The organism is Aporhodopirellula aestuarii (assembly GCF_023701485.1).
Classification (GTDB): Bacteria; Planctomycetota; Planctomycetia; order Pirellulales; family Pirellulaceae; genus Rhodopirellula; species Rhodopirellula aestuarii.
Window position 1 is genome coordinate 1 of sequence record NZ_JAMQBK010000014.1, and the last position, 115343, is coordinate 115343.

The window sequence follows — 115343 nt, forward strand, 5'->3', positions numbered from 1 at the left end:
CAATTTTTGGGACGCTTCCCAATGCTTTTCAGCTGTCGTATCTGATTGGTCTGCTGCCGTTTATGGAACAGCAGGCTCTTTGGGAACAGATCTCTAATCCCAATCAAGAACGAATCGATGGCGGGACGCAGAACCCTCCCTTCCCGCCGATGGGACCTCCTCAGTGGAATGGGCAATACGTTCCATGGGCAACGGAATTACCGGGGCTGCGATGCCCAAGCGACCCAGGAACGGGTGCCCCCGCTCGTGGGAGGACCAACTATGCAGCTTGCATGGGCGACTCTACTGATGCCGGACACTATGGATCAACCTACATCTCTGGCGGTGCTGTGACGACGGCAGGTATCCCAAACTGGTTCAGCGGTCGAGGCCGCGCAGCGTGCCGTGGCGTGTATGTGCCAAGAGAGAGTACGGCATTCCGTGATATTTTGGATGGGCTCTCCAATACGATTGCCGGCGGCGAGATTGCGACAGATTTGGGTGATAGAGACAAACGAACAATCGCAAGTTTCCGAAACGAGAACAACAACGTGCGTAATATTCCCCTTTACTGCCGCAACCAAAATCAAATTGATCCTCAGCGACCGCAGTTCTGGGTCAGCTCCATGCCGGGACCAGCGACTTTGGCAGCTACGGCTGTCGGTCGTGGCTATCGCTGGGCTGCAGGCCGTATGGTCTGGACGGGGATGAATACGATCCTGCCTCCCAATACAGAGCTTTGCTTTGGTGGTGGAGGATCGGCTAGCTCCCCCAATGATGCATTCGGCACAGGTTCAGCGAGCAGTCGCCATCAAGGCGGTGCTCACGTGTTGATGGCTGACGGTGCCGTGAAATTCATTACTGATTCGATCGAGGCTGGCGATGCAACAGTCGGAAACGTCTGGCGGGATGGTGCAGGGCCACGCACACCGGGTAGCGAAAGCCCATACGGTTTGTGGGGAGCCCTCGGTACGCGTGCATCCAAGGAAGTCATCGACGAAGAGTTTTAGAGCATTTTCCTGTTGATATAGGTCTATTCAAACCTCGGCGATGAACTGCGTACTTCTGACTCAAGGAGGTGCACGGATGAGAGCGTTGAGTATGGATTTGTGAGGACGGATCTTGGCTGCCGTTCTAGAAGGCTATGAAAACATGCCGAAAATCGCTGCTCGGTTTTCGGTCAGTCACAAGATGGTGCTAAAGCTGAAGTATCAATGGAGTGATCGGGGAACGCTTGAGCCCCAGACTCACAGTCTGGGGTGAGAACGCCCTTTGAGCGACAAACAGTGCAAGCGGCCCGATCAGCTTGTACGCGAGGATTCCAGTATCACGCTCGAGCAGCTTCGTTCGAAACTGCGAGTAGACTGCTGCCTGAAGACGATCTGTATGGAACTGCATCGTCAGGGACATACGCATAAAAAAGTTGCTGCATGCCAGCGAGCAAGAGCGAAGTGACGTCAAAGAACGAAGGATAAACTGGAAACACCAACAGCGCAGGTTGGGTGTCAACAAGCTGATATTTCGAGACGAAACGGGAGCCAAGACGAACATGACGCGTCGACATGGCTGGGCCCAAGTGATGAGCGAGTCAATGACTTGGTTCCGCACGGACACTGGACGACAACAACGTTGATCCACACGATTGATTGTCACGGCAGTCACGCATCTATGATCGCTAACCGCCCAACCAATGCGAAGGTCTTTGAAGCCTATGTCGATTGGTTGTTGGCTCCCGCCCTACGTCCCGGCGACATTCTGATCATGGACAATTTGTTGAGTCACAAAAACGCTGCCGTGCTGGAAAAGATCTGTGAGACCGGCGCGGAAGTCCGATTACAACCGCCTTATTCACCGGACCTAAACCCGATTGAGCAAATTTTCTCGAAGATCGAAGCTCATCTACGTCGCCTGGTAGTTCGAGCCGAACGCAAGCTTTACAACGCGATTGGAAAAGCCATCAAATCGGTGACGCCGACTGATTGCCAGCACTGCTTTCGCAACTAAGGTCTTATCGCACATTAAAAACCAAAATGCTCTAGCTTAGATTAGCTGGACAGCGTCCCTTTCGAGTAAAAGGAAACCCGAAGCGTAAACGAGGGAAGGAGTTACGAAGAATCCCTCGCCCACTCTTCGGGTTACCAATGCATTGTTCGCAAACAACGCACCCACAACACTTTCGATGCCTATTGAAAGAGCGAAGTGGCGCTGTCTTGTTAGGCCTTATCCGCGGAGGACGTCGATTTATTAATTGCGGGATTTCAGAAGTAGCGCAAAAAAAATCAATGTCCCGAGAGGCTCGGCTACGCGGTTGGTTTCGATCGTAGGTTGAGAAGGTCTTCTAGGATTAAGTAGAGACATGGAACGAGGACCAAGATGATTGCGGTTGCAAACAGGATCCCAAACCCTAACGAGATTGCCATCGGGATGATGTATTGGGCTTGCAGTGAATCTTCCAAGATCAGCGGTATCAGCCCGCCGAAGGTGGTGATCGTGGTTAGCAAGATGGGTCGGAAACGTCGCAATCCTGCTTGCATGATCGCGTCGAATGCTGAGTACTCGTCGCGAAGTTGGTTGGCGTAATCGATCATGATTAGCGAGTCGTTAATAACGACACCCGACAAGGCGATCACGCCCATTAGGCTGACCAGCGATAAGTCATACCCCAATAACATGTGACCAAAGATCGCGCCGACGATGCCAAACGGTATCGCGACCAAAACGATCAAAGGTTGAATATAACCGCGGAACGCGATCGCCAGCAATGAATAGATCACTGCCAACGCGAGACCAAACGAGCCCCATAACGAAGCGGTCGCTTGCCGCATTTCCGCATCGCTGCCCTCAAAGCTCCACGTGATCCCTGGAAAATCATTTCGCAAACGCGGAAGTTCTTCTTCCTGCATCGCCGTTAAGACCTGAGTGATCGCCCGTTTGGGTTCAACGTCCATCGACACGCTGATCACACGTCGACCATCGCGACGGTTGATCCTCGAGAACGCTACATTCTTTTCAACTTCAGCGACTTCCAAAAGTGGCACCTCAGTCCCATCGGGCGTGCGAATCACCAAGTCTTCAAGATGATGCACGTCCTCACGTTGGTCTTCCGGCAACTTCACTCGGACCTCGATTTCGTTGGTGCCGCGCAGCAGACGCAGCGCGAGCGAACCGAAGTACGCACCACGCAACTGTTCGCCCAGCTCTTCGTCGGTCAAACCGAGCGCACGTCCCTCGGGACGGAGACTGAAATCGTATTGATTCTTACCACGATTAAAACTGTCGCTGACGTCGCGCACGTTTGCATACTTCTCGACGCGTTCCACAAACGCCTTGGAAGCTTTCTCCAACACGTCAATGTCGCTATGACTGAGATCGATGCTGATGTCACGTCGATGCCCGCCGGGACCGCTCTCCGCCTCAAACGTGACTTGATCGACGCCTGGCAAGTCACCGATCGATTCGCGCCACAATTCGATCACTTCCTTTGCGGTCATGTCGCGTTCGTCCGGCGGCTTCATCACGATCTCGACATCGATGAAACTCTGCCCGCGTACGTTTGTCTTGATCCCTTCGGCGACTTCATGAAGATTGTGCTCTTCGAACATACGCAGGCTGGCGGTCGTGACCGCATCGGCGATCTCAGCGGCTTGGTCTTGCGTCGTTCCGACTGGCATTCGCACCCCCGCTTCGATCTCGTCAGCGGAAACCTCAGGCATCAAAATCATGCCCATGTGGGCACTGTTAGCGTACCCGACCACCACAACCAGGAGACCCGCCGCGGCGGTGGCGGTGACATATCGGTATCGCAAACAAAGCCGAAGCACCGGCCCGAACAACGTCAGCACTAGCCAATTGAATGTTCGGCTAAAGGCTTGTTGGCCGCGATGAATCAACCTCCCCAGTGCTGCGAACCCCAAATAGGCCCAGAAGCCCTGCTTGCGTTTGAGCTCGCCGACTTCGCGTGCATGGGCGAGGTGCGCCGGAAGAATGAACAGCGACTCGATCAGCGACAACGTCAAAACGATGATGACGACGATCGGTAACGGTTGCCAAAATTTGCCGGTTTCGCCGGGGATGAAGATTAACGGAACGAACGCCACGATGTTCGTCAGAATGCTAAATACGACGGGGCTGGCAACTTCGCGGGTGCCGCTGATTGCAGCGGCTTCGTGGTCCGATTCGGTCTGACGTTTTTCGTAAACGTTTTCGCCGACGACAACCGCGTCATCGACAACAATCCCGAGCACAACCAAAAAACCGAACAGCGAAATCATGTTGATGCTCACATCGACGGCCGGCAAGAAAAGCAGACCTCCTATGAAGGAGACCGCCATTCCCGTCATCACCCAGAACGCTAAACGCAATTCCAAGAATAACGAAAGGATCACCAATACGATGACTACCGCGACAACGGCGTTCTCCAGCACGAGATAAACCCGCCGGCGAAACTCTTCAGCATCATTACTGTCGATCCGCCACTTCACGCCCGGCGGCATCACCGACTCGAATTCCTCCATCGTTCTTTCAACCGCCTTGGCAATTTCGATAGGCGATTGAGAACCGACACGAAAGATGTCCAATTCGACCGACGGCGTGCGGCTGAATTGCGAATGAAAACCGACTTCCTCGAATCCGTCGCGGATAATCGCGATGTCGCCAAGTGTGACTGACGGCCCGTCCTGGCCCGAAACAACTTCGATGCCCGCGAATTCGTCCGCCCATTGCTTGCGCGCCTTGACCCGCAACAGAATCTCGCCAGAAACCGTTTGCACCGAACCGGCTGCGACATCGCGACTGGACGTGCGAATGACCTGCGCAACGTCGGACAGCGTCAGCCCATATTGGCGGAGCGTCTGACGCGGGATCTCGATGTGCGTGACATAATTCGGGACGCGGCGCAGTTCGACTTGGGTAATTTCCTCGGTCGCTTGCAATTGGTCGCGAAGTTGCTCGGCGAGTTTCCGCAGCGTCCAGATATCGACCGGCCCGTAAATCGCCACCTGCATGACTTCTTGCTGCTGCGATTGCAGGCGAACCTCGGGGCGTTCAATTTGTTCCGGGAAGGTGCGGATCCGTCCAATCGCCTGTTCGATTTCCTGAAAAGACTTGATCCGCCCTTCGCCACCGATCAGCTCGATTGATACTTGGGCGTTGCCCTCACGAGCTTCGCTGACGATTTCTTGGATGCCCTCGACGCTGCGGATCGCACCTTCGATCGGACGCAAGATGCCCTGTTCCACTTCCTCCGGCGACGCACCCGGATACCCGACGGTGACTTCGACGATGTCGAGCTGAAACTGAGGAAAGACTTCCTTCTGGATGGTGAACGCGGACCAGATCCCTCCTCCCAGCAGCAAGCACATCAGCAGGTTTGCTGCGATCGAATTGCGAGCCATCCAAGCGATCGGGCCGCGCGCGGTGGATGTTGCAGCAGGACGTTTGTTCAATCAACCGTCTCCCCGTCAACTGAATCTTCGTCGGAAGTCGGCTCTTCGCTGCTCTGGACTGTGTCCTCTTCTTGACTAACGGACGCCTCCTCGTCGGGCTCGTCCTCAATCCTTCGCAAGTTGACCCCGTCGGCTACTGTAGCCAGCGTCGTGGTGATCACTTCATCGCCGTCATCAACGCCTTCGCGAATGTAGACGAACTGGGCGTCGCGAAAGACAACAACGGTTTCCTGAATCCGGAGCTGATTGTCTTCCATCAGCCATACCGTGTCTCCGTCGCGGAGATAGTTTCGGGGCAAGCGAACCACATCATTGATGGCTCGCCCTTCAATTTCGACATTGACCAGCGAACCGAGAATCAACGGCGGAGCATCGGACAAATTGGCTAGCGGATCGGGAACCGTGATCAGCACACGGGCTAAACGAGTTTGTTCGTCAAGAGCACCGATCATTCGAGACACCGTGCCGGTTCGATACGCATCAGCTCCCCAAGCGTCCTCATCTCGAATCGTCACCTGTGATCCAGTTTTTTTCGAATCACGTAACTTGGTCTTTTTGAAGGGGGGGTCCGGCGTTTCAGCAATGGTGCCGTTGGGGCGGGCGAGTCTCGGAGAGACTCCGCTACGTGAAGGATGTTCAGAGGCGCCTGTCGGGGTCCTTCCGAAGTCGATCCAACGCAGACTGCGGACCGGTACCGCGGCAGAGATCCAGTACTCATCGATGCCGACGAGTCTTCCGAGCTGGTCCCCAGGGCTGACCTGCGACCCGACGTTAACCGACCGGGTCAAGATTTGGGCATCGAAGGGTGCGACGACCTCGGTTCGATCCAAATCGAGTTGGGCCCGCCTCACGGCCGCTTCCGCCGCTTTAACTTCTGCGCGAATTGATGCGATCTGTGGCTGACGCAGCACCAACGCTCGGTTGGTGGCATCAATCGTTCCTTCGAGCATCGTTAGCTCTTTCTGAGCGAGGCTCTGTCGCCCCGATTCGATTTCCAGCGACGCTTGAACTTGTTCCAGTTCGCTCTTGCTGATCAACAATGCATTTTCAAAATCGGCGCGGTCGATCTTAAGCAATACCGTTCCTTGCTCAACGATCCCGCCAGGAATGAACTCGGGCGACATTTCAACGACTTGCCCACTGACGCGGGGACTCAAGTCAACCTCGCGCGCCGCCTGAACGGTACCCAGAACCGTAATTTGGGGTCGGTAGGTGCCGCGTTCCAAAGTAATCGTTTCCACCAACGCTGCCGACTTGCGTTTCGCGTTGATCGTTTGAGCCACCGGTTCGGTCCGGTTGATCCACACCACCGCCCCCACGCTCGCCGCCAAAATGCCGGCGCACGCAAACAGAGACAGAATGACTCGGAGCCAGTCGATTCGCGTTCCGGTTGCGGGGGAATGCTTCATGGTGATGATTGGATCAACAACGGTGCGTATCACGAGCTAATTTCACGTAGGTCAGTCTCTCCGAGGTTGTGAACCTATTCGCCGGAGGACGTCGATTGTATCAGTGAAGGATTTCGAATGTAGCGGAACGGCGCGAGCCGTCCGATGACTTGGGACCGGACGGCTTGCGCCGTTCCGTTAAAAAAGGCACTAAAACAATCAACGGCCTGAGGCGAAGCAATAGGGCCGTGTGCTCCGCAAACGAAGCTTACGGAAACGCTGGTTCGCGGAGCGGACGGCCACACTAATAACTTCACAGCCTATCCGAGACTGATTTAATTACTAAGAGATTTCAAATGTAGCGGAACAAAACGAGTTGTTCGGTAACGCGGGACCGGACGGCTCGCGCCGTTCCGCTAAGAAGAGTACTCAAGCACTCGAGATTCCACGAGACACGGTTACGTCAATCGCTTATTAAACGGCATCATTGGTTGGTTTCGGTCTCGGTGACGGTTGGCAGCCGTACAGGCGTGGCGATTGGTTCTGGCAGAGTGTCTTCAGGTTGCAATGAATTCCCCGGGTCTATTGTAGGACTAAGTTCCGCTTCGCCAGGGGGCAGCGTCTCCAGATCCGATACCATTTCAGCGGCGGAAACCGTTTCGTCAACCTCATTGACTTCTTCGGTTTGGGGCTCAGACGCATCGGTCTCGACAAAAACTTCCATTGGCATCACGGTGACGCGGGGATCGATACCGCCCGCCAAGGCCATGTACAAGGATACTCGAATCAATCTTAATTCTAGTTGAGCGGACAATGTTTCTCGCTGCAATCGTTGCCAAGCGGTCAATGCTGTTAACACCGCCAGATAATCCTCGTCTCCGATCAGATATTGTTCGCGGAGTTGCTCCGACGACTGGCGCGCCAGTTCGACTTGGGCGTTCAGGTGTTTGAGTCGTTGGAGTTGGTATCGTTCTCGGGCGAGCGAATCTTCGACTTCGCCAAAGGCAATCAACATCGTGCTTCCGTACTCGTTGAACCGCTGACGTGTCACCGCTTGGTTGCGTCTGACCTCGGCACGTCGCTGGCCCCCGTCGAGCAGCGGTGCCACTAACGAGGACCCGATCGAGAGAAACCAATCGCGAAACAAATTCGAAGGCTGGTCTGCGACATTCAAGAACGATCCGGTCAAGTTCAAACGTGGAAACTGGTCGCTGACCGCAGCAGCCAAGTCCCGATCTGCGGCGACAAACGCTAAGTATTCACGTCGCACATCGGGACGTCGGTTGAGTAACTCGGCTGGCAATCCGGTGCTCGGCAACGGCGGTAGCTCAGGTAGTTCCGTACCTGGATTGTAATCAGCAAACTGCGGCATTTCTCCCAACAGCACCGCGAGCTGGTGCTCCAACACTTCGACTCGGGCTTGCACGACGGTGTACTGTTCAAACGTGGACTCGAGCAATTGGCGTTGTCGCAGAACATCGGGGCTACGGACTAATCCCAGACCAAACCGCGCCTCTTGCAGCTCCAGGCCGGTGCGGTTGGTCTCAATCTGGTCGTCGAGCAATTCGAGTTGGGCGTTCGCTTCGATCAACGACAGCCAAGTCCGTGTGACTTCTGCGGCGACGGCCAATGCCACCGCCTGATAGTCTGCATAGGTAGCTGACGCGCGGAAGCGTTCGGCGTCGACACGAGATTCGACCTGCCCCCAGAGGTCAACGATGTAATTGGCCTCCAGCCCGATCACGCTGGGGAAACGATCTTCGCCCGGTCCAAAAATGCTTTGTGTGCTCACAACCCCGTCGAGATCGGGAAAAAAGTCCGACGCTTGTCGTCTCGCCACCGCCCGGGCGGCCGCGACTCGCTGCAACGCCGCCGCGAGATCATAATTCCCTTCAAACGCCTGTTCGACACGCGCGTCTAGCTCATTGTCGCCCAGTTCCATCCACCAACGATCCGCCGGAACGGTTATCCCCGAATCCGAAAACGGAGGAAGGCCTTCGCTTGAAAAATTCCCAATCGGCTCTCGAGACGCGCAGCCGAACATGGCGGCGATCATTAACACAAAGATCAACCGCGTATGAGCCAACGATTGCGATCTGGAAACATCCATAGATCGTCGTCAATAGCCTCAACGCTCCCTGACTGGCAAGTCCAAACCGGGCGGTTTTGGGCACCTAAATGAGGCCGAGTTCTCATGGAGATAGGGTCACTAGGCGGTTGCAACGGGCTCATCAATATTTCTGTCCAGGTTACGGTTCGCGTGCTGACAACTCCCCCACGAGATCACACCGTCGACGATCGGTATCCAAGGGATCACCATCGGCGGGTTCAGGCTTCCCAAAAGCTGACGTGCCAAGTCTCTCGGATTGCTGCAAACGGGCCGGTCTTTGCAGTGAGCTGAAATAGCCCAGGGCGTCACCGACGCCGACCAACGGACCTGAGCACCTACGCTCACTCGGATGCGCGTATGTGCCAAGTCGTCACATCGATGCGCTCAATCTGGCCCAGCCGATTTAGGGGATCTATTGAATTAGATTATCGATGAGACGTGTCGCAATTTCATCGTCAAACAGATTTTGAAGGAGGGGTTCAGGCGTTTGTATACCTAACGCGATTTCGGAACTGGCACCTGAGTTGCAATCTTAATGCGTACTTCCCCGCATGCCCAGTTTAGGAATCGACACATGAACACCTCATCACCGGTTCGAAACGTCCCGATCCGCAACGCTTTTCAACCATCAGCGACTGCTGAACCGGACGCTCACGTGCGATCGCGGCACCTTCAGGTAGTGATTCGGGTCCTGCTAATCGTTTCGACGGCCGCAACGGTGTTGTTAATCTTCATCGCACGTGAATACGCTTACGTGCCCGCGATCCTGATTCCGTTTTTGCTAGTGGGACGGTCGATTGCCAGTTCGATGGAAAGCAGCAGCAGAGCAAATGAATTGCGACGCCAGCGACAGAACGGAGTCGGACAACATGAGATCGACGTCGATGTCGAAACGGTATGGATCGTCACGCTGGCAAAAGTGTTTGGTGCGTTGGCACTCGGCGCGCTGATCATTGCGACGGTCTTCTTCGATGCCGCGATCATCGGATTAGCCACGGTCGCATTACTGCTGCTCGGATTGCTGATTGAGTTGCCGATTCTCATCGCCAGCGTCGAAGAAGCTGAATGCGACGAGCGAGAAATGCTGACGGGCAAACGAGAGCAATAACCTACACTCTTCGCACCCGAACAAAGGCGGTGGTTGCCACAACAGCGCCAAGCACCGACAATGGTTGGTCACGCAATCGGCGAGCGTGAATCGATCGCCGTTCTCCTCGCAGCACACCTGGAAAGAGGTCTCCATTCTATGAATCTTGTCTGCTCACAGTGTGCGGCCGTGAATCGTGTGCCCGATTCCAAACGATATAACGGGCCTGTTTGTGGGAAGTGCAAACAGCCGCTGCTGCCGAGTGAGCCGGTCGACTTGACGGAAAGCTCGTTCGCCAAGTTCATCTCACGAACGGACGCGCCGGTGCTTGTGGATTTCTGGGCACCGTGGTGTGGCCCCTGCCGCATGATGGCACCGGCGTACGCCGAGGCCGCTGTGACTCTGTCGCCGAACGTAATCCTTGCCAAACTGAACACGGAAGCGGCGCCGATGACCGCTTCGCAGTTCTCAATCACCGGTATTCCAACGATGATCTTATTTCGAGGCGGACGAGAGGTTGCACGGCAATCGGGAGCGTTGACAGCGCAACAAATCGCTCAATTCGCGAATTCCCCGTAACCCGACGCATCACACACTTGAGTCCAGTTCAGCGAAACGCAGTTCGTGAGTCGTTAGTGGAATAGGAACACCGGTACGTGCGAATCCCGGATCAGTTTTTTGGTGACGGAGCCGAATAGAAACTCGCGAAAGCGTGAGTGCCCGCATGCCCCGGCGACCAACAACCCGGCGTCGAATTCAGCGGCCAAGTTGAGCAGCAGCTTGTCGACGTCTTCGGACGACGAATAGGAATGCATTTCCGATTCAAGACCATGCATCGTTAGGTAGTCGAACGCGGGCGAGAGTACTGCTGTAGCCTCATCAACATCGCTGCGAACACTCACGACGTGGATTTTTCGGTTCCTACCGAGTCCCAGAGCGACGAACGCAAAGAGTGCTTGGGAGGCGGAACGGCTGCCGTCGTAGGCCACAATGACATTTTTCTCAACGGGCAATGACAACGGCACCGTAACGACCGGGCGTGCCGTCGTGCGGAGGACGATATCCACCGTGCTATCGGCATGAGATTCCGCTTCGAAATGTGTTTCGCGACCGAGAACGACGAGGTCCGATCGCTGGGATTCCAAGAGTATCTGTGCGGCAGCGTTCCCCGATCTCTTGCAACGAATCGCTTGAACGTCGGCATCTTGGCAACGTTGTTCGAACCAATCCAGACTCTGAACCGCCCGTTGCCGCAACCGCTCCACCTCGGCTTTGCGCTCCGCAACAGCGACTTCATCCGGGACGCCATAGTTGGCGAGAACCGTTTCGTCTTCGTCGATTACGTCGATCCCCACTAACTGACACGAATACTCCTTTGCCATCCGGATCCCGAGTTCGACTGCAACGTGCCCGTAGGGCGAACCGTCAACGCCAACCAAAAGTCGTTTGATTTTTAATGAGTGATTCATTTCCAGGATCCCTTTGGTGAGCGGCCGAGGGAGGATGCCATATTTCGCCAGATCAACAATATCGGTTATGTTGCAGGTCACGTGCCAACACGTGAGCTTTCAGCGGCAAATGCCGCCTACCTTGCCGGTCAAGCACGCCGCTCCGACGACTCAGGTTTACAAATCACGATCAGACGGATTTCGCGTTGTAGGAAACCAGTGCTCGTGTGTAATTCGCCCGCTCGTACGCGGTCGGATCGACACAGTTTGCTTGACTCACACTTCCCTTCAATTGATCGACAGATTCATACTCACGCTCATTGATCCAGTCTTGAACCTGGTCGAGTAGATTCGTCAAATGATTCGGCCCGTATTGCAGCAGTGCCGATGCCATCATCGCGACATCCGCCCCGGCCAACAGCACTTTGATTACATCGTCGCGGTCGTGGATTCCCGTGTTGGCGGCGATGGAGGCAGAGATGCGATCGCGCAAGACAGCAATCCATCGCAACGGCAAACGGTCTTTCTGCTGCGTACTGAGGACGAGATGCGGGACCACATCGAGTGTGTCCAGGTCGATATCGGGTTCCAGATAGCGATTGAAGAGCACAACCCCGTCAGCCCCCGCATTGACGAGTCGGACGACCATGTCGGCTGGTGAACTGAAATACGGCCCGATCTTCACCGCCAATGGGATGGAGATCGCTCGGCGAACGGATTCGACTAGCTCGATGTAGCGACGTTCTACCTCCTGGCCGTTCATGCCAACTTCGGTGGGGACGATGAACACGTTCAATTCCAATGCATCAGCGCCCGCTTCTTCGATCATCTTCGCGTATCGTAACCAGCCACCGGTCGACGAACCGTTGAGACTTGCAATGAGCGGAATCTTAACGGCATCTTTGGCCGCGGTCAGATGGGCGAGATAACCCTCCGGACCGGTATTGTAACTTTCCATCTCGGGAAAGTAGTTCAGCGATTCAGCGTTTGAGTTGGAGCTGAAGTCAAACATCTGAGCCAGCTCGACGTCGAGGTGCTCGATCTGCTCTTCGAATAGCGACGGCAGCACAGCAGCGGCAGCTCCGGCCGCCTCGAGCTGTAGTAACGTTTCGAGTTTGCCGGTTAACGGACACGCGGAAACCACCAGGGGGTTTTTCAAGTCGAGACCGAGGTATCGGGTGGAAAGATTTGCATTCATCGTGTTGCTCCTTCGTCCGATTCAACGGCTTCACGTTCGACACCCGCCATCTGTTCGTAGAATTGCCAACGATCGTCGATCTCTCGCTGGGCAAGATCAAACAGATGACTCGCTCGCTCGGGGTTAGATCGGGTCAGCATTGCGAACCTTCCTTCCTTCATCGCCATGTCGCGGAACGAAACCGTGGGTTTGCGGCTGTCCAAGTGGAACGGATGCCCGTGATCATGTGCTTCACGGGGGTCGTACCGATACAGCGGCCAGAACCCAGACTTGACGATATCCTTTTGAATTGACATCGATTTCGACATATCGATTCCGTGTGCGATACAGGGACTATAGGCCAGAATGAGAGAAGGACCGCCATACGATTCCGCCTCTTGAAACGCCTTAAGCGTTTGCAGCGGTTGAGCGCCGACCGCGATCTGGGCGACGAAGACATTTCCATATGCAACGGCGATCATGCCAAGGTCTTTGCGGCCGATCGATTTCCCACTCGCGGCAAACTTGGCTACCGCCGCCCGCGGCGTGGCCTTGGAAGCTTGGCCGCCCGTATTGGAATAGACTTCGGTATCGAGGACCAGAATGTTGACGTTTCGATCCGAGGCAAGCACGTGATCGAGCCCGCCGAAACCGATGTCGTACGCCCACCCATCACCGCCAACAATCCACACGCTGCGGGGAACGAGCACATCAGCGAGCGTTAGCAATTGTTTCGCCGCAGACGAGTCGATGCTGACCAGCTTGCGTTTGAGTTCGGCGACACGGATTCGTTGCCTGGCAATCGCTGCCTCATCGGTCGCGGTTCCCTTAAGCAACTCGTCGACGAGCGTGTCACCGATTTGTGACGCGAGGCTTGAGAGCAAGTATCGAGCGGTTTCTTCCTTTTGATCAAGCGCCAATCGCATACCAAGCCCAAACTCGGCGTTGTCTTCAAACAGTGAGTTGTTCCATGCCGGACCACGCCCCTCACGGTCGACGGACCAGGGTGTGGTCGGCAGGTTCCCGCCATAGATCGATGAGCATCCCGTCGCATTGGCCACCAAGATGCGATTGCCGAACAACTGCGAGAGCAGTTTCAGATAGGATGTTTCCCCACATCCAGCGCAAGCACCGGAATATTCGAAGAGCGGTAGTAACAGCTGCGATCCCTTGACGGTAGAGATCTTGGTTTGTTGACGGTCCACTTCCGGAAGCGATAGAAAATAGTCGAAGTGTTGACGCTCTGCGTCGAGATGTTCGCTCTTGGGCGACATGTTGATCGCTTTATGCCGGACCGACGCCTTGCTTTTCGCGGGACAAATATCCACACACACGCCACATCCGGTGCAGTCATCGGGAGCAACCTGGATTGTCAATAAGTGACTGTCGAGTTCTTTGCCCGTCCACGGCTTGGATTGAAAATTGTCAGGCATACCGTTTAGGGACGACGATGGATACGCTTTTGTGCGAATCGCCGCATGCGGGCATACCAGAGCGCAAAGTCCACATTCGATGCAAATATCCGCGTCCCAAATCGGAATCTCGTGAGCGATGCTACGCTTTTCATACTGCGACGTGGCCGTCGGGAACGTGCCATCAACAGGCAATGCACTGACGGGTAGCAAGTCACCTTTGCCGGCGACCATCATCGCGGTGACACGTTTGACAAAATCGGGACTCGAATCAGGGATCGGCGATTCGCGGTGTGACGTCGACGTGGCTTCACTAGGAATGGTTACCTCAGCGAGTGCTGCGAAGGATTCCTCGACCGCAGCAAAGTTTCGTTCAATCACCGCCCGCCCGCTCTTGCCGTACGTTTTCGCGATCATCTTCTTGATATGATCGATTGCTTCGTCACGCGGCAAAATTCCTGCCAAGGCGAAGAAGCAGGTTTGCATCACGGTGTTGATACGGTTGCCCAACCCGGCATCCCGAGCGACCGCGAGAGCGTCGACAACGTAGACTCGGAGCTGCTTGTCAATAATCTCTTGTTGCAACTCCTGCGGAATCTGTTCCCAGACTTCGTCCGCTGAGTAGGGACTGTTGAGCAAAAATGTCGCCCCGGGTTCGGCGGTCTCCAAAACGTCGATGTGTTTCAGGAATTGAAATTGGTGACAGGCAACAAAATTGGCTCGCCGGACCAGGTACGTTGAGTGAATCGGCCGTGGTCCGAAACGCAGGTGACTCACGGTAATGGATCCCGACTTCTTCGAGTCGTAGACGAAGTACCCTTGGGCGTACATCGGCGTCATTTCACCAATGATTTTGACTGAGCTTTTGTTGGCACTGACGGTGCCGTCACTTCCCAAGCCGTAGAACACCGCACGTGTGACATCGTTGGGTTCAGTCGAAAAATCGTTGTCCCATTTCAGGCTTAGATGCGTGACGTCATCGATGATTCCAACTGTGAATCGCCGCTTGCAGTCTTTTTGTTTCAGTTCATCCAACACCGCTTTGGCCATCGCGGGGGTGAACTCTTTGGACGACAATCCGTAACGCCCACCGACGACACTTGGAATAGAAGTGCCTGGATGGAGTTCGCACCACGCTTCGGTCAGCGCCATGGCGACGTCTTGATGCAACGGTTCAGCAATCGCGCCGGGTTCCTTCGTCCGGTCGAGCACCGCGATTTGTTGGGCTGTCGCAGGTAAAGTGGCGATGAAGTCCGAAACCGCAAACGGCCGAAACAGTCGTACTTTGAGTAAACCGACTTTTTCACCTTGGCTGGTAAGGCGATCAATTGTTTCTTCCGCCGCACCGCATCCAGAGCCGATCATCACGATCACACGTTCAGCATCTGCGGCGCCACAGTAATCGTACAAGTGATATTGTCGGCCCGTCTTTTCAGCAAAAGCGTCCATCGTTTGCTGGACGATTTGCGGACACCGCGCGTAGAAAGGATTGACGGCTTCACGCGCCTGAAAAAAAACGTCCGGATTCTGAGCGGAACCACGCAGTACCGGACGATCGGGGTCGAGTGCTCGGTTGCGATGCTCTTCAATTCGCTGCAGGTTCAGGAGCGAGCGGATCACGTCATCGTCGAGAAGCTCAATTTTGCTGATCTCGTGCGACGTCCGAAACCCGTCAAAAAAGTGTAGGAACGGAATACGTGCCTCGAGCGTGGCGGCATGCGAAATCATCGCCATGTCGTGAACTTCTTGCACGTTACTCGACGCCAGCATCGCCCAGCCGGTCGAGCGAGTGGCCATCACGTCACTATGATCACCAAAAATTGACAACGCGTGGGTCGCAATTGATCGCGCGGCGATATGGAACACCGTGGGTGTCAATTCCCCAGCAATTTTGAACATATTGGGGATCATCAACAACAATCCCTGTGACGCGGTGAAGGTTGTCGTTAGCGCGCCGGCTTGCAGAGAACCGTGAACAGCCCCCGCCGCGCCTGCTTCGCTTTGCATCTCGATCACTTCCGGGACGACGCCAAAGAGGTTCTTTTTGCCAGCGGCAGACCATGCGTCAGAAAGTTCGCCCATCGGAGATGCGGGCGTGATCGGATAGATCGCAATCACCTCGTTTGTGCTGTGCGCCACTCGCGCCGCGGCCTCATTGCCATCCATCATCGCGAAGCGGTCGCTCATCATTCGTTTTCCTGCTGTGGGGTAGGTTGCTGCCCAAGACCGGACGTCTTCAACTCGGCAAACCTCGATCGCGTCGCTTGGAATCTTGCGGATCGATGAAACTACATATTGGTCGAGTCTTATCTCGTCGCTCTGAATCGTGTCGCGTTGAATTCGCACTGCACAGAGTCTGAGACGACTTGTCGCAATGTGTGAAACACCGCGACACGGAGGTTCACTGCATGCGATCTCATCTCAGGGCGCGCCACTGCGAGGCGTTTTCTCATCAGGCGACAAAGTCGTCGCGACGTGTCTGCGTGGATGCAACTCGCATACCCGCGGCGTCAGCGAATGGTGAGTTCGTTGCCGCAATGGGACGCTTCGTGGCCAATTCCCGCTGCGCCGTGAAGGACAACGGTCGGTGTCGCACAGCGAATGCGACAGCACACCGCACACTCACGCACAGAATCACACGGGCAAGTGTGCGGATCGTCACGTGCGTTTCAGTTGCCCCTTGGACTTATAAGACGGCATAAGGCGAAAGCATGTGAATTCACCAACCGCAGACAAACGTCTACGCGGTTTCGCGTGAACCGTCAATTGTTTCCGAAGCGGGCTTCTGAGTTGCCACAGGCGACCAGTACCACTTTGCGGCAGACGTCAGCACTCGTCCGACGTCGGCCCCCACCACAACAGCACAGGGCACCATGTAAAGTGTGATCGCGGTTGCAAAGAGCACACCGAAGGCGAGCGAGACGGCCATCGGGATCAAGAATTGTGCCTGAATCGAATCGTCCAACATCAACGGGAGCAGCCCCACGAACGTGGTGATTGAAGTCAGAAAAATCGGACGGAAACGTTTACCACCGGCCTCGAGAGCAGCGTCCAACAAAGAGACCCCTGAAGCCTGGCGACGATTGATAAAATCGACCATGACCAAGGTGTCATTCACGGCGATGCCAGCGAGGGCGAGCATTCCGAATATCGAAAGGTAGGAAGGAGTCAGGTCCATCAAAATATGGCCGACGAGCGCACCAATGATCGCAAACGGGACCGCGAGCAACACGTATATCGGCTGGATCAGAGACTTCAAAGCGATCGCGAGCAAACCATACAACGTCAACATCAACAAAACGGAGCCGATGATGGTTTGTCGTTTGGTTTCTTCCGCTTCGGCAACGTAGCCCAAAAACTGATAAGACAGGCCGTGTTCGATACACATGGCTTCGATTTTCGGAGCCAATTCCTTCGAAATACCAACGACATCGACGGCTTCGTCAACGGGCTGTGCCCCCAACCGAATGATCTCTGCCCGATCGTTACGTTCGACGAACGAGGGAGCCTTGGTAAGGTTGACATTGGCGACCGTTTCGAGCGGCACTTCGGCTCCACGTGGCGTGCGAATTTTCAATCGATCGAGCGTGTGCAGCGATTGCCTGGCCTCCAATGGCAAACGCACCATCACGCGGATATCGTCGACACCACGTTGCAGTCGCTGGGCTTCCTCACCAAAAAACGCTTGCCGGATCTGACTCGCCAAGGCGGACTGGGTGAGGCCCAGTTCGGCCGCTCGCGGCTTCAAACTGATCTCCAACTCATCTTGCCCGTCGATTATTTTCGCCCATTGGTCCTTCAGTTCGCTGTAACCATCCAACAACTCTTTGATGTCGCGAGCGACCTGCTTTTTCTCAGGCGAAGCGGGGCCACGCAATTCAATATTCAGGTCTTCATCGGAATATTCGCTGTCACGAACGATCGCTGATTCCGAACGCGTTTCGAATCGTCGGGCTTCCGGGATTTCGCCAACCAATTCGCTCCACCGACTCGCCAAGACACTGTTCTTGGGACCGGGAACGGTTCGTTGCTCGGGCGGCAAAATTTCAAAGGCCATGTAGCCGCGTGATTTGTCGAAATTCGATCCTGGTCGCCGCGCACCGGTTAAACGAACCACGTTCTGGACCAGCGATTCACCCGTCCCTGGATCAACAAATTCGGACTTGAGCTCATCGAGCGCGTCGGAAATTCGGTCGACGTAGTGTTCGGTGACTTCCAGAGGGGTGTCGTCGGGAAGATCGAGTTGAGCACTGATTCGGGTGTTGTCCACTGACGGGAACGCGACGAAGCCGACCCGACCGCCGACGCAATATCCGGCCATCAGCAACGCCAGTGCGACGAAACCAGCAATGACGGACAATCGATTCTGTACCGCAAAACGCAGCGAGGGTTGATAGACCGACGCGATGACTCGTTCCAATCCCAATGCGGTCGCGGCCTGAATTCGCATCAGCAACCCATTGCCAGTTTTGCGCCGGAGGTGCTTTAAGTGTGCAGGCAAGATCAGCTTCGACTCGATCAACGAGAACAACAATACCGGTGCGACCACGGGCGGGACTTGGCGGGCATAGTCACCCCACGTTCCGTCAAAAAACATTAACGGCAGAAAGGCAACGACCGTCGTCAACGCTCCGAACGTCACCGGTGTGGCAACCTCACTGGTTCCTTCGATGGCGGCTTCGAGCGGATCGATCCCTTCCATGATTTTGGAATAAACGTTCTCGCCAGTCACGATCGCATCATCGACGACAATCCCGGTAACAATGATGAATCCAAACAGGCTCATCACGTTAGCCGTCAAATCAAACCAAGGCATGAACAACGCCGCACCGGCAAAGCTGACCGGAATACCGATCACGATCCAAAACGCCAGTGCCGGACGAATGAATAGGCCAAGGATCAGCAACACAAAAAGGCCGCCTTGCAACAGCGACCAGGCGAGCGTGCTCAGCCGGTGCCGGATGGTCAGCGACTCATCGTCCCAAATCTCCAGCTCAATCCCTTCGGGAAATCGCGTTCGCACCGTCCGAATGTACTCGCGTACCCGGTTTGAAATTCCCAACGCACTTTCGTCGCCAACACGCATGACGGGGACAAAGACAGCCGGTTTACCATTGAAGAACATCTTTTGATCGTCTTCGACAAAGCCGTCGCGAATCGTGGCGACTTCACCGAGCCGCACTTCCGCACCGGCAGCCGACCGGATCGGGATGTTTTCGAATTCGGCTTCCGAATACGCTTGACCACGCGTGCGGACAATAAACGTGCCACTGTCACTGTCGATGGCTCCGGCGGGCAGATCCAGCGAAAAGCCGCGGATCGCATCCGCCAAATCTTGAAACGACAGGTTGTAAGCGAGTAGTTTATCGACGTGGGCTTCGATCGAGACTTCCGACAATTTCTCACCACGAATATCAACGCGGCTGATCCCGGGCATCTCCAGCAGATCCTGCTGCACACGGCGAGCGACGGCCCGCATGTCGTACGGCGATAATTCGCCCATCACAGCAATCTGCAAGATATCGAATTTGCTCGCCGATTCAGGAATCATCACCCGCGGTGGTTCTGTTTCGGCCGGAAACGTCGTGATCGTGTCGAGACGCGCTTTGACGTCGTCCATCAAGTTGCGGAGATCCGTTCCGCGACTCGCTCGCAAGAAGAACTTGGCCCCGCCGCGATGCCCATCCGCGTTGAGTGATTCGATTCCATCGACGCCCTCAAGTGCCGCTTCCACCGGAATCAAAATGGCTCGTTCGACGTCCTTTGCGGTCCCGCCACGGTACTCCATTTCGATCATCACCGTATTCCAGCTCAACGCCGGCGTGACTTCGAGTGGCACTTGAGTGAGCGCGACGTAACTTCCCGCAACGATGATGGCCAACATCAAAAAGTTGGCAGCGATGCCGTTGATCGTAAACCAACGAATCACGGTGTCGCTTCCAATTCAGGCGGTTGACCGGCGAGTGATGCGGAGGCGGGATCCTCCGGGATGATTTCCACGGGACTTCCTTCGGGGGCGTAAACAAGCATCGTCGTGGCGAGCAACTCACCCTGCTCGATCGAATGTCCCGATACGACAACGTTCTCTGCGTCCGACCACAAAGGATCGATGGTCAGTGAACGCAGCGTGTGCCTATTTTCATCGATCAAATAGACCTGATCCAACCGGCGTACGGCACCGCGGGGAATCACAACAACATCTCTCAACTTTTCACCACGGATCTTTGCGACGACTGGCTGGCCGATCCGCAAAACCGAATGTTTGCTATGCAGTGAGAACGGGTCGTCGATTCTCGCAATCGCAAAAAGCTCTAAAGAGTCCGCATCCAAAGTACCCTCGGTGCGAACGATCTTCGCTTCCCAGACGAAGCCATTGGACGAGTTGATCGCGTCACGCAGTTCTACTTCGACCGACGGATCGCCTTCGCGTTCAGGTAACTTCAAGTGACGCAGATCGCGACCGGAGATCGGCAATCGCACTTCCGCGTAATCAACGGCAAACACGTCTCCGAGGATCGTCCCGGAGCTGACCAATTGTCCGACCCCGATCGTCTTCGACACAACGCGACCGTCAAATGGTGCATAAATCTTGGTACGCTGCAGATTTCGCTCAGCGGTTTCGATCGCTGAAGCCGTGATGGCCACCTGGGCCTGTGCTTGCACGAGGGCGGCAAGTGTTCCGTCAACCTCCGAGGTGGACGCACTGCGTTGCCGGGCGAGTTGTTCCATCCGCTCGTGAGCGGTTTCGGCGAGTTCGAGCGTCGCGTTGGCGAGTTTATGTTGCTCGCGAGCTACCTTCAAAGCGATTTGATAATCGCGGTCGTCAATCTCCAGCAACAGTTCACCGGCCTGGAAAAACGATCCGGCTTCAAAGGCAGGTTCAATCGAGCGAATCACGCCTGTTACTTCCGCACTTAACGTGACCCTATTGTGGGCGCTGACGATGCCGTGCGTTTCAATTTTGACCGCGTAGTCGCAAACGCTGAGCGACGTCACCCGGCTGCGCAGCTTTTGCTCCTGGACCGGCCGCGCCGCATCTTCGGGTGGTTCGACCGACAGGACTGCAAATCCGTATCCGCCAGATGCCAAAATGCAAATGGGGATGAGCACACGGGTAAGGGCGTAGACCAAGAACTTCATGTCGATTTGGTGCCGAGAAGTGGCCGGGCGGGGGGAGCTAAGGGGGGACGCCTAGTATGACTGTAGAGTCCGAACAAGTCAAAAGGGCGATGTCGTAGAATGCAATCGAATTGCTGGTCTTTGCCTTTAACGAGAGCTTGCCGGCCCAAGATCGCGAGGTTGCCGATTCGACAATCGATCCGCGTTGGCGTGAGGGAATCGGCGCACACAACCAGAAACCGTACCTCATTTTTGGCGGCATGGCTGGTCCACGCTCGCAAATATCTCTTTTTCACCAAATCGAGACTTTACTGCGGGGCACCCCTGGCAAGCTATACTTGCGATAGTTTGGGGATCTGTTTCGCCAATCTAGCGAGCAACTCCCGCAGAACCTGAAAAATCGAACTTAGCTATTAACCAATGAAATTTGATCCTGACGACTGGCGAGACTTCGACTGGCGTGACTTCGACTTCGGCCAAATACGCGTGCTCTGGGTGATCCCAGTGCTCCTGCTGTTGATCGCGTTGTACACGTCGGTTTACACCGTTCAAGCTGAATCACAAGGTGTCGTCCTTCGATTCGGCAAGTACGTACGCAACGCGGAACCTGGGCTGCGATTTAAGCTTCCGTTCAATATCGAAAGCGTTTCGATGGTTCCCGTCAAACGACAACTCAAACAAGAATTCGGATTCGGAACGGAGAACGCGACCAATCCGAACCAGTTTTCATCCGAACAGACTCTCGAACGCGGGATGGTTACCGGCGACCTCAACGCGGCAACGGTGGAGTGGATTATACAATATCGTGTCCAAGAGCCGGAGCTCTATCTCTTCAAGGTCCGTGATCCCGACAACACACTGCGTGATCTTTCAGAATCGGTCATGCGGACCGTTGTCGGTGATCGAACCGTCGACGAAGTGATCACGGTCGGACGTCAGGAGATCGAAACCGACGCGCTGGCCCAGCTCCAGGAACTCGTCAATAAATTCGAACTCGGCCTGAGTATCGACCAAGTTCAATTGAAGAACGTTAATCCGCCACAGCCGGTTCAGCGTTCCTTCAATGAAGTCAATCAAGCTCAGCAGGAACGTGAGCAGCTGATTAACGTCGCCAACGGCGAATACAACAAAGTGGTCCCACGAGCGAGCGGCGAGGCCGACCAAAAGATCCAAGCCTCCGAAGGATACGCGCTCAAACGCGTCAACGAAGCCGAAGGTGACGCCGCCCGTTTCAACGCGGTGTTCGCCGAATACATGAAGGCTCCGGAAGTTACCAAGCAACGTATCTATATCGAAACGATGCAGCAGATCATTCCCAAACTGGGAAAGAAAATCATTCTTGACGACGCGGCCAGCCAGATCCTTCCGTTGTTGCAACTCTCAACCACGGCAACCAAGTAATTCCCATGAAAAATCTTCCCCTATCTGTCTTCGTCGGCGTTGGCGTTCTCGCTCTGTTTTTGCTTTACAACGCCTCCTACTCCGTTCATGAAACCGAGCAGGTGATCATCACGCAATTCGGAAAACCCGTGGGTGACCCGATTAGTGAGGCCGGTCTTCATCTCAAGCTTCCGTTTGTGCAAGACGTCACACGCATCGAAAAACGCATTCTGGAATGGGACGGCCGTCCCAACGAAATGCCGACGAAGGACAAAACCTACATCGTGGTCGATACCTTCGGACGTTGGCGGATCGAGGATGCCAAGCAGTTCTACCTGCGTCTTCGCGACGAACGCAGTGCGCAGTCTCGACTCGACGATATCCTCGGCAGCGAAACCCGCAATGCCATCGCCAAACACAAGTTGATCGAGGTGATTCGAACGACGAAAGACCGCGTGCCTGACCGCGATGCCGCGCTCGTCGACGCGCCCGGAAATGTCGGCGTGCTATACCCGATCACCAAGGGACGCGCGAGTATCGAGAATGAAATCTTCGAAAAAGCTGCCGGCAAGTTAAACGATTTTGGGATCGAACTGCTCGATGTGCGGTTTAAGCGGATTAATTACAACGAGAGCGTTCAGCAGCGGATTTATGACCGCATGATCAGCGAACGCCAACAAATCGCCGAACGATTCCGATCCGAGGGTGAAGGCGAAGCGGCCAAGATCATTGGTAAGAAGGAACGTGATCTGCTGGAGATCGAATCCGAGGCTTACAAACGCGTGCAAGAAATTCAAGGTGCCGCCGACGCGGAGGCTACCGAGATTTACGCGAGTGCCTACAACCAAAGTAAGGACTCGGTCGCTTTTTATGAATTCATCAAGACGATGGAGACGTATCAGAAGATGCTTGGTGGCGACAGCACGCTCATCATGACCACCGATAGCGACATCTTCAAATTCTTGAAGAACGTAAACCCGGTTAGCAAGTAACAAACGGACTGCGGTCGCTCGGTTTGTACCCCAGAAGCATGCGTGTCTTATGCGCATGTTTTCATCGGAAGGCGGTTTCGCGCAAACCGCTATTTCCTATCTTGATCCGTGCGCAATGCGGCTGACTGTCGCTACCGGATCGTTGCGTCTGGCACACCATGCTCCGAAGTGAGTTACTGGGCAAGATCAACGTGGGTGCGTTATCGCAAACAGCATTACGGCTTCGTTTCGAATGCTGTATTGCGATGCCAAAGTGATGCATCGGCAAGGGTGCGAAATGCCGAAGTGCTGGCCGATAAAGGGGCCGGTCGCTCGATCTTGCTCGCGACACGACCATTTGATGGTGACAACATAATCCGCTTCGGATCATACTTCGCTTTGATCGATCTAAGCGACGCGTTTCCGCCCTCCGGCTAGGCGGTTCTACTCCCGACGGGTAGTGCGTGAGAGGCATTATCCTTTTCCGCAGGTGGGACCGAACTTCCCTCTGTTCTGCAATCGCGTTGTTTCTCAAATTGCATTTCGCAGCGGTTCTCAAATACCTGGCAACGAACATCACCATGAAACTTAAGATGAGATTCCTTTTCACGCTCGCGACCATGATGATTGTCATTTGTCCCGCCAGCGCCCAAACGGCCACCGATCGCACTGGCGACGCCAAAGACCAATCGATCTACGGAACCATCACCGAAAAGACTCCATCGATTCCCCAGTATTTCTCGTGGATCAACAATACCAACGAGGGATCCACCGAAGCCCAAACGCTCAGCAATCTCGAATTTTTCAAATGGTTGCACGATGAATATGGGATGAGGTTGGGAATCTACGCTTGGGACGCCGGCAACATCGACAGTGCCAATTACTACGGCAACATGCAAAGCGACAAATTTAAATGTCAGTTTCCAAACGGATGGGAGGGCATCGCTGAGCTAGCCAAGTCCTTTTCATGCCGACTTGGACTATGGGGCGGTCCAGACGGATTCGGTGACACGCCTGAACAGGAACAAGCACGGATCGATCTTCTGGTCAGTTTTTGTCGTGATTACGGCCTCCAGCTATTTAAGTTCGATGCCGTCTGCACTCAGTTGCGAGATGAAAAACAAGACAGCTTTGCCAAGGCAATGACCGCATGCCGGCAATACGCCCCGGATCTCGTTGTTCTGAACCACCGCCTCAATCTCGGCCACGCGAAACCTCACGCGACCACGTTTCTGTGGGGCGGTGCGGAAACCTACATCGACGTGCACATGAGAAATCGCTCGACCGCACCACATAATCGCGCCGGAGCCCTGTCACGCGGATTGCCACCCGGCCTGCAGCGTTTGACCGAAGACCATGGCGTGTGCATCTCGTCGTGTCTCGATTTCTGGGAGGACGATCTTGTCCTGCAAGGCTTCAATCGGAGCCTGATACTTGCGCCGGAAATCTACGGAAACCCATGGCTACTCCGCGATGACGAATTCGCAAAACTTAGCCGGATTTTCAATCTTCATTATCGCAATCGAGACATCCTGGTAAACGGCATCGCGTTGCCTGAAAAATACGGCATGCACGCGGTTTCCCGGGGCGATAGCTCGACACGTTTTATTACACTACGAAACCTAACCTGGGAGCCTGTGACTTACGACGTCACGCTCAATGAAGAGATTGGGCTAACCGACACAGGCTCCGTTGAAGTCCGTCGATATCATCCGTCGGAAAGCATCTTGGGTTCGTTCGACAACGGCGAGACCGTGCAGGTCGAAGTGCCGCCTTTCCGTTCGTACCTGGTGATGGCAACCACCAAGCCCTGTCAAGAAATCGGCGTCGTTGGTTGTGACTACGAAGTCGTCCGAGATACCGAGGGCAAACCCGTCCTGCTCAAACTCCTCGGCCTGCCAGGATCCTCCACGACAGTTTCTCTCAAAGCCGGCGGCCAGACATTCGGCAAAGCGTTTGTCGATGGTCAAGAGTCCGATGCTTTTTTAGCCGATAACGCTACCATCCAATTCCCTGGACAACCGGTCGCGGTACCTTGGCACCAACTGCTCGCGGAACTGAAACGGGTCGACGTCCCAGCCGACGCCCAGCAACTGTACGAAGCAACCTGCTTCAGTGCGGAAAACAACGCATTGGAAGTTCAATCGCTGCACCGCTCCGGCCCCACAGCGATCCCTCAGGTCCAAAAGGCACGTGACGCGTTTTTCGACCAGGAACTGTTTTGGCGGAGAGGAATCTGGGACAAGTACATGTTCGACGGAAACCCGGAAACCTTCTTCAGTCACCTGCATTACGGGCGCGACACGCGTCTTGACGGCGGCACTCTTCGCGTCGACATGGGCGAGGTTGCAACGGTTGACCGTCTCTCACTCGACGCACTGTTGCCGTCCAACGATCCAAACCAACCACCGATGCAACTCACGGCGGAACTCTCGAAGGACTTGACCACTTGGACAACGGTTACTCTGACGCAAACCAAGAAGGACAACGGCAAAGCTCAGATCGCAATGATCGGCAAGAACGGTGGTTCCTGCGAACTGGTCGACGCGGATGTCTTTACCTGGGAGGTGACGCTGAGTGATGCACCAAGTTTCCGATACGTCAGAATATCAAACGCACCAGAACGTGTGGCTGAGTTCGACGCCTCTCTTAACGGTGAAAGACTGGATGCTTCGGAATGGACCGCGACGAACCTGTTTGCTCCGTTCAGTGCTGCCAACCCGGTTGCTGCTTGGCAGGCGGAAGTCGAAATCGAAGACAACGCCGCAGAGGGAAGTTATCTCTGTGTTGCTCTAGACGGTAAACACGGAGCCAATAAGGCATTTGCGGCGTTGCGTGTCGATGGCGAATGGGTCGGAGCTTCGCAACGGGCACCATCGTTCCCGTGTGTCGCCTGGGAATACCCCGCCCGAAGTCAGGACGGAAGCGACACTCACTATTTCCCGGTCACAGACCAAATGCGTGGCAAAACGGTCGAAGTCGTGGTGTTGGGTCTTTCGGGCGGCAAGACCGCGATCACCCCCCACACCTGGATCACCACTTATCAATCGCCTCTCGAGTCCGTTTCGATACGACTCGAAAAATAGTGGTATCTGGCTCTCGCCGATCGGCGGGCTTGCTACCGCTCACCCCGCTGACGAAGTTTTCGATTAAGATTCTGACCTCGCCGTCGCTCTTTTAGCAGGCGATGCGTGCGTCAGGTCAATCGGAAACTCACCGATTACGGCCTCTCCAATGTGTCGCTGCCGACTATCCGTGAAATGCGGCGTTCGTTGAAACGCGGCGCGAATAAACTGGTCACTGCGGACGAGACAAGAAAATCTAGGGCAACGCCGCGACATGAGAATGCAAATAGGAATCCATGCGATGATCCAACAGTTCAAGATGATGTCTCTACTGGTAGTGTTGGTGTGCGCTGCCGCGCCGTGTTTAGGTGCCAGAACGAGTTTTGATGCGAACTGGAAGTTCACACTCGGCGACCAATCGGGCGCCGAGGCAACGGCGTTAGATGATTCCAACTGGCGAGTGTTGGATCTGCCGCATGACTGGAGCATTGAAGGCGAATATAGCAAGGACAACCCGATGGGCGGTCAATGCGGTTATCTGCCAGCCGGAATCGCTTGGTACCGCAAGACCATCACTGTCCCTGCCTCCTGGAAAGGCAAACGTGTCGAGATCGCGTTCGACGGCGTGTACATGAACAGCACGGTCTGGGCGAACGGCAAAAAACTGGGCACGCGTCCATACGGGTGGATCTCCTTTGCCTACGACATCAGCGATCTCGCCCAAACGTCGGACACGATCACCTTCGCCGTGCGGGTAGACAACGAAAAGCAACCGTCCGCGCGTTGGTACACAGGCAGCGGGATCTATGCACACACCTGGATCGACGTGAAAGAAAACGTTCACGTCGCACGAGACGGCATCTACGTTCGCACCCATGGCAATACCGTGGAAATCGATGCGGAAATTCGCAATACGACCGACGCGAAAACGTCTGCGGATATCGAAGTCTCCATCATCGATCCCAACGGTAAGCAATTGCACACGAAGCGAGATTCGCTCAGCGTCGAAGCCGGCAAGGTTAAAAACCAAGATTTCACTTTTGAAATTTCCACACCGCTCCGCTGGGATCTCGACACGCCGAATCTTTATCAGGCCGTGACCAAAACATTCGTCGCCGGAGTTCTGACCGATACCGTGACCACGCGTTTCGGCATTCGTGATATTCAGTGGAAGCCGGAAACCGGCATGTGGATTAATGGCAGGAATGTCAAGTTGCAAGGAGTCTGCAATCACCAAGACGCCGGAGCGCTCGGCGCCGCGGTGCCCGACAAGGTATTGCGATTTCGTATCGAACAGCTCAAGAAGATGGGCTGCAACGCCATCCGCACCGCGCACAATCCTCAAACACCGCTTTTCTATGACATCTGTGATCAAGTCGGGATCTTCGTTATGGACGAAATCTTCGACGGATGGATGAGGAAGGCCAAACATGATTACGGCGCTTACTTTTTCAAACAATGGTGGGAGCGTGATCTAAGCGACTGGATCAAGCGTGATCGCAACCATCCTTCCGTCGTCATCTACAGTGTGGGCAACGAGACCCATGGAGAGATCGGCAAGGAACTCGTCGCCCGTTGTCATGAGATGGATCCGACTCGACCGGTCACCTCTGGCCAATCCGGATCCGAGTGGATGGATGTTGTCGGCATGAACGGAGGGAGCGAACGGGCGGGCTGGATGGAGGGACTCAAAGGTGACCAAGTGACGCTGGGAACCGAAAACACGCATACCTGGCAAGTCCGTGGGTACTATCGCACGCAGACGTGGTATCGCGACGGCTACCCCGGACGACAGAATCCTTTTTTCATTCCCGATCTCACACCGACCGAAGTCTTCACGCATGACTGGACGGATGATGCCGGGCGTTCCCACCGCAAACAAATTTTCAACTCCAGTTACGACAACGCGACCGTCCGTTCGAGCACGCGGCATCACATCGAGCAAATTCGCGATGTCGCCGCATGGGCCGGCGCATTCCGCTGGACCGGCCATGACTATCTCGGCGAAGCCAGTTACGTGCACGGCGGATGGCCATTCAAGGCGTTCATGGGCGGTGCGATCGACCTGGCAAACTTTGAAAAGGATCTCTATTACCTGTATCAAAGCCAGTGGACGGACAAGCCGATGGTTCACATCTTGCCGCACTGGACCCACCCGATGATCGAGCCAGGAACTGAGATCCCCGTTTGGGTCTATTCCAATTGCGACGCCGTCGAACTGTTCTTCAACGGCGAGTCGCTGGGCCAGAAAACACCGGGCACGAAATGGGATCAGATGCAGTGCCAATGGCTAGTCGGTTGGGAGCCAGGCGAGCTGAAGGCGGTCGCCTATCAGCAAGGGAAAGCCGTCACGGAACAGGCGATCCGATCTGCCGGTCCACCGGCCCGCATTGCGTTATCTATCGATGGGCAGCCACTCGCCTCCGACGGCAAAGACTTGGTTCAAGTACGAATAGCCTCGCAAGACGACAAAGGCGAGTTCTATCCCTATGGCGAAAACCGCACCTTCTTCCAAGTCATCGGCCCGGGAAAAATTCGTGCACTTGATAACGGCAGCCCGATCGATGTGGAGAAACATTTCGAAGCTACTAGCCGGATTGCATTCTATGGTCTGACTCGTGCTTATGTGGAATCGACCGGCGAAAGCGGCCCCATCAGCATGCTGGCAAGCGGCATTCTCGGTGAAAAGAAGCAAATCACTTCGAACAAGGTGCATATCGATGTGCAGCGATTGGCACTGCGTGGTGCCCTACCGCCAGCCAAGATTGACGTCTACTACACGCTCGATGGCTCCGCGCCGACACCGAACGCGACCCGCTACACGGGAGCGTTCGAAGTTCCGCTGGGCACGACAGTCAAGGCGTTGGTAATGATGGACGGACAAGCCGTTCAAACCTTGGAGGAGCGTTTTGCATCCGACGAAGGATTCGTTTGGAATTTGAATGCGACGGACTCAACGGCGACTCCCACGGGCGATCAAGCCGAGACTGCGGCATTTAAGGGCGCACGAATCAGCAAGAAAGGGGAGGGGTTCCATGGATCGGGCTTTCTCGACTTTGGTCACAATTCCGGTTCGGTCCAATGGTACCAAGAAAATGATGGCGGACCGGGCAAGTTCACGCTGTTACTGCGGTACTCCGGAAAGGCCGGCAACAAACCGGGACGCGAGATGACTCTCAGCGTTAATGGCAAACGAACCAAACTCTTCTTTCCCAACACAGCGAACTGGGGAAGTGACTGGAAAACACTTTCCGTCGATGTTCAGTTGAAAAGCGGAGCGAACACCATTGTGCTCTCAACCATCGGTTCGGGCGGAATGTACATCGACGAATTGACAGTGCGATAGTCGGATCCAACGCCCTCCTTGCCAGGTGTGAGACTCGTCGGTGAGATACCATCAAGACGGGTGCTTGATCGTAAACTTGAGGGCAGCTTAAACCGCAGATGTCGCGCCCTGCCGCTAAAAACCTTAGCGGAACGGCGCGAGCGGGCTGTTGTTTTTGTGAGCCGACGGCGCTAGCCGCGGGCCTAACGGCTAGTACGTGCCCATTGGAGGCCCGCAGCTAGCGCTGTCGGCTCACTCATTTTTGCGAAACGCCTAAAACAACAGCCCGCGAGCCGTCCGGTCCCGCCACCAGCTACGCGATGTGGGTCATCTCATTGAGACTCAGCGATTCGATCGCTCCTTCGGTCGCTTTCTTAAATGCTTCCAAGGCGGGAGCGCTCATGTGGTCTTGCCACAATTCACGACTCTCCCAGTTCTCGTACATCATGAAGTGGGCGGGATTTTCGTTATCTTGGTGTAAGTCGTATTGCATGCAGCCTTTGTCTGCTCGGGAAGGCGCCATCAATTTCTCGAGTTCCGATTTGACCAACTCAACTTGGTCGGACGTTGCGGTGATGTTTGCGACAATCGTTAACTTGGTCATCTTTGGCTGGTCTTTCTGAGGTGATGGAAATTTGTTTACGTCGCGCCGAACATGGGCGAATACGCGTTCGTCGCTGTTTAGAATTTTTCGCATTAGATGCCATCGAGCAACAACGACCAACTCCCCGACAACGGTCGGACGCTCGAGCAGTAGCTGGACAGCTCCACTTTCTGGCAGACGTATTGGAGTTTCGACTCTCACGTAGCGAAGCCTCTCGGGACGTCGATTGCTTTAGTGCTCTTTATAGTGAAACGGCGCGAGCCGTCCGGTAATGCGGGACCGGACGGCTCGCGCCGTTCCGCTACTTTTGAAATTCCACATTAATTAAATCGACGTCCCCCGAGGCTCCGGTAGCAGGTAACCCCCGCAATTCTTTCCCTCGGGGGACATCGAGTGATTGAGTGCTCTTTATAGTGAAACGGCGCGAGCCGTCCGGTGACTCGGGACCGGACGGCTTGCGCCGTTCCGCTACTTTTGAAATCCCACAGTAATTAGATCGATAACCCCGAGAGACCGAGCTACGTGAAAAGCGGCTCGGTCTGGTTAGTTCGCACACGCGAGACGCTTTCGTGACGCTTCGCATCGCTCTATTTAAACGTTGGAATCGGCACCGGCGAATAACCTTCTTCTTTCGCTCCCTTGGGAATCGAGTCGAGAAAGAATTGATCTCTCAGCGCGTGGTAACCTTTGTAGTTTCCCAAACGGCTGGCGACGTTGGATTCATTCCAGGAAAGCCATTCTTTACGCAATTGCTCAGCGACTTCCGGCTCGGCCTCGATGCGATCGTTTTGCTCCGCCACGTCCTCAGGCAACCGGTACAATTCCGCAGGTCGGTCCGTGCTGTCTTGGAGATGTTTAACACGCTTGCTGTCCAAGATCGACCAACGCACTCCGCCTTCGCGCCAATACAGGTACCGCTCGCGATTCACGTTTGTTTGATCATTCAATAGCGGTAATAGATTCGTCCCTTCAAGTTCGGCTGGTAACTTGGAATCACCGCTCGCGATCGCACATGCGGTAGCGGCAATGTCGAGCGAGATAACGGGATGCGGATAGACGGTTCCTTTCTCAATGCGAGCGGGCCAGGATGCAATGAACGGCACATGGACTCCGCCATCGTAGAGATTCCCCTTTCCACCGCGAAACGGATCGTTGGACGATCCATTCCAACTCGTGGGCTTCGATTTCGTACTCTGCGGACCACCATTGTCACTCAAAAAGAAAACTAGCGTGTTGTCGCGAAGGTTGTTTTGTTCCAGCGCCGAGATCACCGTTCCGATCCCCGCATCCATCACGTCTACCATTGCCGCGTAGCGTTTTCGCTTTTCATTTTTGATGTGCGAGTATTTGGCGATCGCCTCTTGTGGAGCTTGTAGCGGCGCATGGGGTGCGTTGAACGCCAGATAGAGAAAAAACGGTTCGCCGCTACTTGAGTTAACGAACTCCGCAGCGTCATTGCTCAGCGCAGTGGTCAAGTAACCGTCGAAAACGGCTGGTTTACCGTTGCGTTCTAATGCCTCGGTGTAACCCTCCTTGACGGGCTGCCTCAGATCGATCTTGAAGTAGTCATGCCCTCCGCCCAGGAAACCATAGAAGTAGTCAAACCCACGATTGTTGGGGTGAAATGGAGCGGACGCACCGAGGTGCCATTTTCCGATAACACCCGTTCGATACCCTGCCTTCTGCAATCGAGCAGGAAACAACGTTTCGTTCACGTCGATGCCAAGATAGGGGTTGGACGGATCGTACGCCGGATTGGTTTCGAATCCGAACCGTTGTTGATAGCGTCCTGACATCAATCCCGCTCGACTCGGACCACAATACGGATGCGTCACGTAGCCGCTGGTAAACGTCACGCCCGACGCCGCCAGTGCATCAAGATTGGGAGTTTGTATATCGGTCGCGCCGGTAAAACCCGCGTCAGCGTACCCCATGTCGTCCGCCATGATGACGATGATATTGGGGCGATCATCTGCCGAGCAAACGCTACATGCTGTCGTCGCAAGAAACAGGAACGTCAAGAGAAGTTTCATGAGTTGAACGTCTGGTGGAAGAAGTTGGTGAATCAACGTGTGCTTCACGTGCGCCGAGGTGGCGAATCGCCGGCTGACGAACCTCGCTAGGAGGTTCGAAGCCAACGCTCACCAAATAAAAGCGACCGCTTCGGCTCGCTATTTGACTTCGACAGCTTCGAAAATAGCGATTTGCCCGTCATTGCGTTTTCCTTTGCTGTTCTCGCCGCCGTTTGGCCACGACAGGGCGATACCAAAAAGTTGGCCATCGTGTTCGATTGCGATGAACCCGTGCATGTGGTGCATAAAGTTCAAACCTTCGTACTCGGCAGGCACTAGACGTCCGACCGGTTTGCCGTCTGAGATGATCAGAACGGGAGCCACGCCGTTGCTGTCGGCCAACGGGTTGAGCAGCGGCAGAAACAGTTCGTCGCCATGGTTTGCGATATTGCACGGGTTTGATCGAGGCGGCAATTGGATGTACTTGCCGTCGCCTGCACCGGGCATCGCCACCATTTCACCATCGGCGGTGAATCCGTAGATACGCCCATGACTGCGTGACGCGACTTCGACAACTTCGTTTCCGCCAATCGTATTGACTTCGACACCATGAGCGGTGGAAAACGGACCGCCTTCATTTTCTTTGCCGCCCCAAGCCGCGCCGGTCCATTGCCATGATCCGTCGACATTCTTGGCCGTCAATGCGTAATCGCCAGGAGCGTAGCCGGTCACGACAATTAAGGCCTGGGCTTCAGGCGCGAAGACGACATCGCAGGGAACGAACTTTCCGCCATTGGCGTAATACTGGTTAATCTTCTCGTTCGCAAACTCAGTGCCTTCCGGTTTGGAGAGCTTTGCTAGAATCTCACCACGTTTCGTGATCACGACTTCGCCCGTGTTGGTCGACGCGAACGCCCACAGTGATTCCCCATTGAACTCGAAACAATCTGTACCGTGCGAGTTCATTCCGGCGGCAAAGTGCGGATCTTGATCTTCGACCAGTCTCCACGCTTTCATCTCAGGATCGAGCGTCACCAAACCGTAACTCTTAACAACCGTTACGATTTCCTTGGTCTGCGGATCTTGATCAGCGTTGTTGTGAAGTCCCCCCTTTGCGGCAGCGACCATCTTCTCCGGTTGCGCCCCCAAATCGTTGCGGTGTTCCCAGCGATAGGTCTTGTCGCCAACTTGGAAAGTGCTCGACATTGCCACGGGGCCTTCGCTCGCAGCCGTCAACTGCGTCGCTGAGTGGTCATGCCCTTCGTGAGCGGCAGCAGTGCCAGCAAAGCAACCTGTTAGCAGTAGTCCAAATGCCGCACGTGCAATCCGAGTGCCTGGAACTGAGAAAGATGCGTTAACGCGCATAGAGAAACTCTTAAATTTCTTTGAAGGAATGGAAGGTGGGAGGCGTGATTGTAGTCGTCGTCGCGGAAACGAGTTTGACAAACCCGATGCAGATAGGAACGGGCGTGAGCCAGAAGCCCGATCGGACGAGAGACACGCTTGCTGGTTTCGACAGGAATGCAGGTCGAACGCGGCCAAGCAAACCTATCGCCCAACCGACGGGGTGAATCTTCGTAGCGATCGACCGCCGTGTCAAATCTATACACGAAAGCGATTGCCGGTGAATACGACCACCGTCTTTCGGTCAGCAAGTCTCGGCTAATAATGATGTTCAGTACTGCGTCGTATGGACGCATGATTCGCCTGCCAAGGCAAAACATCTGAATGAAAAGCGATCTCGAATCGGCAATCGATATGTGTTTCGATTTTTGCTTCATTGAACCGCTGCCAAGGCTTTTCCGACTTCTTTTGGCCATGCATCCAATCCATAGATCAATTCTCACTTGCTCACGTGTAAACCAATGCGAAATCGATAGATCTCGGTATCTTTCCCAACCTCTCAATTGTTAACGATCGATCATTGATTTTTTTGGGTTTCTAACGGAGACTAGGCCTCAGTCTGCATTCAACCTTGGAAAGAAACACACGGGTCGTGCGTTACCGCTAATCGAATTTTTGGAACAACGCAAACGTCCGCTCCCAATCCGAGTTTGCATCCTGACAATTCGCTTGCTGGATGAGTTCGTTACTTGAAAGAGCCTCTTTCGGGATCGCGAAGAGGACAACCTTCGCGGTTCTCGGCTTCGCAGAGACCGAGCTATGTGAATGGCAAGCTCACAATCCCACCCCACACCCCACCTCAATTCCCGCTCAACGTCCTTTGATGGTTATCACGCTGGCGGAGGAGTGTTCTGATGAAACGTGTAACGCACACACAAAGCAACCGGCGCCAATTTCTCGCACAGGCGAGTGCGGTCACGGCAGCAGTTTCCGTCCCATACATTTTCACGACGCCGCGCGCGGCAGCTCAATCTAAAAACGAACGTCTGCGTTTCGCGCTGATCGGTGTTGGCGGAAACGGAACACGCACCGCTCCTGTCGGTAAAGAGTTCGCTGACTTGGTCGCCCTCTGCGACGTCGATTCGAGACACCTCGCCCACGGTAATGCGTTGCTGTGTGATGGCAAAGCGGATCTATACAGCGACTATCGCGAAATTCTCTCGCGTGAAGACATCGACGTGGTGCAGATTTCGACGCCGGACCATTGGCATACCAAAATCCTTGTTGAGGCGATGCGAGCAGGGAAGGACGCGTACTGCGAAAAACCTTTGACGCTCACCATCGACGAAGGAAAACTAATCCGCGAAGTGCAGCAGGAGACTGGCCGCGTCGTACAGGTCGGAACGCAGCAACGCAGTAGCTTCAATTTGTTCAACAAAGCGCTCGCCGTGATAGCGGACGGACGACTCGGCAAGCTGAAACGGATCACGGTCGGTATCGACGCGGGCGGATGGAGTCCCGAAATTCCCGTCGCGGAGGTTCCCAAGGAACTGGATTGGGATCGATGGTTGGGACCGACGCCCGTCATGGAATATCGCTACATGGACGATCCAAAACCGGGTACCAATCGCAATTACACCAACGGGCATACTCATTTTCGCTGGTGGTATGAACACTCCGGTGGAAAACTAACCGATTGGGGCGCTCACCATATCGATATCGCGATGTTAGGCATTGCAGCGGCAGGGCAAAACAACGACCCTGTCTCGGTCGGCGGAACAGCCAAACACGACGTTGAGTTCAAAGACGGAATACCCGTTCAACACAACCGTTACAACACCGCACGCGCATTCGACCTCAACGTCGCATTTGCCGATGGTGATGTCACGATGAATTTGCGGCACGACGTCGACAACGGAATTCTTTTTGAAGGCGAACGGGGACGGATTTTTGTTAACCGTGGGAAACTGGTCGGCGCACCAATCGAAGCTCTCGCCTCCAAACCACTGCCCGATGACGCGATCACGAAGGTCTATCGCGGCATGCCAATCGTCGGAAACGATCGGCATGCGCACTGGGCAAACTTCATTCATTCGATCGAGCACCGAACGTTGCCGATCTCGGACGTGCACTCGCACATGAAAATGCTCAACGTTTGCCACCTCGCCGGCATCTGCTGCCGCTTAGGCCGAACGATCCACTGGGACCAATCGACCGAAATGATTACGGGCGACGATTTAGCGGCCAGCATGATGAGCCGTCCGTATCGTGAGGGATACGAAATCGATAGCTAGCTGATCAAATTTGCTGCGTGTTGTCCCTTTTCTTTTTCACCATTGACCTAAAAATCTCATGAGTATGTTCGTCACCACAATCGCATCGTTAGTCGTGGTCGCGGTAATCAATTCCAATGTTCCCAATTCAAATCGCGGAACGACCCGTTATGAAGCTGCGATCAAGCATATCGAGAACTTGCCGGAACCGCCCGAAGGATTCCGCTGGGCGGTAAATCCAGACTTCACTGACGAGTTCAGCGGCGAGACGCTGGACCAGGAGAAGTGGTTTGCCAAGAGTCCGTACTGGACCAACGGGCGGCCGCCAGCAACGTTCAAAGCTGACAACGTTAGCCTGAAAGATGGTTTCCTGCGGATTCGCAACCGTCGTCTCATCCCGTCGGAGGGCAACGATGGCACGCCCGGCGACAAATACACGCTCGCCGGCGGCGCGGTCGCTTCGCGAAGCGATCAAGCATGGTATGGATACTACGAAACGCGGATGAAGGCGTCCGCGACGCCGATGTCGTCGACGTTTTGGCTAAAGAACATGCCACGGTCGATCCGCTACGTCACCGAGGAAGGCAGGATGGTCAAAGAAAGCCATCGACAAGAACTCGATATTATCGAGACGATCGGGACGCCAACTCGACCGGAGAACTGGAATCGCCAGTTCCATGCCAACACGCATTATCAAGTGAACGTTGGCCGCGGCCAAGATCCACCGACAGTGAGTGTGGGAGCTCCAAAGAACAGCACCACTGCGATCGAAAACACCGCCGAAGATTTTCATACCTACGCCGTTTGGTGGGTCGATCCCAATACGATGCACTTCTACTACGACGGCAAATTTCTATTCACGGTCAATCCGGGAACCGACTACAACCTGCTGCCGTTTGCCCGGCCAATGTACATGCACCTCGTTACCGAAACATACGATTGGGAACCAGGACTGCCGACGGACGAGATGCTGAACGACGAACAACGGAATAGCACACTCTACGATTGGGTGCGTTCCTACATTCTCGTGCGCAAGTAGATCGCCTGCCTGAGTCCGCGGAAGACGCAAGGGCGAACGTCAGCTCCCAAGGCTGCAATCACCAGCCGGAAACGTCAATCACAGACCGTTCGCGTGGCTTCTGCGTAAGGGACCGCGACGGTGGCGCTGGCGAACGTGTCGGGCGAGTAAAATTCCTCCGATGCATGCAGTCTAGGCAAATCAGCTCGCCGGGTACCCATTCCAGGTTCGAGCCTCATCTCAACAGCCCCCCTTTACGATGTTTCACTTGCTAATTCCGCGATACGCTTGTCAATCATTTCTCTTCGTGATGGTCGCGTTGTTTTTTAGCCGTTCATGTGTCCATGCGGACATCGTCCTGCTCGGAGAAAATCCGCCTAACGGAAATGTCAACGACGGCAACTTTGATCTCGTTCCGGGTTGGCAAACACATTCCTCGCCACACTGGACCGTCAATACTGGTCTGACAAGTGGCAACCACACCGCAGGTGTTGCGTTAGGGCAATTCCACGGCGCCGGTAACGCGATTACCGTCGTCGACTCACGCATACTCGACAACATTCAGGCGTACTCAAAACCAGTCGCGGGTAGTGTTCTTGAGTACAGCTTCACTGCACATGCACAATACGAGAGTCCCGCGTTCGTATCGTTCAGTTTGGTATTCGGTGATCACATCCGATTGTTGGCAGACGACGTTCCTATCAATGGCGGTGCGACGCCTCCGGATGTCTTTTCGGGACAGTATAAAGTGACCGCCGAAGATGCAAAGCAGGGAATGCCGTTCGTCCGGATCGGCATGAGTACCACTCAACCGATTACGATCTTCCTGGATAACGTGAACCTGCGTGTACTCGATACGGCTACCGCGGGCCCTTCTGCGTTAAACGCGACGGCCGATGAATCTGGTATCAAGCTTGCGTGGACCCCGCATCACAATTCCGCGGACGCACAATATCGAGTCTACCGACAACGATCCGACGCAAAGAAATTTACGTTTATTGGTCCCGCGAACAAGGCGTCGGAATTCACTGATCAATCGATCGTCAACGGGATCTCATACAGCTACGTTGTCACACGTGTATTGAACGGCGGCGAATCTTCCGCATCCCCACCGGAAATCGCTAGACGAATCGACACGCAACCGCCGTCCGGGCCACAACTCTTAAATGCGGTGTCAACAGATGCAGAAATTGAGTTGACGTGGGAATCCGATGACGAGGATGTTGCCACCTTCACGGTCTATCGGAAATCAAACGACGGTACTGAGTCGATCGCGTTGGCGACTGGGATTACTAAGAACACGTTTACCGATATCACACCTGTAAAAGGTGAACTGAATACTTACTTTGTTCGAGCGATCGATTACAGCGGCAATGAAGGCGAACTTTCGAATTCCGTATCGACACGGGTTCGAGCGATCCGCGGTGCGTCCTTCAGCGATCTGATCCTGCCGATGCCGATCCGCACCGAATTGCGCAGCGATCTGTGGGGTGCGGATGAAGTCTTGCCGCGCGACCCAAACAACGGAATCGAAGACCCGCAGTGGTCATACTGGGGTGGGCGTCCGGTTAAGGACGACGATGGCAAATATCACATGCTCGTCGTGCGCTGGCCCGAAAACGCACTGCGAGGTCACTGGGAATGGGTGAATTCCACCGTGGTTCATACCGTCGCGGAGGAACCAACGGGCCCCTACCGTCCGACCGGAGAGATCGCCTATCCGTATCAGAACGGGCAGGGACACAATGCAGATGTGATTCGACTCAACGACGGCACCTACTTGCTTTATTCGCTCATCAACTGGAAGCCCACGTTGCTGAGTTCGAAATCAATGCGTGGCCCCTGGAAAGTGCTCGGTGAAATGAGCGTCGAATACGACGCTGAGGCGCTCGGGGACAACCGCGAATATCAGGTGCAACGCAATTTGTCCGGGGTGCAACTAGACGACGGCAGTATGATGTTTGTGTCGAAATTTGGACGCATGATTCACAGTACAGACGGTTTGCTGGGACCCTACAAGGTACTAACCGACGTCGTGCAAAACAATGAAACGATCCCCGAACGATACCGCCATTCCAATTATGAAGATCCCGTCATGTGGAGAGACGATGTTCAGTTCCATCAGATCATCAATGCCTTTTTGGACTACCGGGCGATCTACCTAAGATCACCCGACGGGATCCACTGGAAGTGCGATACCGGTTTGGCATACACACCCGATTGCACCATCTACGAAGACGGCACTTGGACGCGATGGCATAAACTTGAGCGACCACACGTCTTGCAAGATGAATATGGTCGTGCCACTCATCTTTCGCTTGCGGTGATCGATACGGTCAAGCGACAAGATTATGCAAACGACAAGCACAGTTCGAAGAATCTGATCATTCCGTTGGTCGTACACAAACGGCTCGGTCTCCTTAACGATTCACCGATCTCTTCTCAAACAGATAGGATTCAAATTTTGGTGCATTCCGAAGAAGGATTCGACGCTCAGACCGACATGAACCTTGGCAGCCTTCGATACGGCGCTGCGGAGGAGGTCAACTTTGGCGGAGGGAGTCTGGTCGTGACGACGGAAAAACACGATCGAGGGTTGGTACTCGTCTTCGAAGGAGAGTCCACCGGTCTTACCGAGCAAAATTTCGCCGGCAAACTGATCGGTGAATCTCGGGGTGGTGAACTGATCGTCGGCTTCTCAAAGCTGAGCCGATAACGAGTATCGAAGAATGATACCGTAAGTCAGGCTGGCTCCCACCGAACAAAACCATTTCGCCCGGTGGTTGCCCTACCCGTTTGCGCTCAGCGGAACCGAGGACAACGATTCGGTTATCTCTCACTCGTACGTGAACGTTGCAGTCGCTTGGCAATTTGCGTCGGAAACCAAACGCACCCAGCTCGCGGAGAAACCATCGGCAAACGAATACTGCAACGTTTCGCTGGGCTTGACTTCGACGCGGTCTAGCGGGCACCAGAGTCCGTCGCCGTTGATGTCGACCTCGATCGTAAAGCGAACCGGTTCGCTTTGATCGTGTTGCAAAGTCAACGATTTGCGATCGTAGCCGGTCATCAAATAAGGATCCGAGGGTGTGTCCTTTTGGATATCGGAGTCTTTCCATGGACCACCACGACCTACTGGTTTGCCAAGCTTCCACAAGTCGTCGACGCCACCAAACCACAACGAAGCGCTGCCGTCCGTTGCAGAAAAGACGTGTTCATCATCCGATACGCCTTGTTTCGTACCGGCAAGTACGAGGAGACCGTTCCACGAACAATAATCCGTGATCTGTTTCGAGTGGCTCGATACCGGTCGAATTTGGTTCCACGCCGGCGGAGCCCCGTTGGTTACCAACGGCAACTCGTAGAACGTTCCGTGAATATTGGCGAGAACGCGTTCCGATTCGACTTCGCGGACATCGCGAGGCCAACCCGATTGGAACGGTTGATCGTACGCGACGTGGCCCTTCGGCAGTCGCAGCTTCATACCGTGATGGCTCACGATCACCGACGCGTCGTCGACCGTGAACTCGGGCTCGACACGCAGTCGTCGCTGCAAATCCGAGTCGGGTTCGGTCGCGACGAACTCAAAGTCTTCCTTCGTAAAGTCGAATTCGAGCTTGTCACCGGTGATCACCCTTAAGTTTCGATTCCGCTGGGCAGGATAGACTAGCGCCGAGAGAGCGTTCGCGTCATCGACGTCAGCCAATCCTGCAAACAACGCGTGATTCTCGGAAGTTGATCCGTCGACAAATTGACTCGCCGTTTGGTGTAAGAACGCGGTCGCGACGCAGTTACGATTGGTCTCTAGGCGTAGCCAAACCGCATCGAGATCGTTCGGAAGTGGATGAGCAACGTAGCCGTTATCGGCAACGCTTACCTCCTCGAGGTTCGTCCACTCACCGTTCCCCTTGCGATCGACCTGCAAAGTGAATACGACCGGACTGGATGCTGATTCGGACTCCGTTGCCTCTTTCGCGGGTACCGAGACACTGGCCAACCCAGTTGCCTTGATCGAAACGGTTTCACCGTCACGCGGCTGCACAAAGGCGAGATGCGGCATTCCGTACGAACCTTTGCTATGTTCGAGTTCGTTGGCGGGAATGGAAATCGTTCCGGCGGCAAATTCACGCACGTAGACGCGGTCATGATGGTTGCTACCCCACGTCACTCCTAAATCGGTGAGTCGCCAAGACGGCGGTAGTTTGGGATCGCTTCGTTTGTCCACGGCGAGGTAAACGTTCACGGGCGAATCGACATTGAATGAAAAACCCGGTGCTGGCTTACGCCAATCTCCGCGTGGAATCGAGACTCGGGTAAGTTTGGCAAGCATCGGTGGCAGCGAGTGAATCGTCTGCTGGTCCGCCGCACGCAGTATATTTTCGGCGACAAGTGACTTTTTACCGACCGTCAGATGCAAAAGACGTCGATCGAATCCCGCGATGAGAAACGGATCCGATGGGGTGTTTGCTGCGACAAAATCCTCAATCCATGGACCGCCATAAGCCGACGCGGGCCCCCACGATTTCAAGTCGTCAAACTCACCGAACCACAAATTGCTCTGCGGTTGTCCGGCGAGAGGATTGCCCTGAATGCTGGTCTCGTCACTCGCCAAAACGAGTTTGCCATTCCACTCGCAAAAGTCTGGCACGTACCTGAGGTGGCTACCGATCGGTCGGATGCCAGCCGAGTTTTGAGAGGAAAACGTTTTTGGGAATTCGTAAAACATGCCGTGCATATCCATCATCCAGCGGCCATCGGTGATCTCGCGGATCCGTGGCCATTCCGTATACCAACCATGGCTCGCATCGTTGCAATAGGCGGCTTTGGGAAGCAGGTAAGTGTGCCATTTGCCGTGGTCGAGCACCTTCAGTCGCACCGATCGTCGGTCCCAACCCATTGTCCAAATGGGATCGTCCCCGTCGCTGCCGCCTGTGATTCCGCGTGGACCCGTGACTTCGGTGAACTGACGTCGCTCGACGATGTTCCAGTTCTCGCCGTCGTACTCAGCCAAAACGCCACGTTCTTCTGCGTTCTTCGCTTTTCCGCCAACTAAAACGTCTTTGTAATCGCCCACGTGCAATTCGCCGTTGTTTGACACGACGAGTCTTCCCTGTGAGGTGTACCCGCCCTTACCGTGCCATCCTGGCACTGGCTTCTTAAACAACCGCGACACCGCGAGTGTATGAACGTTGGCTTCCCAGATGGATCCTTCCATATCAATGTAATAGACCATGTTCTTGGGGTTCTTCAGATGCCGCGCGATCGCAGTCACTCGCATTGGCATGTCCTTTGGCGAAATCGTACGGACATTGCCTTTGGCATCGATCAAGTAGTGGGCGATCAAGAGCTGGTTCGACTCTTCATGGATCATTCGACCGGCAGGCGTCCCTCCGACGCTCTCAGGATGAACTGTCATCGGTTGCGTCAGATCAGGGTCAACCGAAAACAGCTTATGTTCGCTACCATTTGGCTGGTGCGGTGCGTAGTTGACCATCCATAGTTTGCCCGCCCAGGGAACGATTGCGCCGATACCGCACTCGTTATGCCCCGATATGTAGTGACCGCCGTTTTGGCTGTAGATACCGTACGTCGTCAGGTGGGGGTAAACGCCGCTGATATGGATATCGGTTCGAACGTCGCCCGCTCCTGAAGAGGCCTCAACGCGACGCCGGGCGGTTAACTGCACGGCGTTGGATTGAAGCGAGGTGCGTTGTTGCGTTAACTGCTCCGAGAGTTGCTGTACCTTTTCTTTGTACTCAGGATTGTCGGCGAGGTTAGTCTGTTCGATCGCATCAGATTGCAGGTCGTATAGTTCCCTAAACACGCCATCGGCGTCACCCTCAAGATGCGTTTGAACATATTTCCATCGATCATCTCGGACTGCCCACAGAGGCTGGCTGCCCAATTGAGGCGTCGGCGCTTCATACAGGAAGCTTGTACGCCAACTCGATGGAACATTGCTCTTAACAATCGGCAGAAGACTTTTCCCGTCCATCGATTCTGGAACCGGCAAACCCGCTAGCTCATAAATGGTAGCCGTCAGATCAATGTTCAGAACTAACGCTTCACTGACCTTGGCTTCGGTTTGCGGTCCGGCAATCGCCATCGGCACGTGCATCGATTCCTCGTAAGGCAGCACTTTGCTGGTCATGCCGTGCTCACCCAACAGCCATCCGTTGTCGCCCACAAACAGGATCCACGTTTCGTCCTGCACACCGAGCCGGTCGAGTTCATCGAGAACGCGGCCAATTGCCCGGTCCATTTGTTCGACACTCGCGTAGTAATCGCGAGTGTGACCCTGAATCTTCTCCGGTGAATCGTATCCGTAATGCAACGCTTGGGTTCGATTGCGAGACGTTTTGAGGTATTCCGGCTTCCCGGACAAGTCATCATTCCAAGTCTCCGGCAGAGGCATCTTTTCTGAATCGTGCGAATCCAGATACTCTTGCTCCGCGGGCCACGTGTGCTTGTGGTCCATGTGTGGAACCTGAGTGCACATCCAGAGGGCGAACGGTTTGTCGGCTTCGACCGAACGTTGAATAAATCGAATCGACTCGGCCGCCGTCACGTCGTCCACAAACCCCGGCATCCTTTTGGATTCACCATTAATGGTGAACTGCCGATTGTACCAAGGGCCATTGGACCAACACGTCGAAACGAATTCGAAGCCGCATTGTTCCGGCTTTGTCTTGAGATGCCATTTTCCTGTCACGCCGGTAGCGTATCCTGCATCACCGAGTGCATTGGCAAACGTTGTCTCGCCATCGTTAATCGCCACGTTTCCAACCGATGTGACACCGTTTCTACTGCCGTAACGTCCGGTCAAACAAGCCGCACGACTGGGCGAACAGATCGCGAGTGTAACGAAGGCGTTTTCGAATCGCGTTCCCCGATTGGCAATGCGATCGAGATTGGGAGTCGACAGCAACTCATTGCCCGCCGCACTCCAACCGTCTGCGCGGTGGTCGTCGGTCAAGATGAACACAATGTTGGGCTTGTCGCTGTCACCGAATGCAGCGGTTGCGTTGAAGATTGACGTGATTGTCAGGCACGTGAGAATGATTCGGATCGATTGGTGTTTCATGGAGATGGGATCTTGGTGGACTGTCGGATTGGGGTCCGCCCGCACTTTTCGTGGACGGATGGCTTCGTGTCATTTGATCATGACGATTACTCTGATGCGGTGTTTGCGTTAGCGTTATCAGATGCATTCTGAGCTTTGATGGCGTCCCAATCGACACCCTCGGGCGTATCCAATTTCCGAGCCGACGTATCACGTGAACATCCCGTGGGAATTGTCAAAAAAACCAGTACGAGACAACTTGCGATAAGGAAAACGACACGGTTGCGATTGAACATGTTTTATATTTCCTATTTATAGATAGCGGTTAGATTTGATGATGAAGTCGTTAAGTCAATTGCGATAAAAGTATTTTCGATTGGAAGTGCGTCTGCGAGGACAGTGCGTTATCAGCATTAAAAATGAGTGTGAGACCGGACGGCTTGCGCCGTTCCGCTAAGACTTGTAGTGGCAGCGCACGAGCCCTCCAATTCAGGCAATTCGCATATTCATCTTTGACGAAGCACGATGCACGACCATCTCACCGACCGATGTGTCGATCGGATCCGCGACCGATTCGGCGATCGGTCCATTTGCCACCGATACGGAGTCCGTACCGGCGGCGGTCGTTCTTATCGAAGCGTTCGGACCGCCTCGTTTCAGATGCGGAACTATGGGAGAGAAACGGTCTCTTTGGCTGCTTGGGTTCCGAGGGCACCCCAAACACCGTATGGACTCTGTTGTCCGACGTTGTTGTAGTTCTTTGAGATGCTGTCAGCCTCCGGGTTGCCAGCCTCAATTGAGTCGGTGATGAACGTGACGCTGCCGTCTGCCATCAAGATATGGACGCCGCCTTGGTGCCGGCTGCCGGAGCTGTAGATTCCCGACTGCCACGCCACGCCCCAGTCCAATGGGCAGGTAGGGGAATTCGGTGGCAAGACGGTGGTGAATCCACTGATCATCAAGAAACTGTCGAACCATCGAGCGCCGCGAGAAGCACCACCGGTGTTCCACAATGGAACCGAATCAGCGATGAACTGAGGTCGTTGCGGGTTGGCAACGTCCAGACACAGCTTTCCGCTGCTTCCCAACGCGGAGCTGTTCCCGAGATGCGATTTGTCGACGACTGAACCGTTGATTTGCCGATCGCCCAGATCGGTTGCGATCTCACCCATGGCTACGGTGTTTGCCAAACCGTCGAGCACGTCACGGAACCGCCCCGCGACTTGCGGACGAAACATTTCACGAAACGCACCACGATCCAAGAATGCATTGGTCGAGTTGTACCCAACACGCAGGATCGCATCACCGTGACAGAACGCGTAATTCGTCATGCCGTTGCCGGTGGGCGACGTTCCCGGGTCGCTGGGGCAACGCAGCGTTGGGATCTCGGTTTGCCAGGGATCGTAAATATCCAAATCTTCCCAAACCCTTGGCCCGAACGCAGGCCACGAGCCGTTGGCATCCAAAATGGTTGGCTGAGCTGGCGTCTCTCCGGCTTCCGGTTGATGCGGATTTGAGAGTTGTTCCCAGATCGCCTGCTGTTCAAAGAACGGTAGGAAGCCCACCATCGCGCCGAGACGTCGTTGATTGACAAGGCCAGAGGACTCGATGCCGGTCCCCGTTCCATTGGATGGCAGACGATCATAAGCAGAATGATAGTTGTGCATCGCCAACCCGATCTGCTTGAAGTTGTTGCTACATGACATACGCCGGGCCGCTTCTCGAGGCGCTTGAACGGCCGGTAACAGCAGTCCGACAAGCACCCCAATGATGGCAATCACCACCAACAACTCGACAAGGGTAAAGGCTCTTCGTTTCATAGGATTACACCAATTCTCATAGGGAAAAAATCAGAAAGACAACACGGAAAGACAATGCTAATTTGCCTGTGAATTTGATTGTCGCCCTACCAAGCGAATGGCGGGCGGGAATGCGGAGGGGTGCTCTTTACTCGCAAATGCGTGTACCAACCCACCGCCATCCCAGTGGTTTTCGCGGGTTTCGCGGACGACGATGAGCGTGATAACTCCATTCGTGTCTGATTCAATGAACTCACGAATCGATTTACTCTTCAGCCCAACGGATCCGGTTTGAATCCCCTGTGGGATCACAAACGATCCCAACGGAATCGTCAGGTTCGGGTCGACCGCATCGGCTGCGGAAGCATTGGCGGGTGCGTTCTGCCAGTTGATTGATTGCTCGTCCCAGTCATCCAACGACTCATCCACGATTCCATACACTCGACAGACCGCGTCCTTTTGTCGGGTCACGTAGCCGAGTTCACTTGGAACGAGAGTAAAACGTAATTCAGCGGAATCAATCTCAAGTTCCTTGGCCGACTCGACATCGAATGAAACATAGACCTTGCGATCCCACTCCGAACGATGCGACACGCAGTGTTTGAGTAGCAACATCTCGTCTGACTCATAACCGCTGCTGAGTTCTCGCCAAACGAACGCATCGCGGCCTCGACCTTGCGCAGTCGTTATTAATCGTGTCTTAATGCCTTCCGCCGGTTCAGGCCTCGTTTCTTGGGACGGGATCGAAACCTCCATGGCGTCGTCCGATCGATCAATATTGCTCGCATTGACGCTAATCATCTGTGTCTCAACCAAACGGTGAGACTCACCGGAGGAACGGTTCGTCACATCCACTTCGCCGGACAAAACCCGGACTCCAGTTCGCCCCCCGTCTTCGACGCGAACTGAAAACTCGGTTCCCAGATCCAGCACTTCACTCGTCGGGGTAATCACCCTGAAACCGATCTCTGCGCCCGGTACCGCCGCCAACAACAGCCCCGATGAAACCTCACACAGTGTCAACGATTCCAATCGCAGCGACACCGGACCTTCGAGCGACAACTTCACGCCGTTATCGAGCTCGATTTTGGCAAGGCCTTCAAGCAATTCCAGCTCACCCTCCGCCAAACGTGCTCCGCGATGCGTCGGCAAGGTGCTCGTTCCCCACTTGCAGTGCGTCAAACTGGTCACGGTTGCGAAGGCGTTCGGCTCCCGCGCTCGACTGTTAAAACCACCCCACCAAAACGCGACCAACACCAGCGACATGGCCACTGCATAAACGATAAGCGTTGACCATCGACGCCCAGAAGGCTGGACGACACAATTCCCATCCCCCGATACCGACTGCTGAAACAGCGTGTCTAACATCTTCTGCCCAGGAACAGCCAAGTTCTCGTTCGATTCGGCGTGATATCCATCCAAAACGTGGCTCAAGTGCGAGCCCATCATCATGTATTCGACGTAAAACTCGCGCGACTCAGGGTCAGCAACGAGTTCTTGCAAGCGGCCCCACTGGGCATCCGTTACGGTTTGCTCACGCACCGCATCACACAGTTCAAACAGTTCTCTGCGTCGTTGTTGATCCATCACTCGATACTCTCAGTGTTGGTAATTCCCATGCAGTTTCTCAATGCCATTCACTCCGCGGCGGACAACTTGCGACGCGTGCACTCAAACAGCGTCCGGTGAATGCGCGACATCGCCTTGTACATGCCCTCGATAGGACGTCCGACCGCCTCGGCTACCGATTTGATCGTGGCACCTTCCTCGTAACGGCGTTTGAGCAACTCGCTATCTTTCACGTTCAGCGACGAAAGACATTCGTTCAGAATTTGCATGCGCACGTCCATGTTGCCGCTGCGTCGCTCGACGTCATCAGCGATCTCCTCGCACAACGATTCGTCGAAAATCATCCGCACTTTTCCTCGGATTCGCGTCAGCGACAACACTTCGTACCGGGCGATTCGAAATGCCCACGCTGTGAAATCCGAACCCGATTCGTACTGCTGGAACTTCTGCCACATCACGACCGACGTGTTCTGCATCACGTCTTCAGCGAGATCTCGGTCGGGAAGAAGTGTCTGGATGAAGGTCTGGATACGGCGATGGTTTGCCGACAGCAGACGAACAAACTCAGCCTGTTGTTGTCGTGAATCTGTCGTGGCCACCGGTTTCACCGCCTTCAGCTAGCGTGTCGCGTTATCTGACTGGGAAACGTCGCCTAGCTCCAAAAACTGGAGGGAAAAAACATGAGAAAGTTCCAGAAACTCCCCAAAACGCCCCGAAAAGCGAGTGTAGCCCCCCTTCCGGTCGTAGGCCGGCCGAAAACTTCGGTCGAGACCGGACGACTCTCGCCACTGCCGCAACGCTTTTTGCGACACTGCCCCCCGGATGGAGCGATTTTAGACGTCAAGCTTGCCTAAGCCCTGGAACGTCAGTGTACGAGAGATCCACGCGGAGATTGACCTATCGGCATGCTCCGCCGTTCGTATTGTTAGATGCGATTCAGCCCGCGAGCGGCGAGATCGCCACCGATCAGCGATCTGCGTTGGCGCGGCGAGCCTTCCGTTTTTCGGCTGCGTCAGGGTTCGAGTTCTGCCGCGCAGCCTTCTGCATCAGCGGCTGTTTCATTTCCAGCGGGATCGTTCGGTCAAACAACGTTCCAAAACGTTGATAGTCGTTGTAGTCGACCGACTGGGATTTCCAATTCTGCAGCTCCCCGTCGTACTTAGCCCGCATCGTCTCGAGAACCGCGCTGTATTCCGGATTGGACGCGAGGTTCTTCAGTTCCAACGGATCATTGTGGGTATCGAAGAGTTCTTCGACCGCTGCAATTTTGTTGTCTTCGTACCACCAATACGTGTATTTGTACTGCTTCGTTAGGCACGTCAGACTGGTCGTCGCTTCGGGCCCCCAAGTGTTGATGAAGGCGAGTTGATCGTGCCCACCTTCTTTGGGATCTTGCAGGAGACTAAGCAAACTGACCCCATCCACGTTTGACGGTCGTGGTACACCGGCCAATTCCAAGATCGTGGGTGCAAAGTCGATATTGCCAGTCAACGCCTCGCAGCGAATCTGCTGTCCGTTGAGCGGGCTGCGTGGATCGTAGATCATCAGCGGCACGCGAGCGGACTCTTCCATCGGCAATACCTTCGACGCATAACCGTGCGAACCACAGATGTAACCGTTGTCGCTGGTGTAGATCACGACCGTGTTGTCCGCGATACCTTGCGTTTTCAATTCGTCGCGGATCATGCCCAAGGCGACATCGATTCCATAAATCTGCTGATGGTATTTCGCCATTTCGCCATCGTAATCGGTGTCGTATTTCCATTCGCTGAATCGCGGGTACTGCCTTCCCATCTTGCTTTGAGGCGACAGATGATCGGCAAACTCCCTGCCGAAGTTTGCTGGCTTGGTGAATGTCTTTCCCGCGTAGATGTCGTCAAACCGTGGATCGGGCGTTGCCGGTTTGTGCGGTGCTTTGAAACTGATCGAGAGACAAAATGGCTTTTCTTTCTCGACCGAGTCACGAATCACATCACGTGCAAATGCGCCGTATGAAAGAGTCGAGTGTGGGTATTCCTCGGCGTACTTTTGCATCGATCGATTGGCTTTGGTCACGTAAGACGACTGCCCCGGAGCACCGCCCCAATAATCGAAGTCGGATTCACAAAGTCCCTTACCCTGTACCACAATTCCAAACTTGCCCGCAAACGCGGTTAAATATCCCGCTTGACGTAACAAGACCGGATAGCTGTTGGCCCAAACCTCCGGTTTCATGTCGCCGTGCGAGAAATTGCAACCGGTCTTGTACTCATACATTCCGGTAAAGATGTTGGCACGACTCGCCATGCAAATTGCGGTCGTGTTGTAGTGGTTGTCAAAAAGCACGCCATCCTTTGCGAGCTGATCCATATTCGGCGTTTTGACGTCCGGATTGCCATAACACCCCACTGAATAAGTCGATTGGTCATCGGCGAGCAGAAAGATGATGTTGGGCGGTTGGGAACTACTTTCCGCCGCAGGTGAACTATCAACCCAAGCCGTTTGACATAAAACGGCCAGGCAGACGAGATAGGGGTATGTCACTGACTTCATCAAGTTTCTCCGGGAGGTTGGCTATGAATCAAATTGTCTAGGGATCGAACGCTTCGTTGATTGACCAGTATTTCGCCCATCGCTTGATCAACTGTTAAACATTCGTTGGCTGCTGTTGTTCGCAACGCGAGATCGGTTAGGGGCAATCGCTCCAGTGTTTGCACTTAACGTGCTTTTCGCTTCTTGATTGGTGCTTGGAGCGTACGTGGTCCTTCGTCGAAGAGTCGCACGTCGCTGCCGGTATGGAAGCGATCTCCCAATTCTTCCCTCGCTCGTTCGATCCGTTTCATTAACGAAGCGACAATTTCTGGATGCTGGGGCGCGACGTTAGTCGTTTCGCCCGGATCTTCATCAAGGTCGAACAGCATCGTTTCGGGGACTGCTTCGATCATTCGCCCCCACCAACCGAGTCCGGCGGGCGCGTTTTCTCTCGGGAGAACCAGTTTCCACTTGCCGGCGCGAACACCGGTTAGCATGCACCCCGAGTAATAGAGATAATCATCTCGAGGGCTCTCGTCGGTTTGCCGTGTGAGGAACGCGGTCGCGTCTTTTCCGTCCAGGGTGACATCGGGAACTGACGTGCGTGCGAGATTCGCAAACGTCGGCAACAGGTCCATCGTGCTGAGCAGTTCGTCGGACTCCCATCCCGCCGGAATCTTCGATGGCCAGCGGGCGATAAATGGCACGCGGCAACCTCCATCCCATGCCGACATTTTCCATCCACGCAGCGGATCGGCGTTTCCGGAGTGGTCGCGTGGAATGAGTGCGGCTGCCTTCGGTTTCATCCCGCGAGTTGTCTCCACCCATGGACCGTTGTCCGATGTGAACACAACCAACGTGTTATCGTCGATGTCGAGTTCCTTCAGAGTCTTTAGAATCTCGCCGCATGACCAGTCGATTTCTTCGATGGTGTCTCCATAGAAGCCGCCCGCCGATTTCCCTCGGAATCGTTCCGATGCCCCGAGCGGGATGTGGGGCATGTTGTGGGCGAGATACAGAAAGAATGGTCTTTCGCGTTTCTCCTTAATCCACCGGATGGCCTCGTCGGTGTAGTTTGCGGTGATGTCGTTCCAGTCTTCGACGGCTTCCACGACTACCTCCTGATTCCGCATGACGGGACTTCGCATGGCGGTGTCATCCACATTAACGGTGTACCCGTTGAATCGGGGAGTTCCGTAGAAGTAGTCGAACCCCTGCGCATTGGGCATCGTCGATGGTAACACGCCACCAGGAGCGTCTTTTCGGTCAAGCCCCAAGTGCCATTTCCCGATCATGCCCGTGGCGTATCCGGCATCTTTGAGTACTTCTGCTAGCGTGATCTCTTCGGGGTGAGGAACGGTGTGCAGACGTTTGATGTTTTCAGGCTCGGCGACGCGAATCGGATAAGAGCCGGTCATCAGCGCCGCTCGCGAGACGCCACACACGGGCTGAGCATAGAAGCTCGTCAGACGCACGCCCTCCGCCGCCATCTGATCGAGAATCGGCGTGCGAATCGTCTTCGACCCGTAACAACCAAGATCCTGGTAACCCTGGTCATCGGTCAGTATCAAAATGATGTTCGGCGGCGACTCCTCGCCACGAGCGTCGCCCATGCATAAGTTCGCGATGAGCAGCAACAACAGCATTCGTAAACAAATCGTAGGATCGAAACATCGAGTCATATCGTCATTGCAACCATTCCGAATAACGTCTCAGGCGAATGCACGCGGCATTCGTTGGCGAAACATCATTCGAGCAAGGAAAAAAAGCGGTCAGATAAATCATTTGCGGCATACCTGAAATCACGCACACGGTGATACCGTGTTGAGACTCGAACGGTGACAATGAAAACGACCAAAAGGGAAATGCGGTGCCTCAAACCGAGAGACACCGTCATTCCTAGTTAACGTAAGTCAGTGTTGGCGTTTTCTAACCCCGTCCAAAGGATCGAACGAGACGATAGGCGTGCACGACGTGATAGGCATGCGTCACGTCACGTCTTGCCACGCCCCCCTGGGCGGAACAGCCATAGGGAGGGCGACGTCGCACCACGCTGATCCTTAGAGAACGGGAGCGTTCCAATTCGGAATCCCTGCGTTCTCTTTCTGTTTATTAAACTGAGTCGCGAACGGCTTCTCGACGTCCAATGACGCGTCTTCATTGACCATCATCGGACGAACCTCGGCCCACCACGCGTCGAACGCACGTAGCATTTCAGACGCAACCTCAGGATGACTCTTCGATACGTCGGTAGTTTCGCCTGGATCGTTTTCGATGTCGTAGAGTTCATCACCGACGAGCCGCCATCGTTCGTTGCGGACCGCGAAGCCCTTATACTTCGCTTTTTCTGGATCCGTGTTGCCTTGTCCCCAGCGGTTCGGTGCGCCCTTTTTGTTCCAGCGTCCCACGTGGAAGAACAGGTTGCGATCTGGCCAGTCGGACTTGGGATTTTTGATCAATGGGACCAAACTGCGACCATCCAGTTCGACACTATCAGGAACAGTCGCTCCGGCAATTTCCGCGAGCGTCGGAAACAAATCGAAATGGCGAGTGACGCGATCGACATCCACACCGGCGTTCGTGAGTCCGGGTAATCGCATGAAAAGAGGCACGCGTGAGCCACCTTCGTGGGGCGATCCCTTTTTGCCCTTCATATCGTAGTTAAACGTACCCGCCGCCGAACCATTGTCGGTCATGAATATCAACAGTGTGTTGTCGGAAAGCTGCCACTCATCGAGTTTTTGCATCAACAATCCCATGTTCTCGTCGATGTTGGTAATCATCCCAAAGAACGCGGCGGACTTGGCTGAGCATTTATCTTTGTAAAGGTCAGAGTACTTCGCATCGACGTTGTACGGGGCGTGTGGCGCGTTCGTTGCCAAGTAAGCAAAGAACGGCTTGTCGGCGTCCTTCTTTTCTTTGATCCATCCGAGCGTTTCACGGAAAAAGACATCCGTGCAATAGCCTTCTGTTTGCACGAAGCGATTGTTGTCTTTAATGATCGGGTTGAAATAGCTCGTGCCTGGCGCGTCACTTTGCGAGCCGGCAAAATTCTGCCCAATACCACCAGCACCGTGAATGAACGATTTGTCGAAACCACGATTGTGCGGCTGGTAAGGATCTTCGTCGCCGAGGTGCCATTTACCAAAAATGCCGGTGGTGTATCCGGCGTCGCGGAGCACTTCCGCAATCGTCGTGGAACTGAGGGCCATCCGGTCGCGTTCCAGAATCGTATGCGTAATCCCGTTTTTGAACGGTGCCCGCCCCGACATCAGCGCTGAACGAGTGGGAGCGCACGTGGGGCTGGCGTGGAAGTCGGTAAAGCGAGTGCTTTGTTCGTAAAGTTTGTCGAGATTGGGAGTCTGTAAATACGGATGTCCATGACAAGCCAAATCGCCGTAGCCTTGGTCGTCAGTCATCACGAGAACAATGTTAGGTGATGTAACACCATCGGTTTGGGCGGCGACGGGCGTTGCCCATGCAATCACGAGGAGAGTCAATGCGACCCATGCAAAACTTTTATACTGTCGGGAGTTTACTGTGGTGGTCATATTGCGGTGCTGAGATGGAGGTGGGGCCGCGGCTCATTCGGGAAGGAAAGAGACGGGGGGAGGGTTGGTTCTATTACAATGACTTTTCAATCGCGGCGGCGACTTGTTCGGCGAGGTATTCGGATCCCTGTTTGTTGAAGTGAACGTTTTTTGGCAACTGCAACTCGGATAGCTTACCTTCGCAGGCGGCGTATAAATCATTCACTTCAATTTCGTGTGCCTTCATGATCTTCAGTGCCGCTTCGTTGTAGCGTGCGGGGGCATCGACTTCGCGCAGCGGACCACTGCTGTCGGCGACGACCGGAGTCGTGGTTGCGAAGATCAGTTTGGCACCTGTCGCCTCCAATTTCGCGACAATCGATTCGAGGTTCTTGCTGTATTGCTCGACGGTGGCTTGCACCGGATCGGTTGCCTTGGTGGAGTTTTGGCTTGTTCCTGGTTTGGCAACATGTTTGAGATCATGCAGTCCCCAATTGAAATGGATCACATCCCATTCATTTCCAGCGAGCCAGCGATCGATTTGCTCCACGCCAAATGTCGTTCCGCTGCAGTTTTGAGGTCTTTGGCCGTTGGCAGACATCGGGCGATAGACGTTCGCCTTGCCTTGCAGTTTCGCCCGCAACGGCAATCCGTACCCGATCGAGATCGAATCACCAAGAATTAAGACGTTGGGCAACGCCGGGTCGGGAGTCATTTGCCAAGATCGTGCGACCGCAGCGGCACGTGCATTCGGTTTCGGTTGGGTCGCTTTTTCTTGCGCGTTCACGGCCGCGGTAACGACCAGCAGCATCACCAGGGAGGACAATATCGCTCTCATCATGTTTTCAATCGGTGGGGGAGGGAGGGGAGGGAGGGGAGGAGGGATTTGGGAAGGGACAGGAAGGACTATTTGCGTCTTTCCTGAAAATCGGAGCTAGCGGTTAGCTTACCGCTGTTTGCGTTGACAAACCACGCCGTCGCTTGAGGGGGCAACGAGGCGGACACCGTCCACTCATCACCGGAGCGGGAGAGCACAGCGGACGAACTGGTCCATTCGCGATCACCGGTGACTCCGTCATCGGCGGTCCATACCAAGGAGGCCTTGTCGAATGGTTTGGTCGACTCAAACGTGACCTGAACTTCGTCGCCATCCAGGGTTGCGATGGTTTGCTGGCACCAAGGTTTGCCATCATCAATGATACTTTGTGCGAACGCGTAGCTGTCCGGCGGATTCCAACCAGCACCGTGGCCGTGCTTCATCCCGGGTATCAAGGTTACCAGGTGAGGGCCAGGGGCGGCTTGATAGCACGCCGCTTGGCAGTCGAGAGGGAAGTGCTGATCGCCTGGCCAGGACAGCCATTGGACCGGCATGTTGACTCGATCCATCCGCACGACTGGATCCCATACCCTTTTGTAGAGCTCATTATTGCCGAGAGCACGACCATACTGGTTTCCCGCGTTGAACAGGTGCCCACAACCATAAGTTGGGATCGCGAAACGGAACCGCGTATCGATACCGATCACGGTACTGGTGATTACACCGCCCCAAGAGATTCCCGCGACGCCCACGTTCTCGGAGTCGACTTCGGGGAGAGAGCGAAGCAGCGTGTTCGCCAAACCCGTATCGGCCACGGCGTGATACATCCACTGATCTTTTAGCGGATTGGCGGAGTCGCCATAGATGCCGTCACGTTGCGGTCCCGCCCAAGAATGCCGTTGCCAACCCTTGCGATCCTCGGCACGCTTGTCGGTCTGTCCTTCGACCGCGATCGAGATGGCCGCAAAACCATGGCTGTTCCACTTTTCCACCCATTCTTTGAACGCGGTTCCTCCGCCGCCGTGAACCAACACGACACCGGGTAATTTCCCCGTCGTGTTTTCGGGAATTCCCAACCAAGCGAAAACCCGTGTCGGTTTTCCTTGCCAAGGCAAGGCCTCAAAATAGATCGCGCGGAGATCGCCATCGGTCTCGTCGGTTTCGAAAACACGCGGCGTCTCGGTCAGGGAACCAAGATCGAGCACCTGCTGGCGTGCTACCGCGAAATCATCCGCCACCGCCAACACATCTGAGCGTGTGATGCTGGACAGGACAAAGAGAACGGCAATCAGATGGACTGCCGGAAAACCACTCATACGTTTCATGTGCACTATCGCTTGATTCGAGCCGCCTTCTCAGAAGGCCACTACTGTCCCTCAACCCCACGAAAAATCGAGGCTGAAATGCGTCAACATGATAACGTTTTGCGTCACACGGGTGTGTTGGCCGTCCTTGCGAAATAGAAACCGGGATTGGCCGGCCTTGCTGCAATGGCCTCACGCGTTGCCTGGAGTGGGCTGATGCTCTCGACGCGACGGATTCATGCTGGCATACGCCAGTACCGCCGCGATCGCCACGAGAAACAGCAACACGATGGCCGACTGCCACAGCGGGATACGGTATCGCGATGCGAATTTCAAATCGAGTTCGAGCGGGGTGTTCTCGGTGACCTGCACTGTTCGACTGAATGCGTACATCGTCCCCTCTTCAGGCAGGCTAATCAAAATCGCTTGCGGTGCGGTCTCGGTCGCCCGTTGATGCTGCACCAATCGATACGCGATCGCCTGCAGCACGGCGTTGTCCTCGGTCGTATTACCACGCAATAGTTCGCCAAGTTGCTGTGGCCGGAAGTTCAGTTCTTCCTGTTGCAGGATCGGATTCTCCGCCGCGGCTTGTCGTAGTTGTTCGTCTCCCAACGGCACCGCGTCATTGTTGTAGTTGTCCATGTACAAACGTTGCCGCCTCGTGTTCAAGCCTACGATCGCTTGCTGTGTCTGCAGGTTTTCCAGTTGCACGCGTGCATCTTCATTCGACGCCGCATCCAAGGCATACTGATTGGCAACGTTGTTGAATGCCCATCGCGCCTTGGTCTGTTCGCCAGCCTGCAATAATTCGTTGGCTTGTTCGAGTAGTTGGGCGGCCTGTTGCGCTTGATTTTGCCGTTTCCCCTTCATGCTCGAAAGATACGACGCTCGATCATAGACATCTCGGTTCGCCTGGTCGATCAACTCCAAATTTCCATCCGAATCGGTCAACCTGAAACCCTTCGGCGCGAGTACGTTCCACTTGATGTTTTCTAGTGGCACATTCAACTCAGGGCTGCGTAATTGAATACGGCTCAACCGGTCTCCCGGTACCGAATAGACGAATCGCACCTTGGCTGTCCGGTCGTCGATACCGGGAAGGATGTAGAATTGCCACGCATTCACTTCGCCGCCCTGACGAATCGAATGAATGCTTTCTCCATTGACGAAGACACTGAAAAGTTCTCCTCCCTCAGGCAATCCGACGCTCAGGCTACTTCGCTGGATCACTTCGACGGTCATATCGGTTGCGGTCAATTGATCGCCGGTTGGAGAGAGAATCGTCGTCAACGTTCCTTCGGCAACACGTAGTTTCAATGCATCGGCCAACGAATGTCGGTTGGCTCGAATCGGTAGGGGACTGGCGGGTGAAACTGCGCGCAATGTCAGCGACGGGACGCTGTGGTTTTCAACGTTTCGCAAACTCGTCGGTATCGTGTTCCAATCGACTCGTTGCCATCCTTGGGACAGGGTTTCATGCTCGATCTCGAGTCGCCCCCCGGCTCGAATGCCGTAGTAGTACGACAATTGTCTCGCCTGCGGGAACTCAACCGGCACCAATGACTCGGTATCATTCTCGCGATCGCCTCGCCGTTCGTATTCGATACGAAAATCGATCTTACCCAACACGCGTCGTTTGAATTGCACTTCCCAGATGTTGGAATTGGGCTGCGTTCGCACAAGATCACTGACGATTTTTCCGTTTGCACGAAGGGTTTTGATTTCGCTCTCATCGGTGAGGGGAAGGATCACCTGCATCTGACGGATCGAAGCGTTCTCAACCTTGAAATTCGCGATCAATGTAGTTCGTGTCTGGCCCTCACGCATTGTGATTTCGTGCAAGACTTGACCGGTCACCCATGGGTCGAGCTGATCGATCCCTAGGCTTAGCTTCCAATCACGCTGCAAGAGGCGAAACGCCAGTCCTCCGGTCGTTCCGCTTCGACGATCGGCCTGCATCGCGCGAGGATCGGTCTCAGAAACATTTTGTCGGGTTATCGTTCGCAGCCGAATTCCGGTCGTGGGGCGCACCACCAACTCACCGGTTTGGCGAGTCGCTTCTGAAATTTCGAAACGCGGGATCTCCCACTCGCCCGCATTCGTCGGCGCGGGGCCGGACAGAACGATCGAGAAATTCTGCTTTCCGATCGTCTTGCCGTTGAGATGCAAGATAATTTGACGTCCATCACCCTCGTTGGATTCTGCCCAGTGATGCAGTGCGCTGCCCGAGAGCGATTCAACTTCGAGCCCATTGGGAAGTGGGAAGCTCAATTGAAACAGACCCGCACGAGTGATGTCGGCGACGCAATTGATGTTCAACACGACGTGCTCGTCACCGAGTGACAACGCCTGTTGGCTAACGACGCGGACTTCGGGTTCAACCGGAACGACCCGAATACTGACTTCGCCGCCTTCGGCACCATATCGATAAACGCGATGCAGCACGTCCGATTCATGGAACATGAGTCCGGTATCGAAGTCGCCCAGGTTGACCGCCGACATCGTCTTTGGTTCCGCTTTTTCGGGCTGTGCATCGGCGCCAAACGCGATCGCGAGCAAGCCTACCTCACCCCCGGCATCGTTTACCTGTAGCGGGGCCAGGTTTAACTCAGCGGGCAGGCTGCCGAGGCTGCGTTGGGTAGCGATCATCAGGTGGAACGCAGCAGACTGCGCCGGTTCGATTTGCAATTGCAGACGACCAAGATCGGCATCGAATTGCCACGCCCCCACCGGGCCACCCACTTCGCTGACCGTGAGCCCTTTCGGAACCGAAATATTGACCTCGCTAACTTGTCCTTGGGATGGGCGGATATGCAATTGGTGCCGGCCATCGACGACGCCGGGCCCAGGCCGATAGAGGTTGGAGGCCTCGACAAAGAATTTAGTTGCTTCCGTCGTGACGTCTCGTGCCTTGGGTTTGAAGAACAAGCTCGCTTCCCCAGGTCCCAGCAGCACGCTGGCCGCCATCGTTTCATCGTCGTCCTTCGAAGTCCTTTCGATCAACACCGCCGTCGGACAAAAGACGTCCCAACCACTTTCGTCATACTCGAGCTGGATCTCCGCGACCGACGCCGCACCCGTCAGAACGGGTATTCCATTTATCGGATTAACCGACTCAAGCTGATATTCAAACGTCGCCACATATACAGCGGTTTCTTGACTCGTTTTCTCGCCGGCTTCTTCCTCGGCTTCCTCATCATCCGGCGTGTCCGCGCCAATCGGAACACTGATCACGTACGAAAGCCCAATCCCGGCCACGTTCGTTTTGGTTAAACGCAGTTCGTCACTTCGAAACTGAGTCAAGGTGGCGGGTGCCTTTAGTAACAAGAACTGGTCACCAGGCCGCGCAGTGAGGGTGATTGTGCCCTGCGTCTGAAGACGCTGATCCGCGTGCGTAACCCGCCAAGACTGGGTAATCGAATCGGCAGCCCTGAAATTGTATTCGTTCGGGCCGGCGGCGAGTGCGTTGGACGCAAATGCTGACAACGACAACGTGCACGCCAAGATAATTGTGGTCGGAACCCCTGGTGATGTGTCGCCGGACTTATTCACACGAGACTGCTTTCGTTCTCGCCAACGTTGCACGTTTCGGTGATACGAATCACGAGCTCGTGGGATTAAGAGAACCAACAAGATTGCGAGCATTAAGAGAGCAAAGAAGATCGATGCCCCTGCCCCCTGAACGAGTATCCCGATTGCGAGCAACAGCACGCCGCCGGCACGCGTGATCGTTCGGACCCACGTGCCTTCTGAAGCAAACTTGGACCAGACGATGCCGCCCAAGCCTATCAACGCAACGATTAATCCGATCCACGAAAAGTCCACTCGCCACAACGGCACGTTGTCGACCGTCAACGCCACCGTTTCTCCTGCTGCCAGGATCGGAACGCTCATTTGCAATGGCAGCAACGTCCCGGCAGTCACCATCGCGGCGAGTGACGTAAAAAACGCCACCAACGCGGCTGCCGAAAAGCAGATTAGGTTGAGCCCACGCCAAAAACCACTGCCATCGCCAGCCCAGATGCCGAGCCCGGTGAAAACGGCGATCAAGGTCAACGGAACCAGTCCATTTCTTGCCACCCATTCGAATCCGGAAGGCCGCAAGACGGGAATCGTTGGTTCGACCGTTCCTCCGGTCGGAACGAGCACAAATTGCTCGTCGCCCGCCACTTTCCACTGTGTCTTCAAGACAGGAGCCATCACCGTCGGCAGTGCGAGTTCCGCCGTTGACGCCTTCACCGCCGGTTTCCCCAATCGCAAATTGACCTGGACCGGAACGTTCGGATCGGTTCCTCCGGGCAATGGGATCAGCGTCGCATCATCGGATTGTCGTGCGGTGACGGGTCGACCATCGACGGAAACGGCCCACAAGCGAACTGGAGCACCTGGGAGTTTGACTTGAAGCGTTCGCCGCCCGCGTGATTTGACAAAGTACATCACGTCCGTCACCAGTTCGCCGTCTTTCGATACCCGGCTATTGGCTTCGGAAAACTCAACCACCTGAGTCACCATCGTCCCCGGTTCAAACCACTTCACTTGCAAGTTCAGATTGAACGGACGCTCGGTATACTGCCATGTACCTAACGATGGCGACGTGCTGAGCAACCGAAATTCGGCGGGTAACTCCAATGGATCGAGAATCAACATGTCTTCGCTGATTGATTGTGTTTTGATCTCCACCTGCATCGGGCTGACGACCTGCACAAACCCACGTTCGCTTTGCACGTCCAGCGGCGTGACTCGGCCCGCTTGGAACTCGCTCGCGTTCTTGTCCGGTTGTTCTTCGAACGTCACCAACAACGTGTAGCCCCCCATCACGGGTTGGTGCAACGAAACGATCAACGTGTCGCCTTCGCGTTGCCACGTCCGAATGTCTTGGCCATCAACCATCACATTTCCGAGCGTTTCAGGGACCGTCAACCTCCACTGCGAAACCGGCGCACCGGTGACGAAATAGTTGATCAAGGCGCTACCATAAACCGTGCCCTGACTGAGCGAATAGAGATGAAAGGCATCCGATTGCACACTTCGGTCCAAGGGCTCGATCTGCATGATCGCTGACCACCCCGGCTCGCGAATCCGAAACGCATGCTGCAAATTCACGTTCGGTTTGGGGAAGTACGACAGTGGCTTTTCAACTAATAGTTGCGTCTGCTCGACCACGGTGCGATAGCCCGGTGCAGCCACCACACCGATATCACCGCGAACCGATTTGACTCCCGGGTACTGAATCGCCGGCAACGTCCACCCACCTGCCATCGCGACTTGGTTCTTTTCCAAGTGCAAGGTGACGAGCTGCCGGCCCACTACGTCTTGCCCGAAGATCACCTTGAGGTTGCGATACTGATCAGTCACCTCGGTCGACGCGATATAGTCGGCCACACTCGCACCGGTAACCGCGACGACGGAATAGTCCGCTGGCACGCCAAAGTCCCAATCGCGAATGGGTGCTTCACGAATGTCGAGTTCGATGTCTGCCAAGATCGTGCGATCGGTCTCAGCGAGATGATACGTCACCGCTTCGGATACATTAACTTCCGGTTGAATTCGGTCCGCCGCGATCGTGTACGAATGGTTCGCGGAGGGGAAACGATAGACAAAGACTTGCCTGGCATTGAGCGGTTTACCGGGATATTGATCCGGAGCCAACTGAGTCAGCCCACTGAGGTCGGTCGGTTCGAGACGCACCGATCCCGAGTTCGACAATCTCACGTAGCCCGAATGCCGGATCGCACCGACCGGCTGCAACCGCATCGCTTCGACGCGAATCGGAAATGCATTCAGCGGCGTTTGGCTGCGGATGTTGATGCGATTCGACGCCGTGATCGCTTGACTCAGCGTCAAGTTAATTTGTCGCGATCCGGCTTCGCCAGTGACCTTCCATGAAACCAAATCTTTCCCTTGAACATCGAGAATCTCGCCCGGTCCCTGCATGAGTATTTGAATCGTTTTCAACTCACCCTGCAGAATCTGGAAATCGATCTGATGATCCTGACGCAGCAGCCCCGCACCCACGGTCGCTTCGACATGGCTGGTCGTTGTAAAGAACAGTTTCCCTTCGCCTGTCTGACGGGCCGCTTTCCAACGCAAATGGGCTCGCCCCGACGCCGGTAAGAACGCCAGCCACTTGTCTTCGTCACGCTGTGGCACGATCGAGTCACCGGCGCGTTGGAATTCGAGATCGGCACCGAGCCCCGTGAGCGTAATCGGGACAACAGCTCCACCAGCAACGGTGAAGTCCATGGTATGCAAATTCCCACCCGCCGTATTCAACTTGGCGACGAAGTCGATCTCGATCGGAAACGTTCCTTCGGAAGGAAACTGCAACTGATAAACCGAGCGTTTGCCTTCGGTTACCAATCGCAATCGATAGTTCGGATCGTTCGGCATACGGCTGATTGCCGCACCGCCGGACAGCACCGTGACGGTCGCATCGGCTTCCGTCACGTGCGCGGTCCCCCGAAGTTGAAAGCGTGCCGATTTTCCATCGGAGCTCACTTCGCCGCTGAGTGACGTCTCGACCAATTCGACGTCTGCAGGTGCCGCCCCAGCTTTCGAGATCGAAAGTTTGATCTGGCCGCCCGTGGAAGTGCGCAGTCTCTGAACCCGATCCGCAGACTCCAGCGGCACGAATCCTTCCGCTTCCGTGACCGTCGCTTTCACTTCGCGGGATTCTCGGATCGTCACCATCGCATCGAAACCGATCGCCTCACCTTTGCTCAAATGGGCGAGCTCAATATTCGTCGGAAGAGATTCGATTGGCGAAACGATTTGGATGGTCGCTTGAAGACTCGTCGCGTTTTCTTCGATTTCGAGATCGAGAAACCGCTCGCCACCGACTTGGCGGATCGCCCACGACAGGAGATTATCAGCCTCAACTCGCGTGACCTCGCCGGAACCATTGAGGCCATAGCTCAATGTTTTCGCGGTCCCTTGAATCACATCGACGTTCAACTTGATCGATTGTTCAATTTGCTTCGCAGTCACCTGAACCGTCGCTTCCGCTTGTCCGGTGTGTAGCAACGGCGGATCAGGCGCCGCGTCGTGCGTTTCGATTACGATCACCCCTTTGCGTTCACTGCTGATCGACGCGGTCGCGTCCGACTCCGCGGCTCCATCGTCCGCGTGGGACGGTTGTCCCGTCATCGAAACGAGGAACGCTCCGAGCAAGAACAGTACAGTGACCGGGCGGAATGCGCGGCGATCGTCGATGATGTTTCGAAACATCGGCTGGATTCGGTGGGGCATGGGAGTCGGTTCCTGTTATTGTTCTAGCTGCTGGGCCTGTTGGATCATTTGATTGAGTTGGTTGACGCGATCTGCGCTGCGAACTCGTTCGGGCAAAGCCGACATCATTTGGTTAAGCACCTTCAAGTCGACATTTTCGGCTCGAGCTTCCCCTCGCAATTTGGTCGCTAACAACGCGGCAGACGCGGCAAGTTGCATCGAAGGATCCGCCTCCTCGAGACGGGGAGGGTCGGCTTGGTAGGTGATCGGCCAACGGTTCTCGACCATCTGGCCAGTCGAGAGATCTTGAAAACGCACGGATACCGAACCCACGTCGCCCTCACCATCCGGTTTAGCTTCGAATTCATAGACCGCGACCCCCGCTTCCTCGGCCGCCATCTCGGCCGCATCGACGGCATCGTTGCGAAAATCTTCTTTCTTCAGCCGATGCTTCTCAAACCCGAGCAGCCGGTAACTGCCGACGCGTTGCGGGTTGAATTCGACTTGCACTTTGACGTTTCGAGCCGAAGGACGAAGGGCACCGGCGATCTGTTTGACGAATTCATCGTCCGCCGATTCGACCGAATCGAGCAGATAGTAACGACCATCGCCTTGCCGCGTCATCGATTCGAGCACTTCATCGTTGAGCCCATCTGCGATGATCCCCGCAGCGTCGAAAGAGATCCCTGAATCGCGAATCGTTGTAATCATGCGTGACAAACTCTCGGGATCGGCGTCGCCAAGATTCACAGCCCCATCGGTCAGTAACACGATTCGGTTTTGCGAGTTGTCGTCCTGTCGTTCTCGAGCCTTTTCGAACGCCAATTGCAACGCCGCCTCGATATTCGTTCCACCTTCGCTGGGCAACTCATCAATCAACTGAACCAATTGGCCCGACTGATCGCCTCGGACTCGATCGGCCAACAACCTTGGCTGACGGGCGAAACTGATCAAGGTGATTTCGTCGAACGGTTTGAGTTGCCCCGCCAACAGCGCGAATGCGCGGCGAACGGTTTCTTGACGATCAATACGTTCCATTGATCCCGAATTGTCGAGCAAACAAGTCAACCGAAGCGGGATGTCGGCGGCCCGTCCCGCGGCAGCAGTCCGCATCGACACACGTAGCAAATTGCGTTGTTGTCGGAAGGGATGGATCGATTGTTCGACGCGACAGGATACTTTCTCGTCGCGGCCAGGCATCGGATCGCCGTAATCGAATGCGTTTACGAACTCCTCAACGCGAACTCGTTCGGCGTCCGGCCATTGGCCACTGGCGAGAGCTGCACGGGCTAGTTTGAAAGAGACATCGCTGACGTGGAGCGAGAAAGTCGAGAACGGTTCACTCGCGGCAGATTTTTCGTTGACCTCGACGAGTGTCCTGGACTTCCGAGACAATTGACGCACTGAATCGACACGAATATTACCCAGCCGCTGTTCCTCAGCCTGCAATTGGCCTGCCACGCGAGGTTGTTCCTCGGCCAAAGGCTGTTCACGTAATCGTCCCAGTTTTTTTGCGACACCCGTGATGCCTCGCGGTTCCGGAACATTTGGTTCATTGAATTTAAAATCAACATCAAATTCTGATTGACTGCTAGTGTCTTCGACTCCGTACGCTAGTGCCGGCTGGCCTGCACCCTCAAACGTCGGCACTTGTTTCGCCTTGCTAGCTTCTTTTTTGGCTGCTGCTTCACCTCGCCAGCGCTGTCCAATAACGCTGCCACCATAGAGCGCTCCTCCTCCTCCGACCGAGCTCGATTCGCTGCTGAAGTTTGCGTTCGAATCCGCATCGGAAGTCGACTTCTTCTCGAGGCCACGAACGAACCCTGACGTTGGGCTGCTCGGAACGGCCGTCACGCCCGGCACGGAAAGATTGAAACCACCGTCCATGTCGATGCTCTCCATATCAGTGACTTCGACCGGCCGCCCAAATCGTTCGGTCTCGCCTGCAATCGCTGGCTGGGCAGGCATGTTGTAACGGCGCTCGAACAATTTCGATTGCGGTTCCAGTTCCTCCAATGCCTCTGCCGATTCCGCACGTATGTCTGGTCGGCTGAGCCGCTCAGAGTGGACCTCCAAATCATAGGTTTGAAGCCCGTCCGAAAAATAGCTCGCATCAGCCTTTCCTTGACGTCTCGTCGAACCCGACACGCTACCGTACCAATCCTTTGCTCCTTCGCTTTGGCTCTCCCTGACGCTAAGACGTGCTGGAGCTGACTCCGCCACGATCACGTCATCCGCGAGGTTGCTCATTTCCAACAGGCTCTCTGTTTCAGCCAGCGACTGGACCGAATCATCAAGTGACGTTTCCAATGAAGAACTGTCTTCGAACATCATAAAACCGCCGGCTGCTCCGTCCTCACCAGCAAATGGTCCCGCAGCTGATTGCTCCTCGATTTCCAAGTAAGCGAACATGTCCATCGGGACACTCGTGTCAGCACCGCTGCGCATTGCCAGCGAACTGACATTACTTGTGAGAGCCAACAGACCGACTCCGCCCGCGAGTAGCAACAACGCAGCCACCGCACAGAGCTTCGTTAAGAAACCTCGAGTCAAAAAGACGGACTCGGCTACCGGCTCGAACACTACGGTCTCGCCAGACGCATCACCAGCAGCTTTGTCGATTTGCGTTAGGACGATATCACGCAGCGGCGGCGGCAGTTTCCAATCGTCGGGTTCGGTTTCGAGTGTCGCCGCGCCGTGCATCAGTCCATGCAACAATTCCATTTCGCTCCGAAATGCAGCCAATTCGGTGTTCTCAGCGATCAGACGATTGAGCTGCTCGCGTTCGAAGTCGGACGATTCGCCTAAAACGAGGGCAACGATGCGAGCCTCGAGTTCGGGATCAATTCGGGGAGTTTGGGATGGATCATTCATGAGAGATTGTCGATTCCCAAAGGACGCATTTTGACAGCTAGTTCTTTCAAGATGTGATGAAGCCGGTAACCCACGTTCCCGACGCTCAGTCCCGTCTGATCGCTGATCTCGCGATAGGGAAGGTTCTTAAAATATTTCAGTGTCACGAGTTTTCGATCCGTCTCGTCCAGCTGCGCGATCAGATTTCGCAGCGCACCGGTTAGCTCAATCCGTGACAACATCGACTCGGGTGACTGACATGTCCCGTCCGACTGCGGCTCGTGTTCGATACCATCGAGTACTTCCCGTTGGTGTTTTCTAAGAAGATCGAACGCGCGATTCCGAACACCGCGAACCAACCAAGCACGCGGTGTTTCAACGGTGTCCCAGTGGATATGCAATTGCAAGAAAACGTCCTGCACGATTTCTTCTGCCACCGCACGTCGTCCCGTCAGCGAAAAGGCATACCGCAGCAGCGACGTCTCCTCAGAATCAAACAGCTCCCGGAGGCTCGCTTCGCTTGCCTCCGCGTCGTCGGAACGATTGACTCGAGGAGTCTCTTGCAACATGAGTTCAAATCGATGGAATTGGCCGTTGTGGATCAAGACGCGTTCATCCTCTCAACAGGATAGACGCACCAGCACGAAATCTCTTAGGCGAAATAAATCAATAATTATCGCCTCCCCCCCGCGTCGCGGATGGCCTGACCCAACGAAGCGACGTTCAGCCGCGTGAAGCTCCCGCAAGATTTCTTTGACATCCGATAATGAAGCGTTTCTCCATCTTACTCTGAATCCCTGTTGACAATGACGCGGCATCGGATGCAACGAGGAATGATTGCCAGGCTGATGTTTCGTCTAACCTGAAAATGGCGGTTACCTGGACACGAGAGGTCACGCCGTTCCACTAAAGAACTTAGCGGAACGGCGTGAGCCGTCCGGTCTCACACCGAATTTCAATGCTGGTAAACCAGTTGCGGACGCGGTCCCGTCGAATCGAGCGACCTCCGGAGATCGCTAAGTAGCACCATCGCAGCTTCAGACGGATATAAACGGATCGCTTCGTCCACCGCGGCATGCGCGTTGCTTGATAAGCGAATCAAATCCATTTGCCGACGTCGCCCCAATTCACAGCCAGATCAGGAAGACTCATGGTAGTCCGCGAAAGAATGCCAAAACGCCGGACTCGGAACACTTCGAAACAGTGCCGTCCCACTACCTGGCGGGACATCACGACGTCGAGCTTAAACTCTACTGAGCGAATCCGCACAGAAAGCGTGTCAATCGCACAAGCCGCATGGCGTTGGCAGATCAGAGACGACGGCTTCCCAAACGCTCCGGACCATCGGCGTTCCAAAAGGTTGGCGCAACCGTGATCACTGCATTGCTGGGCCACTTACGGACATGTCCAGCACGCTCACTTTGATCAGTCTCTCCCTCAGCCCAAACGACCAATGTTCCAATGGATTGTCGTTAATCGCCTTGTTCACGGCAATTCATAATGGAGACGGATCCACTGCTTCTTAAATCACAGCGACGGACTCTGCAGGCATAGCATGAACACGCGCCGCCCCGAACAGGTGCTGAGAGCTTGGCACGCGATCAAACAGGACGAAGTTTGTGCGTTGCTCGAGGCGAGCGAGCACGGCCTGGGGCGAACCGAAGCTGCGCGTCGTTTGGCGAAGTTTGGACCGAACCACCTTCCCCAGAAGCCACCGACTCCGATTTGGGAGATCGGGCTACGACAGTTCCGCAGTCCGCTGATTTACATCCTCGCATTGGCAGCGGTGGTTTCTGCGTTCCTCGGTGATGTCAAGGATGCCGGTTTCATTGCTGCCGTCTTAGTACTCAATGCCGTGATCGGGTCGTATCAAGAATGGAGAGCCGAACAAAGCAGTCACGCGTTGAAAAAACTATTACAGATTCGCGCGTCGGTGCATCGCGATGGTGAAGTGCGTGAAGTTCCCGCTGAAGAGGTTGTGCCGGGTGATGTCGTATGGCTGGAGTCAGGGAACCGTGTGCCCGCCGACATTCGACTGCTGACCGCTCACGGACTGGAATCCGACGAGTCACTGCTGACAGGGGAATCGTTACCCGTATCCAAAGACGCGAATTGGCAGGGCGAGGAATCGACAGCGGTTGCCGATCGGCTAAACATGATCTACGCCGGCTCGATTGTGACGCGAGGACGGGCGAAAGGACTTGTGGTGGCCACGGGCACTGCGACGAGCGTCGGTCAATTAGCCTTGGACGTCTTGGCGGAGTCTGGCGGTCGCCCACCGCTGCTCGTTCGTATTGAGCGGTTCACCCGCGTGATCGCGGTCGCTGTGCTTTCCGCCGCGGCATTGATCGGCACGCTGGGAGTGGCCATCGGTGGCTACACCGTCACTGAAATGTTTATGTTCGCTGTCGCTCTCGCGGTCTCAGCGATTCCCGAAGGATTGCCGGTGGCGATGACGGTCGCGCTTGCAATCGCCACGACTCGGATGGCCAAGCGTGGGCTGATCGTTCGGCGGCTCACCGCAGTCGAAGGTTTGGGAAGCTGCACGATGATCGCCACCGATAAAACCGGAACACTGACGTGCAATGAGCTGACCATTCGCGAGGTTCGCTTGCCAGGCGGTCAGACGTTCCACGTGACGGGAGAAGGCTTCGTGCCATTGGGTGAGGTTCTCCAGAACAATCGACCTATCGAACCAGGAAGCTGTCCGCTGCTGCAATGGCTGACTCGCGCCGGTGTGCTTTGCAATGAGTCGGACCTTCATCCCAATAACGGAGAATGGACATGGCACGGCGATGCCGTCGATGTGGCATTGCTATCGTTTGCTCACAAGCTGGGTTGGAATCGCGAGTCGACACTCGACTCCTATCCGCAAGTCAATCAAATCCCTTTTGAGCCGGAGCACCAGTTTGCGGCGTCGTTTCATCGCGTCGATCAAAACGTTTCGGTGTTCATCAAAGGCGCACCCGAACGTGTGTTGGCGATGTGTAGTGAATCCAGTGAGGGGGCATTCTCCCAGTCGGCTCTGGAGTCGACGGCGACGCAGATGGCCGCCAAAGGTTATCGCGTGCTGGGATTGGCGGACCAACAACTCGACCAGCCGCTTACGTCAGCCGACGTGCCCACCGTTCCTGCGGAGCTTCGTTTCTTGGGCTTTGTCGGCATGATCGATCCGCTCCGTCCCGGTGTAATCGACGCCGTGCGTTCGTGCAACGAAGCGGGAGTTTCGGTTTCCATGATTACCGGCGACCATCGCGTCACCGCATTGGCGATCGCTCGTGATCTCAAGCTGGCAGAGGACGACAGCCAAGTCATGATCGGATCGGAACTGCATGAAAAGAGCCCCGAAGAACTGTCCGAAATTGTCGGACGCATTCGCGTCTTCGCACGTATCGCTCCGCGGCAAAAGCTGGAGATTGTGGACGCTGCTCGAAAAGCCGGTCATTTTGTTGCCGTCACCGGTGATGGCGTCAATGACGCACCGGCGTTGCGCGCATCGAATATCGGTGTGGCAATGGGCAGGAGCGGCACCGACGTTGCGAGAGAGGCAGGCGAGCTGGTCATTAGCGACGACAACTTCGCCACAATCGTCGCCGGCATCGAGGAAGGCCGCGTGGCCTACGACAACATTCGCAAGGTCATTTACCTGCTGATTTCCACGGGCGCAGCCGAACTCGTGTTGATGGCCATGGCCGTCGCGACGGGCACGCCGTACCTTCCCTTACTACCAGTCCAGATTCTGTGGCTGAACCTGGTAACCAATGGCATCCAAGACGTCGCCCTGGCCTTTGAGCCGAATGAGGGTGGTGTCCTACAGCGTCAGCCACGTCCACCGAAGGAACGCATCTTCAATCAGTTGATGATCGAGCGGACATTGATTGCAGCGTTCGTGATGGGGGTCATCGGATTCCTGACCTTTCGTTGGTTCCTGCCGGAGGAAGCGACCGAGGGACAGGTTTCTTCGGCCCGCAATGCACTGCTGCTACTCATGGTGTTGTTTGAAAACATTCACATAGGTAATTGCCGATCGGAAACCAAATCCGCATTCCGGATGTCTCCACTGCGTAGCCCCATTTTGCTGATCGGAGCAATCACGGCGTTCTGCATTCATCTAGTTGCCATGCACACCTTTTTGGCCCTTCAATCTTGGGGGCCGAACCGGTCGCTCTGAAACACTGGGGAATCTTGTTCCTACTTTCGCTCTCGATTCTTCCCGTCATGGAACTGCATAAGTGGAGTTGGAGAACGCGACACCCCAATCACAATCCAAGTTAAGCGTTAAGATCTACTTACTGGGGGCGTCCGTCGGTGAGCAACACCATTTACAGCTTTCCGCTGGACTACGACCAACCAAGCACCGAGCCGAACAACACGTCAACGATTCCAGGCAAATACAAAATTCTGTGAAGAGCTTTCCTTGATGCCACCCTCAACAATCGAACTCGGCGCCCTCGTCACAGGTCTGGGAGGCGGTCTCGCCCTCTTCCTGTTCGGGATGCGGCAGATGACCGAGAGCCTAAAAACGGTCGCCGGCAGCAGCATGAAGAATTTGCTCGCGCGTCTGACTGCGAACCGATTTACCGCGGCACTTGCGGGAACCATTATCACCGCGGTGATTCAATCGTCGTCCGTGACGACGGTGCTTGTCGTTGGCTTCATCTCCGCAGGACTACTGACGCTGAGTCAGTCGATCGGGGTCATCATCGGAGCAAATATCGGCACGACGATCACGGCTCAAATCATTGCGTTCAAGGTCTATCAGTACGGCTTATTGATGATTGCGATCGGCTTCCTCATGGATGTCGCTGCCAAAAGTGAAAAGATCAAACAATGGGGTATGGTCTTGATGGGGCTAGGTCTGATTTTCTTTGGCATGGAATTGATGAGCAACGCGACCGGACCGCTCCGTCAGTGGCAACCGTTCCTCGATGCGATGCAAAACATGCAGAATCCGCTGCTGAGTATCGTGATCGGCATGATTTTTACCGCGATTGTCCAGAGTTCGTCCGCCACGACCGGGATCGTTATCGTGTTGGCGAGCCAGGGCATGATCTCGCTCGAATCCGGTATCGGGCTAATCTTTGGAGCAAACATTGGCACCTGCGTGACAGCAATCATCGCTGCGTTTGGAAGGCCTCGTGAAGCCGTTCAAGCCGCGTGGATACACGTTATGTTCAATCTCGGCGGGGTCTTGCTGTGGATGTTCTTCATCCCGCAATTCGCCCAGGTCGTGCGGGATATTTCCCCGTCCGCCGGTGATCTGGAAGGGACAGCACGGCTCGCGGCAGAGACACCGCGACAAATCGCGAACGCGCATACGCTATTTAACGTCGGCAACACATCGCTGTTTATTTGGTTCACCGGTCCACTGGCGAGGTTGGTCGATCGAATCGTCCCCAAACGGAAGGATCCGATCGGGATTTGCCCGAAGTATCTCGACGAGATGTACCTGGAACATCCGGCGTTAGCCCTCGACCAAGTGCGACGTGAACTGGTCAGACTTGCCGAGTTGGATCGGGAAATGCTCGAACGGTCTTTGGGTGTCGCAACAGTCGGTACTCAAGGCGACGTCGCTCGACTTCGAAAGGCCGAAGACGACGTTGACGCGTTACACGGTGCAATCATTACTTACCTTGCCCAACTCTCACAAAAAAATCTAGTTGCCCCTCAATCGACGCAGTTGCATCAATACATCAGCATCGCCAACTATCTGGAAAATGTAGGTGATGTCATCGAAAACAACGTGCTGATTGATGCGGTCAAGCGAATGCGGCTCGCGGTGGTGGTCAGCCCCTCAACCATTGATGTGTTGAGTACGGTTCACGACAAAGTCTGCTGGGCTTTCGACCGCTCCCTCGAAGCGTTGCGTGACGGAGATCAAGAGGCCGCCCAAGCGGCCGTGGAAAGTAAAACTAAGGTCAACGAGTTAGCCGAAAAAGCAACATCGCATTTAGCCAAGCGATTGATCGCCTACGAGCCGAATCGGCTGGCCGCATTCAAGGTAGAAACCGATGTCATCGAGAATCTGAAGCGAATTAACACTTTAACGCGGCGAATCGCACGCGTTGTACTCATGAACGCAAGTAAGCTAGAAGTACCGGTCGCCGATGAAGCAGCCGACACAAAATCAACGACAGCGTAACTGGCCCACTTTTCACATTTTCACGTTCCGTCTTGCATCGTGCACGCACCGAAACGTAATCGAGATGTCGTCGCACGTCCGCCAACTGAAAACTAAAAGATCTGGATCGCAACCATGAAACTTACCTTCCTTGGCGCTAATCGCAACGTCACCGGCTCACGCTATTGTCTAGAGGCGAATGGAAAGAGGGTAATGGTCGACTATGGTTTGGTTCAGGAACGCGACCACCTTTCGCGCAACTGGGAAACCTGCCCCAACGGGGCCGACAGTCTCCATGCGTTGGTCGTGACTCACGCCCACATCGACCATATCGGTCTCATTCCTAAATTGGTCGCCGATGGCTTTCGTGGAAAAATCTTGGCGTCTAGGCCGACCGTGGCATTAGCCGATGTGATGTTGAAGGATTCAGCGAAGATTCAAGCGGAAGACGCAAAATACAAGCAACGCCGCCATCGCAAGGAAGGACGCACCGGACCACACCCACCCTCGGCACTCTACACCGCCAAGGATGTCGAGAAAGCACTTCAGCTTTTCCGCGGAGTCGACTATCGGGTACCGACCGAGATTGCACCCGGCATCATTGTCACGTGGCACGATGCCGGTCACATTCTCGGCTCCGCGTCATTGGAAGTCCTGGTGCGGGAAGCTGGGCGTGAGCGGACAATCATCTTTTCGGGAGATCTCGGGCAACACGATAAGCCGTTGATTCATGACCCCACCTATTTCCGCCATGCGGACTATGTCGTGATGGAATCGACCTACGGTGACCGGGACCATGAAGCTTTCGGCAACGTCGAGGAGCAGTTGGAGGTTATCGTCAATCAAACGATCAAGCGTGGCGGGAATGTGGTCATTCCTGTGTTCGCGGTGGAACGCGCCCAGGAGATGATGTACTTTCTCAGCCGCTTGGTTCATAAGAATCGGATCCCAGAGGTTCCCGTCTTTCTTGACAGCCCGATGGCGTACGACGTTACGAACATTTTCCGACGGTTTACGAGTTGGCTTGACGACGAAACCGTGCGAGCGATCGAAACAGACGAACCTCCGCTTCACTTTCCGGGATTGAGTCTGACAAGAACCGTTGACGAGTCAAAATCGATCAATCACTGCAAGCAGCCCTGCATCATCATGGCTCCGGCCGGGATGTGTAACGCGGGCCGGATCAAGCATCACCTCCGAAGCAACATTTCCCGCCCCGAGTCGACGATCCTGTTCGTGGGTTTCCAGGCAGTAGGAACTCTCGGACGCCGCCTTGTCGATGGCGAGAAAGAAGTCCGAATTCACGGCCGCGAGTATCGCGTGGGGGCGAGGATCGAGCAGGTCTTTGGCATGTCCGGACACGCAGATCGCACGGGGCTGCTGCAATGGCTCAACCACTTCGAGCAGCCGCCGCGGAAAGTGTTCCTCACCCACGGCGAAGAACACGCCGCAATCGCACTCAAGAAAAGTATCGAAACACGCTTCGGTTTCGACGTTTCAATTCCCGAGTACGGAACCGAACATGAATTCAACGACGAGGGGCCAACCCTTGTCGATGGCAGCCGTCCCAATGCGGTTTCCTTATCGCGGCGTCCGACGAGCACCGCGATCGACGTCGAAACAAATGGTGAAGCGATTGTCGAACCGGTCAGCGTCAATGAGATATTCTCTGCTTCTCCGGAAGACCCCGATTTGGAGTTCTTGGATAGCTCCACCCGTCGCCCGGTGAGCTTCCTGCACGAAGACCCATGGCGAGTGCTGAGAATTCAAAGTGACTTGATTCAAGGAATCGAAGTCATGACACGAGCCTTGGAGGGCCGACGCCGAGCCGTGGCGGTATTCGGTAGTGCTCGGTTGCCTGAAAGCGACCCGTCGTACCAACTCGCTCACCAAACGTGCCAACTGTTGGGCGAACGAGGGATAGCGATCATCACAGGAGGCGGTCCCGGAATCATGGAAGCGGGAAACCGCGGCGCGCGTGACGCCGGTAGTCCATCCATTGGTCTGAACATCGAACTGCCACACGAACAAACCTTGAATCCCTACTGCGACACATCCTATACGTGCCGCTATTTCTTTGTTCGCAAAATGATGTTCGCAAAATACTCCGGCGGCTTCCTAATCTTTCCAGGCGGTTTTGGAACGTTCGACGAATTCTTTGAATCCTTGACGCTGATCCAAACAAAGAAACTCGCGCAGTTTCCGGTCGGATTGGTGGGGAGCGAGTTCTGGGGGCCACTCGTCGATTGGCTACGGAACGTCGTGCGTGAGAAAGGTTGTATCGACGACAGCGATCTGCAGCAGTTCAAGGTCATGGACGATCCACACCAAATCTGCGAATGGTTGGATCAAGTAGTCACCTAGGCAGAACCGCGGACTCAAACCAAGCCTATTAGCGGCAGGGCGCGAGCCCTCCGGTTCAAGCAACACTCAACGCGATGCTGAACCAACCACCAATACCTTGTCAGCGTGACTACTTGGCGCGACACCGGACGGCTCGCGCCGTTCCGCTAAGCGTTGTAACGACAACCCGCCAACCCTCCCGTTCCGGCGTTCTTTGTTAGCGGCAGGGCGCGAGCCCTCCGGTTCAAGCAACACTCAACGCGATGCTGAACCAACCACCAATACCTTGTCAGCGTGACTACTTGGTGTAACACCGGACGGCTCGCGCCGTTCCGCTAAGTCCTAGGGCGGGTGTGCTATTTTGGCCGGTGGGCGGGACAGATCGAGCGGTATCGCGCGCTTTTGTTGTTTTTTGGGGAAGGGTGGCTGATTTCCTTGATGGTACTCAGTTTGCAATGTTGGCAACCATCTTTCCCCACCTGCAATCGGAAAATGGAGCCGACCAATGCGAGTTCTTCTTGCTAACGATGCTTCGAAGCATTCTCATGCGGCCGCGGAGTACCTGCTCGCGATGCCATTTCGAAAACCGATCGATTTGGACATTGTTTCTACGGTGACGCCGCCAGTAATGATGGATAACGCATCAGACGCGTTGTCCGACGATCTCGCGGAGTTCATCAATCAGGAGTGTGCGAGCGCTAAAGCTCGCGTCGAGAAAACGGCGGACGAGCTGAGCGGCCCGGTACACAGTGTACACACACACATTCCGGTTGGACTTCCGGCGTTCGAATTGTTGCGGTTGGCGGACGAAACCGATACCGACCTGATTGTACTTGGTGCGGTAGGGCATTCGGCGCTTCGTCGCGTGCTATTGGGCAGCGTTTCGGACTACGTGGCGACGCACAGTGCCGTGTCGACGCTGGTCGTGCGACCGAGCCGTGATTCTGACATCCCGCCGAACCTCGACAAAATTGTGATCGCACTCTCGGGTAGCCCAGAAGATCACCGAATGGTCGATTGGTTGCGACAGTTGCACTTGCATCCGAGTGTCGAAGTGCACTTGGTTCGCGTACTCCGTTTGGACACGTTTTACCGTCAAGACATTCGTCAAAAAGCATCGAAGTTCTGGAATGGATTTGTGGACCAAGCCCAAGCTCAGATACTTGATCTGGAAACACAAGTACAAGCGATGGGATTGACCACCGAAACACACCTGGTTGAATCTGACCACGTGGGCGATGCACTCATCAACTATGCCGAAGCCCACGGTAGTGATCTGTTGATAACAGGAGACAGTGACAGTGGGATCTTGACGCGTGTATTCATCGGCAGCACATCTAGATACGTGCTGCGTCATGCCGAATGCAGCGTCCTAGTCGTTCGCGATAAAGAAGATCGTGCTAGAGACAAGGAGAGGACCGTTAGCGAAACGCAACAGACTGCCGGAAGCACTGCTCAATAGGGCAGCGTCACAACTGGTTTCCAAAACCGCGTTGCGGTGTGCTCTGAACGTGCAGCCGTTCTTCGCCAATCTCCTAACAGATCGCATCATCGAATGTCAACGATGAGATTGTCTGTTCGCCACGTTTCGAACGCACGCAGTCCGGATACGACCGCTGGAAGTAATCCGTGACTGACAAGACGCGAGTTCTGGGATGCTGATTCGAATCGATCTTGAATCAAACTTCGAAGCGACCGCACTCCTCTCCGACGACTCTCGATCGCACCTCCCTTCGCTGGAGTCTTTCGCTGACGGTTACTCCCGGACCGACGCGGTAGAGAAGCTCGTCGAACGTATCCAAGCTTCGACATCATCCGGGATTCGTGGCGAAGAGGCAGCTGAGCGTCTAGCTACCGGCGGTGCCAATACGCTGCAGTCCGGGGATGTCGTCCGGCGCTACCAAGTCTTGGTGCGCCAGCTCAAAGACGTACTGATCCAGATCCTGCTGATCGCGGGAAGTCGTGTCCATCGCAGTGCGTGCGATTACTGACGCGGTAACAATCTTCGCGATCGCGTTACTCAGCCGTGCACTCGGATTCGTGCAGGATTGGAGATCACCGCCAACTTGACTCGCATGACGATTGCCTAGGGGCCGCAACCACATGTTTTCCCTGAGCTTGACCGCATTTGCTGTGCACGGCGCACGAATTGCAGATTTGAATTTGCGTCTAAGAGCGAACTTTTTTTCAGTACCAAAAATGCGGAGAAGTGTGCGATGACTACCTCGATTGAAACACTATTGGGAAACGATGCCGCGTACTTGCTAGAGCACACCTCCACCACGATGGATAGCGATCGTTTCTGTCTCCCAGGACCCGATTTCATCGAACGTGTTGTCTGCGGCAGCGACCGCAATCAACGCGTGATCAATAATTTAGCCCGCCTGTTCGGGAACGGTCGCTTAGCCGGTACTGGTTACGTCTCGATCCTTCCGGTTGACCAAGGGATCGAGCACTCCGCGGGGGCTTCGTTCGCGCCCAACCCCGACTATTTTGATCCGGAAAACATCATACGGTTGGCAATCGAAGGAGGCTGTAACGCGGTTGCCTCGACGTTCGGTGTGCTGGGCGCGGTCGCGCGGAAATACGCACACCGAATTCCGTTTTTGGTGAAGATCAACCACAACGAATTGCTCAGCTATCCGAACTCCTACGATCAGGTCATGTTCGGAGGAGTCCAACGGGCCTACGATATGGGTGCCGCTGCGGTCGGTGCGACAATCTATTTCGGGTCGGCTGAGTCACGTCGCCAACTTGTTGAAGTCGCGGAAGCATTCGAAAAGGCCCATGAACTCGGTATGGCGACGGTTTTGTGGTGTTACCTGCGCAACTCGGAATTCAAGAAAGACAAGGACTATCACACGTCGGCCGACTTGACTGGCCAAGCCAACCATCTCGGTGTGACTTTGCAGGCCGACATCATCAAACAAAAACTGGCTACCAACAACGGCGGCTATACCGCAATCAAATTCGGTAAGACGTCGCCGTTAGTCTATGACCAATTGACCTCGGATCACCCAATCGATCTGTGCCGCTACCAGGTCGCGAGCTGCTACATGGGTCGCGCGGGATTGATCAATTCCGGTGGCGCGTCGTCTGGTGCGTCCGATTTAGCCGAGGCGGTGAAGACGGCTGTTATCAACAAGCGTGCCGGTGGAACAGGACTAATCTCCGGCCGGAAAGCGTTTCAACGGCCGATGAAGGACGGAGTCGAATTGTTGAATCGCATTCAGGACGTTTACCTCGACAAAACGGTTACCATCGCTTAATCAAATAGATCGAGGAGACCAACGATGAAAGACGTGTTTGTTCAATCGCAGTGGGACGAACTGTGTGATCACCTAAATCAGGTCGCTGGGTACTTCGGTAGCAAAGCAAACCGCACTTCACAATTTTCGGACGAGTCGAAAGCCTTTCGGCAATCAGATCCGCCCGTGCGGTACCAAGACCTACTCGAACGTACCCGCGAAGCGGCGGCATTGGCGGCACGATGGCGAAGCGAAATTGCGCTTCACGACCATGACGAAGAGATGATCGACGAGGCGAGTGAAGAGAGCTTCCCGGCGAGTGACCCACCTGCGTTCAGTCATTCTCATGCATGAAAGCAGAGACGGCGGGTGGGCCTCTCGCGAAGGCTCGCCCTACCCGCTCGGTGTGACGTACGTGGCGTCTGATGACGCGTACAATTTTGCAATCTACTCGAAACACGCCGAACGCGTGACGTTGCTGCTTTTCCGCGACGACAACGTGACCGCCCCCATTTTGGTTTTCGAGCACGATTACCTGCATCACAAGTCTGGATCCGTATGGCATTGCCGATTAAGCGCTGATTCATTGCGTTCGGCGAAGTACTACGGATACCAGATCGATGGGCCGCGTCCGGGCGAAACGTTCGAATTTCATGCCTTTGACCATGAAAAGCTCCTTCTGGATCCATACGCACGCGCAGTTCACTTTCCACGCGGCTTCAATCGGGAGGCAGCCCGTTGCCCCGGATCGAACATGGGTTTCGCGCCGCTCGGTGTGCTGCCCGCGATTGGATGTACTTTCGACTGGGGCGACGAGCCGCGACCGTGTCATGATTCCGATCTAGTCATCTACGAAATCCACATCCGCGGCTTTACTCAGCATCAAAGCTCAGCGGTCGATCCACAACGACGCGGATCGTTCCTAGGCGTTTGCGATAAAATTCCTTACCTGAAAGAACTCGGCATCACCGCGGTTGAATTGATGCCCGTCTTTCAGTTCGACCCCGATGAAGGAAACTATTGGGGCTACATGCCGCTGGCCCTCTTTGCCCCGAATCACCGATACGCAACCGATCCACTCGGATGCCGACAACGCGATGAATTTCGCACCATGGTCAAGCAATTGCACTCCGCGGGAATCGAAGTGTTGTTGGACGTGGTCTACAACCACACCTGCGAGAGCGATCACACCGGGCCTACCTACAGTTTCAAGGGGATCGACAATAGCACCTACTACGTCGCGTCCGGAGATACGACTGTTCCCTACGCCAATTTCAGCGGAACCGGCAACACTCTACACACCGCCAATCGCACCGTGCGTTGGATGATCGTCGACAGCATGCGCCACTGGGCCGAAGACATGCACGTTGATGGATTTCGTTTCGACCTAGCGTCCATCTTCACACGCAACTCGGATGGCTCAATCAACTCGGTCGATCCACCAATCATCGGACAAATCGGTGCGGAGGATGATCTGGCACACCTACGGTTGATCGCCGAACCATGGGACGCGTCGGGAACCTACCAGCTCGGTCGCAATTTCCCAGGTTTGCAATGGATGCAATGGAACGCACGTTTCCGCGAGTGCGTCCAAAGGTATGTTCGGGGGGATCAAGGAATGATCGGCGAATTGATGACGAGAATCTATGGCAGTTGTGATCTGTTCCCTGACGAACGGATGTACGCCTATCGGCCATTCCAGAGCGTCAACTATGTATCCTCTCACGATGGATTGACCATGGCGGACCTCGTCTCATATTCGCTTAAAAAAAACTGGGCCAACGGACACGACAACACTGACGGACCGGTCGACTACAACTGCAATTGCGGTTTCGAAGGATTCCCCAACGCACCTGACGAAGTGGTTTCCGAACGCAAGCAACGCGTCAAAAACTTCTTCTGCATCTTGCTGCTCTCAGCAGGCACACCAATGTTTCGCATGGGGGACGAATTTCTGAATACACAGTTCGGAAACAGTAACGCGTATAACCAGGACAACGAAACCAGCTGGCTGGATTGGTCCAATGCAGAGACACATCAGGATATTTTTCGGTTCGTAAAAATGATCATCGCGTTTCGCAAAACGCACCCGTCGATCAGCCGATCGCGTTTCTGGCGAGAAGACATCAAGTGGTATGGAACCGACCACTGGGTCGACCTTAGTCTTGAGTCTCAGCAACTCGCGTATTGCCTTCACGGGGCAACGGAGAACGATAATGATCTTTACGTGCTTCTCAACAATGCGGACGAACGCGTTCGATTCGGCATCCAAGAGGGTAGCCCAGGAACGTGGTGCCGTGTCATCGATACGGCACGTTCCAGTCCCGATGATATTTGCGACGAAGACGCCGCTGAGGTCCTGTATGATCCGTTTTATCAAACGGCAGCGCATAGCGTCGTCGTCTTCGTGCGTTGATGCTTCGCCATCTCATTTAGCTGGACAGCGCCATTTTCTGTCAGACGTATTGGAGTTTTCGACTTTCGCAAAGCGGAGCCACGCCGAGGCTCCGGAAGCGGGTAACGCCCGCAATTCTCAGTCTCGGGGGACATTGATTGTTTTAGCGCCTTTTTTAGCGGAACGGCGCAAGCCGTCCGGTCCCGAGTCACCGGACGGCTCACGCCGTTCCGCTACTTTTGAAATCCTACAGTAATTATACCCACGTTTTGGAGAGACCGAGCGACGTGACGAGTGCGGCTGTCCAGATAGCACAAAAACTCGTAAGTAGTGCATGATTTGCCGTCCGGCGTTAGCGCTGCTTGAACGTTGAAATCGTGCTTCGCGCCGAACAGCCAATCGACCGCGTGATTGCTGACGACCGGTTCAGTTGGTCGGATGGCCCCAGCGATCCGAGTGCATGACGGGAACGCTGGCGTCGGTATCAGTTGGATTCAACCGCGCGGTCAGCGCCGCGATGTAGGCTGACCTTTCTTCATCGTTGGTGAACTCGAGGGGACGCTGAGTTTGCAAGTCACGAAGGGTTGTCATTTGGTGCCGGTCCATAAACACAGTCAAGCCATCGAGCAGTGAACGAATCACGTCCGGTCCTTCGCGATAGAGCACCGACGTCACCATGCCAATATCGGCCCCGGCAAGCAATGCTTTGATCAGATGATCGGCATGACCAATTCCTCCGCTCGCAGCGAGCGGCATTGCCGGACAAAAACTGTGGACCTGCATCAACATATCGAGAGCGTCGATGTCATTTTCCGACGCGGTGAGCTTCCAACGAGACGCGAGCTTCAAGGTGTCGAGGCAGATATCCAGGGTCGGGGCACGACCATGCAAGACGAGCCCTTGGGCACCGGACAGTAATTGCCGGGCGAGGTGCGGGATACTGGTAAAATTGCGTCCGAGTTTGACGTACAGTGGGATGGTAATGGCTGCGTTGACATCACGCACAGCGTCTAAAATCGTCGTTTCAATCTCAGACGACGATATGTATTCTCTTGCTCGACTGTGGTAGACGTTTAGCTCGATCGCCGCAGCGCCCGCTTCCTGGAGTTCCCCCGCAAAGTCCATCCAACCGCCCGCGGTAAAACCGTTTAGGCTGGCGATGACCGGGATGGACAACATGGAACTGACCCGATTCACCAACGCAAGATACGACTCCGCATCTGGACACGACCACTGATGACGTGTCATCTCAGCCGAGTTAAGAATTCCCCGTTCTTTCCTGGTAAGCGATCGCCCGATCTTAACGCTCCACTGGATCACTTGCTCCTCAAAGAGTGAAGGCAAGACAATTGCTCCCGCCCCCGCGTTTTGCATCGCAATTCGCGTTTGTTCATTCATTGTCATCGGGCAAGCGCCGACCACGACCGGCGAAGCAAGCGTCAATCCGCCAAAATCGGTATGCAAATGGGAATACATCGGAATGGTCCTAAAGAAAAGGAAAGAGATTAGGGGGTTCTCAAAGTCGCTCCACCGTGCTGACGAGGCTGGGAATCTCGATAGCAAAACGCCGCTCAGAATCAGTTAGCGGTTCCTGTTGGGCCAACTGTGCTTCGAGAACCTTGACGTCGGCATCCGAAGCGCTGGTGTCTTTTGCGATCCGGTCTGCGACGCGTTGATGTAAGGTTTGCCGATCCGACCGACATTCCAATATACGGAACGCTACCCCTTCGGCTTCGGCGAGACCCACGAACAACTCACGTTGTTTCTGTTTCAAAAATGTCGCGTCCACGATCACGCTATAGCCGGCACGCAATATTCCACGCGAGAGTGTTGCCAGTCGTTGGTACGTGGCCTCCGTATGAGCGTCGCTGTACAGACGCGTTTTCATCTCGTCGACGACCCGTTCGGTCGGTCGAATACCTTGCATCCGCTTGCGTTCAACGTCACTGACAACACGGAAACATTCGTGACGCTGGATCACCGTTTCGCTAAGTGTGGTCTTGCCACTGCCGCTGACGCCGTGAGTGATCCACAGGCTCGGCTCCTCTCGTAGCGTGAATCGATACGCCAAGTCGACGTGACGGTGGGCATCCGCCAACGCTTCAACGCGTTCCTCCTCGGCAACGTCCAATTGGCTCGCCCTCATCGCCGGCACCATCGCGCGGACGATTGCACGGTAAAACAGAAACCATCTCAGGAGTTCCAGCGATTCGTAATCGCCGGTGCGTTGCACGTAGGCGTTGATGAAACTGCGGGATAGGTCGAGGTGCCCACGCGCGGCGAGATCCATGCTTAGAAACGCGGCATCACTGAGCACGTCGATCCATCGCAGTCGCTCGCTGGATTCGATGCCGTCAAAGGGGATGAGACGGTCACCCCAATGCACAACATTTTGCAAGTGCAGATCGCCATGACATTCGCGAATGAAGTTACCCTCAACACGCCGTTCGAAGCGATCACGATGTTCGCAAAGATACTCATCCGACCAATTTCGCAAGACTTGCAGCGTTCCGATGGTTTCATCACATAAAAACGCTTCCAACTGTTCGAGGATATGAAGCGAGTTTGATTTGAGAAAACCGGTCCAACCTTTGGCAAATTCCGGATCGCAGATCGCCGCGTTTTGGTGAAACGTGCCCAGCCAACCAGCGAGCTGAACAACTTCATCGGAAGTCAGAACTCCGTGTTTGATCCGCTCACTCAGTAATGCATCGCTGGGGAACCGTTTCATCTTTACCGCAAATTCGACCGGTTCACCATCGCCTTCCACTCGCAACTTGCCGTCATCGAGGCTGATCGCCACGACGCCTTGGTACAAGTCTTCATCGTACCGCTTCCCTAAACGCACTTCTTCGTCGCAGTAGTGTTTGCGCAGTTCGAGGGTGCTGTAGTCAAGGAAATTGGTCGTGATCGGCTTCTTGACCTTGAAGACGTAGTCGCCGGCCAGAAAAACGTTGGAGATATGAGTCGTGCAAATCTCGATATCACCATCTATCGGGTAACGATACGCATCGGGTTGACTCAACGAGTCGACCAATTCCTTGGTGTTGGGGTTACCGGTCGAGGTTGGCATCTGGCGTCACTCCCTTTTGAAATTCATTAGTTCGATCCTGTGTTTCCGCATGTAGGAGTGACACTCAACGCATCGAACCGTTAACGCGACGTAACCGAGCGCCGCCCGATGGATGTCCTTGTCTTCCGCGGCCTCGACGATCAGGTCAGTACTGCGTTGGAAATCGCGACTCTGCGATGCGTATTCTTGAGTCTGTATCACGTTCCATCCCGCCTCCGTGCTGAGCAAACGCAAACCCCGCGCGTTCTTCGCGATCATTTCATAGTCTTCAACCGTTAATCCCTCGAGGATCGCTTTTGATTTGTCGAGCTTCATTCTCATCAACGGCGTGATCTGAGTCCTGGTGTTTTCAGGCGGGTCGGCCTTTAGCTGCAGCGTGAGTGCTAACGCAGCGATGACAACTGTGCAAACGACGATCCGTTTCATGACGATTCTCCAGGGACAGGAACACGCAACCCATGTTGGCGACGTGAGGCAATGAACTCGACTGCGGGATTTTGGTTGTTGCGGTACTTCGGTTGTAGCTGATGTGTTTTGATAGGCCTACAATTCAGTTTGCAGTTGGCTCGTTATTGACAGCTGGTGGTGGATTTGGAATACGAGTTTTCGCCACCGCCGCTGATCGATTTGCAGTTAGGAAGTGTCGCTTCCGAAGTCCCTCGCTGTTCAGAACTGAGAAGTCGGTAGGTAATTGTCCAATCCCTCAATTACGTTTTGTTTGGTGATTACATATGTTCAATACGGAGACTTGGTGCAGGAATATTTGAGTGAGATTCTTGATCGTTTTTGGCATGCGTTAAATGAGTGGCAGCGGTTCGTCCTCCTTGGATGAAACGGATCCAGACAAAGCCACGGGTGATACAAATCCATCGGGCTTCAGAGCTAACAGCGAGCAGTTGATATCCGAGACGACGGTTTCGGCGGTATTCCCGATCAACAGCCCTGCAACGCCGGTACGACACACCGTTCCCATCACAAGTAGGTCCGCTTCCACTTCGTCGGCAACATCGCGGACCACCGCAGCGGGACTGCCCTGCCTCAAATGCACTTTGACGTCATCCGCTTTGGAGAACGGAGCTTGCAGTAGCTCGTCGAGGGATTTTTGAACCCGGCTCGCATGCTCGCGACGCATGGATTCGACCTTGTCGGCGCCGGCATGGTGCAGCATGGAATCTTCCATCCACAACCTCCACGCGGCGACGATATGCAGCGTCGCCTTGTCTTGCTGCGCAATCGAGTAGGCGAAGTCGAGGATTTTGCGGTTGAGATCGAGGTGTTTGCCGTCGCAGGCCTCCACGTCAATCGCTGCGACCACTTGATCGAATTCGCCATGAATCTCTGGCTTGAGCAACAGCACCGGACACGGACAAATCCGCAGCAACGACGTCCCCACGCTGCCGAACAGACGTCCGGTGGGCGAGAAACTGTCAGCATTTTTGACGAAAAGGTCGTGTCCAGCTTCGAGCACCTGGCGAGTGATTTCGGTTGCCGCATCACCCACCGCGACGACCACATCAATCGGCAAACCGATGTCGGATATCTCGCTAGCGATTTCCATCAACCGTCGACGTCGATCGGCCGCAACGAGGGTTTCGATTTCCTCTGGCTTGGCCACGTCGGTCATCAACCCAAGCACAGTTGGCATCGGCTTGACGACGTCTATTAGCGTCAGTGATGCTTTGTTTTCGAGCGCCAATTGAGCAGCCCGCGTCACAGCCGAATCACGATGTGCGGTGCCCGCATAGACAAGAATACTTTGGAAGCGTTTCATCAGTCCGACTTTCATTTTGGGGATAATGAGCGTTCGTTCTGGAGTCAATCCATCGCGAGTTTAATTCATTCTAGGGATGCACCGCTTTGCTGCATTTCCTTCTTGTTCACTCCGTGGATCATGCGATTGCGTGTGATCCAAACGCTGCATGGTGCGTGCCGAAGCACAAAACGTGTCAGGCTGCCCATCAGGACTCGACCCAATCGGGTCCGTGGTGTTTCGCCGACAACCATCAAATCGACTTCATGAGACTCGGCGAATCGGACGAGCCCTTCACCAACGTGATCACTCTCGATCATACAGCCCTTCGCCTTGGGTGCGACCTCGTGGAGTTCCTCGGCAGCCCGGACCACATCTTCCTTGGAAACTTCTGGAGGTGGCGCATCGTAGAACCTCGCGGGATAGACGACCGAAACCAAACGCACGTTGCACTCTGGTCCCCAATCAAACTCGGCGAACTCTTCGAGTGCGGCGCGAGAGGGCCCTGACCCCTCGTATCCGATGACAACACGCAGCGGATGAATTCCCTCGACCGCGCCGGTCGGACGGATCACCAGAACACTGCATGGCGCATGGGTTGCCACATAGTCGCTCGTACTTCCCAACAGCACACGGGCGATTCCGGAATGCCCCGTCGCACCAACGACCACAAGTTCAGGCTTGATCTCGCGGGCGACTGCCACGATCGTCTCCGCAGGTTGGCCCTCGCGGACGATATGTTTTAATTGGACATTGGCACCACTAAACATTTCCTCAACGCTAGCAAACGCGTGAGCGGCTCTCTCGCGTTCACGAGCCAAACAGGATTTGTACCAGTCACCGACGACGTAAGTCTTCTGTGTGCCGGGCACGTACAGGGCTGTGACAACGGTCAATTCGATTTTTTCGTCGTGCGGCAAATGCGCTAGAAATCTCGCAGCGTCATTGGCAACAGAAGAACCATCGGTGGCGAGCAAGATCGATTTCATCATAGACTCCTTGGGGGCGAACTCAGTGAATGCATTCTCAATGCCAAACCGAAAGTTCTTCTAAATGAGGAAGGAAACATAAAACGCATGCTCCACAACACACGGGTGCGACGATGCAAACCACAAACGTGCTTTCGTGTGCTGTTGAGACCTTACGAGCGGGATGGTATTTCGTAGTCGCGCCCGCCCACGCCGAACTGCTGACGATAAACAGGAACCAACCACGAGTGCATTGTCGGCATTCGAAGTTCGCGTACGACCGGACAACTCTCGTCGTTTCGCAGCGTTTGTCGCAGCGAGACGCGATCCCTCCGGCTGGAGCAACCTTCAGTCTAAGTATGACGAATCACTAGGTGGCCGTAGCGTGTCCGTGTCCATCGTCCCACATCAGCGGAAGTTCGGGATACGGTGACTGTCCCGCCACGGGATGATGAAACTCACACCCACCCTTGTAATGTTTACGACATTCGTCTTCGCGGCCACGCACAATGCGGCACCCCTGCAATTGCCCGTATTGCGAAGTGATTACCGTCCAACTGCCATGCGAATCGGCGTCGTCACGAAAGATGACCACCCAATCTCGCGTCATGTTAAGTTGATGTGCTCGCGCCGAGTTCGAGAACAGGGCGGTGTAATGCCTGCCCTTTCGCTCGGTGTGCAGGATAGGTAGCCACGCGAGGTTGTTGGGATTGAATTTCGAGGGTGCGATTTTGGGCAGTTGTTCTGCGGTCGCCTTCGTCCGGTACTCTTTGTCAATGTCGAGCAACTCCTCGATCGATACCGTTCGATCCATTTCACGACTTGACGCATCCGGCTGCGTATCCTCGTGCGACAGCTTTTGAGCCAGCGTGCTCTTAATCGCTTGGATCCGTTTGCGCCCAATACCGGGCACTTGCTCAAGACGTCCTTCCCACGCAGCCGCATCGAGCTCGGACAGCGTCTCGATATGAAGGTGGTTGTGGATCCGATGAGAGAGCTCCGGTCCGATACCCGGAAGACTCGTGAATAGTTGCTCCGCATGCGATTCGCCACGCAACCGATCGACCATCGGAATGCGCCCGGTGTTGACAAATTGTTGGATCAAATTGGCGATCGACTTCCCGATCGCTGGCAGGGCGATGAGCCCCTTAAGCCCATCCTTTTTGAGAAGCACGCTGACGGAAGTCGGCAGGCTGCGAATCGTCTTGGCGGCAGCGTGATACGCGCGGACACGAAATTCGTTTGCCTTTTGTTCGTGCAAGAGGTTCGCGATTTCATCGAGCTTCTGCGCGATGGTTTGGTTGTCGTGAATCGCCTCGATCTCGCTGCTCGCGTGCAACGGATCCGAAGAATGCAGGACTGCCATGACGAGTTCCTTGAGTGCTACTAGCCGTCGTATACCGCGTCTTCCTGACGGTACGAGCGATGCCATCGATGACATCGCGTTGAGCGGAATCGCGTAACGCTCCGTTGATTTCGGAGCCCGACTAAAATCGCAAGCCGAGGGACTCTCGATTCCCTGTTAGCGAATTAGGTCAAAACAGCCCGCTGATGTCATCAACGCAGTACGCGGCAATGGAGGTGGTGATCGTGGATTTTGTTAAAGGCCCCCATATTGCGGGGCTTTTAGCAAAGCCCACCTCTGTTAGATGAGTCGCACCGAGCACTTTCGAAAAGATAATGGCAAACGCTGTACCAGCCTTTTGGATCGCTTTTAGCGAGCGTTTTGTCACACATCCGTGCCACGGTGTCACATTGATCAGCGCCGATTCGCACCCACCCGATTTTGCGCCACCAATCGGGCGCTCAATCGGGAGACTCACCGCCTGGCAATATGAGGATACTTTTTAAGGCGAGTGACCACTGCGGTCAGTTCATGCGATCTGTGAAACGCCGAGGCCAACGGGCCTGAACAGGTGTGCAAAGCGGCAGATTGCGGTGCCGTATCAATAACGGATGGCTGGTTTTCGCGCCGGTCAGACTTGCTGAGACGGTCCGATCCCGCACAACCTTGCCACGCGACTGACAAGATCGGCCGCGTCCACGGGTTTGGCAACAAATTCGCTGCATCCAGCCGCGAGGGCCTCACTAATTTCTTCGGACGTTGCCCCTGCGGTCAGAGCGATGACTGGAATGGTAAAACCCAGATCGCGGATCTTCTGGGTGGCTTCGCGGCCATCGAGTTCGGGCATTTGCATGTCCATTAACACGCAGGCAAATGGTCGCCCTTCTTGATCGGCCTCACGAACCGCGTTGACAGCTTCGGCACCGTTAACCACTTGGACCACCTCCGCCCCGGCACGCGATAGAAAACGTGTGGTTAGCAGCCGAATGTCACGCGCGTCATCGGCAACCAATACCCGCGCAGTGATTTTCTCCAACTTCGCACCACTTGCACGTCGTGGCTGGAGATCAGCCGCAGTCGGCTCAATCATCTCCACTGGCTCTTCGACGGGAAGACGCAATGTAAATTCGCTTCCGAATCCTTCCACGCTGGAAACGGAAATGTCACCGCCCAGCAGGTTTGCGAGACGTTTGCTGATCACCAACCCGAGACCAGTCCCCTCAACTCCAACGATCTTGCGATCATGTACCTGTGTGAACGTTTGAAACAAACGATCGAGGTTCGCTCGAGAGATGCCAATCCCGGTATCAATCACTCGGAAACAAACCGCATCTCCTTCGGATCTGTCCATGTTGACGACGACCCGCACGTTTCCTTTGGGAGTGAACTTCAGTGCGTTTCCGATCAGGTTGACCAAAATCTGTTCCACACGCGATCGATCGCTTCGCAAACGATCCGCAACCGGGCCGTCGAATTCAATCGACAAAGGCACGCCAGTGGACTCGCTGCGATGTCGCATCAGTTCAAAGATATCGGCGAGCATCGGAACGAGTTTGAACCGCGAACGACGAACATCCAGTTTGCCTGCTTCCACTTTGGACAGGTCGAGGATGTCGTTGATGATTCTTAGCAGAAAACGTCCGTTGCGAATCACCGTTTCAAGGTGTCGCGGGTCGACGTCTCGCCCCTCGCGGAGATCCCTGAGTGACAGATCAGCAAACCCGAGTATGGCTGACATCGGGGAGCGAATCTCGTGACTCATGTTTGTCAGGAAGTTGCTCTTCGCCAGACTTGCTTCCTCGGCTGCCACCCGAGCGGCTTCCAAATAGGACTCGGTTTCTTTGCGACCAGTAACGTCAGTCATGTAGACCGCCGCTCCATCGTCGACGGGAAACACTCTGGCGTCGTACCATCGTTGCAGACGGCGCGAGTAGTATTCGCTGGTCTCACCCTTCTGTGACCGGTGAACACGTGCCAGCGCCGAGACCAGCGGTGCATCCATATGATCGGAAAAAACGTCGGAATACTGATGCCCGAGTAGTGGGTTATCGATTCCGGCTAACTGATGAGCAGCCTGGTTTGCGAACTGAATCGATCCGTTTTCGTCAAAACTGATAAACGGATCATGACTCTGTTCGATCACTTCGGTAATGATCGCACGTGACGCAGCGAGTTTTTGCTCGGTATTTTTGCGTTCGGAAATGTCCTCAATCAGCGAAATACAACACTCGGTATTGCCTTCGACGTCACGCCGCAGCGAAGTTGTCAGGTTCGCCCAAACGGTATGTCCGTCACGGTGCAAGTAACGTTTCTCAAGCGTGTATCCGTTAATCTCGCCACGTTTCATTTGCGCGAACAAAACCAAATCTTTATCGAGATCATCGGGATGAGTGATATCTTGAAAGGATCGTTGTTTTAGTTCATCGAGCGTATAGCCGAGTATGTTGCAAAGTTTTTCGTTCGCTCTCAGCCATTCACCGCCGAGTCCGACGTGGGCGATCCCGATCGCCGCATTTTCAAACGTCGTGCGATATTCCATCTCACTCTTGCGAAGCGATTGGTTCGCTTCGACGACTTCGGTCACATCGCTCTGGATGCCAACAAAATGGGTGACGCGTCCGCCCGAGTCGGTGATCGGCGTTACAATCAAATCGTTGTAAAATGGAGTGCTGTCGCGGCGATAGTTCAGAATCGTGACCCGGCAGCTCTCCCGATTTGTGATCGCGTCGCGGATCTTTTGAACGTCCTCCGGATCGGTTCCCGCCCCTTGCAGAAACCGACAGTTGCGACCGGAAATGTCTTCGAGACGATATCCCGTCAGGTTTTCAAAACCTTTGTTGGCGTAGACGATGGGCATGTCGTCTTTTAGTGCATCGACGATCAAGAACCCGTTGCTGGCGGCATCAATCGCTCGGGTACGCAAACGCAATTGCTCTTCTGCCTTACGAATCGCCGTGATGTCATAAAGCGTGATCGCGGCGGAGTGCACCCGTTCGTATTCGTCGAGCACAGGAGTCACGCGGATTTGCAACATCACCTGTCTGTTGTCAATCAACGCGGATAGTTCCTCCGCCCCCACCTCTCCTCTGCGGACCAATTCTCGCAACATGGTTTCACAGACGTCGCAAACGGATGTCGGTAGCACGTCGCACAATTCAACACGGGACGATAGATCGACCTCTTTGTTGAACAATCGGACCGCCCCACGATTCCAACTGGTGATTTGCGAATCCAAATCAACGCCAATGATTGCGTCGGTACTGTCCTGCACAATCGACGTGACTTTTCGCAGTCGATTCGCGGTATCTTTGACGCTGTGCAGATTCGTCATCGTCATCACGATTCCGCCGCGATCACGGTACGGAGCAACTCGCAATAAGATCGGATCGCCACGTCTATCACTCGTCTCACACTCAACGGCTTGATTCTTAGCCTCGACCGAGCGAACGATTTCAACTAGGTCGATTCCTTCGAGAGCTCGGGTATAGTCTTGTAATCGCTCGCCTTGCCCGTCGTTACGTCGGATCAGCAGGATGTCTGCCGCGGCGGGTGTGACGCGGCGGATGTTCAGATCCGGATCAACCAGAACAATTCCCACATTGATCTCGCTCATCACGTTCTCGAGATCGCGGGTCATTTCGGTCAACAGCTGCAAACGCCGGCTGCTTTCCGCATTGGTGGTGTGCAGTTCCTCGTTGACGCTGTGCAGTTCTTCGTTGGTGCTTTGCAGCTCCTCGTTACTACTGGTTAGTTCTTCGTTGCTCGACTGCAGTTCCTCGTTAGTCGTTTCGACCTCTTCGATCGTCGCCTGCAAGTTTTCGCGGGTGAAGTCCAAATCCATTTCTAACATACGAATTCGCTCGGCCGCGAATGCATCCATTGACTTACCAGATTGCGAGACGCTGCCGCTGTCGTTCGCCGGCACCGCCGTGGACACCGGCACAATCGAACCGGGCTCGACGTGAGGCTGGCTCGTGGAGGTCGCACTCAAAAACGTGATGAAGTAATGCGTCTCGGATTGTGCCGCGTGATGAAACGCACGGACTTGAACTTTGACGTGATTGCCATCGATGATCGCACTTTCACTCATGACGATTGATTGTTCAAATCGCATTCGTTGAATGGTTACTGCCACAGGCAACCGCAAGGGTTCGAGCAGCATGTCGTCGATCGTGCCGGTGAGTCGGCCCGCTCGTGTCTCGACGAATCGCGACACATCTCCAAAAACCTGCAGCGGACGCATGTTTTCATCGATCAAGATCCCCGCCGGCGCGAATTGCTCCAATAACCGGTCATAGGAGGCGACCAATGACGCGGACGGTGCGTTTAAAGACCGCGGTCGCAAGGATAGAGACGCATTGGTGAGAGGTCGTTTCCGCAGACGCAGATCCAGCGGCAAACGCGATTCGCGTTCTTTCTGGAAGATCCGCCATTGCTTGTCGAGAACCGCAAAATCGTCTTCCAGATCGCCGGGCGTTTCGCTCGGGCCGAGCCAAAGCAGACCGCGAGAACGCAGTGCGTGGGCGAACATGTTCAGCACGCGCGTTTGTGCGTCTTCGACCAAATAGATCAGCAGATTGCGGCACGTGATCAGGTCCAGGTTCGTAAACGGGGCATCCTGCAACACATCGTGTCGAGCGAAGACGATCGAATTGCGGATCGCCGGGCAAATCTCAAATCCATCGGCGCGTGCGATCAAATACTTGTCGCGTAGTTCATTGGGAATTTCGGGCAGCGAACTTTCGGGATAGAGCCCGCGTTGGCCAAATCGAATCGCCTCGGGATGGACGTCGGTTGCAAAAATCTTGACCGCGAAATCAATTCCTGATTTTTCCCGTTCGTGATGGATCAACATCGCGACGCTGTAAGCTTCTTGACCGGTCGCACAGCCGGCGATCCAGGCTCGAAACTCATCGCCCTCGGACTTTGTCGCCACCGCGGTTCGGATACATCGATTGGCGAGGCGATGGTAACCGTCTGGGTCACGAAAAAAACGCGTTACACCAATCATCAGGTCATCGGCCAGACGCGAAAGTTCCGTCGCATCTGTGTCGAGCATCTCGATATAGCGTTCGAGCTGATCGACTTTGGATAACATCATCCTTCTCGAAAGCCGCCGCGTGAACGTCCCGTGTTTGTACTGCCCGAAATCAATTCCGCACGATTTTTCTAATCGGCGATAGACTGCGGCGAGATCATTGCGTTCGATCGAAGGCGCAGATTGTTCGATGACGCTCTTAACGTCGGCGCCGCCGAGGTAGGCGACCAACGACTCGGCTAACTCCGCAACGGTCGCGACGACATGAACGGCGCCAGTCTTGATCGCGTTAAGGGGCATGCTGTTGAACTGCGCGCTGTCTTCGTCTTGCGAGAGCACTAGGCCGCCGATCCGGTTCACGTCGACAATGCCTACACTGCCGTCACTTCCGGTACCCGACAAAACCACTGCGGCGACTTGCCGATCTTCGTTCTCCGCCGCGACGGATTGGAAAAATTTGTCGATCGGAAGGTTCAGCTCTCCGCCATCTTCACGATTCTGCAAATCAAGTCGCCCCTCACGTAGTACTACGTGTTTCCCCGGAGGCAACAGGTACACCGTATTGGGCTGAGGAACTTGCGGCTCGGTGACCTGAATGGTCTCCATCTTGGTCCGCCGGCCAAGCAATTCGCTCATGTGGCTTTGATGCGCCGGCGAAAGATGCTGCACAACGACGTAGGCGGCTCCCGTGCTCGCGGGCAGCTGCTCGAACAACGTCTCCAACGCTGAGAGTCCCCCCGCTGATGCACCGATTCCAACGATCGGAGTCCGGTCACCCCCGGATTTAGGTACGGGAGCCAATTCGTCGTGGGCAGCGTGGGAGTCCATAGGCGGCTGGTTTGGTGCCTCAGGGGAGAACTGAGGCAAGCGAGAGTGCGACAACAAAATGAAGTGGAGAAGTTTCGGAACCGCAGCCAAACACTGTCCAGCCGCCAAGGATGAGTGTGTTCGGGGATGACCTCTGTACCACGTGCTCTATACCGACGCGACGAATCTACCAGTGATCGTAGTAAGGTGTCAAATTGGACACCACTCGTCGCGGCGATCGAGAGAGCACGCCATGGCGTTTGTGCGGCGTCGGCCATCGCCATTGAAAGCCTCGGAAAAATTGCACAAAATGCCCGCCTCACCCTCGTTAAAGTTGCCCGCAACCATTTCCCAAAAGCCCCCACAGGCCCTTCCCCCTTGAAACGTCACAGCACGAGCGAAGAACGACTGAGGCTCGCGGTTTCGGTAGCGGAATTCGGTATCGTCGAAATCGATTATAAAAGCGGAACGGCGATCGCGGACCAGAAGGCGGCCGAGTTATTTTGCGTTCCCAATGAGGTGGAAATCACGCGGGAGGAGCTACACCGTCGCTTTCACCCGGACGACGTAGAGGAAATCGAGCAACGAGTGGCGCAATCACTGCGTCCCGATGGTATGGGCGAATTCGCGATGCAGCATCGCGTGGTCGATGACGACGGAAGCGTAAGATGGGTCAGCATACGAAAACGCATCTTCTTTTCGGAAAACGGCGAGCAGAAAATCCCGGTATCAGGAATGGTCGCCGCCGTCGACATCACCGAACAAAAGGAAGCCGAGCAGAGCATTCTTTCGAACGAGAATCGTCTCAAGCTCGCCGCCAAGACAACGGGTTTCGGCACCTATGACCTCGACGCTCGCAGCGCCGAAACGATTTGGTCGGACGAGATTTTTCAAATCTTCGGAGTCGATCCGGACAAGCCCTTACCCCGCAGCGCGATCTTCGACCAGATCCACCAGGACGATCGCGACCGCTATCGTGATTTGTTTCAGCGGTTATCGCGAAAAGACGCTCCCGAGCATTTCAAAATCGAACACCGAATCATCCGTCCGTCCGGTGAAATTCGCTGGATCGTGAATTCCGGTTGCGTGCTGTTTAAGGAGGGACAGACATCCGGCTTCCCGACGCGTGTGATCGGGACGATGCAGGATATCACCGACCGAAAACTGTTCGAGCAATCACTGCAGCGTGCCAAGCGTGCCGCTGAAACGGCAAATCGCTCGCGCGGCGAGTTTCTGGCGAACATGTCGCACGAGATCCGCACGCCGATGGCGGCGATCATCGGGCACGCGGACATTTTGCGAGATCACCTGAAGGACCCGGACAATTTGCAAGTCGTCGATACGATTCGTCGAAATGGACATTTCCTGCTCGGTATCATCAACGACATCCTCGATCTTTCCAAAATCGACGCTGGGAAATTGGAGATCGAACGCATCCCGATCCGACCGGAAGCGATTGTCGCGGAGGTTCGGTCGCTCATGGATGTGCGAGCAGCCGAAAAAAAACTGCCGCTGCAGATCGCATTTAGTGGCCCGGTCCCCGAAACCTTTACGACTGACGCCATCCGCGTGCGTCAAATCCTAGTCAATTTGGTCGGCAACGCGATTAAGTTCACCGATGAGGGACACGTCGAGCTGACGGTTCGCTTTAATGAACCCACAAACGAATTGCTCTTTCACGTTTCTGATACGGGCATCGGAATCCGCTCCGAAGATCTCGAAACGTTGTTTGATCCCTTTGTGCAAGCGGACAATACGTCGACGCGTTCATTCGGCGGCACGGGATTGGGGCTGGCGATCTGCCAACGACTCGCCCATGCACTCGGCGGTGAAGTGAAGGTTGAAAGCCAGTTCGGCGTCGGCAGCGTTTTCACACTGGCGGTCAAAGTTACCCCCGGTGTTCGATTGATCGAACCTGATCTCGGTCTCGATATCTCGGAGGAACGACCTGACGACGAGATACAATTGTCCGCCCGTGTGCTCGTCGTGGATGATCGGCGAGACATCCGTTACCTCGCCCAACATTTTATTGAAAAAGCTGGCGGCGTTGTCACGACCGCGACCAATGGCAAAGAGGCACTCGACTACATCGCTGATAAAAGCAAGCCGGACGTCGACGTAATCGTCATGGACATGCAGATGCCGGTGATGGACGGGTACGAAGCCACCAGTGAACTTCGCAAACGCGGTTGTGGTCTACCGATCATCGCATTGACCGCTAATGCAATGAAGAGCGATCGAGATGCGTGCTTGGCTGCCGGATGCAGTGACTACACCACCAAACCGCTCAACAGCAACAAACTGATCACGATGATTGATCAATTTGTCAAAGCGTGAGTCACGGTTTCTACGCGACGGCGGCCGTTGGTCCGCCGCGCGACGACACACGTCGGATCGGATCACACATGATTATTGGATTCGAAGTCCGGCTCCGAGGCGGGATGTTTGAATTGACGCCGCGCGGCGATTGCGATTCCGGTCGCGACTGCAATGATCGCAGGGTAAACGGCAGACGGAAGCTGCAAAATTGTCGTATCCGCGATCGGTTGATTTTGTGACATCGCGGCTTCTTCTAGCGAAGCCATGATGGCGTCTAAAACAGGACCGGATAGTGGAGGCACGACTCCGGTGGCCACCATGCCGAGCGAGCGGTGCAGCATGATCGCGGATTCGAGTTGCACGTCGATTGCGAAATCGTCGATGCTCAAATACTGCGTGGGCAACACGACACGATCCAACGAAATCAGCCCGGCGGGGCCGCTGAACCAATCTGCCATCAAGCTATCAACAATTTCGCCGCGTTCCTCCGGCGATGCTTCGATCACTCGTTGCAGAAGTGGTATCGTGTCTTGGCTTAATTGCCAGGGTGTTTCGACTTTGGAGTCGCTTGGTTTCGCTAGGTTCAGTCCCCAAAGTGGGAACCAATGCAGTAGCCCATCGTCGGCCGCGTCAGGTATTGAGTCGGCGGAGACAATGAGTTGCACCGCCTCAGTCGTCTCCGCTGTTTCATTTTCAACCACACGTGTGTCCGATTCCGGTTCAATCGTCGAAACGGCTTCGAGCACTTCGGACTCGACTTCATTCGCCTGACTACTGTCAACTGATGTCAGCGATGCGATCGCCGCATCCACTATCCCATTGGGCACCGGCACGACCGTCTGCGCTATCACTACCCGCGATGTAACTGGAGCCGAATTGACGTTGCGTGGCGACTCTGCAATCGGTTCGCCGACGGGCTCACTTACGGATATCGATGCGGCGACCGGTTTTTGAGTGATGGCCGATTGTTGGTTGCTGACCGATTGTTGACTGTTGACCGGGGCCGCGATCTCCTGCTGTTGCAATCGTTGCCGCTGCGAGAAATCTCGCTGTCTGTCCGCAGACGCGGATCGCCGTCCGACGTCGGCACCGCGTTCAAATCGTCCTCGATTACCGGGGGTCGACGACTCTTCGGCGCCAACGGAACGAGAACCTTGCGGAGTGGGCGTTTGCGATGCATCATTTCCGACAAAGTCGGCGACCTCTGAGAATCCAAAGATTCCGGCGGCCAGTAACGTACGCGTCTCAAGACGCTCCATTCGCAACTGTCGAGGGTCGTTGGTATCTCTCATGATTCGCCTCTTAATTGCTTCAAATTGGTTTCGTGTTTATGCAAGTAGGTTAAATACCGAGGCACTTGAGGAGCCAATTCGACGGCGAGCCGTTGGTGCGAAATCGCCTCATTGAAATATCCCATCGCTGCTGCGACATCGCCGAGTTTTTGGTTTAAGAAGCCAAGGTTGTTCAGGATCCCGCCCATCATGCTATGCACCTCCGCGTCGTCGGCGAACACCTCGACCAAAGCCCCGGCCTGTTCGCCAGCGGCTTCAAATGCGTCCCGCGCTTGCCCGACCTGACCAATCGCGGCTAGCGAAAGCCCAAGATGATTGAGGCTAATTCCCAAATCACGCCGATACGACGGTTGTTCTGGCCAACGCACACGCAACTGTTCACTGATTTCAATTGCACGTTGCAATGAGGTGATCGCGTCCCGATGTCGAGACTGTTCCGCCTGCGCCATCGCGAGCGTATTGAGTGTCAACACGACTTGCGTCGCCGCTTCGGCATCCCCCCGATCCTGTTCGAGGTGTTGAAGTTGTCGATCGAGCGAACGTTTCGCTAACTCGATCGCTTGCGTGGGATCGCGCTTAACCAACAAACCAGCGAGATTGGACTGGATCGTCGACCGCAGCTCGGAATGCGACGTGCGACCTTGCAATAACGCGATCGCTCTTTGATAAACCGTTTCCGCTTCATCGATGTTTGCAGTTTCGCTAAGCATTTGGCCGAGATTGTTGAGCGTCGTTGCCAGCTCCTTGGTGGCGAGTTTTTTGGTCCGTGATCGCTCGTCTGAGCCCGCATCGTCGAGGGAACTTATACGAGTCTGATTGACGATCGCCTTTCCAAACCACACGGCCGCCGACTGCACGTCACCGCTGCTGGCGTATCGTTCGGCCAAATTGTTCTGGCTTACCGTCCATTGCAACTGCAGTGGCAAATCCTCGGGATCGCTCGCGGCGAGCTCCGCCATCAACTGCTCGGATCGCTTGAGGGACTCGAGCGCCTCGTCATTTTGTCCAAGCTCTCCTTGGAAACTACCGATCTTGCCGTAGGTGATGGCGAGATCGAGTTCTTGTTCACGGTTCTGCGTGCCCCGTAGTCCCGACTCCGCCGCGAGCCGCTGATAATAGCCGAGAGTTTGCAACAGCAGTCGCTGTCGCACGGAACTCGCGGACGGTATTTCGGCGAGCAATTCCGCCATTTGGGTTCCGAGGCCGTCGATGGCTTCACGCGCGATCCTCTCGTTCTGTATGGCACGAGCCGCGTTGGCGTCCGACACGCTCTTTTCGGCAGCCAACAACACGGTTCCGATTGCAAATCCCGCAATCATCAGCAAACCGATCGCGGTCGCTGCGGCCACGACACCGCGATATCGCACGGCATAGTGCACGCAGTGGTCGAGCAGCGTTGGCGGACGCGCCACCGTCGGTTCACCGGCCAAAACGCGTCGCAAATCGTCAGCGAATTCCTGGGCCGTTTCATAGCGATCGTCACGTCGTTTCGACATCGCTTTGGAGATCACCGTATCGAGGTCTCGCGGAATGCCACGACAGATCGAACGGAGCGAGACGACTGCGTCCTCGTCAATCTGCCTTAGAATCGCGGGCGCGTCGACGCCGTCATGAACTGGGCGTCCCGACATGACTTCGTACAACGTCGCGCCAAGCGAATAGACGTCGGCTCGACCATCAACGAGGGCTGACTCGCCACGCGTTTGTTCGGGACTCATGTATCGCATGGTGCCGATAACGTCGCCTGATTGGGTTAGCGAAACGTCACCCTGAACCCGTGCGAGTCCGAAGTCGCTAATCCAAACCTTTCCTTCACGGTCGACGATCAAGTTGGACGGTTTGATGTCCCGGTGGACAATGCCGAGTTCGTGAGCAGCATGGAGCCCTTCGGCAACCGCAATCCCCTGCGACACCACAGTTTGCCAATCGTACCGCTGGGATGATGTGCGTCCCTGCTGGATCACTTTATCGAGCGAATTCCCTGCGATGTACTGCATCGCATAGAAATGCGTCCCCCGCTCGCAACCGACCGCAAAGATCGGAACGATGTGGGGATGTTGCAAACATGCCGCAGCTTCGGCTTCATGTTGGAAACGCGCGAGTTTTTGTTGATTTAGAATCGATGCCAACGGCAGTAATTTGATGGCGACGGTTCGGCGTAGCGAGATTTGGGTCGCACGGTAGACAACCCCCATCCCTCCCCGACCGATCTCTTCCTGTAGTTCAAAATCGCCCAACCGGTGCGAATCGGAATGAGTCAGTTCGGGCCGGGTTGGAATCGGATGCCCAACGGCGAGTTGATGCAAGTTTTCCAGACCGTCCACGCACGCACGCAGAGGCTCTCGAAGTTCCGGTTGCGAGCGTGTCAGCGTATCCACCGAGGGCGGCAGACCGGATTCGAGCGCTGACATGTATTCTTCGAGTAGAACCGCGAGTTGATTCTTCTGCTGCTCAGTCAAATTTCGCATCGCGAGTGGCTCGTCATCGGACCAATCGTTCTGCGATCCGAAGGCCACCGAGTCGATGGGAGTGATCATGGCGAGCCTCCCGATACGTTGATATCGCAGACTTCTTTAAACTTCGCGATCGCACGCAGCCAGAGCATTCGAGCGGCACCCGATTTGATGTCCATCTTCTTCGCAATTTCGTCAAACGAACATCCCTGCAGATTTCGATACACGATCACATCGTGATAGCTCGGTTTCAGTTTCGCGAGTTGATCAGACAGTTCGGCGGCTAGCTCGCGACGGGAAACGATCTCGCTCGGCGTTGCCATGGGATCAGGGATAAGGTTTGACAATCCCGCGATGCTGTCGTCGATCCGTTTGGCGACGCGATCCAGTGAGACTTCCCTGCGGATATCCCGCTTCTTCGCGTATACGTTTCGCTCCATCGCGTGGCTGAGATGATGACTCAAGATTTGTCGCAACCACGCGAGTAGCTCGCCTTCGCTGTGTCCGCGAAATTGATCGAAGTCACGGTGGGCGGCCAACATCGTTTCTTGGACGAGATCCGATGTGCTCATCCGTCGTCGCAATCTCGCGTCCAACTGCGTCGTCGCCAACACGTTGAGGTAATTGCGGTAGATCTGAAGTAATTCCCCGAGCGATTGACGGCCACCGCTGCGAATGCGTGTGATCAAATCCGAAATGGAATTCTCGGGGGCACCGGTTGCGAGTGGAACGGATGACATACGTTTGCCTGGATGAGATTATTGGGTTAGCCGGGGACAACGGACGATTTTGACGCGAATGCGCCACGCAATTCAAATCCGCCGTTGAGACAAGGGGCTACTTCTCCATGCGTGTTTCACAGACGACGAAGGCCAGAAAAACGAATTTTTGTGTGACTTTTAGCCGCAGAAAACTTCCAAGCAAATATTAGCGAGCCTACTGACCATACACGTGTCCACACCCCCAATTTGGCACGCTGTGTCCATGCAAAATCGCATCAATCGCTACAGCGAGACGGGCGTTGCGGCTCTAGGAAGCGATAGTCACCGAAATGTGGCCTTGTGGATTCGCAACCGACGCATTCGATCTCGTTGTGACTTTCACAAAACCCAAATCACGAAAAGGAATTTCAATGAATCCCATCTCCTCCACGTCGGCGTCCGCCCAGACGTACGTCACTTCGGCCACCAGCCGTGGTCAGGCATCCGGTGGCAATCCGGCCGAGCGTCTCGAGCAATCGTTGACGAGCTATTTCGACGAGCAAGGCGTTTCCAGCGATGAACAAACGGCGATCAAATCGGAGTTGAGCGATGCGATCACGTCGTTGAAAAGCTCAGCTTCGACGCTCAGCCCGACGGAAGTTAAAGAATCACTCAGCGAAATCCTGACCAACCACGGTTTGGACGGTGAGGGTTTTGTAAGTCAACTGGGAACACCGCAATCCGGCGGCGACCAAGGTGGTCAAGAGGCCAGCGAAGGACGTGGCCCCGGTGGCGGGAAGGGCGGAGGCCCGCGAGGAGCCGGGGGCCCTCCTCCACGCGGAGGCGCCCGGGCCGGTGGTGCGTCAGAGGGCACCGAAGAATCTTCGGCGACCTTGGAATCGAGCGACATTGACGATCTGCTCGAGTGGCTTGATTCGCAAACGAGTGACAGCGACACGGAAACCACTCAAAGCGTTCAGACGTTTCCCGAATCGTTTATCAAACGAGGCGGAGGAAACCTCGACGCCCAAGCGTGACGGCTAACGCGACGCGATTTCGCAACTGAGCCGCTACAATTTACACCGCCGCAACCCAATCCTTTCCCTTGCTGTCGGGATGTCTTTCAATCGCGACAGGAAACTGTATTCGCCGTGGGTGTTAGCTGAAATTCGTTCCGCCATCGGATCTCGCTAGCACCCAACGACGCAACGCGCCATCGGGAGCCTGATGAGCACATGACTACGCCCGGTCAAGTGTCGGATGACGGTTATCTTAAATGCACACGTAAAGAGCACTTTCATTGACTTTGTCGCCACCTTTTCCGGACGGTGGGCTGCGTTCGGTCGAACGCAGCTACGAATTGAAAGCCTCTGTGATCTTCAGAAATGCATCACTCAAAAAGTCTTGAAAGGCTTCCGCTACCCTTGGATCAAGGCCAGGCGATGAATGAACAGACGATGCACTAATCATCAACTCGCATTGGTGTCGGGCCGCCGAGACCTGGGCCGCCAAAACCGGGGTGTCCGCCTGGTGGACCATTGGGTGGCCCCAATTGCCGCATATGTTCTTTCTGTTTCTCGGTCAGAATGCTGTCGAGACGCTGGTTCACGGTGGCTTGCAAGGCGTCGAGTTGGCTAATCTGTTGCGAAGTTAAATTCAATGCTTCTCTAACGAATGTTGGAAGCACTTGGCCGGGTGTCGGCGGCATCGGGTGCGCTCCGGGAGGCCCGAGCCTCATTCGACCTTGATCACCATACCCGCCTCGTTCACCGGCCCCGCTCAATCCGGGATCGCGCGGATTGGGACCACTCGAACCGCGTCCATGGCGAAAGTCACTCGATGGAGTGCCGCGATAGCACCGTGGCACAACCGGCCATTCTTCGGTCAAGAAATACACGTAGGTACCATCCGGATACTCCGGAGTAACCGCAAAACGCCCGTTGCATTCGTCCAAGTCGCCACTGCCAGCGACATATTCATAATCTCTCACGAACGTCCCGTCGTATTTGCCACCAGGCGCATTTCCCCCTGGGCGATTGCCCTGTTTGAGTTGATAGCTCGACTTGAGCTTGACGACTGCCGACGCGGGATTTTGCGGATCCTGATAGCCGTAGACTACGTACATCGGAAATCCGTCCGCGGCCCAGCCGATTAACGGCGAGTGTTCACCAGCCTTGACTTCGACCGAATCGATCAGTCCGGTGGGCAGACCGTGATAGTGGTACTTGCCAGTCGGTTGCACATGGGCATGGGAGACATCGATCCCAAGAGCGATCGCGCCGGACAGTGGTTCGTATTGCCAGCCCGGTTCGCCATCATAAAACTCTCCGGCTCCCGGATCGAACGGTACGCCATTGATCGCCACGCCGAACTCACCATGCATGGGAGTGATTCGATCAGCGACTTGTGGGTCAGCAGGAACTCGGTATTCGTGTCGTTGCGGCGTGATACGGTTCGGGTTTCCTCGATTTGGAAAGACGCCCGTCTTGTGATTAGGAATTCCGTTGGCCCGGATGATCCTCTCGCGCCCAACGATTTCGATCGAGACTTCGCTCTTGATGTTCGGTGTCGAGGTCGCGGGGACGGGCTTCAGCACGCTACGCTTTGTCATCGTGTGCAAGCGGGGAGGAGGCGGCTGCTGGGCAATCGCAATCGCCGCGACGCCCACGCCAAGAGCCGCCAAACCAGGCATGATCAAACTGCGTTTCAACGTTGGGTTCCCTCTCTGTGAAAATTTTGCAGTGGACTCAGACATCCTATTTGTCAATGGAGCCAATACACAATGCGTGGCAAACCAACAAACAAGGCCGAGAAAATCCTGCTTTTTCTGAGATCACTCCGCGAGTCGATGTGATCCCGCTTTCGATCAGCCGGTCGAGCTCAACGATGCAATTGCATGTAGAACCATTGTGACTGTCCGATCGGCCTGTTGCAAACTTCGCGAACAAACCCACGCAACTCGCTACCGCGTGGCAACCGGGATAACGGCGTCATAGTCAGTAATTTCGATATCCACGAATTCATCTTGCAATTGCCACGCTCCCGACTTGGCCGCGTTCGATACGGAAAAGTGAATCGCGGCCGGCGCACCCGTGATCCCGGATCGCGCGTCCATATCGAGGTGAAAGACATGCTGACCAACACCGTTGGCGACGTCGAAGTAGCGCTGCACCTTGGTGAGCACACCATCATCGTTCGCCAAACCGATTCGCAGGGGCGTCATGCCTGTCGCGTTCACATCATGAACTTCCAAGATGCGTAGCGTCTTCCTACTTCGCGAAGCGTCGTCCTCCTCGACAGCCATTCGATACACGACACCTTCAATTCCCGGCACCACCGTATCTTGCGAGTAAGAATCGGGCGATCGTAAGACCTCGGATAGCAAGACCGACTCAGTCGGTTGCGTCACCTCATTTTTGCACCAAAAACGCACCCTGGCACGATCAGCTTCGCGGGGCCAATGTTCCGCAGTCCACTGCAAAACCGGAACCGGCTCAAATGGCTGGAAGTGAGCGTCATAAAAATAATAGCTGTTGGCGTCTTCACAGATCGGCGTCACTTCTAGCCAAACTTCCGTTGGACGTCGCGTCCAGACTTCATATTGTGCTTGTATCGAAACGCTTAACGTAAGACTCGCGTCATGACGAACGGGACGATGCACGCGACAAACGTAGCCCGTCTCCCGGCCGTACTGGGTAACCAAAGGGACCGTCGTCGGCGAGTTGACGTCATAGGGAATGCTACGAATCTGCGGACGATTGGTTGCAAGCAGTTGAAGCCATTGCCCATCGTAGAGATCGATTTCGGCGGTTGCATCGCGAAATTGAACTATCGCGGGCGTTACCGTCTCGCGTTGCGTGGAAAGCCGAATGGATTCGTTGAGCAACCGCTGTTGTTGTGACAATTCATCGCCGGGTCGGTTGGCCGCATCGCCGACTACCGTGTACGTGCCCCCGCCTAGACGACTTTTCAATAAATTCAGCAGGTCACGGCCGTTTGACGCCGTGCGATAACTGCCGTCACTCGCTTGCGCGATTTGTTCGAAGGCACGCTTCGCTTCCACACGCTCATCCTTCTCGACCCCAAAACCAAGAATGTGGACTGGAATCGAGCTCTCTTGCACGAGGTCGACAACGCTTGTCAGACTCGTCGGCGCGGTCTCCGCAGACCAACGATCCGAGGGAGTGAATTGGTAATTGACTCCGTCGGTGATCACCACAATGCTCTTGTCCGTCTCCCGATCGTCCTGCGTGAACGCGGCGATCGCCTCCATGATGCTCAGATACAGAGGCGACTGTCCCCAAGGCAGCAACCCGTCAAGCCGAACAGCAAGTTTTGCGGCTTCGGTACTGTCAAATCGCCCCAACGACAAGACCGACTCGACATCCGTACTCGCCGAAACGTTGTCGGGGATCGGCAATACATACCGGGGTTGTGTCAGCAGTCGCACAGGTGATGATTTACTCCACCCGATGCGGTGTCCGAAAGCAATCACACCCACCCGCGTTGAACCTTCACGAGCGAGTTCGTCGAGCATTCCGGCGAGCGTGCTTTTCGCGACTTCGAGCTTTGACAGAGCACCGACGCCCGGCCGTTCACTTGGGGCCGGATCTGACATGCTAGCGCTGCAATCGAGCACAAAAATGATGGATGGTTGCTGACGCCCTTCACCAAACAGCGTCAGACGGGCACTTCCATACTCTTGGGGTTCATACGAGAACTGCGTCCCTTGACCGGTGCTGATGGTCAAAGGCGCATTGAACTCCAGCCCGCGGAAAAACGTCGTCAGCTGGACTCTCCCCTCAATCTCCTTTGAACGCTCGAGCGATACCGAGACGAGAGGATAAGAGTCTTCATCAAACGGGAATTTGATGCGGCACGTGTTGGGATGCCCATCGCGATCGGTTGAAGGATGAGTATCTTGAACGTCCATCCGTTTTCCCGAACGCGAACGCACAAACACCGTGGCAAGTCCGGGGGCCAATTCAATACCGGGCATCATCGGTTGCAGTTTGGCGTCTATTCGCACGTCACCCAAACCTGGTGTGGGACTGCTATCCTTGGCCAAACTGGATACACCACCCATCGCGGTGAGGCGTTGATTGGTCAGTAGTCGCCTCAGGTTTTCGACCTCGCTGCCTAACACCGGACGAGGAATTGCGATCGACTCTGCGGCGTTGATGTAGTCGTCGGCGACCATTGCAAAAAATGGTTGCTTCGCCGGTTGGCCATTTTCATCGAGCCACTCACCGCCCCAACTATCTCGTAACGACTCAGCCGCCATCCACAGAAATTGCCCGCGTATTCTTTTGAGATGCTCGAACTGCAATAGATCGACGGCGCTCTGCGGAAACCATAGACCTGAGGCGGATCGGACGTGCTGCTCGCGGCTTAATCGAGGTTTGCCGTCTGGATCCCCGATGGACTCTTCGACCGATGCCGAGTCAACGCGAGCAAGCGATGCACAGTCCAGCAGATACCGCCTCATCTTTTGATTAACGGTCTCAGCAATCTCCACCGGCTTGCCGACCGAAGCGAGCACGCCCACTCTCAAACGATCTTGCTCAAGACTGGCAATCGAGCTCGCTACTTGCGGTGCCCAAGCAAGCAACGACAGGATGTGCTCTTGCAACTCCTCTTGGGTTCGAGCATCTTCGGCGTCGGGGATTTCGTCTAACTGTTCGTATTGATAGAGCAGCTGGATCTTCGAGTCTTCATATCGCCCAATGAGCTTTTGACGTGTTTCACTGTCTATGAGCGGAGTTGCGAGCAACGCGTGCATTTCACGCCACCGAGCGACTGTCACATCCGGCAGATCAATCAACGCTTCGGCATGCAATTTCAATGTCGCACGCAATGCTTGGTGACTCGCCGCAACGTCCCGAGAGTAGCGAACGATTTCATTCAATGCTGGTTCGCTTACATCCGAACCGGCGAGCAGCAGGTTCAGCTGCAACACACGTTCTGAAAGTTCCACCAGCGATAGTGTCGGGTTTCGCAGATCGATAACCGCGGTGGCCGCGTGAGTTTGTAACCAAGGGTCAGCGAGCCATTGTCCTAAATAAGGAAGCTCGTTGTTCACCTCGTCCGCGATCCGAAACGCTTGTGTCAAAGCGACCTGCTTTTCCACGATACGACCTAGCAACTCACTGGCACGGTTCGTCTGTGTCACGAGCGCCGCATCTTCACCGTTCCACAGCGTGTCTTCGCAAACACGAATCGCGTCAAATGCCTCGGATAGATTTGCACGCAATCGCTCGTGAACTCGCGGATCTCCGAAAGCTTCGCCTTTCATGCCGGCCGCTAACCGCATGCCACGCTGGCGTAGGTTTGCGACAACAGACAGCGGCTTATTGCGTGACCATTGATTCAACGTGTCTGCCGCATACGAAATCTGGAGGTACTGTAACTCCGTGTATCCGTGAAGCCGATCACTCAACGTCGGCCAGATGAACTCGTCGCCGCTGGCTTCCCGAATGGCTTCGCTGATCGAACCACGCAGATTTTCCGCCTCAACGGGCGTGATGCTTCCGATCGCTTGCGCAGCTTCGACGCTGTGGGGTTTGGACAGGGGTAAAAAATGAGGCTGATCCCATCCCAGGTTCGCCCATTGTTGAGAGAGGCTCCCCCAATCGCTTCGGGACAACGCTTCCAACTCAGTCTTTAATTCCGCGTACAACTGAGCTGCCTCCGAGGACAACGATGAATCCGCAGACCGCAATTGCTCCAGCCTCAATAATTCCTGTTGTAAGTTGCGAAAACGAATCGGATCTAAACGCAGAAACGGAGTCGATTTCAATTGATCCAACGTCTTCCACAACTCCATCACATCGGACACTTTGACGCGTGACTCGCTTACTAGAGACGAAAGCTTGTGGTCGGAAAGTCGCTGCACTACCGACTGATGAATCGAAATCGTCAAGTCGACATCGCCCGCCGAGCCTACATACAGTTGCGGAGTTTGATTTTCGCCGCGGTTTGTTTGCGACCATGACTGCACGCGTGACGAAACAAACTGGTGAAGCCTGCTGGCCAATATCGTTGCTTCGGTCGAATCGCTATCACTCGCTTGTCCCGCCAATCCTTGGGCGAGATTCAGAGCGAACGTTGATCTTGGCCATGCGATTTCGCCCGGAGCAGAGGAGGTCAAGATAATCGAGTTCGAATTGCCTTCTTCTAGCAACTGACTCGCGCTTTCCACGAAGTCGTTGTAAAAAACACCCAGGTCCCAATCGGTTTGAACGCGCGCACAATCAAGTATGACAAGTCTCTTTGCGTTCGGGGGAAGAGACTCGTCCATCACGTCAAACAGTTGCTGCACGCGAATCCACGTCGTTACGTCGTGAGGATTGGCGGTGGCGGGGACGATACACGGTTCCCCAAGGTCGTCGACCAAACCGATTGCATTGATATAGAAGATGCAGCATCCGCGACGTTCGACCTCGTCAGCATGCTGCTTTAGCAGCTTCGCAAATTGTCCTAGCCCCGCTGCAACCGATTCCCAATTCGACGGCGTCTGGTAGAGACTAATCGTCTCGCCATCAAGTTGCTGGAGTAGCTTGACGTCCTCCTGCGCCCACGGGTTGACGGGAAATGGAACGGCGTAATTCGATTCCACCAAGGCAAAGCACGGCGTCTTGTCAGGTGAGTAGGGCAGCAAATAGATCAGCCCACCCAACAATCCAAACGCAACCACCGACCAAACAAAAAGCCTCACCGACCGCGTGGCCGACTTACCGCTCACTTTCGTGTCGTTTGAAGACGAGTGCCATTGATGTGGCGACACCGTCGCCGTGTTCGGTTGTTGGTTCGCCCAGTTGGTCTGTATGCTCATCGAGCCAGCGGTTCCTCAATTCGGCTATTTTCGTCGAGAGCACTGCAAACGTTGCCAAGACTCCATCATCAGACGGAGGATCACGCCCAGGCGAAGGTCGATACGACGACCACACCGGGCGTTTGGACCAATGCTTTCGATCAAATCCAAACTGATCTCGGCAGCAGGATTGTCATTAGATCATAAACCGTATTCCGCCCGCGGGCACGGCATTTTCCCCAACAACGCAGGCCAATTCGTCTATTGGTCCGCACGCGACAAGACTCGCAGCAGGTACCAGCGATGATCACGCGTCAAGATCGGGCTGGTCTTTCCAACGGGCAGCTTTTTCAAATACGACTGCTTCTCATTCCATCGAATCTCGTCCACTGATGTCAATTCAAATCTGCGGACCGAAATTTCGTCAGCGGTGAACTCCGGTTTTTCCAAATCCTTGCCGTCAGCTTTGGATTTGAGGAAAACCATGATCTGCCTCGCCCGCTCGACGGAATCGAACTCCTGGGGATCAATCGTGATCTCCTCCCACGAAACCTTCATCTGAGACGGTGGACGGGTCCATGCCACGGCGATCGCCGGCGTTTCTTTTTTTGACCAGACTGCCGGCTTGGTGATCGAAGTGGGGCGTTGGCTCGAACTGCCGACTCCCGACCGCGGATGAGCCGATTCTTCGACGTCCGGCAGACGCTGAGGCGTGGCAAAATCGACGGCTCCGATCTGATGGACATCGAGCGAGCCCGAATCGCCACCAAGACTACTCGCTACGGTCCCGCCCGGGACGGGATCCGCCCCGACTTCGGCCGCAGGATCCGTTGACTCCTCAGGGCCTTCTTCCGGTCCCTCCTCGGGAAGTTCCTCGATCGAATCGTCACCGCAGCAACCGCACAATGCGAGCCGTGCCTGGCGGCGAACTCGCTCCGAAGGCTCGTCAAAACAGCCGTTCTTGTCGATATCGTAGGCCACTTTCTTCAGCTTTTTCCGAACCGCTGATCCGCAGCAGGCATCGGCCTTGCAGAAAACGCATGCACTGCCAACCGTCGACCGGATTCCCTTCGCGGCTTCAAATCGAACGGCCTCGGTGCAATCATCCAACGCCGCCAACAACGCTTCTTCCACATCCGGATAACATCCGCCACAGCCTAAGCTGGCCAAGTATTGAATTCCTTTGATCTTCTGCTGGGCGGCATCTTCCTCCGCCTTCACCTTCGCCGCCACTTTGACCGCGGGGCTGGATTGCTCGCTGAGATTCGCAGGATCGGTGATCGCAAGGAGCGGAGGTGCTCCTTCCAAACCTGGAAAACGACCTCCCAATTTGTATTGAAAATGCTGCACGCTACCGACAACGCAGCCCGAAACACTTTCGAGAATGTGCGTCACACCGGTCAGGTCGAGCAAGTTGGGAACCGGCCGTGCGGGGCCCGGCGCAGGCTGAATCGCCACAATCGTGGTGTCTGCCAAATTCGCGCTCGTTTGCGGGACGATCGGCGTTTCCGTGGGTGCAGGCGGAACCATGGCGCAACCCGCCGCTGAAATCAGCAACGCTAACGAAGCGAATAGCGAAACGGGTTGACGAGTACGACTCAATTTTCAACGAGGCTCCACCAGGTACATATACAGACGCCACGTACCGACTATCGTCGTATCGGTAAAGCCAACTTTAGCGAATACAACGATTGTCCATGCCCTAGCGGGTTCCCCGGGGGCATGCTCGGGGGCCCCGCTGAACCAGCGCACCTAGCCGCGGATATTGCACGCGATTCGTAGGCCGTAACGCATAAACCATTGCCAAGCCGGAACTACGGTCGCAAATCGATTGATTTTGAAAATAACAGAATGTATTTCGAGCAAATCAGGTTGATGCGGATACGGCAGGGTTTTTCGCGACCTCGGTCCGGCCTACGCAATACCCTGGCTAGTGAGCGATCAACTGAAGCCGAATTGCTTTGCCCGGTTTTGGGATCACCCTGATCTCTTGCTCGGCAAAACGCGGCCTGTTTCGAGCGAGGCCGACGACGCGAAGCGAATACGCGCCGGGAATCACACTCGGAAAGACAAACTGCCCTTTTTCGCTCGTCGTGGTCGCAAGAGGAGCCGGTGGCAGCTTCGTAGGAGTTTCTGCTGAATCACCCGCTGCCTTCTTTTCGGTTAGCAACGGCGTTAGCGTCACTTTGGCCGATCCCAACGGCTCATGATCGTACGTGACCGTCCCACTGACCGTATTGGCTTGCGCAGCGAGCGGATCGGCGGCCGTCTCCGTTACGATTACAGGTGTTGGCACAACGGGGCCGGTGTTTCCTGCCTTGTCCGTTGCCCGCGTCAAAAGATCGTAGCTGCCTGGCCGAAGCTCTTTGAAAGGAACCTCGGCGACCCAGCGAAGCAGATCGTCTTGCTTGCCCTCAATCGGTTTGGCGTCTTCCGAGAAAGTTCCCGTGAAGGTGCTGTCGACCAAAAACTCGACCATCGCCACACCGCTGAGGTCATGATCATCCGCAACGGCTCGCACTTGGATCGTTCCATCAACTACAACCATCCGATCCGGCACCAATTCAACCTTCGTAATTGTTGGCCCTGCGCTGTCTAAGATGACTTCGAGTGGCTCGCTCCACAACTGCTTCTCGCCCGACACCAACTTTGCCAAAACGTTGGCTCGCAGATTGCTCGTACGGTGAGTCGGAATTTCCAATGCGAAATCGCTAACGCTCGTTTGAATGACCATTCCGGAATCCGCTAGCTTCGTGACCAGATCCACCGAACGATCCGACAGCAACACGGTCGTGTTTTCATTCCGGAATTCACGGTCGCGATCCATGTCCAATCCGACCTCAATGAAATCCTGCCCGATGTTCTGCAAAGGAAAGGTTCCCACGGGGGAGTCGATTTCCAGATGGACCGGAATGCTTTTGGCCGCTGCCCCAAACACGGTCCCAGCCAAGGGCGACTTGATGCGAATGTCGAATCGTTCGCTCTGCTTATCGAAGGACGTAGTGGAGGTTTCGCAGGGTATGCGATAGGTGAACGCGCGTGGATATCCATCGACATCGATCACGACTTCCGCCCATGAGCTGGACGAAGGAACAATACTCGATAACGTCGCCACAAAATCGGGTGCCCCTAAGACACCAGTCAATGTTGCCGCGTTTGCCGCACCCGAAGCTTGAACGTGCACACTCAGATTGATTCCACCCTTCGGCACGATCGCGTCCGAAACAGCCGCGACTTTCACCGACAACTTGCGAGTTTTGGCATCGTAGGACAAACTCGGACGAACAAATCGTCGTGGTCGTTGAACAGCGATCGCGATCCGTCGAAAAATCGATTCACCGGTCACGGGGTCTTCGATCCAAAGCACGCTACCGAAGTCGCTCTCAAACGACAACCACTCGGGAGACTCGCCCGCTGATGGATCCGCCCCCGAAGGCGGAGCAAGTTCGGTCACGTCGGCAGCATCCGGTGAGACAGGCGGGGCGGCAAGCAAACTCGTTAGCGGATTAGCCTGATTCGGTAAAATGGATACGCCGCTTCGTTTGACAACCACTTCCGTGCCCCCAAGTGCCTCAAGCACATCCGCCCCGCGTTCGGCGCTGACGGAGCCGGCGGGCAATTCAAGTTCAACGGCTGACTTGATCGCTAACAGCGTCAAGTCAACGGTTTGAATCGATGTGTTCTCACTCAACAGAGCTAGGTCAAACGAAGTCTCGCGGTTCGGTAATGGATGCAGCAACAGTCCGTCTTGCAGCGACGTCGCCAGCTCACTGGGGCCTCCGGCTATCAACCTCATCGAAGGCGGAGCCGGCAACATGACGTCGGTCTCATGGCGAACATACGCATCTGCGGAGATGATTTTCGTGATCAGCTTTGTTGTCCGCCCCACCGGTTTCTTGCGCCGCACCTTGAACACGATCGGTTTGGGCGAATTGATCTCCAAAATCATCGAAGGCTTGATATCGGCCTTCGAGGGATCGACCGGATACTCCGCAGCCTCACCTAACGAGGATGCCATTTGAAGCAAAGCCTTCGTTTGATTTTGCGGATCATTGTTCGCCGCCGACCATTGCGATTTCACCTCGGCCTGCGTTCGCATTGACTCAAGTGTACGCAAGAGCGACCAGCGAGACTCGACGTAGGCTGAATCGGCAGCTTGCACTTCCAGCAACGACTCGTCGTAATCAAGCACAATCCAAACCGGATGCGGCGAATCGGCGAACAAACGCATGTCGAGCGTCAGCGTCGATTCCGGTTGTGTCTCGAGAGAAACCGCCCGCGGCCCAGAGATCGAAATGCGTTGCCTCGATTCGGTCGTAACCGGAGGTCCAACCTTCGACGCATTGATTTTGCTTCTCGTTTCCGTGACGGCTTGTTTGATGCGTTGGAATTCGGCGTCACTCGCGTCCCTTTGCGCCAGCAAAAGCTCGTCATGCGCTAAAAGGTACTGATCGTATTCCTTCGCCGCGGTGAGATAGTCGAAAATAGGTTTCGAATTCAGCAGCGGAAGGTCACGCGAGTCGACCAAGCCAACTGCTCGGATTGACGAATCGAGCAGATTTCTGGTCGTTGCGTAACTATCGAGAGTCTGAAGACCGCTGCGTAGATCGAATGCTCGGTTGATCGCTGATACACGTTCGACATATCCATCAGCTAAACTTTCATACCGTTCGAAGATCTCAACATCGGAATCGAGAAACTTCAAATGCCACTCGGCCGCAAGGTTCAAGCCACGCGTTTTCAATTGCAGCAGCCGCAGTTCGATGGCGGCGTTTTGCTGAAGCTGCTCTTGTTTGCGACGTCGCGGCTCGTCTGACGGAGTCGCCACCGACTCCTGGACTTGAGAATCGAAGTCTTGCCAAAAGTTGACATCAGCCTTCGGCAACATGGCCTCGATTTCCGAGCGTCTTTCAAAAGACACCGCGATCGACCGCGAAAGCAACTCCAGCGTGGCCAGATTGGGTGGCGTCTCCCCAACGGCATGCGAAGCGATATTCTCGGCATCCGTCGCAATGCGAAAGTGCAGCGGCGAGAGTTCGCGCATCGTGCCGGCAAGCAACTCAATGTCTTGCTTCGCTATCGCACTATCCAAACGCTCCAGCCGATCGATTAAACGCTCCAGATCACTTGCCGACAAGAAGTTCGCGCGGGTATCGCCTGCGAGATCGATGCGCAAGGTGAGGTAATCGGGCAACCTCATCAGCAATTCAGCCCGCATGCGTTTGGACATCTCAATCAACTGCAAATCATCGATGACGTCCTGATACTGACGACGGATGTCCTCAAAAACCTCCGTCACGAACTGTCGCCAATCGTCGCGTGTCCGATCAAACAACAATCGCTGCGCGAATAAATTCCGTTGGCCGGTAGCGAGCACTCGTTCCCGCAGGCCCCCGTGGTACGCAGCCAGATATCGTTTCGCTTCGTCAGCGAGCAACTGAGTCGAAACAGCATCTCGAATTAGTGATTCGTCGAGTTCCCGTTCTGCAGCCAAACGATAGAGCAGCCTTGTCGCCTCATCGCCGTCAGCTTGAGGGAGCGGATTCGCATCCACCCACTTTCGGATCGATTGATTATCATCGGCGATCAATGAAGTGATCGCCGCGGACCTGGAGCGTGCCTGAGCGTTCCATAATATTGAGAAGTGAGCCACTTGCGGATCGATCGATTCCGGCACCTGCTCGCCATTGGCCAGTCGCCTCAATGCAAAGTGCATCCGTTGAATCGCATTTTTCGTTTGCCGCTTTTCAGCCTGGACTGAGGGCTTGACGAGCGCTTGCTCATACCAAAAGAGTTGCTGGCGAATTGAACACCAAAGACTGGGGGCGACATCGATCGGACGTGGAGCGTCGCCTGTATTGAGTTGTTCGATGATTGCCCAACTATCGGCGATCCGTTGTGACGTTGTGAGTTTGGAACTGTTTCGAAGGCCGGCCCCCGCTTCGGGTGGAACCGGTTCGCCGTCCAAAGGCTCGACCGCGGCGTCCTCTTTCTCCCCGGAAACCAAAGCCCCCGCTTCCTCTTCTGCCTCGCCGTCACTCTCCTGGACCGTCTCCTCTGGCGTCGCCCCGGTTGATTTTGGCTCAGCGTTAAGAACATCACTTGAGTTTGCTGACGCGTCGTCAGATTGTTCTCTTTGACGCGACCTGACCACATCGGATATCACACTCGCCGAACTCTCTGGATCGAAGCCCGCAGTCGACACAATTTGTGGAAAGACGCGCCCCAACAAATCACCACCTCCCCAGACCAACTCGGGAGTTTGAACGAATAAACCTTGCGACCGCAGCGATGAACTCTGCATCACCTGCCGCGAAACATATCGGTGCAATTCACCGATATCCACACTCGTGCTCTGATCGACGTCTGCATGCCCTGCGAGACCACGATCAAACCAAAATCGAAACAAAGATTCTTTGAGGGCCGGAGAACTTTGCGCGTATTGCCAGTCGCGATGCGAAGTCAGCACCCACAAATCGTCGCGCCCGCTCTTCCCAACCAATTCTTTTACCGATGACATAAACCGACCGGGAACTTGGCCAAGTCTCACATCGTACGTTTGGTCTTCCGTCTCGAAGACCAACAACTTCACACTCGCTCTTAAGTTCCCAATGCGCCGCAAAATATCAGCAACGGCGTAAACACCCTGACCGGGATTCGCAACATTGAAGTCGCGACACACAAGGACAGGCTCGCCTGCGATCACCATCCCTCTGGCACGAACGTACAGAACGAGCGAGTCAGAATTCTCAAAGCCGTGCACTTGGAGCGTACGAAGAAAGCCTGACAAGCTGGCGGGTGACGAGAGTTCGTCGAGTTCGAACTGACCTTGCTGAGAAGGGAACAGCCCTAAAAACGGATCGGTTTCGCCCGTAAAACTTCCCATTAATGGCAGTCCGCTCTCGGGAGAATATGCCGTTTCGCTTACTGCGGCCCAGTACGTGTTGGGATGCCAGAATGGCGATAGGCTGAGATAGACAAGAAGTCCGATCAATCCAAAGCCGAAGACCGTGACGAAGACTCGACGTGTCAGCCGACGTACTCGAGAGGGTGCACGCTGCGATGGGTGCCAAGGTTGCCTCAACAACTTTTCTTGATTGCTTTCCATTCAGACCACCATCACTCAGCTGCAATTATCTTAGGAATCAGACCCGCCACTTCGGATCGAATATTTACTCCGTGATGATCTTCGAAAAAAGAACGAACACCCACCGATTCGATGTTGCAATTCGCCATTCGGCACGCACGAAACCGCAGCTAGGTTAACTCGGGGCCACACACGACGGCAATGCAAATTGTTGGGTCCAGGGCTCTTTGCCGTTGGCAAGCATTTCTGACATGACGGAATGAACGTTTGGCGGATCGCAATAGCCGGCCACCATCAAGGCTCCCGCCACGAGGGCTCCGCACAATCGCTCATCCGGCTCCACCGGGTCAACGTCTGGATGTCCGATACCGCCCCCGCTCGTAAACGCAGCATAGGCGATTAACCCTGCTGCGCCACCGCCGGCCGCTTCCGAGGCCGCTTCCGCGGCCCGGCGCGTCTCGTCAGATGGATCTTTCACCCAATGCTCGGCCGCCTCCAAGGCGGCGAGATCGAGCGTTTTCATGCTCAGCTTGGACTCCAAATTCCGTACGCAAACACACGCCCACCAAACCGCGTGAATTCTAGGTAACGTATTCGCTCGCAAACGTAACGCCGGAAAATACATCTCGGTCTCGGTCAATTCGGCAATCAACGGTTCGACATCTTCGTGACGCAGAGCGATCGGTGTCACATCGTCATCCAGGTCCAGGTGGCCACACAGGTCCACCATCGTCATCGCGGCCGCGATCTGTGTTGCCTCG

At 55.1% G+C, this 115343-nt stretch carries 60 protein-coding genes (1 of these 60 running past the window's edge); 21 read left to right on the top strand and 39 right to left on the bottom strand.

Annotated features, from left to right (window positions below; translation table 11 throughout):
* Both NB063_RS04155 and NB063_RS04160 read left to right on the top strand, forming a co-directional pair.
* A partial coding sequence (locus tag NB063_RS04155; protein WP_250927483.1) for a DUF1559 family PulG-like putative transporter occupies window positions 1–989 on the top strand: 989 nt, incomplete at its 5' end.
* Between the two features lie 556 nt (window positions 990–1545).
* Window positions 1546–1983 carry a transposase gene (locus NB063_RS04160; protein WP_261367210.1) on the top strand — a complete coding sequence of 146 codons (438 nt, stop codon included), beginning with the start codon at window positions 1546–1548 and terminating at the stop codon, window positions 1981–1983.
* A 296-nt stretch (window positions 1984–2279) separates the two neighbouring features.
* On the opposite strand, the gene NB063_RS04165 is transcribed toward NB063_RS04160, so the two are convergent.
* From NB063_RS04165 to NB063_RS04175, 3 genes are all read right to left on the bottom strand, one after another.
* Window positions 2280–5372 carry an efflux RND transporter permease subunit gene (locus NB063_RS04165; RefSeq protein ID WP_322975062.1) on the bottom strand — a complete coding sequence of 1031 codons (3093 nt, stop codon included), beginning with the start codon at window positions 5370–5372 and terminating at the stop codon, window positions 2280–2282.
* A gap of 47 nt (window positions 5373–5419) precedes the next feature.
* Complete coding sequence (locus NB063_RS04170; RefSeq protein ID WP_250927486.1) at window positions 5420–6832, bottom strand: efflux RND transporter periplasmic adaptor subunit; 1413 nt, start codon at window positions 6830–6832, stop codon at window positions 5420–5422.
* Window positions 6833–7295: 463 nt separating this feature from the next.
* Entirely contained in the window at window positions 7296–8921 is a 1626-nt protein-coding gene (locus NB063_RS04175; RefSeq protein WP_250927487.1) for a TolC family protein, read from the bottom strand.
* Window positions 8922–9495: 574 nt separating this feature from the next.
* Here NB063_RS04175 and NB063_RS04180 point away from each other — a divergent pair.
* Both NB063_RS04180 and trxC read left to right on the top strand, forming a co-directional pair.
* The gene (locus NB063_RS04180; RefSeq protein ID WP_250927488.1) at window positions 9496–10029 is read left to right on the top strand and encodes a hypothetical protein; all 534 of its coding nucleotides are present in this window, start codon (window positions 9496–9498) and stop codon (window positions 10027–10029) included.
* 138 nt (window positions 10030–10167) lie between these two features.
* Window positions 10168–10587, top strand: a complete 420-nt coding sequence (gene trxC, locus NB063_RS04185; protein ID WP_250927489.1) for a thioredoxin TrxC — start codon at window positions 10168–10170, stop codon at window positions 10585–10587.
* Window positions 10588–10640: 53 nt separating this feature from the next.
* Here the strand turns inward: trxC and NB063_RS04190 are convergent, their stop codons facing one another.
* The 5 genes from NB063_RS04190 to NB063_RS04210 all read right to left on the bottom strand — a co-directional run bounded on the left by NB063_RS04190 (window position 10641) and on the right by NB063_RS04210 (window position 21185).
* On the bottom strand, window positions 10641–11477 hold the full coding sequence (locus tag NB063_RS04190) for a universal stress protein (protein WP_250927490.1): 837 nt from the start codon (window positions 11475–11477) through the stop codon (window positions 10641–10643).
* A gap of 169 nt (window positions 11478–11646) precedes the next feature.
* Window positions 11647–12654, bottom strand: coding sequence for a dihydroorotate dehydrogenase-like protein (locus NB063_RS04195; RefSeq protein ID WP_250927491.1), 1008 nt, complete (start codon window positions 12652–12654; stop codon window positions 11647–11649).
* The gene (gene nifJ, locus NB063_RS04200) at window positions 12651–16391 is read right to left on the bottom strand and encodes a pyruvate:ferredoxin (flavodoxin) oxidoreductase (protein ID WP_250927492.1); all 3741 of its coding nucleotides are present in this window, start codon (window positions 16389–16391) and stop codon (window positions 12651–12653) included. The genes NB063_RS04195 and nifJ overlap by 4 nt, the downstream gene beginning before the upstream one ends.
* A gap of 394 nt (window positions 16392–16785) precedes the next feature.
* Entirely contained in the window at window positions 16786–19974 is a 3189-nt protein-coding gene (locus tag NB063_RS04205) for an efflux RND transporter permease subunit (protein WP_250927493.1), read from the bottom strand.
* On the bottom strand, window positions 19971–21185 hold the full coding sequence (locus NB063_RS04210; RefSeq protein ID WP_250927494.1) for an efflux RND transporter periplasmic adaptor subunit: 1215 nt from the start codon (window positions 21183–21185) through the stop codon (window positions 19971–19973). The genes NB063_RS04205 and NB063_RS04210 overlap by 4 nt, the downstream gene beginning before the upstream one ends.
* Before the next feature lie 399 nt (window positions 21186–21584).
* Here NB063_RS04210 and hflK point away from each other — a divergent pair, with 399 nt between their 5' ends.
* From hflK to NB063_RS04230, 4 genes are all read left to right on the top strand, one after another.
* Window positions 21585–22565 (top strand): FtsH protease activity modulator HflK, encoded by a 981-nt coding sequence (hflK, locus tag NB063_RS04215; RefSeq protein WP_250927495.1) that lies wholly within the window; start codon window positions 21585–21587, stop codon window positions 22563–22565.
* 5 nt (window positions 22566–22570) lie between these two features.
* Window positions 22571–23536 (top strand): protease modulator HflC, encoded by a 966-nt coding sequence (gene hflC, locus NB063_RS04220; protein ID WP_250927496.1) that lies wholly within the window; start codon window positions 22571–22573, stop codon window positions 23534–23536.
* Between the two features lie 560 nt (window positions 23537–24096).
* Entirely contained in the window at window positions 24097–26601 is a 2505-nt protein-coding gene (locus tag NB063_RS04225) for a hypothetical protein (protein WP_250927497.1), read from the top strand.
* Window positions 26602–26881: 280 nt separating this feature from the next.
* Entirely contained in the window at window positions 26882–29926 is a 3045-nt protein-coding gene (locus NB063_RS04230) for a glycoside hydrolase family 2 TIM barrel-domain containing protein (RefSeq protein WP_250927498.1), read from the top strand.
* 292 nt (window positions 29927–30218) lie between these two features.
* Here NB063_RS04230 and NB063_RS04235 read toward each other — a convergent pair whose 3' ends face one another.
* The 3 genes from NB063_RS04235 to NB063_RS04245 all read right to left on the bottom strand — a co-directional run bounded on the left by NB063_RS04235 (window position 30219) and on the right by NB063_RS04245 (window position 33886).
* Window positions 30219–30509 (bottom strand): putative quinol monooxygenase, encoded by a 291-nt coding sequence (locus tag NB063_RS04235; RefSeq protein WP_250927499.1) that lies wholly within the window; start codon window positions 30507–30509, stop codon window positions 30219–30221.
* 587 nt (window positions 30510–31096) lie between these two features.
* Window positions 31097–32542: a sulfatase-like hydrolase/transferase gene (locus NB063_RS04240; protein WP_250927500.1), complete on the bottom strand. Its 1446-nt coding sequence runs from the start codon at window positions 32540–32542 to the stop codon at window positions 31097–31099.
* A gap of 138 nt (window positions 32543–32680) precedes the next feature.
* A complete protein-coding gene (locus tag NB063_RS04245) occupies window positions 32681–33886 on the bottom strand; it encodes an NHL repeat-containing protein (RefSeq protein ID WP_250927501.1) in 1206 nt (401 codons plus the stop codon).
* An 893-nt stretch (window positions 33887–34779) separates the two neighbouring features.
* Between NB063_RS04245 and NB063_RS04250 the strand changes: the two genes are divergently transcribed.
* From NB063_RS04250 to NB063_RS04260, 3 genes are all read left to right on the top strand, one after another.
* On the top strand, window positions 34780–36159 hold the full coding sequence (locus tag NB063_RS04250; protein WP_250927502.1) for a Gfo/Idh/MocA family protein: 1380 nt from the start codon (window positions 34780–34782) through the stop codon (window positions 36157–36159).
* A gap of 58 nt (window positions 36160–36217) precedes the next feature.
* Window positions 36218–37177, top strand: coding sequence for a family 16 glycosylhydrolase (locus tag NB063_RS04255; RefSeq protein WP_250927503.1), 960 nt, complete (start codon window positions 36218–36220; stop codon window positions 37175–37177).
* A 238-nt stretch (window positions 37178–37415) separates the two neighbouring features.
* Window positions 37416–39872 (top strand): hypothetical protein, encoded by a 2457-nt coding sequence (locus tag NB063_RS04260; protein WP_250927504.1) that lies wholly within the window; start codon window positions 37416–37418, stop codon window positions 39870–39872.
* A gap of 120 nt (window positions 39873–39992) precedes the next feature.
* Here NB063_RS04260 and NB063_RS04265 read toward each other — a convergent pair whose 3' ends face one another.
* The 12 genes from NB063_RS04265 to NB063_RS04320 form a co-directional block, all read right to left on the bottom strand.
* Window positions 39993–44240, bottom strand: coding sequence for a sulfatase-like hydrolase/transferase (locus NB063_RS04265; protein ID WP_250927505.1), 4248 nt, complete (start codon window positions 44238–44240; stop codon window positions 39993–39995).
* Window positions 44241–44887: 647 nt separating this feature from the next.
* Window positions 44888–46039: a DUF1559 domain-containing protein gene (locus NB063_RS04270; protein ID WP_250927506.1), complete on the bottom strand. Its 1152-nt coding sequence runs from the start codon at window positions 46037–46039 to the stop codon at window positions 44888–44890.
* Between the two features lie 57 nt (window positions 46040–46096).
* The gene (locus NB063_RS04275; RefSeq protein ID WP_250927507.1) at window positions 46097–47605 is read right to left on the bottom strand and encodes a DNRLRE domain-containing protein; all 1509 of its coding nucleotides are present in this window, start codon (window positions 47603–47605) and stop codon (window positions 46097–46099) included.
* Between the two features lie 50 nt (window positions 47606–47655).
* Complete coding sequence (locus tag NB063_RS04280) at window positions 47656–48186, bottom strand: sigma-70 family RNA polymerase sigma factor (protein ID WP_250927508.1); 531 nt, start codon at window positions 48184–48186, stop codon at window positions 47656–47658.
* Between the two features lie 367 nt (window positions 48187–48553).
* Window positions 48554–50119: a sulfatase family protein gene (locus tag NB063_RS04285; RefSeq protein WP_250927509.1), complete on the bottom strand. Its 1566-nt coding sequence runs from the start codon at window positions 50117–50119 to the stop codon at window positions 48554–48556.
* Between the two features lie 164 nt (window positions 50120–50283).
* Window positions 50284–51744, bottom strand: coding sequence for a sulfatase family protein (locus NB063_RS04290; RefSeq protein WP_250927510.1), 1461 nt, complete (start codon window positions 51742–51744; stop codon window positions 50284–50286).
* Window positions 51745–52158: 414 nt separating this feature from the next.
* Complete coding sequence (locus tag NB063_RS04295; RefSeq protein WP_261367208.1) at window positions 52159–53649, bottom strand: arylsulfatase; 1491 nt, start codon at window positions 53647–53649, stop codon at window positions 52159–52161.
* Between the two features lie 73 nt (window positions 53650–53722).
* The gene (locus NB063_RS04300) at window positions 53723–54469 is read right to left on the bottom strand and encodes an SGNH/GDSL hydrolase family protein (protein WP_250927511.1); all 747 of its coding nucleotides are present in this window, start codon (window positions 54467–54469) and stop codon (window positions 53723–53725) included.
* 65 nt (window positions 54470–54534) lie between these two features.
* Complete coding sequence (locus tag NB063_RS04305) at window positions 54535–55770, bottom strand: alpha/beta hydrolase family protein (RefSeq protein ID WP_250927512.1); 1236 nt, start codon at window positions 55768–55770, stop codon at window positions 54535–54537.
* Window positions 55771–55941: 171 nt separating this feature from the next.
* Window positions 55942–62997, bottom strand: a complete 7056-nt coding sequence (locus NB063_RS04310) for a hypothetical protein (RefSeq protein ID WP_250927513.1) — start codon at window positions 62995–62997, stop codon at window positions 55942–55944.
* Between the two features lie 15 nt (window positions 62998–63012).
* On the bottom strand, window positions 63013–65850 hold the full coding sequence (locus NB063_RS04315; protein ID WP_250927514.1) for a vWA domain-containing protein: 2838 nt from the start codon (window positions 65848–65850) through the stop codon (window positions 63013–63015).
* Window positions 65847–66398: an RNA polymerase sigma factor gene (locus tag NB063_RS04320; protein WP_250927515.1), complete on the bottom strand. Its 552-nt coding sequence runs from the start codon at window positions 66396–66398 to the stop codon at window positions 65847–65849. Before NB063_RS04320 ends, NB063_RS04315 begins: the two co-directional genes overlap by 4 nt.
* A gap of 986 nt (window positions 66399–67384) precedes the next feature.
* Between NB063_RS04320 and NB063_RS04325 the strand changes: the two genes are divergently transcribed.
* The 8 genes from NB063_RS04325 (at window position 67385) to NB063_RS04360 (ending at window position 79957) form a co-directional block, all read left to right on the top strand.
* Window positions 67385–70000, top strand: a complete 2616-nt coding sequence (locus NB063_RS04325; RefSeq protein ID WP_250927516.1) for a cation-translocating P-type ATPase — start codon at window positions 67385–67387, stop codon at window positions 69998–70000.
* 249 nt (window positions 70001–70249) lie between these two features.
* On the top strand, window positions 70250–71971 hold the full coding sequence (locus NB063_RS04330) for a Na/Pi cotransporter family protein (protein ID WP_250927517.1): 1722 nt from the start codon (window positions 70250–70252) through the stop codon (window positions 71969–71971).
* Between the two features lie 114 nt (window positions 71972–72085).
* Window positions 72086–74314, top strand: coding sequence for a TIGR00730 family Rossman fold protein (locus tag NB063_RS04335; protein WP_250927518.1), 2229 nt, complete (start codon window positions 72086–72088; stop codon window positions 74312–74314).
* A gap of 484 nt (window positions 74315–74798) precedes the next feature.
* On the top strand, window positions 74799–75755 hold the full coding sequence (locus tag NB063_RS04340; RefSeq protein ID WP_250927519.1) for a universal stress protein: 957 nt from the start codon (window positions 74799–74801) through the stop codon (window positions 75753–75755).
* 193 nt (window positions 75756–75948) lie between these two features.
* The gene (locus NB063_RS04345) at window positions 75949–76284 is read left to right on the top strand and encodes a cation-transporting P-type ATPase (protein ID WP_250927520.1); all 336 of its coding nucleotides are present in this window, start codon (window positions 75949–75951) and stop codon (window positions 76282–76284) included.
* Between the two features lie 225 nt (window positions 76285–76509).
* A complete protein-coding gene (locus tag NB063_RS04350; protein ID WP_250927521.1) occupies window positions 76510–77562 on the top strand; it encodes a class I fructose-bisphosphate aldolase in 1053 nt (350 codons plus the stop codon).
* Window positions 77563–77586: 24 nt separating this feature from the next.
* A complete protein-coding gene (locus tag NB063_RS04355; protein ID WP_250927522.1) occupies window positions 77587–77895 on the top strand; it encodes a hypothetical protein in 309 nt (102 codons plus the stop codon).
* A complete protein-coding gene (locus tag NB063_RS04360; RefSeq protein WP_250927523.1) occupies window positions 77888–79957 on the top strand; it encodes a glycogen debranching protein in 2070 nt (689 codons plus the stop codon). Before NB063_RS04355 ends, NB063_RS04360 begins: the two co-directional genes overlap by 8 nt.
* Window positions 79958–80362: 405 nt before the next feature.
* Here the strand turns inward: NB063_RS04360 and NB063_RS04365 are convergent, their stop codons facing one another.
* The 8 genes from NB063_RS04365 to NB063_RS04400 all read right to left on the bottom strand — a co-directional run bounded on the left by NB063_RS04365 (window position 80363) and on the right by NB063_RS04400 (window position 92938).
* Entirely contained in the window at window positions 80363–81412 is a 1050-nt protein-coding gene (locus NB063_RS04365; protein WP_250927524.1) for a dihydroorotate dehydrogenase-like protein, read from the bottom strand.
* A gap of 40 nt (window positions 81413–81452) precedes the next feature.
* On the bottom strand, window positions 81453–83009 hold the full coding sequence (locus NB063_RS04370; RefSeq protein WP_250927525.1) for a bifunctional aminoglycoside phosphotransferase/ATP-binding protein: 1557 nt from the start codon (window positions 83007–83009) through the stop codon (window positions 81453–81455).
* 6 nt (window positions 83010–83015) lie between these two features.
* Window positions 83016–83435: a hypothetical protein gene (locus NB063_RS04375; protein WP_250927526.1), complete on the bottom strand. Its 420-nt coding sequence runs from the start codon at window positions 83433–83435 to the stop codon at window positions 83016–83018.
* A 370-nt stretch (window positions 83436–83805) separates the two neighbouring features.
* Window positions 83806–84780, bottom strand: coding sequence for a universal stress protein (locus NB063_RS04380; RefSeq protein WP_250927527.1), 975 nt, complete (start codon window positions 84778–84780; stop codon window positions 83806–83808).
* Between the two features lie 65 nt (window positions 84781–84845).
* Window positions 84846–85748 carry a universal stress protein gene (locus tag NB063_RS04385; protein WP_250927528.1) on the bottom strand — a complete coding sequence of 301 codons (903 nt, stop codon included), beginning with the start codon at window positions 85746–85748 and terminating at the stop codon, window positions 84846–84848.
* A gap of 349 nt (window positions 85749–86097) precedes the next feature.
* Window positions 86098–87093: a helix-hairpin-helix domain-containing protein gene (locus tag NB063_RS04390; RefSeq protein WP_250927529.1), complete on the bottom strand. Its 996-nt coding sequence runs from the start codon at window positions 87091–87093 to the stop codon at window positions 86098–86100.
* A gap of 169 nt (window positions 87094–87262) precedes the next feature.
* Window positions 87263–87550: a hypothetical protein gene (locus NB063_RS04395; protein ID WP_250927530.1), complete on the bottom strand. Its 288-nt coding sequence runs from the start codon at window positions 87548–87550 to the stop codon at window positions 87263–87265.
* A gap of 153 nt (window positions 87551–87703) precedes the next feature.
* A complete protein-coding gene (locus NB063_RS04400; RefSeq protein ID WP_250927531.1) occupies window positions 87704–92938 on the bottom strand; it encodes a PAS domain S-box protein in 5235 nt (1744 codons plus the stop codon).
* Window positions 92939–93295: 357 nt separating this feature from the next.
* Between NB063_RS04400 and NB063_RS04405 the strand changes: the two genes are divergently transcribed.
* Window positions 93296–95254 (top strand): ATP-binding protein, encoded by a 1959-nt coding sequence (locus NB063_RS04405; RefSeq protein WP_250927532.1) that lies wholly within the window; start codon window positions 93296–93298, stop codon window positions 95252–95254.
* A gap of 62 nt (window positions 95255–95316) precedes the next feature.
* On the opposite strand, the gene NB063_RS04410 is transcribed toward NB063_RS04405, so the two are convergent.
* The 3 genes from NB063_RS04410 to NB063_RS04420 are packed head-to-tail and all read right to left on the bottom strand — an operon-like array spanning window position 95317 to window position 99721.
* Window positions 95317–96528 (bottom strand): hypothetical protein, encoded by a 1212-nt coding sequence (locus NB063_RS04410; protein ID WP_250927533.1) that lies wholly within the window; start codon window positions 96526–96528, stop codon window positions 95317–95319.
* On the bottom strand, window positions 96525–99065 hold the full coding sequence (locus tag NB063_RS04415; protein ID WP_250927534.1) for a serine/threonine-protein kinase: 2541 nt from the start codon (window positions 99063–99065) through the stop codon (window positions 96525–96527). Before NB063_RS04415 ends, NB063_RS04410 begins: the two co-directional genes overlap by 4 nt.
* Window positions 99062–99721, bottom strand: a complete 660-nt coding sequence (locus NB063_RS04420; RefSeq protein WP_250927535.1) for a sigma-70 family RNA polymerase sigma factor — start codon at window positions 99719–99721, stop codon at window positions 99062–99064. The genes NB063_RS04415 and NB063_RS04420 overlap by 4 nt, the downstream gene beginning before the upstream one ends.
* 392 nt (window positions 99722–100113) lie before the next feature.
* On the opposite strand from NB063_RS04420, the gene NB063_RS04425 reads away from it, so the two are divergent.
* On the top strand, window positions 100114–100719 hold the full coding sequence (locus NB063_RS04425; protein WP_250927536.1) for a hypothetical protein: 606 nt from the start codon (window positions 100114–100116) through the stop codon (window positions 100717–100719).
* Between the two features lie 425 nt (window positions 100720–101144).
* On the opposite strand, the gene NB063_RS04430 is transcribed toward NB063_RS04425, so the two are convergent.
* The 5 genes from NB063_RS04430 to NB063_RS04450 all read right to left on the bottom strand — a co-directional run.
* On the bottom strand, window positions 101145–102392 hold the full coding sequence (locus tag NB063_RS04430) for a YHYH protein (protein WP_250927537.1): 1248 nt from the start codon (window positions 102390–102392) through the stop codon (window positions 101145–101147).
* A gap of 252 nt (window positions 102393–102644) precedes the next feature.
* The gene (locus tag NB063_RS04435; protein WP_250927538.1) at window positions 102645–107516 is read right to left on the bottom strand and encodes a vWA domain-containing protein; all 4872 of its coding nucleotides are present in this window, start codon (window positions 107514–107516) and stop codon (window positions 102645–102647) included.
* A 240-nt stretch (window positions 107517–107756) separates the two neighbouring features.
* Window positions 107757–109097, bottom strand: a complete 1341-nt coding sequence (locus NB063_RS04440; RefSeq protein WP_250927539.1) for a hypothetical protein — start codon at window positions 109095–109097, stop codon at window positions 107757–107759.
* Between the two features lie 328 nt (window positions 109098–109425).
* Entirely contained in the window at window positions 109426–114603 is a 5178-nt protein-coding gene (locus NB063_RS04445) for a carboxypeptidase-like regulatory domain-containing protein (RefSeq protein ID WP_250927540.1), read from the bottom strand.
* A 154-nt stretch (window positions 114604–114757) separates the two neighbouring features.
* Window positions 114758–115343 carry the 3' portion of a DUF6931 family protein gene (locus NB063_RS04450; protein WP_250927541.1) on the bottom strand. Its footprint extends 338 nt past the window's final position, so 586 of the gene's 924 nt are visible here — the last part of the coding sequence; its start codon lies beyond the right edge, outside the window; it ends in the stop codon at window positions 114758–114760.

Bases quoted from the DNA above. Each gene is read 5' to 3' on its own strand.
- NB063_RS04165 (WP_322975062.1), bottom strand. From the start codon at position 5,372: ATGGCTCGCAATTCGATCGCAGCAAACCTGCTGATGTGCTTGCTGCTG.
- NB063_RS04170 (WP_250927486.1), bottom strand. From the start codon at position 6,832: ATGAAGCATTCCCCCGCAACCGGAACGCGAATCGACTGGCTCCGAGTC.
- NB063_RS04175 (WP_250927487.1), bottom strand. From the start codon at position 8,921: ATGGATGTTTCCAGATCGCAATCGTTGGCTCATACGCGGTTGATCTTT.
- NB063_RS04180 (WP_250927488.1), top strand. From the start codon at position 9,496: ATGAACACCTCATCACCGGTTCGAAACGTCCCGATCCGCAACGCTTTT.
- trxC (WP_250927489.1), top strand. From the start codon at position 10,168: ATGAATCTTGTCTGCTCACAGTGTGCGGCCGTGAATCGTGTGCCCGAT.
- NB063_RS04190 (WP_250927490.1), bottom strand. From the start codon at position 11,477: ATGAATCACTCATTAAAAATCAAACGACTTTTGGTTGGCGTTGACGGT.
- NB063_RS04195 (WP_250927491.1), bottom strand. From the start codon at position 12,654: ATGAATGCAAATCTTTCCACCCGATACCTCGGTCTCGACTTGAAAAAC.
- NB063_RS04210 (WP_250927494.1), bottom strand. From the start codon at position 21,185: ATGAAGTTCTTGGTCTACGCCCTTACCCGTGTGCTCATCCCCATTTGC.
- hflK (WP_250927495.1), top strand. From the start codon at position 21,585: ATGAAATTTGATCCTGACGACTGGCGAGACTTCGACTGGCGTGACTTC.
- hflC (WP_250927496.1), top strand. From the start codon at position 22,571: ATGAAAAATCTTCCCCTATCTGTCTTCGTCGGCGTTGGCGTTCTCGCT.
- NB063_RS04225 (WP_250927497.1), top strand. From the start codon at position 24,097: ATGAAACTTAAGATGAGATTCCTTTTCACGCTCGCGACCATGATGATT.
- NB063_RS04230 (WP_250927498.1), top strand. From the start codon at position 26,882: ATGATCCAACAGTTCAAGATGATGTCTCTACTGGTAGTGTTGGTGTGC.
- NB063_RS04235 (WP_250927499.1), bottom strand. From the start codon at position 30,509: ATGACCAAGTTAACGATTGTCGCAAACATCACCGCAACGTCCGACCAA.
- NB063_RS04240 (WP_250927500.1), bottom strand. From the start codon at position 32,542: ATGAAACTTCTCTTGACGTTCCTGTTTCTTGCGACGACAGCATGTAGC.
- NB063_RS04245 (WP_250927501.1), bottom strand. From the start codon at position 33,886: ATGCGCGTTAACGCATCTTTCTCAGTTCCAGGCACTCGGATTGCACGT.
- NB063_RS04250 (WP_250927502.1), top strand. From the start codon at position 34,780: ATGAAACGTGTAACGCACACACAAAGCAACCGGCGCCAATTTCTCGCA.
- NB063_RS04255 (WP_250927503.1), top strand. From the start codon at position 36,218: ATGAGTATGTTCGTCACCACAATCGCATCGTTAGTCGTGGTCGCGGTA.
- NB063_RS04260 (WP_250927504.1), top strand. From the start codon at position 37,416: ATGTTTCACTTGCTAATTCCGCGATACGCTTGTCAATCATTTCTCTTC.
- NB063_RS04265 (WP_250927505.1), bottom strand. From the start codon at position 44,240: ATGAAACACCAATCGATCCGAATCATTCTCACGTGCCTGACAATCACG.
- NB063_RS04270 (WP_250927506.1), bottom strand. From the start codon at position 46,039: ATGAAACGAAGAGCCTTTACCCTTGTCGAGTTGTTGGTGGTGATTGCC.
- NB063_RS04275 (WP_250927507.1), bottom strand. From the start codon at position 47,605: ATGGATCAACAACGACGCAGAGAACTGTTTGAACTGTGTGATGCGGTG.
- NB063_RS04285 (WP_250927509.1), bottom strand. From the start codon at position 50,119: ATGAAGTCAGTGACATACCCCTATCTCGTCTGCCTGGCCGTTTTATGT.
- NB063_RS04290 (WP_250927510.1), bottom strand. From the start codon at position 51,744: ATGCTGTTGTTGCTGCTCATCGCGAACTTATGCATGGGCGACGCTCGT.
- NB063_RS04295 (WP_261367208.1), bottom strand. From the start codon at position 53,649: ATGACCACCACAGTAAACTCCCGACAGTATAAAAGTTTTGCATGGGTC.
- NB063_RS04300 (WP_250927511.1), bottom strand. From the start codon at position 54,469: ATGATGAGAGCGATATTGTCCTCCCTGGTGATGCTGCTGGTCGTTACC.
- NB063_RS04305 (WP_250927512.1), bottom strand. From the start codon at position 55,770: ATGAAACGTATGAGTGGTTTTCCGGCAGTCCATCTGATTGCCGTTCTC.
- NB063_RS04310 (WP_250927513.1), bottom strand. From the start codon at position 62,997: ATGCCCCACCGAATCCAGCCGATGTTTCGAAACATCATCGACGATCGC.
- NB063_RS04315 (WP_250927514.1), bottom strand. From the start codon at position 65,850: ATGAATGATCCATCCCAAACTCCCCGAATTGATCCCGAACTCGAGGCT.
- NB063_RS04320 (WP_250927515.1), bottom strand. From the start codon at position 66,398: ATGTTGCAAGAGACTCCTCGAGTCAATCGTTCCGACGACGCGGAGGCA.
- NB063_RS04325 (WP_250927516.1), top strand. From the start codon at position 67,385: ATGAACACGCGCCGCCCCGAACAGGTGCTGAGAGCTTGGCACGCGATC.
- NB063_RS04330 (WP_250927517.1), top strand. From the start codon at position 70,250: ATGCCACCCTCAACAATCGAACTCGGCGCCCTCGTCACAGGTCTGGGA.
- NB063_RS04335 (WP_250927518.1), top strand. From the start codon at position 72,086: ATGAAACTTACCTTCCTTGGCGCTAATCGCAACGTCACCGGCTCACGC.
- NB063_RS04340 (WP_250927519.1), top strand. From the start codon at position 74,799: ATGCGAGTTCTTCTTGCTAACGATGCTTCGAAGCATTCTCATGCGGCC.
- NB063_RS04345 (WP_250927520.1), top strand. From the start codon at position 75,949: ATGCTGATTCGAATCGATCTTGAATCAAACTTCGAAGCGACCGCACTC.
- NB063_RS04350 (WP_250927521.1), top strand. From the start codon at position 76,510: ATGACTACCTCGATTGAAACACTATTGGGAAACGATGCCGCGTACTTG.
- NB063_RS04355 (WP_250927522.1), top strand. From the start codon at position 77,587: ATGAAAGACGTGTTTGTTCAATCGCAGTGGGACGAACTGTGTGATCAC.
- NB063_RS04360 (WP_250927523.1), top strand. From the start codon at position 77,888: ATGCATGAAAGCAGAGACGGCGGGTGGGCCTCTCGCGAAGGCTCGCCC.
- NB063_RS04365 (WP_250927524.1), bottom strand. From the start codon at position 81,412: ATGTATTCCCATTTGCATACCGATTTTGGCGGATTGACGCTTGCTTCG.
- NB063_RS04370 (WP_250927525.1), bottom strand. From the start codon at position 83,009: ATGCCAACCTCGACCGGTAACCCCAACACCAAGGAATTGGTCGACTCG.
- NB063_RS04375 (WP_250927526.1), bottom strand. From the start codon at position 83,435: ATGAAACGGATCGTCGTTTGCACAGTTGTCATCGCTGCGTTAGCACTC.
- NB063_RS04380 (WP_250927527.1), bottom strand. From the start codon at position 84,780: ATGAAACGCTTCCAAAGTATTCTTGTCTATGCGGGCACCGCACATCGT.
- NB063_RS04385 (WP_250927528.1), bottom strand. From the start codon at position 85,748: ATGAAATCGATCTTGCTCGCCACCGATGGTTCTTCTGTTGCCAATGAC.
- NB063_RS04390 (WP_250927529.1), bottom strand. From the start codon at position 87,093: ATGGCAGTCCTGCATTCTTCGGATCCGTTGCACGCGAGCAGCGAGATC.
- NB063_RS04400 (WP_250927531.1), bottom strand. From the start codon at position 92,938: ATGGACTCCCACGCTGCCCACGACGAATTGGCTCCCGTACCTAAATCC.
- NB063_RS04410 (WP_250927533.1), bottom strand. From the start codon at position 96,528: ATGAGAGATACCAACGACCCTCGACAGTTGCGAATGGAGCGTCTTGAG.
- NB063_RS04415 (WP_250927534.1), bottom strand. From the start codon at position 99,065: ATGATCACTCCCATCGACTCGGTGGCCTTCGGATCGCAGAACGATTGG.
- NB063_RS04420 (WP_250927535.1), bottom strand. From the start codon at position 99,721: ATGTCATCCGTTCCACTCGCAACCGGTGCCCCCGAGAATTCCATTTCG.
- NB063_RS04425 (WP_250927536.1), top strand. From the start codon at position 100,114: ATGAATCCCATCTCCTCCACGTCGGCGTCCGCCCAGACGTACGTCACT.
- NB063_RS04435 (WP_250927538.1), bottom strand. From the start codon at position 107,516: ATGAGCATACAGACCAACTGGGCGAACCAACAACCGAACACGGCGACG.
- NB063_RS04445 (WP_250927540.1), bottom strand. From the start codon at position 114,603: ATGGAAAGCAATCAAGAAAAGTTGTTGAGGCAACCTTGGCACCCATCG.